Annotated in this window: 103 protein-coding genes, 1 rRNA gene and 2 pseudogenes (1 of these 106 only partly in view); 39 read left to right on the top strand and 67 right to left on the bottom strand. The window is 73.7% G+C overall.

Going from position 1 to position 113757, the window contains the following annotated elements; translation table 11 throughout:
• From ACF061_RS29515 to ACF061_RS29500, 4 genes and pseudogenes are all read right to left on the bottom strand, one after another.
• Window positions 1-70, bottom strand: partial view of a cytochrome b/b6 domain-containing protein gene (locus tag ACF061_RS29515; RefSeq protein WP_392270038.1) — the 5' end (the start) only. The gene continues 557 nt to the left of window position 1, outside the view; only the first 70 of its 627 coding nucleotides appear in the window; the start codon lies at window positions 68-70; its stop codon lies beyond the left edge, outside the window.
• Window positions 54-782: a molybdopterin-dependent oxidoreductase gene (locus tag ACF061_RS29510; RefSeq protein WP_392270037.1), complete on the bottom strand. Its 729-nt coding sequence runs from the start codon at window positions 780-782 to the stop codon at window positions 54-56. Before ACF061_RS29510 ends, ACF061_RS29515 begins: the two co-directional genes overlap by 17 nt.
• A gap of 115 nt (window positions 783-897) precedes the next feature.
• Entirely contained in the window at window positions 898-2445 is a 1548-nt protein-coding gene (locus tag ACF061_RS29505; RefSeq protein WP_392270036.1) for an APC family permease, read from the bottom strand.
• A 261-nt stretch (window positions 2446-2706) separates the two neighbouring features.
• Window positions 2707-3667 (bottom strand): annotated as a pseudogene (locus tag ACF061_RS29500) (hypothetical protein).
• Window positions 3668-4566: 899 nt separating this feature from the next.
• On the opposite strand from ACF061_RS29500, the gene ACF061_RS29495 reads away from it, so the two are divergent.
• From ACF061_RS29495 to ACF061_RS29470, 6 genes are all read left to right on the top strand, one after another.
• On the top strand, window positions 4567-5463 hold the full coding sequence (locus tag ACF061_RS29495; RefSeq protein ID WP_392270035.1) for a DMT family transporter: 897 nt from the start codon (window positions 4567-4569) through the stop codon (window positions 5461-5463).
• A 46-nt stretch (window positions 5464-5509) separates the two neighbouring features.
• Window positions 5510-6025 (top strand): NUDIX domain-containing protein, encoded by a 516-nt coding sequence (locus tag ACF061_RS29490; protein WP_392270034.1) that lies wholly within the window; start codon window positions 5510-5512, stop codon window positions 6023-6025.
• A gap of 46 nt (window positions 6026-6071) precedes the next feature.
• Window positions 6072-6464, top strand: coding sequence for a YidH family protein (locus ACF061_RS29485; RefSeq protein ID WP_392270033.1), 393 nt, complete (start codon window positions 6072-6074; stop codon window positions 6462-6464).
• A gap of 170 nt (window positions 6465-6634) precedes the next feature.
• On the top strand, window positions 6635-6919 hold the full coding sequence (locus tag ACF061_RS29480) for a DUF202 domain-containing protein (RefSeq protein ID WP_392270068.1): 285 nt from the start codon (window positions 6635-6637) through the stop codon (window positions 6917-6919).
• Window positions 6920-7176: 257 nt separating this feature from the next.
• Window positions 7177-8211 carry a phosphotransferase family protein gene (locus tag ACF061_RS29475; protein ID WP_392270067.1) on the top strand — a complete coding sequence of 345 codons (1035 nt, stop codon included), beginning with the start codon at window positions 7177-7179 and terminating at the stop codon, window positions 8209-8211.
• A 6-nt stretch (window positions 8212-8217) separates the two neighbouring features.
• The gene (locus ACF061_RS29470) at window positions 8218-9432 is read left to right on the top strand and encodes an acyl-CoA dehydrogenase family protein (protein WP_392270032.1); all 1215 of its coding nucleotides are present in this window, start codon (window positions 8218-8220) and stop codon (window positions 9430-9432) included.
• A 13-nt stretch (window positions 9433-9445) separates the two neighbouring features.
• Here ACF061_RS29470 and ACF061_RS29465 read toward each other — a convergent pair whose 3' ends face one another.
• Entirely contained in the window at window positions 9446-9592 is a 147-nt protein-coding gene (locus ACF061_RS29465) for a hypothetical protein (RefSeq protein WP_392270031.1), read from the bottom strand.
• Window positions 9593-9668: 76 nt separating this feature from the next.
• Between ACF061_RS29465 and ACF061_RS29460 the strand changes: the two genes are divergently transcribed.
• Window positions 9669-10589, top strand: coding sequence for a LysR family transcriptional regulator (locus tag ACF061_RS29460; RefSeq protein ID WP_392270030.1), 921 nt, complete (start codon window positions 9669-9671; stop codon window positions 10587-10589).
• Here the strand turns inward: ACF061_RS29460 and ACF061_RS29455 are convergent.
• From ACF061_RS29455 to ACF061_RS29445, 3 genes are read right to left on the bottom strand one after another with little or no spacing between them, the layout of a single operon-like run.
• On the bottom strand, window positions 10528-11121 hold the full coding sequence (locus ACF061_RS29455) for a TetR/AcrR family transcriptional regulator (protein WP_392270029.1): 594 nt from the start codon (window positions 11119-11121) through the stop codon (window positions 10528-10530). The genes ACF061_RS29460 and ACF061_RS29455 overlap by 62 nt on opposite strands.
• Window positions 11122-11146: 25 nt before the next feature.
• Window positions 11147-12841, bottom strand: coding sequence for a class I adenylate-forming enzyme family protein (locus ACF061_RS29450; protein ID WP_392270028.1), 1695 nt, complete (start codon window positions 12839-12841; stop codon window positions 11147-11149).
• Window positions 12838-13602, bottom strand: coding sequence for an SDR family oxidoreductase (locus tag ACF061_RS29445; protein WP_392270027.1), 765 nt, complete (start codon window positions 13600-13602; stop codon window positions 12838-12840). Before ACF061_RS29445 ends, ACF061_RS29450 begins: the two co-directional genes overlap by 4 nt.
• Before the next feature lie 192 nt (window positions 13603-13794).
• Here ACF061_RS29445 and ACF061_RS29440 point away from each other — a divergent pair, with 192 nt between their 5' ends.
• Window positions 13795-15042 (top strand): exo-beta-N-acetylmuramidase NamZ domain-containing protein, encoded by a 1248-nt coding sequence (locus ACF061_RS29440; protein ID WP_392270026.1) that lies wholly within the window; start codon window positions 13795-13797, stop codon window positions 15040-15042.
• Between the two features lie 188 nt (window positions 15043-15230).
• The gene (locus ACF061_RS29435) at window positions 15231-16544 is read left to right on the top strand and encodes a serine-threonine protein kinase (protein ID WP_392270025.1); all 1314 of its coding nucleotides are present in this window, start codon (window positions 15231-15233) and stop codon (window positions 16542-16544) included.
• A gap of 62 nt (window positions 16545-16606) precedes the next feature.
• On the opposite strand, the gene ACF061_RS29430 is transcribed toward ACF061_RS29435, so the two are convergent.
• On the bottom strand, window positions 16607-19408 hold the full coding sequence (locus tag ACF061_RS29430) for a penicillin acylase family protein (RefSeq protein ID WP_392270024.1): 2802 nt from the start codon (window positions 19406-19408) through the stop codon (window positions 16607-16609).
• Between the two features lie 270 nt (window positions 19409-19678).
• Between ACF061_RS29430 and ACF061_RS29425 the strand changes: the two genes are divergently transcribed.
• Entirely contained in the window at window positions 19679-20281 is a 603-nt protein-coding gene (locus ACF061_RS29425; RefSeq protein WP_392270023.1) for a hypothetical protein, read from the top strand.
• A 428-nt stretch (window positions 20282-20709) separates the two neighbouring features.
• Here the strand turns inward: ACF061_RS29425 and soxR are convergent, their stop codons facing one another.
• Window positions 20710-21279, bottom strand: coding sequence for a redox-sensitive transcriptional activator SoxR (gene soxR, locus ACF061_RS29420; RefSeq protein ID WP_392270022.1), 570 nt, complete (start codon window positions 21277-21279; stop codon window positions 20710-20712).
• 112 nt (window positions 21280-21391) lie between these two features.
• Here soxR and ACF061_RS29415 point away from each other — a divergent pair, with 112 nt between their 5' ends.
• Complete coding sequence (locus ACF061_RS29415) at window positions 21392-21853, top strand: MaoC family dehydratase (protein ID WP_392270021.1); 462 nt, start codon at window positions 21392-21394, stop codon at window positions 21851-21853.
• Here the strand turns inward: ACF061_RS29415 and ACF061_RS29410 are convergent.
• The 3 genes from ACF061_RS29410 to ACF061_RS29400 all read right to left on the bottom strand — a co-directional run bounded on the left by ACF061_RS29410 (window position 21844) and on the right by ACF061_RS29400 (window position 24263).
• On the bottom strand, window positions 21844-22488 hold the full coding sequence (locus tag ACF061_RS29410; protein WP_392270020.1) for a TetR/AcrR family transcriptional regulator: 645 nt from the start codon (window positions 22486-22488) through the stop codon (window positions 21844-21846). The two genes, ACF061_RS29415 and ACF061_RS29410, sit on opposite strands and share 10 nt — an antisense overlap.
• Before the next feature lie 160 nt (window positions 22489-22648).
• The gene (locus ACF061_RS29405; protein WP_392270019.1) at window positions 22649-22936 is read right to left on the bottom strand and encodes a YiaA/YiaB family inner membrane protein; all 288 of its coding nucleotides are present in this window, start codon (window positions 22934-22936) and stop codon (window positions 22649-22651) included.
• 175 nt (window positions 22937-23111) lie between these two features.
• Window positions 23112-24263, bottom strand: coding sequence for an acyl-CoA dehydrogenase family protein (locus ACF061_RS29400; protein WP_392270018.1), 1152 nt, complete (start codon window positions 24261-24263; stop codon window positions 23112-23114).
• A 98-nt stretch (window positions 24264-24361) separates the two neighbouring features.
• On the opposite strand from ACF061_RS29400, the pseudogene ACF061_RS29395 reads away from it, so the two are divergent.
• Window positions 24362-25009: pseudogene (locus tag ACF061_RS29395) on the top strand (TetR/AcrR family transcriptional regulator); the annotation flags it as partial.
• A 298-nt stretch (window positions 25010-25307) separates the two neighbouring features.
• Here ACF061_RS29395 and ACF061_RS29390 read toward each other — a convergent pair.
• The 7 genes from ACF061_RS29390 to ACF061_RS29360 all read right to left on the bottom strand — a co-directional run bounded on the left by ACF061_RS29390 (window position 25308) and on the right by ACF061_RS29360 (window position 33233).
• Entirely contained in the window at window positions 25308-26390 is a 1083-nt protein-coding gene (locus ACF061_RS29390; RefSeq protein WP_392270017.1) for a Zn-dependent alcohol dehydrogenase, read from the bottom strand.
• A 14-nt stretch (window positions 26391-26404) separates the two neighbouring features.
• Entirely contained in the window at window positions 26405-27793 is a 1389-nt protein-coding gene (locus tag ACF061_RS29385; protein WP_392270016.1) for an aldehyde dehydrogenase family protein, read from the bottom strand.
• A gap of 361 nt (window positions 27794-28154) precedes the next feature.
• Window positions 28155-29507, bottom strand: coding sequence for an ABC transporter ATP-binding protein (locus ACF061_RS29380; protein WP_392270015.1), 1353 nt, complete (start codon window positions 29505-29507; stop codon window positions 28155-28157).
• A gap of 223 nt (window positions 29508-29730) precedes the next feature.
• A complete protein-coding gene (locus ACF061_RS29375) occupies window positions 29731-30495 on the bottom strand; it encodes a class F sortase (RefSeq protein ID WP_392270014.1) in 765 nt (254 codons plus the stop codon).
• On the bottom strand, window positions 30482-31231 hold the full coding sequence (locus ACF061_RS29370; protein ID WP_392270013.1) for a hypothetical protein: 750 nt from the start codon (window positions 31229-31231) through the stop codon (window positions 30482-30484). Before ACF061_RS29370 ends, ACF061_RS29375 begins: the two co-directional genes overlap by 14 nt.
• Before the next feature lie 271 nt (window positions 31232-31502).
• The gene (locus ACF061_RS29365) at window positions 31503-32120 is read right to left on the bottom strand and encodes a TetR family transcriptional regulator (RefSeq protein ID WP_392270012.1); all 618 of its coding nucleotides are present in this window, start codon (window positions 32118-32120) and stop codon (window positions 31503-31505) included.
• A 393-nt stretch (window positions 32121-32513) separates the two neighbouring features.
• On the bottom strand, window positions 32514-33233 hold the full coding sequence (locus tag ACF061_RS29360) for a nuclear transport factor 2 family protein (RefSeq protein WP_392270011.1): 720 nt from the start codon (window positions 33231-33233) through the stop codon (window positions 32514-32516).
• A gap of 150 nt (window positions 33234-33383) precedes the next feature.
• Between ACF061_RS29360 and hmgA the strand changes: the two genes are divergently transcribed.
• The 3 genes from hmgA (at window position 33384) to ACF061_RS29345 (ending at window position 36831) form a co-directional block, all read left to right on the top strand.
• Window positions 33384-34700, top strand: a complete 1317-nt coding sequence (hmgA, locus tag ACF061_RS29355; protein WP_392270010.1) for a homogentisate 1,2-dioxygenase — start codon at window positions 33384-33386, stop codon at window positions 34698-34700.
• A gap of 26 nt (window positions 34701-34726) precedes the next feature.
• On the top strand, window positions 34727-35476 hold the full coding sequence (locus ACF061_RS29350) for a GntR family transcriptional regulator (RefSeq protein ID WP_392270009.1): 750 nt from the start codon (window positions 34727-34729) through the stop codon (window positions 35474-35476).
• A 179-nt stretch (window positions 35477-35655) separates the two neighbouring features.
• Complete coding sequence (locus tag ACF061_RS29345; protein WP_392270008.1) at window positions 35656-36831, top strand: type ISP restriction/modification enzyme; 1176 nt, start codon at window positions 35656-35658, stop codon at window positions 36829-36831.
• Between the two features lie 93 nt (window positions 36832-36924).
• Here ACF061_RS29345 and ACF061_RS29340 read toward each other — a convergent pair whose 3' ends face one another.
• The gene (locus tag ACF061_RS29340) at window positions 36925-37638 is read right to left on the bottom strand and encodes a TetR/AcrR family transcriptional regulator (protein ID WP_392270007.1); all 714 of its coding nucleotides are present in this window, start codon (window positions 37636-37638) and stop codon (window positions 36925-36927) included.
• 64 nt (window positions 37639-37702) lie between these two features.
• Between ACF061_RS29340 and ACF061_RS29335 the strand changes: the two genes are divergently transcribed.
• The 3 genes from ACF061_RS29335 (at window position 37703) to ACF061_RS29325 (ending at window position 40732) form a co-directional block, all read left to right on the top strand.
• Complete coding sequence (locus ACF061_RS29335) at window positions 37703-38671, top strand: ATP-binding cassette domain-containing protein (RefSeq protein WP_392270006.1); 969 nt, start codon at window positions 37703-37705, stop codon at window positions 38669-38671.
• Window positions 38668-39450, top strand: coding sequence for an ABC transporter permease (locus tag ACF061_RS29330; RefSeq protein WP_392270005.1), 783 nt, complete (start codon window positions 38668-38670; stop codon window positions 39448-39450). The genes ACF061_RS29335 and ACF061_RS29330 overlap by 4 nt, the downstream gene beginning before the upstream one ends.
• A gap of 85 nt (window positions 39451-39535) precedes the next feature.
• Window positions 39536-40732: a CaiB/BaiF CoA transferase family protein gene (locus ACF061_RS29325; RefSeq protein ID WP_392270004.1), complete on the top strand. Its 1197-nt coding sequence runs from the start codon at window positions 39536-39538 to the stop codon at window positions 40730-40732.
• Window positions 40733-40798: 66 nt separating this feature from the next.
• Here ACF061_RS29325 and ACF061_RS29320 read toward each other — a convergent pair whose 3' ends face one another.
• From ACF061_RS29320 to ACF061_RS29310, 3 genes are all read right to left on the bottom strand, one after another.
• Complete coding sequence (locus ACF061_RS29320) at window positions 40799-41068, bottom strand: hypothetical protein (protein ID WP_392270003.1); 270 nt, start codon at window positions 41066-41068, stop codon at window positions 40799-40801.
• Window positions 41069-41183: 115 nt separating this feature from the next.
• Complete coding sequence (locus ACF061_RS29315) at window positions 41184-41579, bottom strand: anti-sigma factor (protein ID WP_392270002.1); 396 nt, start codon at window positions 41577-41579, stop codon at window positions 41184-41186.
• Between the two features lie 201 nt (window positions 41580-41780).
• A complete protein-coding gene (locus tag ACF061_RS29310; RefSeq protein ID WP_392270001.1) occupies window positions 41781-42587 on the bottom strand; it encodes an SGNH/GDSL hydrolase family protein in 807 nt (268 codons plus the stop codon).
• A 470-nt stretch (window positions 42588-43057) separates the two neighbouring features.
• Between ACF061_RS29310 and ACF061_RS29305 the strand changes: the two genes are divergently transcribed.
• The 3 genes from ACF061_RS29305 (at window position 43058) to ACF061_RS29295 (ending at window position 46405) form a co-directional block, all read left to right on the top strand.
• Window positions 43058-43861, top strand: coding sequence for a polysaccharide deacetylase family protein (locus ACF061_RS29305; RefSeq protein ID WP_392270000.1), 804 nt, complete (start codon window positions 43058-43060; stop codon window positions 43859-43861).
• A gap of 604 nt (window positions 43862-44465) precedes the next feature.
• Window positions 44466-45560, top strand: coding sequence for a DUF5925 domain-containing protein (locus ACF061_RS29300; protein ID WP_392269999.1), 1095 nt, complete (start codon window positions 44466-44468; stop codon window positions 45558-45560).
• A 71-nt stretch (window positions 45561-45631) separates the two neighbouring features.
• Window positions 45632-46405: a DUF72 domain-containing protein gene (locus tag ACF061_RS29295; protein WP_392269998.1), complete on the top strand. Its 774-nt coding sequence runs from the start codon at window positions 45632-45634 to the stop codon at window positions 46403-46405.
• A gap of 3 nt (window positions 46406-46408) precedes the next feature.
• Here the strand turns inward: ACF061_RS29295 and ACF061_RS29290 are convergent, their stop codons facing one another.
• Complete coding sequence (locus ACF061_RS29290; protein WP_392269997.1) at window positions 46409-46777, bottom strand: GntR family transcriptional regulator; 369 nt, start codon at window positions 46775-46777, stop codon at window positions 46409-46411.
• 120 nt (window positions 46778-46897) lie between these two features.
• Between ACF061_RS29290 and ACF061_RS29285 the strand changes: the two genes are divergently transcribed.
• Both ACF061_RS29285 and ACF061_RS29280 read left to right on the top strand, forming a co-directional pair.
• Complete coding sequence (locus ACF061_RS29285; RefSeq protein WP_392269996.1) at window positions 46898-47833, top strand: GNAT family N-acetyltransferase; 936 nt, start codon at window positions 46898-46900, stop codon at window positions 47831-47833.
• Window positions 47808-48308 carry a DUF402 domain-containing protein gene (locus tag ACF061_RS29280; protein ID WP_392269995.1) on the top strand — a complete coding sequence of 167 codons (501 nt, stop codon included), beginning with the start codon at window positions 47808-47810 and terminating at the stop codon, window positions 48306-48308. Before ACF061_RS29285 ends, ACF061_RS29280 begins: the two co-directional genes overlap by 26 nt.
• A gap of 20 nt (window positions 48309-48328) precedes the next feature.
• Here the strand turns inward: ACF061_RS29280 and ACF061_RS29275 are convergent, their stop codons facing one another.
• Entirely contained in the window at window positions 48329-48955 is a 627-nt protein-coding gene (locus tag ACF061_RS29275; protein WP_392269994.1) for a class I SAM-dependent methyltransferase, read from the bottom strand.
• A gap of 139 nt (window positions 48956-49094) precedes the next feature.
• Here ACF061_RS29275 and ACF061_RS29270 point away from each other — a divergent pair, with 139 nt between their 5' ends.
• On the top strand, window positions 49095-49229 hold the full coding sequence (locus ACF061_RS29270) for a hypothetical protein (RefSeq protein WP_392269993.1): 135 nt from the start codon (window positions 49095-49097) through the stop codon (window positions 49227-49229).
• A 591-nt stretch (window positions 49230-49820) separates the two neighbouring features.
• Window positions 49821-50930: a lytic polysaccharide monooxygenase gene (locus ACF061_RS29265; protein WP_392269992.1), complete on the top strand. Its 1110-nt coding sequence runs from the start codon at window positions 49821-49823 to the stop codon at window positions 50928-50930.
• Window positions 50931-51007: 77 nt separating this feature from the next.
• Here ACF061_RS29265 and ACF061_RS29260 read toward each other — a convergent pair whose 3' ends face one another.
• Together ACF061_RS29260 and ACF061_RS29255 are read right to left on the bottom strand one after the other, a co-directional pair.
• Window positions 51008-51886, bottom strand: coding sequence for an esterase/lipase family protein (locus tag ACF061_RS29260; protein WP_392269991.1), 879 nt, complete (start codon window positions 51884-51886; stop codon window positions 51008-51010).
• A 193-nt stretch (window positions 51887-52079) separates the two neighbouring features.
• The gene (locus ACF061_RS29255; protein ID WP_392269990.1) at window positions 52080-52526 is read right to left on the bottom strand and encodes a MarR family winged helix-turn-helix transcriptional regulator; all 447 of its coding nucleotides are present in this window, start codon (window positions 52524-52526) and stop codon (window positions 52080-52082) included.
• Between the two features lie 127 nt (window positions 52527-52653).
• On the opposite strand from ACF061_RS29255, the gene ACF061_RS29250 reads away from it, so the two are divergent.
• Window positions 52654-53028 (top strand): cupin domain-containing protein, encoded by a 375-nt coding sequence (locus ACF061_RS29250; protein WP_392269989.1) that lies wholly within the window; start codon window positions 52654-52656, stop codon window positions 53026-53028.
• 17 nt (window positions 53029-53045) lie between these two features.
• On the opposite strand, the gene ACF061_RS29245 is transcribed toward ACF061_RS29250, so the two are convergent.
• The 6 genes from ACF061_RS29245 to ACF061_RS29220 form a co-directional block, all read right to left on the bottom strand.
• Entirely contained in the window at window positions 53046-54020 is a 975-nt protein-coding gene (locus ACF061_RS29245; RefSeq protein ID WP_392269988.1) for a hypothetical protein, read from the bottom strand.
• The gene (locus ACF061_RS29240) at window positions 54017-57586 is read right to left on the bottom strand and encodes a DNA polymerase III subunit alpha (RefSeq protein WP_392269987.1); all 3570 of its coding nucleotides are present in this window, start codon (window positions 57584-57586) and stop codon (window positions 54017-54019) included. Before ACF061_RS29240 ends, ACF061_RS29245 begins: the two co-directional genes overlap by 4 nt.
• An 840-nt stretch (window positions 57587-58426) precedes the next feature.
• Window positions 58427-59332 (bottom strand): S1 family peptidase, encoded by a 906-nt coding sequence (locus ACF061_RS29235; protein ID WP_392269986.1) that lies wholly within the window; start codon window positions 59330-59332, stop codon window positions 58427-58429.
• Window positions 59333-59593: 261 nt separating this feature from the next.
• On the bottom strand, window positions 59594-60373 hold the full coding sequence (locus ACF061_RS29230; RefSeq protein WP_392269985.1) for a DUF1684 domain-containing protein: 780 nt from the start codon (window positions 60371-60373) through the stop codon (window positions 59594-59596).
• 643 nt (window positions 60374-61016) lie between these two features.
• On the bottom strand, window positions 61017-62774 hold the full coding sequence (locus ACF061_RS29225) for an FAD/NAD(P)-binding protein (protein ID WP_392269984.1): 1758 nt from the start codon (window positions 62772-62774) through the stop codon (window positions 61017-61019).
• Complete coding sequence (locus ACF061_RS29220) at window positions 62771-63628, bottom strand: amino acid ABC transporter permease (RefSeq protein WP_392269983.1); 858 nt, start codon at window positions 63626-63628, stop codon at window positions 62771-62773. The genes ACF061_RS29225 and ACF061_RS29220 overlap by 4 nt, the downstream gene beginning before the upstream one ends.
• 536 nt (window positions 63629-64164) lie before the next feature.
• Here ACF061_RS29220 and ACF061_RS29215 point away from each other — a divergent pair.
• Window positions 64165-65112: an ABC transporter substrate-binding protein gene (locus tag ACF061_RS29215; RefSeq protein ID WP_392269982.1), complete on the top strand. Its 948-nt coding sequence runs from the start codon at window positions 64165-64167 to the stop codon at window positions 65110-65112.
• A 158-nt stretch (window positions 65113-65270) separates the two neighbouring features.
• Here the strand turns inward: ACF061_RS29215 and ACF061_RS29210 are convergent, their stop codons facing one another.
• Window positions 65271-66485 (bottom strand): DUF5685 family protein, encoded by a 1215-nt coding sequence (locus ACF061_RS29210; protein ID WP_392269981.1) that lies wholly within the window; start codon window positions 66483-66485, stop codon window positions 65271-65273.
• A 300-nt stretch (window positions 66486-66785) separates the two neighbouring features.
• Between ACF061_RS29210 and ACF061_RS29205 the strand changes: the two genes are divergently transcribed.
• Window positions 66786-67223 (top strand): cell division protein SepF, encoded by a 438-nt coding sequence (locus ACF061_RS29205; RefSeq protein ID WP_392269980.1) that lies wholly within the window; start codon window positions 66786-66788, stop codon window positions 67221-67223.
• Window positions 67224-67259: 36 nt separating this feature from the next.
• Here ACF061_RS29205 and ACF061_RS29200 read toward each other — a convergent pair whose 3' ends face one another.
• Together ACF061_RS29200 and ACF061_RS29195 are read right to left on the bottom strand one after the other, a co-directional pair.
• On the bottom strand, window positions 67260-68456 hold the full coding sequence (locus ACF061_RS29200; RefSeq protein ID WP_392269979.1) for an acyl-CoA dehydrogenase family protein: 1197 nt from the start codon (window positions 68454-68456) through the stop codon (window positions 67260-67262).
• Window positions 68457-68602: 146 nt separating this feature from the next.
• Window positions 68603-70210 (bottom strand): MFS transporter, encoded by a 1608-nt coding sequence (locus ACF061_RS29195; protein WP_392269978.1) that lies wholly within the window; start codon window positions 70208-70210, stop codon window positions 68603-68605.
• A gap of 259 nt (window positions 70211-70469) precedes the next feature.
• On the opposite strand from ACF061_RS29195, the gene ACF061_RS29190 reads away from it, so the two are divergent.
• Both ACF061_RS29190 and ACF061_RS29185 read left to right on the top strand, forming a co-directional pair.
• Window positions 70470-71723: a hypothetical protein gene (locus ACF061_RS29190; protein WP_392269977.1), complete on the top strand. Its 1254-nt coding sequence runs from the start codon at window positions 70470-70472 to the stop codon at window positions 71721-71723.
• 275 nt (window positions 71724-71998) lie between these two features.
• A complete protein-coding gene (locus ACF061_RS29185; RefSeq protein ID WP_392269976.1) occupies window positions 71999-73021 on the top strand; it encodes a phosphatase PAP2 family protein in 1023 nt (340 codons plus the stop codon).
• A gap of 15 nt (window positions 73022-73036) precedes the next feature.
• Here the strand turns inward: ACF061_RS29185 and ACF061_RS29180 are convergent, their stop codons facing one another.
• From ACF061_RS29180 to ACF061_RS29170, 3 genes are all read right to left on the bottom strand, one after another.
• Window positions 73037-73252 carry an I78 family peptidase inhibitor gene (locus ACF061_RS29180; protein ID WP_392269975.1) on the bottom strand — a complete coding sequence of 72 codons (216 nt, stop codon included), beginning with the start codon at window positions 73250-73252 and terminating at the stop codon, window positions 73037-73039.
• Between the two features lie 274 nt (window positions 73253-73526).
• Entirely contained in the window at window positions 73527-74600 is a 1074-nt protein-coding gene (locus ACF061_RS29175; protein ID WP_392269974.1) for a helix-turn-helix transcriptional regulator, read from the bottom strand.
• Between the two features lie 135 nt (window positions 74601-74735).
• Window positions 74736-75443 (bottom strand): transglycosylase family protein, encoded by a 708-nt coding sequence (locus tag ACF061_RS29170; protein ID WP_392269973.1) that lies wholly within the window; start codon window positions 75441-75443, stop codon window positions 74736-74738.
• Window positions 75444-75983: 540 nt separating this feature from the next.
• Here ACF061_RS29170 and ACF061_RS29165 point away from each other — a divergent pair.
• Window positions 75984-76802 (top strand): hypothetical protein, encoded by an 819-nt coding sequence (locus ACF061_RS29165; RefSeq protein ID WP_392269972.1) that lies wholly within the window; start codon window positions 75984-75986, stop codon window positions 76800-76802.
• A gap of 37 nt (window positions 76803-76839) precedes the next feature.
• Window positions 76840-77214, top strand: coding sequence for a hypothetical protein (locus tag ACF061_RS29160; RefSeq protein WP_392269971.1), 375 nt, complete (start codon window positions 76840-76842; stop codon window positions 77212-77214).
• Between the two features lie 150 nt (window positions 77215-77364).
• On the opposite strand, the gene der is transcribed toward ACF061_RS29160, so the two are convergent.
• From der to aroH, 5 genes are all read right to left on the bottom strand, one after another.
• Window positions 77365-78849 carry a ribosome biogenesis GTPase Der gene (gene der, locus ACF061_RS29155; RefSeq protein ID WP_392269970.1) on the bottom strand — a complete coding sequence of 495 codons (1485 nt, stop codon included), beginning with the start codon at window positions 78847-78849 and terminating at the stop codon, window positions 77365-77367.
• Between the two features lie 78 nt (window positions 78850-78927).
• Window positions 78928-79635, bottom strand: coding sequence for a lysophospholipid acyltransferase family protein (locus tag ACF061_RS29150; RefSeq protein ID WP_392269969.1), 708 nt, complete (start codon window positions 79633-79635; stop codon window positions 78928-78930).
• On the bottom strand, window positions 79593-80288 hold the full coding sequence (gene cmk, locus ACF061_RS29145; RefSeq protein WP_392269968.1) for a (d)CMP kinase: 696 nt from the start codon (window positions 80286-80288) through the stop codon (window positions 79593-79595). The genes ACF061_RS29150 and cmk overlap by 43 nt, the downstream gene beginning before the upstream one ends.
• Window positions 80289-80433: 145 nt before the next feature.
• A complete protein-coding gene (locus ACF061_RS29140; RefSeq protein ID WP_392269967.1) occupies window positions 80434-81519 on the bottom strand; it encodes a prephenate dehydrogenase in 1086 nt (361 codons plus the stop codon).
• Complete coding sequence (gene aroH, locus ACF061_RS29135) at window positions 81516-81878, bottom strand: chorismate mutase (protein WP_392269966.1); 363 nt, start codon at window positions 81876-81878, stop codon at window positions 81516-81518. Before aroH ends, ACF061_RS29140 begins: the two co-directional genes overlap by 4 nt.
• A gap of 246 nt (window positions 81879-82124) precedes the next feature.
• Between aroH and ACF061_RS29130 the strand changes: the two genes are divergently transcribed.
• Both ACF061_RS29130 and ACF061_RS29125 read left to right on the top strand, forming a co-directional pair.
• On the top strand, window positions 82125-82598 hold the full coding sequence (locus tag ACF061_RS29130) for a Rieske (2Fe-2S) protein (protein ID WP_392269965.1): 474 nt from the start codon (window positions 82125-82127) through the stop codon (window positions 82596-82598).
• A 115-nt stretch (window positions 82599-82713) separates the two neighbouring features.
• Complete coding sequence (locus tag ACF061_RS29125; RefSeq protein WP_392269964.1) at window positions 82714-83451, top strand: DNA polymerase beta superfamily protein; 738 nt, start codon at window positions 82714-82716, stop codon at window positions 83449-83451.
• Here the strand turns inward: ACF061_RS29125 and ACF061_RS29120 are convergent.
• The 9 genes from ACF061_RS29120 to ACF061_RS29080 form a co-directional block, all read right to left on the bottom strand.
• On the bottom strand, window positions 83448-84521 hold the full coding sequence (locus ACF061_RS29120; protein ID WP_392269963.1) for a pseudouridine synthase: 1074 nt from the start codon (window positions 84519-84521) through the stop codon (window positions 83448-83450). The two genes, ACF061_RS29125 and ACF061_RS29120, sit on opposite strands and share 4 nt — an antisense overlap.
• Window positions 84521-85207, bottom strand: a complete 687-nt coding sequence (gene scpB / locus ACF061_RS29115; RefSeq protein ID WP_392269962.1) for an SMC-Scp complex subunit ScpB — start codon at window positions 85205-85207, stop codon at window positions 84521-84523. Before scpB ends, ACF061_RS29120 begins: the two co-directional genes overlap by 1 nt.
• A complete protein-coding gene (locus ACF061_RS29110; protein WP_392269961.1) occupies window positions 85204-86457 on the bottom strand; it encodes a segregation and condensation protein A in 1254 nt (417 codons plus the stop codon). Before ACF061_RS29110 ends, scpB begins: the two co-directional genes overlap by 4 nt.
• 18 nt (window positions 86458-86475) lie before the next feature.
• Entirely contained in the window at window positions 86476-87063 is a 588-nt protein-coding gene (locus ACF061_RS29105; RefSeq protein ID WP_392269960.1) for a hypothetical protein, read from the bottom strand.
• A complete protein-coding gene (locus ACF061_RS29100) occupies window positions 87048-88184 on the bottom strand; it encodes a ParA family protein (protein ID WP_392269959.1) in 1137 nt (378 codons plus the stop codon). Before ACF061_RS29100 ends, ACF061_RS29105 begins: the two co-directional genes overlap by 16 nt.
• A 410-nt stretch (window positions 88185-88594) precedes the next feature.
• Complete coding sequence (gene ald, locus ACF061_RS29095; protein ID WP_392269958.1) at window positions 88595-89719, bottom strand: alanine dehydrogenase; 1125 nt, start codon at window positions 89717-89719, stop codon at window positions 88595-88597.
• A 136-nt stretch (window positions 89720-89855) separates the two neighbouring features.
• Complete coding sequence (locus ACF061_RS29090) at window positions 89856-91964, bottom strand: tetratricopeptide repeat protein (RefSeq protein ID WP_392269957.1); 2109 nt, start codon at window positions 91962-91964, stop codon at window positions 89856-89858.
• A 301-nt stretch (window positions 91965-92265) separates the two neighbouring features.
• Window positions 92266-92892 carry an NUDIX domain-containing protein gene (locus ACF061_RS29085; RefSeq protein WP_392269956.1) on the bottom strand — a complete coding sequence of 209 codons (627 nt, stop codon included), beginning with the start codon at window positions 92890-92892 and terminating at the stop codon, window positions 92266-92268.
• Between the two features lie 108 nt (window positions 92893-93000).
• Window positions 93001-94650, bottom strand: coding sequence for a CTP synthase (locus ACF061_RS29080; RefSeq protein WP_392269955.1), 1650 nt, complete (start codon window positions 94648-94650; stop codon window positions 93001-93003).
• A 530-nt stretch (window positions 94651-95180) separates the two neighbouring features.
• Between ACF061_RS29080 and ACF061_RS29075 the strand changes: the two genes are divergently transcribed.
• Both ACF061_RS29075 and ACF061_RS29070 read left to right on the top strand, forming a co-directional pair.
• Window positions 95181-96983 carry a glycoside hydrolase family 15 protein gene (locus tag ACF061_RS29075; protein WP_392270066.1) on the top strand — a complete coding sequence of 601 codons (1803 nt, stop codon included), beginning with the start codon at window positions 95181-95183 and terminating at the stop codon, window positions 96981-96983.
• 86 nt (window positions 96984-97069) lie between these two features.
• Window positions 97070-98701, top strand: coding sequence for a PucR family transcriptional regulator (locus ACF061_RS29070; RefSeq protein WP_392269954.1), 1632 nt, complete (start codon window positions 97070-97072; stop codon window positions 98699-98701).
• Window positions 98702-98875: 174 nt separating this feature from the next.
• Here the strand turns inward: ACF061_RS29070 and ACF061_RS29065 are convergent, their stop codons facing one another.
• The 6 genes from ACF061_RS29065 to ACF061_RS29040 form a co-directional block, all read right to left on the bottom strand.
• Window positions 98876-100024: a glycosyltransferase family 4 protein gene (locus ACF061_RS29065; protein WP_392269953.1), complete on the bottom strand. Its 1149-nt coding sequence runs from the start codon at window positions 100022-100024 to the stop codon at window positions 98876-98878.
• A 363-nt stretch (window positions 100025-100387) separates the two neighbouring features.
• Window positions 100388-101137 carry a hypothetical protein gene (locus ACF061_RS29060; protein ID WP_392269952.1) on the bottom strand — a complete coding sequence of 250 codons (750 nt, stop codon included), beginning with the start codon at window positions 101135-101137 and terminating at the stop codon, window positions 100388-100390.
• Between the two features lie 33 nt (window positions 101138-101170).
• On the bottom strand, window positions 101171-102913 hold the full coding sequence (gene recN / locus ACF061_RS29055) for a DNA repair protein RecN (RefSeq protein WP_392269951.1): 1743 nt from the start codon (window positions 102911-102913) through the stop codon (window positions 101171-101173).
• Between the two features lie 176 nt (window positions 102914-103089).
• Window positions 103090-104013 carry an NAD kinase gene (locus ACF061_RS29050; RefSeq protein WP_392269950.1) on the bottom strand — a complete coding sequence of 308 codons (924 nt, stop codon included), beginning with the start codon at window positions 104011-104013 and terminating at the stop codon, window positions 103090-103092.
• Window positions 104010-104825, bottom strand: coding sequence for a TlyA family RNA methyltransferase (locus tag ACF061_RS29045; protein WP_392269949.1), 816 nt, complete (start codon window positions 104823-104825; stop codon window positions 104010-104012). The genes ACF061_RS29050 and ACF061_RS29045 overlap by 4 nt, the downstream gene beginning before the upstream one ends.
• A gap of 56 nt (window positions 104826-104881) precedes the next feature.
• Entirely contained in the window at window positions 104882-105184 is a 303-nt protein-coding gene (locus tag ACF061_RS29040; RefSeq protein ID WP_392269948.1) for a hypothetical protein, read from the bottom strand.
• Between the two features lie 42 nt (window positions 105185-105226).
• Here ACF061_RS29040 and ACF061_RS29035 point away from each other — a divergent pair, with 42 nt between their 5' ends.
• On the top strand, window positions 105227-105574 hold the full coding sequence (locus ACF061_RS29035; protein WP_392269947.1) for an SCP2 sterol-binding domain-containing protein: 348 nt from the start codon (window positions 105227-105229) through the stop codon (window positions 105572-105574).
• A 138-nt stretch (window positions 105575-105712) separates the two neighbouring features.
• On the opposite strand, the gene ACF061_RS29030 is transcribed toward ACF061_RS29035, so the two are convergent.
• From ACF061_RS29030 to ACF061_RS29015, 4 genes are all read right to left on the bottom strand, one after another.
• Window positions 105713-106591, bottom strand: a complete 879-nt coding sequence (locus ACF061_RS29030) for an ABC transporter ATP-binding protein (protein WP_392269946.1) — start codon at window positions 106589-106591, stop codon at window positions 105713-105715.
• Window positions 106588-107589 carry a FecCD family ABC transporter permease gene (locus ACF061_RS29025; RefSeq protein WP_392270065.1) on the bottom strand — a complete coding sequence of 334 codons (1002 nt, stop codon included), beginning with the start codon at window positions 107587-107589 and terminating at the stop codon, window positions 106588-106590. The genes ACF061_RS29030 and ACF061_RS29025 overlap by 4 nt, the downstream gene beginning before the upstream one ends.
• A gap of 98 nt (window positions 107590-107687) precedes the next feature.
• On the bottom strand, window positions 107688-108731 hold the full coding sequence (locus ACF061_RS29020; RefSeq protein ID WP_392269945.1) for a FecCD family ABC transporter permease: 1044 nt from the start codon (window positions 108729-108731) through the stop codon (window positions 107688-107690).
• Between the two features lie 74 nt (window positions 108732-108805).
• Window positions 108806-109834, bottom strand: coding sequence for an HAD hydrolase-like protein (locus tag ACF061_RS29015; protein WP_392269944.1), 1029 nt, complete (start codon window positions 109832-109834; stop codon window positions 108806-108808).
• 73 nt (window positions 109835-109907) lie between these two features.
• Here ACF061_RS29015 and ACF061_RS29010 point away from each other — a divergent pair, with 73 nt between their 5' ends.
• Window positions 109908-111200: a DUF1015 domain-containing protein gene (locus tag ACF061_RS29010; protein WP_392269943.1), complete on the top strand. Its 1293-nt coding sequence runs from the start codon at window positions 109908-109910 to the stop codon at window positions 111198-111200.
• A 96-nt stretch (window positions 111201-111296) separates the two neighbouring features.
• On the opposite strand, the gene ACF061_RS29005 is transcribed toward ACF061_RS29010, so the two are convergent.
• Together ACF061_RS29005 and ACF061_RS29000 are read right to left on the bottom strand one after the other, a co-directional pair.
• Window positions 111297-112112 (bottom strand): hypothetical protein, encoded by an 816-nt coding sequence (locus tag ACF061_RS29005; protein ID WP_392269942.1) that lies wholly within the window; start codon window positions 112110-112112, stop codon window positions 111297-111299.
• On the bottom strand, window positions 112049-113032 hold the full coding sequence (locus ACF061_RS29000) for a hypothetical protein (RefSeq protein ID WP_392269941.1): 984 nt from the start codon (window positions 113030-113032) through the stop codon (window positions 112049-112051). The genes ACF061_RS29005 and ACF061_RS29000 overlap by 64 nt, the downstream gene beginning before the upstream one ends.
• Between ACF061_RS29000 and ACF061_RS28995 the strand changes: the two genes are divergently transcribed.
• Entirely contained in the window at window positions 113013-113528 is a 516-nt protein-coding gene (locus tag ACF061_RS28995; protein WP_392269940.1) for a hypothetical protein, read from the top strand. The genes ACF061_RS29000 and ACF061_RS28995 overlap by 20 nt on opposite strands.
• Before the next feature lie 136 nt (window positions 113529-113664).
• On the opposite strand, the gene rrf is transcribed toward ACF061_RS28995, so the two are convergent.
• Window positions 113665-113757 (bottom strand): 5S ribosomal RNA (gene rrf, locus ACF061_RS28990); the annotation flags it as partial.

The raw sequence follows: 113757 nt of genomic DNA, 5'->3' as shown, positions 1-113757 counted from the left end.
ACCGCTGGGCGGCGCCGAAGCGGCGGACGCCGGCGCCGGGCGCGGCGGTGGTCTCAGCCCGTGGGCGCATCGCCGCGTCCGTTCGAGCGGCCGACCCAGGCGTCGACGTCGTAGCCGCGCTCCTCCCAGTAGCCCGGCCGCACCTCGTCGGTGACGGTGATGCCGGAGAGCCACTTGGCGGACTTGTAGAAGTACATCGGGGCGACGTACAGGCGGACCGGGCCGCCGTGGTCGTGCCCGATGTCCCTGTTCTGCATGCGCAGCGCGACCAGTACGTCGAAGCGGCGGGCCTGGTCGAGGGTGAGGCTCTCGGTGTAGGCGCCGTCGAAGCAGGTGAAGCGGACCGCCTTCGCCGAGGGGCGGACACCGGCCGCGTCCAGCAGCAGGGACAGCCTGACCCCCTCGAAGGGGGTGCGGGGCACGCGCCAGCCGGTGACGCACTGGACGTCGCGGACGACGCGGGTCCGGGGCAGCTCCCTGAGCCGGTCCAGCGTGTACGTCGTCGGGCGGTCGACCAGGCCGTCGACGGTGAGGCGGTAGTCCGCGGCGTCCTTGTGCGGGACGGACGCGGCGACCGAGTAGTAGCGGAAGCCGCCGCCGTTCGGGAGCAGACCGGTCAGACCGGTGGGGTCGCTGCCGGAGGCGGCGCCCAGGAAGCCTTCCAGGCCACGTTGCAGGGTGGGCGCGGCGACCATGCCGAGGGCGCCCAGGCCGAGGGTGCCGAGGAAGACACGGCGGCCGATGGGGCGGCCCTGCTCCTCCCCTGGTGGTTCGGGGTTCACCCCTCCATTCGAGCACCCGCGCCCCGGGCCTGGCCAGGGCTCACGGGTGACTCGTCGGGCTTCCGTCGTCTTCGGCGGGGCCGGTCCGGCGGCCGGCTCCGGGGCGTGGGCCGGGCTACGGCTTCGGCTCCGCGGCCTTGTCGAGCTGGAACGCCTCGTTGCCGAGTCCGATGCGGGCGTGCGCCCCGGGCCTGCGGGAGCGCAGTACGGCGCCCTGGACCAGGCCGACGACGATCGCGAGCCCGATGACGCCGGGCAGGATCCAGCTCAGCGCCGAGTCGGGGCCCGCGCCGACCAGGACGTCGAAGTCCTTGACCGTGTAGACGGCGATCACCAGCAGGGCCAGGCCGGCCAGGGCGGAGGTGACCAGCCGCCAGGCCTGCGCGCCCGCGGCGCCGCGGCGCACGAAGAAGACGATCACCGACAGGGAGGCCGCGGCCATCAGGACGATCACCCCGAGTGCGCCGATGTTGCCGCCCCAGGTGAACAGGTGCAGCACGGGCGCGGTGGGGTCGCCGGCCGACTTGTCGTCCGTCACGGCGAAGGCGAGGACGACGACCAGTGCGAAGACGGTCTGCGAGAGCGATCCGGTGGCGGGGGCGCCGCTGGTGCTGGAGGTACGGCCGAACGTCGCGGGCAGCAGGCCCTCGCGGCCCATGGCGAAGGCGTAGCGGGCGACCACGTTGTGGAAGCTGAGCATGGCCGCGAACATGCCGGTGACGAACAGGACGTGCAGCACGTCCGTGAAGGTGCCGCCGAGCCGGGAGCCGGTGAGGGAGAACAGCAGCCCCGCGCTCTCCTCGCGCGCCGTGCCGACGATCGCCGACGGGCCGGCGGCCACGGTGAGCGCCCAGCTGCTGAGGGCGAAGAAGACGGCGACGCCGGCGACCGCGAGGAACATCACGCGCGGCACGAGCACGTGCGGGCGGCTGGTCTCCTCGGCGTACACCGGGGCCTGCTCGAAGCCGAGGAAGGCCGCGATGCAGAAGCACAGCGCGGTGCCGATCCCCGCACCGGAGAGGGTGTCCGGATTGAAGGCGTGCAGGGACAGCCCCTCCTTGGCCGGGTCGCCGACCGCGGCCACGTCGAAGATCACGACGAGGATCACCTCGATGACCAGCAGCACGCCCAGCACGCGCGCGTTGACGTCGATCTTCAGCCAGCCGAGCGAGCCCACGGCGGCGACGGCGACGAGCGCCGGGATCCACCAGGCGACGGTGACGTCGGCGTAGGTGGCGAACAGGTTGGAGACCTCGAAGCCGAAGATGCCGTAGATGCCCGACTGGAGGGCGTTGTAGGCCACCAGGGCGACGAGCGCGGCGCTCGCGCCGGCCGTGCCGCCCAGACCGCGGGAGATGTACGCGTAGAACGCGCCCGCGTTGTGGACGTGCCGGCTCATCTCGGCGTAACCGACGCTGAAGAGGACCAGGACCACGCCGAGGACCACGAAGAGCAGCGGCTGCCCGACGATCCCCATCACCGCGAAGGTGGTGGGCATGACACCGGCGACCACCATGAGCGGGGCGGTCGCGGCCAGCACCGAGAGCAGCAGTCCCCCGGTGCCTAGCCGGTCGGCGCGCAGCGCCCGCTCCTGCCCCTTGAAGGTGCTGATGCCGTCGCCGTCGGCGTCGCGTCCGCGCGTGCTCGAACTGCCCGTCGTCATCGGGACCGTCCTTTCGGGCCTGGGAGTCTCGGTCGTGCCTGGTCGTGCCGCGTCGTGCCTGGTCGTGCCTGGTCGTTCCGGGTGGTCCTGGTCGTGCCTGGTCGTGCCTCGGTCGTACGGGGCCGCGGGCCCGTCGGTTCGCGGGCCGGATCGTCCGCGGCCCGTGGACTCACCGGTTCACGGGCGTGCGGGCTCGCGGGCAGCGGGCGGCATCGTCCTCGGTTCGTGCCCCGCGGGGCGCGGGCCGGTGCCGGCGGCGCGCTAGCCGGTGCCGAGGGCAGCGGCCCGGGCGGTGCGGAAGGCGGTGTACGGCTCCCGGTCGGGGTACGACCACGGTTCCGCCGTGGCGTGGTCCCCGATGCGCAGGAAGAGGGCGGCGGCCTCCGCCCCCCGGCCCTGGCAGTGCTTGGCGTGGGCGAGGTAGTTCAGGTCGACCATGCGTCGCGGATGGCCCTCCTGTCCCCACTCCAGCCACCAGTCGAAGGCGGCCTTCATCACCTGCCGGGCGCGGCGGCCCGCCCAGTGCCCGGAGGCGACGGGGTCGGCCGGGGCATGGCCGCCGACGGCGAGTGCGCGGTAGCGCTCGGCGTGCGCGACCACGGGCAGGATGGCGAGCGGGGAGTCGGCCGGCGCCTGCTCGGCGGCCCAGTTCGCGAAGTCGTAGACCTCGTGCAGCGGGTCCGGGCCGGCCGCGGCATGGCGCTCGGCGAGGGCCGCCACCATCAGGTGGTGGGCGTGGTGGTGTTCGGGGTGACGCAGACGCACCTCGTCGAAGAGGCGGACCACCTCGGCCTCCTCGCCCCTCCTCGCCCAGGGCGCGCTCCAGCAGGAGCAGGCCGAGCCACGGGGTGGGGTCGGCCGGCGCGAGCGCGGCCGCCGACCGGCAGCTCTCGCGGGCGCGGTCGGGCTTCTCCCTGCCGCCCAGGACGCGCTGGACGAGCGCCACACCGAGCAGTACGGAGGCGTCGGCGGACTCCGGTTCGGCCAGCAGCCAGTCGCCTGCCCAGGCCGCGGTGTGGGGCGGTTCGGCGAGGACGGCGACGCGGTGCCCGCGCCGGTCCCAGTCGTCACCGGTGCGGGCGAGCAGCGAGCGCACCGCCTGCCACCGGCCCTGGGCCAAGGCGGTGCGGGCGGTGACGAGTTCGGTGTCGTCGAGAGCGGCGTCGAAGACCTGGGCCGCACGCTTGCGGCCGCGGCCGAGGGGAGGCGGGGGTGGGGGCACCGCGGAACTTCCTCACGCGCTTTTCGTTCGTGCTGCGTTCGTGCCGCGCACGTCGTCTTCGTGCCGGTCCGCGGCCGGGTCCGTCGCGGGGCGGCGCTGCCCCGTCGGCCCACTCGCCGCGGCTTGTCCTTCGGTCATCGGTCGGCCATCAACTGATCACGCACAGCAAACCCTCAGCGAACCGGCGGCGTCAAGGGCAGCCGATGCGTTACACGCGTCAACTGCCCCTGTGCACACCGCACTTGTGCGAACGTCCGCTCCCCCGGGCCGACCGGTCACCAGCCCGGCAGAACCCCCGGCCACCCGCCCGGTCACCCGTTCGGCCGCCTGACCGGCCGCCCGCCGATCGACCGTCCGGCCACCCGCCCGGTCGGCCGATCGACGCACCACCCGTCCGGTCGATCGTCCGCCCCGTCCGCCCCGTCCGTCCGCCCGGCACACTGTCCGGCGACGGCTCGACGCTTGACGACGGGTCGGCCGACGGTCCGACAGCCGGACCCCCGACGCGTGACGGAAGGCCGGCCGACGGCAGGCCGGCGCCCCGCGGAAGGCCGGCCGACGCCCCGCGGAAGGCCGGTCCGACCGCTCGGCACTTCGGAGGCCCGGGGCACACTGATCGGTCGGCACGGCACGCGTTCGGCCCTTCGGTCGGCGCGCGTTCGGTCGGCGGAGCGGTCAAGTGCCCGGCGATGACTCACTCGTACGGCGTACGTCATGGCGTGTTTCCGCCGGTCCTCCCACCGTGGCCGCACAGCCGTGCCATCGCCCTGACGCACAGGGCGTCGTGACCGAGTCGGCGTGCCCGGATCCGGGCAGGCCCAGCGGCGGACAGCGCACCGGGACGCTACAGTCGGCCATTACGCACCCCGTGGCCCGGCCGGATGATCGAGGTACGCAGCGTGTCGGTTCTGGTTCTGATTCTCGCCGTGAGCGCCGCCTGCTGCCTGGGCTTCGGATTCGTGCTCCAGCAGAACGCGGCCCAGCGGGCGCCGCTGAGCGACTTCCTCTCGCCCCGGCTGCTGCTGGACCTGGTGAAGGTGCCGCGCTGGCTCGGTGGTCTCGGCCTGATGATCGCCGGCATGGTCCTCGGCGCCATGGCGCTGGGCCGGGGCGAGATCTCGCTGGTGGAACCGCTGCTGGCGACGAATCTGCTGTTCGCCCTGGCGCTGTCCCGCAGACAGACCCGGCAGCCGCTGGGCCGGCAGGGCTGGCTGGGCCTGGCCCTGCTGGCGGGCGGGGTGACGGCGTTCATCCTCGCGGGCCGGCCGCGGGCCGGCAGCGCGGTCACCGACCCGCTGCGGCACTGGCTGATCATCGGCACGATGGTGGGACTGGCGCTGCTGCTGACCACCTACGCCAAACGCTCCCGGCTGAGCTGGGGGCCGGTGCTGCTGGCCGTGGCCGCCGGGCTGCTGTACGGCGTGCAGGACGCGCTGACCCGGGTGAGCGGGCAGCGGTTCGCCGCGGGCGGCTGGACGGAGCTGTTCACCGGCTGGCAGCCGTACGGACTGCTGGTCATCGGCGTCACCGGGCTGGTCCTGGTGCAGAGCGCCTTCGAGACGGCGCCGCTGCGCATGTCCCTGCCCGCGCTCACCGCGGCCGAGCCCCTGGCCGGCATCGCCTGCGGGGTGGGTTTCCTGGGCGACCGCCTGCACACCGACGTGCCCGCGCTGACCTGGGAGGCGACGGGTCTCGCGGCGATCGTCGCGGGCATCGTCCTGCTCGGTCTGCACCCGGCGATGCCCTGCGGAAACTCGGCCGCCGAGCGGGACGCACGGAATCTGCAGCCGCGTTGAGCGGCCGGGGCGGACCGCCCTCCCGGCGCCTGCTTGGATGGGCGGCATGAGCGCTGCGGACGAGATCCTGGACGTCGTCGACGAGGACGACCGCGTCGTCGGGCGGGCCCCGCGCGGCGAGGTCTACACCGCGGGGATGCGGCACCGCTGCGTCTTCGTCGAGGTCCGGGACGCCGAGGGGCGGCTGTTCGTGCACCGCCGTACCGCGACCAAGCTGGCCTTTCCCTCCCTCTACGACATGTTCGTCGGCGGGGTCGTGGGAGCCGGGGAGAGCTACGACGACGCGGCGCTGCGCGAGGCCGAGGAGGAACTGGGGGTGACCGGGCTGCCCCGCCCGGAGTACCTGTTCAAGTTCCTGTACGAGCACGACGCGGGCTACGGCTGGTGGTCGGCGGTGTACCAGGTGCGCTGCGAGCTGCCGGTACGGCCACAGGCCGAGGAGGTCGCCTGGCACGACTTCCTGCCGGCCGACGAGGTGGAGCGCCGGCTGCCCGAGTGGGAGTGGGTGCCCGACGGCCTCGCGGCGTACGAGCGGCTGAAGGCGTACCGGTCGGCGGGGTGACGCGCCCCCGGGCCGGCGCCCGCCCGGCCTGGGTAAGGTCCCTCGGGTGATCGACTTCGTGAGGAACGTCCGCCTGTGGTTCGCCCCCGAGGAGGTCCGGGAGGAGGGCAGCACGCCGGACTACCGCTTCTCGCTGGCGAACGAGCGGACCTTCCTGGCCTGGGTGCGCACCGCGCTCGCCCTGATCGGCGGCGGTTTCGCGGTGGACCAGTTCCTGCCGCACCTGCGCTGGGCCTGGCGCATCGGTCTCGCGCTCGCGCTGCTCGCCGCGGGCGTGCTGTGCTCACTGCGCGCGGTCAACCACTGGGTGCGCTGCGAGCGGGCGATGCGGCGCGGCGAGGACCTGCCGGCGTCGCGTTTCCCGGCGCTGCTGAGCCTCGTCGTCGCGGTCGTCGCCGTCGCGATGGTCGTGGTCGTCCTCGCCGGCTGGGCCGGATGAGCGCGGCGGGCGGGAGCGGCGCGACGGACGGGGACGGCGCGGCAGGCGGGAACGGCGCGGCAGGCGGGAACGGCGCGGCAGGCGGGGACGGCGCGAGCGACGGAAGCGGCACGGCCGGCGGATCCGGCCGGGACGGCGCCCGGGCGGCGGGCCCGCCGCGGGATCCGGGGCTGCAACCGGAGCGGACGCGGCTGGCCTGGCGGCGTACGACGCTGTCCGGCACGGTGGCCGCCGTGCTCGCCGTGAAGGCGGCCCTGCACGGCGGCGTCACGCCCGCCGCCGTCGTCGTGTGCGCCCTGTGCTGCCTGTTCTGGCTGGGCTTCGTGCTGGTCGCCCAGTTCCGCATCCGCTGCCTGGCCCAGCCGGCCCCACCTGCTCTCACCCCGCGCCTGGCCACCGCCACGGTCCTGGGCACGGTCGCGCTGGCGCTGTGCGCGGTGTTGCTGGTCGTCTAGGGTCTCTCGGGTGTCTCGCCGGATGCGGACGCCCGCGCCCCGGGCGACGGACGGGGCGCGGGCGCCGGGCCCGACCGGGCGTGGCGCGGGCGGCAGGCGGGCGCGGCGCAGGCGGCAGGCGCGGAGCGGGCGGCAGGTCTGGCGCGGGCGGCAGGCGTGGCGCGGGTCACGTTCGGATGGCGCACTGGACGACATACCGACCGGTCGGCATCATGGTGGGGTCCCGTTCGCCTCAGGATCCGCACCTAGGAGCCATGATGAGCCCCGACCACCCGCCCGGACTCGATCTCGACCGGCTGCGCGTCCTGCTCGACCGCGAGGCGCCCGGCCTGGCGCGGGGCCCCCTGACCGGCCGGCTGATCGAGGGCGGACGGTCGAACCTGACGTACGCGGTCTCCGACGGCGCCGCCCGGTGGGTCGTCCGGCGGCCCCCGCTCGGCCATGTGCTGGCCACCGCGCACGACATGAGGCGCGAGCACCGGGTGATCAGCGCGCTGCACCCGACGGAGGTCCCGGTGCCGCGCCCGGTGCTGCTGTGCGAGGACGAGGAGGTGCTGGGCGCGCCGTTCTACGTCATGGAGTTCGTCGAGGGCACCCCGTACCGCACCGCCGACCAGCTCGCTCCGCTGGGCGAGGAGCGCACCCGGAACGCGGTGCTGTCGCTCGTGGACACGCTCGTCGGGCTGCACGCGGTGGACCCCGCCGCCGTGGGCCTGGCGGACTTCGGCCGGCCGGAGGGCTTCCTGGACCGGCAGCTGCGCCGCTGGGGGAAGCAGCTGGACGCCTCCCGCAACCGCGAGCTGGCCGGCATCGACGAACTGCACGCGGCCCTCGGGCGCCGCATGCCCGTCTCCCCCGCGCCCGCCGTCGTGCACGGCGACTACCGGCTCGACAACGTCCTGATCGGCCCGGACGACGGGATCAGGGCGATCCTCGACTGGGAGATGTCCACGCTCGGCGACCCGCTCACCGACCTCGGTCTGCTGGTGATGTACTGCACTCCGCTGGGTTTGCCGAAGTCGCCCGTGTCCACGACCGCCGAGGCGGCCGGGCACCCCTCCCCCGCCGAACTGGTCGAGCGGTACGCCGCGCGCTCGGGGCGCGACGTCTCGGCCGTCTCCTGGTACACGGCGTTCGCCTGGTTCAAGCTCGCCGTGATCCTGGAGGGCATCCACTACCGCTACACGCTCGGCCAGACGGTCGGCCGCGGCTTCGACCGCATCGGCGACCTGGTGCCCGTCTTCATCCAGCACGGCCTGACCACTCTGCACAGCGGCCTCCAGGAGGACTGATCAGTCATGGACTTCGCTTTCGACGCGCGCACCGAGGATCTGCGCGGCGAACTCCTCGCCTTCATGGACGAGTGCGTCCACCCGGCCGAGCGGGTCGCGCACGAGCAGCGGGCCCGGCTCGCCTCGCCCTGGGAGAACCCGCCGGTGGTGGAGGAGCTGAAGGCCGAGGCACGCCGGCGGGGTCTGTGGAACCTCTTCCTGCCCGACCCCGAGTACGGCGCCGGGCTGACCAACCTCCAGTACGCCCCGCTCGCCGAGATCACCGGCCGCTCCCCGCAACTGGCCCCCACGGCGACGAACTGCGCGGCGCCCGACACCGGCAACATGGAGGTGCTGGCCCAGTTCGGCGACGAGCGACAGAAGAAGCAGTGGCTCCAGCCGCTGCTCGACGGTGAGATCCGTTCGGCGTTCGCGATGACCGAGCCCGAGGTGGCCTCCTCGGACGCCACCAACATCACCACGCACATCGAGCGGGACGGCGACGAGTACGTCGTCACCGGCCGCAAGTGGTACATCTCCGGGGCCATGCACCCGGACTGCCGCGTCTTCATCGTGATGGGCAAGACCGACCCGGACGGCGCCGACATCCGCCGTCAGCAGTCCATGGTGCTGGTGCCGCGCGACACCCCGGGTGTCACCGTGGAGCGGGCCATGCAGGTGTTCGGCTACGAGGACCACTACCACGGCGGTCACGCCGAGGTGGTCTTCGACCACGCGCGCGTGCCGGTGTCCAACCTGATCGGCGAGGAGGGCGGCGGCTTCGCCATCGCCCAGGCCCGTCTCGGCCCCGGCCGCATCCACCACTGCATGCGGCTGATCGGCATGGCCGAGCGGGCGATCGAGCTGATGTGCCGCCGGGCCGTCTCCCGCACCGCCTTCGGCAAGGCGCTGGCCCAGCAGGGCGTGGTCCAGAACTGGATCGCGGACGCGCGGGTCCAGGTCGAGCAGTTGCGGCTGCTGGTGCTGAAGACGGCCTGGCTGATGGACACCGTCGGCAACCGGGGCGCCCACACGGAGATCCAGGCCATCAAGATCGCCACGCCGCGCGCGGTGGTCGCCATCCTGGACCGGGCGATCCAGCTGCACGGCGCGGGCGGCGTCAGCCAGGACTTCCCGCTGGCCGAGCTCTACGCCGGCGCCCGCACCCTGATGCTCGCCGACGGCCCGGACGAGGTCCACCAGCGCTCGCTGGCGCGCCGGGAGCTGAAGAAGTACCTGTGACCGCCGCCCAGCGCTAGTAACCGCCCGACGGAGTGTGGTCCGCCAGTGCCAGGGCGCGCAGGAAGCAGCGCGCGCGCAGGAGCCGGCGGGCCGCGAAGCGCAGGGCGGCCGGGCGGCGGGGGGCGTAGGCGGCGGTCCACAGCACGGGTACGTGATCCATGGCCCTCAGCCTGGCCGGGAGCGCACCCAGCGGTCCAACAGATGAATCAGCTGGCAGCCATCTCTAAAGTAGATGCATGGAGATCCGTCAGCTCCGCCACTTCATGGCGGTCGTGACCGAGGGCGGTTTCACGGCCGCCGCGCGCGCCGAACTCATCGTCCAGTCGGCGCTCAGCGCCTCGGTCAGGAATCTGGAACGCGAGCTGGGCGCCGACCTGTTCGACCGGACGGGCCGCCGGGTGGTGCTCACCGAGGCGGGCCGCGCCCTGGTGCCCCAGGCACGCGCGCTGCTCGCCGGGGCCGAGGCGGCCCGGGACGCGGTCGCGGCCGTCGCCGGTCTGGCCGCCGGGAGGGTGTCCATCGGCACGATCCAGACCCTGACCTGTGTCGACCTGCCGGCCGAACTGGCCGCGTTCCACCGGCGGTTCCCGGGCATCCAGGTGTCCGTGCGGGACGCCCCGGTCGGCGAACTCACCGACGCGCTGCGGGCCGGGGAGCTGGACCTCGCGTATCTCGCCCCGGATTCACGGGAGTTGCCCGAGGGGCTGCACGGGCACGCCACCTGGAACGAGGAACTGGTGCTGATCACCGCGCCCGGGCATCCGCTCGCCGGGGCCGGCCGCACGCTCGTCAGGGACCTGGCGGACGAGCCCTTCGTCGACTTCCGGGCCGGCACCGGACTGGAGACGGCCGTGCGGCGCCTGGCCGCGCACTGCGGGCTGGAGCGCCGGATCACCTGCGACGTCACCCAGATAGGACTGCTGGTCGACCTGGTGCGGGCCGGGATCGGGGTGGCGTTCGTGCCCCGGGCCGTCGGGGAGCGGGCCGGGCTGCCCTGCGTGCGGATCCGGCAGCCCGAGCCCGGCCGTACGGTCGTCCTGGCGGGCCGGGGCGCGCGGCCCCGGAACCCGGCGGCCGCGGCCCTCCTCGCTCACCTCACGGACGCAGCGCCCGCAGCAGCAGGTCGGCCAGGTGGTCGGCGACCTCCTGGGGAGTGAGCGGTCCGTCCGGGCGGTACCAGGTGGACAGGTGGTGGACGGAGCCGAAGTGGTAGTCGACCACCAGGTCGGCCGGGGTGGCCCTGGAGAAGACGCCCTGCTCCTGCCCCTCCTCGATCAGGGCGCGGAACCGCTCGTGGTAGCGCCGGCGTTCGGCGCGCACCTGCTTGTTCTTCTCCGGGCTGAGGTGGTGCATGGAGCGGAAGAAGATCGACGCGTCGTCGAGGTTGTCGATCGTGGTGACGACGACGTCCGCGGCGGCGTCCCGCAGCCGCTTCTCGATCGGCTCGTCCGCGCCCGCGAAGGCGTCCAGCCGTTCCTGCTGGACGCGCAGCACACGCGCGTACACCTCGTGCAGGAGGTCGTCCTTGGAGCCGAAGTAGTGGTACAGCGCGCCCTTGGTGACGCCGGCCGCCTCGACGATCTCCTGCACGGAGGTGCGGTCGTAGCCCTGCTCGGCGAAGAGCCGGGTGGCGGCGGCCAGGAGCCGCTGCGGCACAGGAGTACCGGCTGAGTCCGTCGTCCTGGGCACTGCCGCCACCTGCCTTTCCGTGGACCTACCGGTCCTGCTGGTCCTGCTGACTGTCGTGAATACGGGAACGCAGTTCCCGACGGAGGATCTTCCCACTCGCCGTCTTCGGCAAGTCCGGCAGGATCTCCACCTGCCTCGGGTACTTGTAGGCGGCCAGTCTCTCCTTGCAGTAGGCGGCGAGGGCGTCCGGGTCCGTCCCGGCGCCCGGGCGCAGGCTGACGTACGCCTTGACGGTTTCCCCGCGGTAGCCGTCCGGCACCCCGACGACGGCGACCTCGCGCACCGCCGGGTGCGTGTAGAGGACGTCCTCGACCTCGCGCGGCCACACCTTGAAGCCGGAGGCGTTGATCATGTCCTTCTTGCGGTCGACGACGTACAGCCAGCCCCGCTCGTCCATGAACCCGATGTCGCCGGTGCGCAGTTCGCCGCCGGGGAAGGTCTCGGCGGTGGCGTCGGGCCGCCGCCAGTAGCCGGGCACGACCTGCGGCCCGCTGACCACGATCTCCCCCTGCTCGCCGAAGGGCAGTTCGGCGCCCGTGTCGTCGACGATCCGCACCACCGTCTCGGGGCCGGGCACGCCCACCGCCAGCGTCCCGGAGACTGGGTCGACGGGCGCCTCGCGGCCGGGCGGCACGGAGGCGCAGGGTGCGGTGCACTCGGTGAGGCCGTAGCCGTTGCGGATGTACGGTCCGAAGCCCGCCCGGAACTTCTCCACCAGCGCGGGCGGCAGCGGCGCGCCGCCGGAGGAGATGATCCGGAAGGAGGAGAAGTGGTCCGGGGTGGCGGCGGGGTGGGCGGCCAGCGCCATGAAGGCGGTGGAGGGGCCGACCGTGTAGTGCGGCCGGTGCTCGGCGAACGCCTCCAGCACGACCCCGGGCTCGAAGCGGTACGCCAGCACCAGCGTGCCCGCGCTGTTCAGGCAGGCGCCGAACTGGCAGACCATGCCGGTGATGTGGAACAGCGGCGCCAGCGCGAAGTACACCGGCGCCTCGGGCAGGCCGAGGCCGGTGCGCTGCCGCTCGGCGTTGTACATGATGTTGCGGTGCGTGTTGGTGGCGCCCTTGGGGGTGCCGCTGGTGCCGGAGGTGTAGCTGATCAGGGCGATGTCGTCGGGGGCCGGGTCGCGGCCCTCGGGCGCCCGGTGCCCCGCGCGGGCCACCGTCACCAGGTCGTCGGCGTCCGAGGTCCGCGGCAGCCGCTCGAAGGCGAGCACCCGCGCGTCGTCGCGGGTCTGGAAGTCCAGTTCGCAGGCGGTGAGCACGATCCGCACGGGCGAGGCGGCGGCGGTCGGCCGCAGATACGCCTCCCAGGCCCGGTCCGAGCAGATCAGCGCCGCCACCTCGCCGTCCTCCAGGACGTGGGAGACCTCGGCCGACTTGTACATCGGGTTGACCGGGACGACGGTGGCGCCCGCCTTCCAGGCGCCGAGGACGGCGAGCACGAAGTGCGGCGAGTTCTGCAGCACGACGGCCACCCGGTCGCCGCGGCCCAGCCCCCGCGCGGCGAGGTACCCGGCGACCGAGTCGCTGAGCCGGTCCGTCTCGCGGTGGGTGAGGCGGGCGTCGAAGTAGGCGAGGAAGGTGCGGTCGGGGGCCTCGGCGGCCGACCGGCGCAGGGCGTGCACGAGCGAGCCGGCGGGGGCGACGGGGGCGCGCTGGGCGTCGTCGAGGAGGGCCAGCCAGGGCTTGGCCGCGTAGCGGGAGGCGGGAGCTGGGGTCACCGGATCTGCTCCCACTTGCGCTGGAGGTGGTTCATGTTCGTCAGCCAGCGGTCGGGGTCGGCGGCCCGGGCCTGGTAGAAACCGGCGACCTCGGGGTGCGGCAGGATCAGGAAGCGGTCCTCCTCGATGCCCTCGAACAGGGCGTCGGCCACGTCCTCCGGTTCGATCGCGGTCGGCCGGAGCACCAGGTCGCCCGCGCTGCCGGTGGCGGCCAGCATGTCGGTGCGCACCCCCTGCGGGCAGATCGCGTGCACCTTGATCCCGCGGTGCCGGTACGTCAGCGACAGCCACTCGGCGAAGGCGTGGGCGGCGTGCTTGGTGACGCTGTACGGCGCGGCGCCGATCATGGTGAGCAGCCCGGCGGCGGAGACGGTCGACACGAACCGGCCGCCGCCGCGCTCCAGCCAGGCCGGGAGCAGGGCCTCGGCGGCGCGCACGTGCGCCATGACGTTGACGTCCCAGGCGCGCGCCCAGACCTCCTCGCCGGCCGCCTCCGAGCCGCCGGAGCCCAGTCCCGCGTTGGCGCAGTACACGTCGACGGCGCCGCCGAGCGCGTCCCGGGCTTCGGCGACGACCGCGGCGGCGTCGCCCGGCAGGGCGACGCCGCCGATCTCCTCGGCGAGGGCCCCGGCCCGTGCGGCGTCGAGGTCGTTGACGACCACTCGCGCCCCCTCGGCGGCGAACCGGCGGGCCAGCGCCGCCCCGATGCCGCCCCCGGCCCCGGTGACGACCACTCCCGCACCCTGAACGGCTTCCACCATCGGTCTCCTTCGACACGACGTCGACGCCCTGCGCATCGGCTCTGCCGCGCCAGACTAACCGGTCGGTATGGCGTGCGGAAGGGGCGTCTCCGGCTGCCCGGTGATCCGGACCGGTCCGGCTCGTTCCCTGTGGTCCGGCCGCACGCTAGCGTGCGTGGGCATGACACGTGTCGCGATCACGGAGGTCACCGCATGAAGCTGTCCCGACGGAGCCTGCTCGCCACCACGGCCGCGGTCGCGGCCTCGACGGTCCCGGCCGCGCCGGCCCAGGCGGCCCCGGTGCGCGGCGGCCGGCCGCTGCGCACCGGCTTCGAGCGCCTGGCCGACGCCGGCTACGCGCGGCTCGCCGGACAGCGGGTCGGCGTCGTCACCAACCCGACCGGCGTCACCCGCGACGTGCGCCACATCGTGGACGTCATGCACGCCGACCGCCGGGTGGACCTGACCGCCGTCTTCGGCCCCGAGCACGGCTTCCGGGGCACCGCCCAGGCGGGCGGCTCCGAGGGCCGCTACGACGACCCGGCCACCGGGCTGCCCGTGTACGACACGTACCTCAAGAGCGGACAGCCGCTCGCCGACGTGTTCACCGCCTCCGGCGTGGACACCGTCGTCTTCGACATCCAGGACGTGGGCGCCCGCTTCTACACCTACATCTGGACGCTGTACGACTGCATGGAGGCCGCCGCGCTCGCCGGGAAGCGGTTCGTGGTGCTCGACCGCCCCAACCCGGCGACCGGCCGGGAGGCGCTGGGCCCGGTGCTCCACAAGGAGTTCGCGACCTTCGTCGGGCGGCAGCCGATCGCCCAGGCGCACGGCATGACCGTCGCCGAACTGGCGCGGCTGTTCAACGGCGAGTTCCTGACCACGCCGGTGCCGCTGGACACGGTCCCGATGACCGGCTGGCGGCGGTCGGACTTCTACGACGCCTCCGGCCTGCCCTGGGTGCCGCCGAGCCCGAACATGCCCACCCCCGACACCGCCCTCGTCTACTCCGGGACCTGTCTTTTCGAGGGCACCAACCTGTCCGAGGGCCGCGGCACCACCCGCCCCTTCGAACTGCTCGGCGCGGAGGGGATCGACGGCCGCTGGGCGGCCGCGGCCGACGCGCTCGGCCTGCCCGGCGTGCGCTTCCGGGAGGCCTACTTCGCGCCCACCTTCTCCAAGTTCCAGGGCCGCACGGTCGGCGGGGTGCAGCTCCACGTCGACGACCGGACCGTCTTCGACCCGGTACGGACCGGGATCGGGCTGCTCGTGACGGCCCGGCAGGTCTGGGACGGCTTCGCCTGGCGGTCGGACGACTGGATCGACAAGCTGACCGGGTCCGCGCGCGTGCGCACGATGATCGACGCGGGGGCCGGCACCGACGAGGTGGTGTCCGGCTGGCGGGCGGAACTGGCCGCGTTCCGCAAGGTGCGCGAGCAGTACCTCCTCTACCGCTGAGGCCGTCCCCGGCCGCCGAGGCCCCCCTCGCCGCCGCCCGGGCCCGGGCGCCGCTCCACCGCCGGGGCCCGTACCGCCGCGCGGGTGAAATTCTCCCTCCGGCTGAGCCGGGACGTATGGCCAACTCGCCACGTCGGCAGGACGATGCACCACACATCGCACCGCTGCGGGGCACGAGGGGGTCGCTGATGACGGATCCGGCGATGAGCGTTGCTCCCTACTGGGAGCTGACCTTCGACGCGGACGGGGACCCGGACGGTCCCGAGCGGGACCGGCTGCTCGCGGACCTGCCGGGAAGCGGCGTGCGCGACCTGATCGTCTTCGCGCACGGCTGGAACAACGACCGTTCGGAGGCCACCCGGCTCTACAGCCGGTTCTTCGCCCCGGTCCCGGGCCTCGCGCCGGCCGCGCGGATCGGGTACGTGGGCGTGGTGTGGCCGTCGATGCGGTTCTGCGACGAGCCGATCCCCGACTTCCCGCGCTCCGCCGCCGGGCCGGCGCCGGGCCCCGCGCTCGACGAGGACACCCGGCGCGCGCTGCTGGACACCTTCCCGGGGCGGGCCGCGGTGGTCGACCGGCTCGCGCGGATGCTGGACCAGCGGCCCCGGGAGGGCACCGCCCTGGAGGAGTTCGGGCGGCTGGTACGGCTGCTGGCCGAGGCCGCGCCGCCGGGGCCGCAGGCCCTGTTCGCCGCGGACACGGTGGCGCGGGGCGTGCCGCGGGGCGAACCGGGCATGTTCACCCGGCCCACGGCGGACGTCTGCGCCGAGTTCGCCGCGGCGGCCGCGCGGCTCGAGGCGCCGGCCGGGCCGGAGACGTTCTCGCTGCCCGACCCGTGGGACGGGGCGAAGGAACTGCTGCGGCAGGCGACGTACTACGCGATGAAGCGGCGCGCGGGCACGGTCGGGGAGCGCGGGCTGGGCCCGGCGGTGGGGCGGCTCGCGCACACGGCTCCGGGCGTGCGGGTCCATCTGGTCGGGCACAGCTTCGGCGGGCGGCTGGTGTCGTTCGCGCTGCGCGGGCTGCCCGCGCGAGTGCGGTCGGTGAAGTCCGTGACCCTCCTCCAGGGCGCCTTCTCGCACTACGCGTTCGCCCCCCGGCTGCCGGACGACCCGGGCGCGGGCGGGGTGCTGTGCGGCCAGGAAGACCGTGTCGACGGCCCGCTGGTGTGCTGCCACTCCCGCTTCGACTCGGCCCTGGGCACGTTCTACCCGCTGGCCGCGCGCATGGCGGACGACGACCGGTCCGTGCTCGGTGTCGACATCGGCGGGCTGCTCGGGCCCGAGTGGGGTGCGATGGGGCACGACGGCGTGCAGGGGGTGCCGGGCACGCGCGCGTACGCCCTCGCCGCCGCCCTGAGCGCGCCGCTGCCGGTCTCCGGGTGCGTGAACGTCGACGCGGCCGAGGTGATCAGGCGCGGCGGTCCGCCGGCCGGGGCGCACAGCGACATCGTGCACCCGGAGCTGGCGCGGGTGGTGCTGGCGGCGGGCCGCATCCGCTGACGCGCCCCGCCGCCGCTCCCCCGCTCCGGCTCACCGGTTCACCGGTTCACCGGTTCACCGGTTCACCGGTGGGAGGTGTACTCCACGACCTGCTGGAAGGTGGGCCGGTTCTGCCAGCTGATCCTTCCGTGCTTGATGCCGCCCAGGGGGCGCTGGGCGATCGAGTCGGCGCACCACTGGTCGCCAGCCGAGCACTGGTCGTCGCCGGGGTAGACCTGGGCCGCGGTCGCCCCGGCCGCCTGCTTCAGGGTGCTGATCAGGCTGTCCCGGCAGGCGCTCAGGCTGCCGCCGCCGCAGTACTCGCGGGCCAGCGGCCCCCGCACCGGCTCACCGAGAACCGCCCGGATGTCCTTGTCGACATAGCTCCACCAGCCGTACTGGAAGGCGCTGCCGGCGTGCGAGCCGGTCGGGCCGTGCCCGGCGGACGGGGACTCGTCGGTCGGCAGGTTGGCGCCGAAGGCGGTGTAGAGGTCGCTGCCCAGGCCGGGTTCGAACTCGGCCTTCACCAGCAGCGGCCACCAGGCGTCCAGCAGCCTGATCGCGTCGGCGTTGGCGTACGTTTTGGAGCCGGCCTTGGTCTCTGTGCGCCGGGCGCCGGCGGCCACCCAGTCCCGCAGCTTGCCCACCGCCGCGGCGGCCGTGGCGTCGGTCACCGGCGAGCTGTCGATCACCTTCAGCAGCTTGGGCAGGACGTCCTCGGCCCGCAGGTCGGCGAGGGCGGCGTCCGCCATCGCCTTGGTGAGCGACGCCCTCGTCACGCCGCCCGCCGCGACGAGTTCGCTCACCCGGTCCTCCAGCAGGTCTCCGCGGTGCACCGAGCCCTCGCCCCAGGGCGCGGCCGTGTAGTCCGCGGCCTGCTTGTTGTTCCAGGAGATGTAGTAGTCCTGGTCGACGGAGTTCGGGTGGGCGGCGGCCTGGGTGTAGTCGGCGGTGTTGGTCGCCGCGTCCCAGTTCCGCCACTCGTACGCCGGCCGCGCCCACACCGGGAACTCGGCGTCCACGCCGCTCGCCCGCACCGGGTTGTCGCCGCTGTTGTAGTAGGCGGTGTGCCGGGAGTCGGCGTAGAACCAGTTGAAGGTGAAGTTGATGTGCTGCGTGGCCTGCCGGAAGCCTTCCGGGCCCGTCACGAAGTCGGGGTCGTTGAGCATCTGGAAGCCGATGATCGAGTCGGCCTCGTGCAGGTACGAGGAGCGCAGGGTGGTGTAGGCGACCTTCTTGCCGCCGACGGTGGCGCGGTACTGGACCGGGCCGTACTTGGTGCGCCACACGCGCATCGTGTAGGAGCCGGCCGCCGTGCCGTCGGCGGTGGTGGGCTTCCAGGAGTTGGCCCGCTCGACCTTGTCCATGGCCGTGCAGGCGCCGTGGTACAGGTAGTGGTAGTCGTCCTGGCACAGCTCGACGGCGTAGGTGTCGATGATGTCCTGGCCGGAGGTCGTGGCGCTCCACGAGTAGTCCTGGCCGCGGCCGAGTTCGACGTACATGCTCAGGCCCGCGAAGGAGGCGCCGCGGGCGCTGATGCCGGGCCCCTGGATCTCCTGGAGCAGCAGCAGCTGCGGTGCGAAGTAGCCGGTCTGCGGGCCGAAGACGGCCACCGGGTGGCCACTTGCGGTGTGCTCGCCGCTCACGACCAGGGCGTTGGACATGCCGCGCCTGGCGGAGGACAGCGTCGACCGGGCGGCCGTGGTGGAGGCGGCCTCGGCGACCGATCCGGTGGCGCTGCCGGTGCGGTCGTAGACCAGCGGCTCCTGGGTCGCCGAGCCGGCGTCGGGCAGTGCCTGGCCCTGCGGGCTGGTGGGCTTCGTGGCGTACGGGAAGCTCTGTCCGTCGTGGAGGGTGAGGACGGCCTCGGGGTCGTTGCGTTCGCGGAAGGACTCCCAGACCTTGGTGCCCTCCGCGACGCCGTACTTGGCCTGGGCGGCCAGCAGGGAGAGGGCGTTGTTCACCTCACCGCCGCCGCCGGAGCCGAAGAGCGAGCCGACCACGGAGGCCAGCGCGACCATGTCGGTGACCTTGAAGTGGTCGATGGTGCCGGAGTTGGTGATGGCGTCCTTGTGGCCGGTCAGGACGTACTCGCCGGGGAAGTAGCGGCCGGAGTCGGAGGCGTCGATGTAGGCGTTGATGCCGGCGAGGTAGGCGTTGACGTCGGCGAGGGCCTGCTGGCCGCGTGCGCCGGCCTTGGCCACGGCGCTGTCGATCTGCGCCTGGAGGTCGGCCTCGGTGTAGGGCGCGTTGCGGTAGAACTGCTGCTCCAGGCCCTGGTTGGCGGCGGCGCCGCCGGCGAAGGAGGTCAACTGGCCGCGGCCCACGTGCCGGAAGACGTCCATGAGCCAGAGCCGGTCCTCGGCGGCGGCGTATCCGGCGCCGAACTCGGTGCCGTAGCGGGTGGTGCCCGTGATGTGCGGCACACCGGTCTTCTTGTCCCGGACGATCGTGACGTCGCCGCGGCCGGCGGGCTTCTCGGTGGAGGCGACCTGGTCGGCGGGGACCCCGAACGAGGCGTCGTTGAAGAAGCTGTTGATCTTCGCGTCGGTGAGCGCCGAGTAGCCGGTGGCCAGGTTGGCGTACGGTCCGAGCTGGTCTGCGGCGTGGCTGGGCTGGGTGCCGAAGCCCTGGTTGAGGAGGATCTGGGCGAGGGTGGCGTTGCCGTTCTCGCCGGGCGGCAGGATGTCCGAGCACTGGCCGCCGCAGTAGTCGCCGGCGGCAGCGGCCGCGGCAGCGGGCGTCGCGTCGGCCGCGACCGCTTGGGAAAAGGGCGACAAAAGACCGGCAATGAGGACGCATACGGATGCGGTCTTCAGGAACCCGTGGAATCTACGGGGAGTTCTCTCTTCGTCGAGCGCGTTGCGTGGGGTGCGCCGTGACATGGCAGCTCCTCCCGACGGGGATGGTGCGGGACGTTACCGCCGGTATCCCCGAGATGGAAGGTGAACATGCGTCACTTTTGGGAGTCGCCGTGGCGGACATGACGGTCAACCGGGGCGGAGTTATGGCAGACATCGGAAATCGGATGGAGCCGGTTCGCGGGTCGGTGCGTCTATCCGGCGACGTCCGTACGGCGACTCGGCACGACGGACCGTACGACGACGCCGAAGTGACCGAAGTACAAGGTGCAGGTGTGACGGAGGTGCAGGGCGATGGCCGGTTTCCGGAGTCTGGCAAGACAGGTGAGGGATCCGCGGTGCGATCTGGCGCTGCGGCGTTACTCACTGCGCAAGTGCCTTGAGCGGTTTGCTCCTTACGGGCACCGGGCGACCTGGGACCATCTGTGCTCCCGGGCCGGGTTCGGTCCCGAGGACAGGTCTCCCGATCCGGTGCGGCTCGTGGCCGCGCTGGAGGAGCTGGAGGAGGCGCGTGCGGTGTGGCTCGACTACGAGGTCGAGTTCGCCGGCCGCCGCAGGAAGGAGAAGCACGACGGGCTGCGCCGGCCGGGCAGCGTGGACGACTGGCACCGGATGACCTGGGGCGGTTTCGGGGTCGCCTGGTGCGACGACCCGCGGGTGCACCCCGGTGAGCCCTTGGCCGAGGTGCTGCGCCGGCTGATCGCCGCACTGGAGCGCGACCCGGGCTCGACGTGCCCGGTGTGCGCCGGGGAACACCTGGTCTGGCGCTACGGCCTGGACCACGAACCGTCCTCCGGCCCGGTCTGCGCGGACTGCGGGATCCTGGTCCCGCGCCCGGTCCTGACCCCGGAGTCCCTGGCGTACGCCAGGCGGGGGCGGTTGCTGGTGTCGGCCTGAAGGGGGCGGGGGCTGCGCCGGGTGGCCGCGGCCCTCGCCGAACGGTGACCTCACAACGCGGGCGCCCCACGGGCCGCGGCAGGCCGCCGACGGCAAACTCGCGCGGACCGGGGCGCGCGGACCGGGGGCGTGGCCGGCTGGGGGCCTGGCCCGCAGGCTCGTGCCCGCCCCGCCCGGCGGGGAACGGGCGTGCTCAGAAGCCCGGTCGGCGGCGGCGCCACTCCGGTACGGGTGTGCCCGGCACTCCTCCTGGGGCACGCCCAGGAGTCCGGTGCGGATCCCCGCGTCCGCCTCGCCCAGCGCGCGGACGGGCGGGGCGTTCCGGGAGAGCCGGCGCCAAAGCGCGGGGCCGTAGGGGCCGGCGAAGCCTCCGAACACCGTCTCGCGCGCGCCGGCAACAGCGGGCGTGGGCACGGGAGTTCGTGCCGTCAGGGCTCCGGGCACGGCGTCGTCGCCGACCGAGGATCCGCATCCTGCCGGCAACCGGCTCCAGCGGCGCTCACGGACGGGCGCGGTCGCGAACCTCGGGAGCCGCTCCCGGCCCGGCGTTCCACCATCAGCCGCGAGCCCGCCTGCCGCTCCCCGAAGACGTCGTCCGGGTTGGAGAGCACACAGGTGTCCAGGGACAGGCAGCCGCAGCCGATGCAGTCGGTGAGGTGGTCGCGCAGCCGGTTCAACTGGCTGATGCGCTCCTCGAGCTCGGAGCGCCAGGCCTCGGAGAGGCGGGCCCAGTCCTCCTTGGTGGGGGTGCGCTCCTCGGGGAGTTCGGCCAGTGCCGCACGGATCGTGGCCAGCGGGATGCCGACGCGCTGCGCGGCCCGGACGAAGGCCACCCGGCGCAGCGTGTCACGGGTGTACCGGCGCTGGTTGCCGCTCGTGCGGCTGCTGCTGATCAGGCCCTTGGCCTCGTAGAAGTGAAGGGCCGAGACCGCGGCGCCGCTGCGCGCGGACAGCTGGCCGACGGTCAGCTCGTGAATCTTGCCGGGAATCTGGGGCACCTTCCAGAGCCTACCCACCGTGTCGCCGGCGACCTCCGTTGACATGGGCCTCCCACACGACCATGCTAAGCAGTTGCTTAGACAATGACGCGCGATGCGAGAGGCCGGGCACATGGCAGAGCCGAGGATCTTCACCTCCGCCGACGAGCTGAGGGCGGCGGTGGGCGAGCAGCTGGGGCACACCGACTGGCTGGAGATCGACCAGAAGCGGATCGACCTGTTCGCGGAGGCGACCGGCGACCACCAGTGGATCCACGTGGACCCGGAGAAGGCGGCCGCCGGTCCGTTCGGCACCACCATCGCGCACGGCTATCTGACCCTGTCGCTGCTGCCCCTGTTCGGGCCGCAGCTGATCCAGGTCGAGGGCGTGAGGATGGGCGTCAACTACGGCACCAACAAGGTCCGCTTCCCCTCCCCCGTCCCGGTCGGCTCGCGGCTGCGCGCCACCGCCGTGATCAGCGACGTGGCGGACGTCCCGGGAGGGGTGCAGGTGACCGTCGCCTTCACCGTGGAGCGCGAGGGCGGCGACAAGCCGGTGTGTGTGGCGGAGTCGGTGTCCCGCTACTACCTCTGAGCGGGGCCGGGCCGCTTGGCGCCGACCATCCGCAGGACGAGGTCGGCGTAGAGCGCGCCGACCTCCTCCGGGGTGCGGGGGCCGTCGAGGTTGAACCAGCGGGCGACGTCGATGCACAGGGAGAGCACGGCGAGCGTGGTGCCGTGCACGTCCGCGACGTCGAACTCGCCGGCGGCCACGCCGTCCTCGACGATCCGGCGGACCTCGGCGTCGACCTGGCGGCGCAGCGCGAGGATCTCGGCGCGGGCGTCGGGGCCGAGCGAGTCCAGCTCGTACTGCACGACGCGCGCGGTGGTGCGCCCGCCCGCGTGCCAGCGGACGAAGGAGCTGACGGCGTCGGCGAGCCGGTCGGTCGCGTCGCCCTCGCGCCGGGCCGCCGTGCGCAGGATCTCCAGGGCCTTCTCGTGGCCGATCCGGCTGATCCGGTGCAGCAGCTCTTCCTTGGTCTTGTAGTGGATGTAGAGCGCGGCCGGGCTCATCCCGGCGCGGCCCGCGATGTCGCGGGTCGTCGTCGCGTGGTAGCCCCGCTCGGCGAAGGCCTCCACGGCGGCCACGAGCAGCCGCCGGGCCGCGTCAGGGGTGACCTCGCCCCACGGCTGCGCGTCGCCGCCGGCCGTCTCCTCCGCCGTACTCATCGCTCGTAAGCCCCTCTCTGCGTCCGGGGCTCCACCATACCGCCGAAGCTGAGCGAACGCTTAGTGTGCCCGGTGAGCGGGGTGCCGTCGCCGGTACGACGGCTTCACGGCTTCACGGCTTCACGGCTTCACGGCTTCACGGCTTCACGGCTTCACGGCTTCACGGCTTCTCGAAGGGGTCGTACTCGGCGAGCAGCTTCTCCAGCCGGGCCTGGTCGACCCGGCTGACGATCTGTCCGGCCTCCTGGCGGTCCCTGATCACCTTGGCGAGCGTGAAGGCGGAGGTGACCAGGTAGAGCACGGCGATGGCGAGGAAGGCGCGCACCCAGGCGTCGGCGTCCAGCCGGAAGATGCCGACGGAGGTGGCCGCCATGGCGACGGCGAAGGAGGCGACGGCCTGGCCGTAGAAGGCGGCCGTGCCCTGCTGCTTGACCGGTGTGTCACTCATGGGGAAGAGCATCGGCGCCGGCGGGTGCCGCCGCATCCGCCCGGGTACTCATTCGCGCTACTCAGAACACGGGCCCCGGCAGGTCCGGCCCCGTCCGCGGCGCCCGGCCCCGACCGAGGGCCCGGCACGGGAGCCGGGGCACGGGAGCCGGGGCACGGGAGCCCGGGCACGGGGATCAGAAGGCCGAGACTCCCGTCAGGGCCCGGCCGATGACCAGCTTCTGGATCTGGCTGGTGCCCTCGTAGAGGGTCATCACGCGGGCGTCGCGCAGCAGCTTGCCCACCGGGTACTCGTCGATGTAGCCATAGCCGCCGAAGACCTGGAGGGCGTTGTTGGCGGCGCGGACGGCGGCCTCGGAGGCGAAGAGCTTGGCCTTGGAGGACTCCACGGCGAAGGGCAGCCCGCGGTCGACGAGGTCGGCGACCCGCCAGGTCAGCAGGCGGGCGGCGTCCACGTCGACGGCGATGTCGCTGATCAGCTCCTGGACGAGCTGGTGGTGGGCGATGGGCTTGCCGAACTGCTCGCGTTCGCCCGCGTGGCGGACCGCCGCGTCCAGCGCCGCCTGGGCTATGCCCACGCAGCCGGCCGCCACCGACATCCGGCCCTTGGCCAGCGCCGACATGGCGACGGAGAACCCCTTACCCTCCGGGCCCAGCATCGCGGAGGCCGGAACGCGCACGTCCTCGAGGACCAGCTCGGCGGTGGCCTGGCCGCGCAGGCCCAGTTTGCCGTGGATGGCGCGGCGGGTCAGGCCGGGCGTGTCGGTGGGGACGAGGAAGGCGGAGACGCCCTTGTGGCCGGGGGCGTCGGTGGAGCGGGCGAAGAGCAGGACGACGTCGGCCCAGGTTCCGTTGGTGATGAACATCTTGGCGCCGTTGACGACGTAGTCGTCGCCGTCGCGGACGGCCCGGGTCGTGAGGTTGCCCGCGTCGGAGCCGGTGCCGGGCTCGGTCAGGCCGAAGCAGCCGATGTACTCGCCTGAGGTCAGGCCCGGCAGCCACCGCCGCTTCTGCTCCTCCTCGCCCCAGGCGGCGATGGTCTTGGCGACCAGGCCCAGCGAGACCGAGACGATGCCGCGCACGGAGGAGTCGCCGCGGCCGAGCTCCTCGGTCACCAGGCAGTAGGCGAGGTGGTCGCCGCCGGAGCCGCCGTACTCCTCGTCGACGGTGAGCCCCAGGAAGCCGACCTCGCCGAGCTTCTTCACGATCGCCCGGTCGACCTCCTCGGCGCGGTCCCAGGCGACGACGTTGGGGGCGATCTCCCGTTCGACGAAGTCCCGGGCGAGCTGCCGTACCGCTGTCTGCTCCTCGCCGAGTCCGAGGTTCATCACGGATCACCCCAATAGATGACAGGTCCTGACGGACGACAGATCTTGAAAGCCGTACATTTAAATTACCACTGCTAGTTTTACGCCGCAGCCCTACTATGTGCGCCATGGCCCGACCACGCAAGCCCCTGCTCAGCACCGACCGCATCGTCGCCGCGGCGCGGGACCTCGTGGACGCGGAGGGCCTGGCGGCCGTCTCCACCCGTCGGCTCGCCGCCGGACTCGGAGTGAGCGGTCCCTCGCTGTACAACCACTTCCGCACCAAGGACGAGATCCTCGAGGCGGTGGCGGACTCGGTGAGCGCGCAGGTCGACCTGTCGATGTTCGAGGACGGCCGGGACTGGCGGACGGCGTTGCACGACTGGGCCGTCTCCTACCGGGCCGCCCTGCGCGAGCACCCGAACATCGTTCCGGTGCTCGCCCACGGACCCGGCCGCCGCCCCGCCGCGCTGCGGCTGGCCGACGCCGTCTACGGCGCGATGGTCGACGCGGGCTGGCCGGCCGCCCAGGCCACCTCCATCGGCGCGCTGATGCGGTACTTCGTCATGGGGTCCGCGCTCGGCTCCTTCGCCGGCGGCTTCGTGGGGGACGCCGGCGCCTACGATCCCGCCGACTACCCGCACCTGGGCCAGGCCCACCTGCTCGCCGACCAGCAGGAGAAGATCGACGAGCGGGCCTTCGAGACGGGACTGTCCGCCCTGCTGGACGGTCTGGCCCAGCAGTACGAGCAGCTCGGGCGGAGCGCCTGGGCGTCCTCGGCCGAGCGGGCCGTGAAGGCCGCGGCGGCGGACGCACGGCCGCCGTCCGGCCCGCCGGGGGCCGGGACGGGGACACCGGACCGGACGGACCGCACCGACGACAGGACGGAGTGACCCGGGCGGGGTCGGCGCGGGGCGAGACGCCGGGGCCGCCGACACCGGGCCGCGGCGTGCCGCGCGCCCTGCCTGGGTCGCGGGTTCCCGCTCGGGCCCGGGCGGCGCGCGGACCGGCCGAGACGGCGTCGCGGTCCGGGAGGGAGCGGGCGCCCTTGCGGGCGCCCGGGTCTCAGAACACCACCAGCGCCCGGCCGCCCTTGCCGGCCGTCATGTTCTCGAAGGCCGCCGGGATGCCGTCCAGGGCGATCCGCTCGGTCACCAGCGCGCCCAGGTCCAGGCGGCCCGCGCGGACGTGGTCGGCGAGCACCGGGAGGTCCCTGGCCGGGTCCGAGTCGCCGTAGACGCAGCCGGTCAGGGTGCGGCCCCAGTGGAAGATCTCCAGGGCGTTGAAGGTGACCTGCTGGTCCTTGCCGCCGATCCCGACGACCGTGGTGCGGCCGCCGCGGCGGGTGGACTCCCAGGCGGCGCGGATGGTGACCGCGCGGCCCACGCACTCGACGGAGACGTCGACGCCCTGCTTGCCGGTGAGGGCGCGGATCTCGCGGGGCGTGCCCTCGGAGGCGACGACGTAGTCGGTGGCGCCCGCGGCGCGCGCCAGGGCCTCCTTCGCCGGGGACACGTCGACGGCGATGATCCGCGCGGCGCCCGCGATCCGGGCCGCCTGGAGGGTGGCGAGGCCGACTCCGCCGGCGCCGAACACCGCCACCGTCTCCCCCGGCGCGACCTTCGCCGAGTGGTGGACGGCGCCGTAGCCGGTGAGGACGGCGCAGCCGAGGAGGGCCGCGTCGGTGAGCGGGATGCCGTCCGGCAACGGCAGGACGCAGGAGGCGGCGACGACCGTCTCCTCGGCGAAGGCGGCGACGTTGAGGCCGGGGTGCAGGTCGGTGCCGTCGGCGGTGCGGGCGTACACGTCGGCGGCGCCGTTGAGGGCGTTGGCGCACAGCCAGACCTCACCGAGCGAGCAGGCGTGACAACTGCCGCAGGAAGGCGCCCAGTTGAGAACGACCGCGTCGCCCGGCGCGACATGCGCGACGCCCTCGCCGACGGAGAGGACGGTGCCCGCCCCCTCGTGGCCGAGCACGGCGGGGACCGGGACCCGCATGGTGCCGTTGGTCAGCGACAGGTCGGAGTGGCAGACCCCGGCGGCGGCGAGGCGCAGGCGCACCTGGCCGGGTCCGGGTTCCGGCAGCTCGATGTCGGTGATCTCCAGCGGGGAGCCGACGGCGGGCAGGACGGCGGCGCGTACGGCCATGACTCGTGACTCCCTTAGAACTGGAGGGACTTGGTCTGAAGGTACTCGGCCAGTCCGTGCCTGCCGAGTTCCCGGCCGACCCCGGACCGCTTGTAGCCGCCGAACGGGGCGAGGGGGTTGAACCGGCCGCCGTTGATGTCCACCTGGCCGGTGTCCATCCGGCGGGCGAAGGCCACCGCCTCCGCCTCCTCGCCCGCCCAGACGGCGCCGGCGAGGCCGTAGACCGTGCCGTTGGCGATGCGCAGGGCGTCGTCCTCGTCCTCGTAGCGCAGGACCGACAGGACCGGGCCGAAGATCTCCTCCTGGGCGACGGTCATGTCGCAGGTGACGTCGGCGAGGACGGTCGGGCTGACGAAGTAGCCCCGCTCGCGCGGGGACTGGGGGCCGCCGGCCACCAGCCGCGCCCCCTCGGCCACGCCCTTCTCGATGTAACCGCGCACCCGGGCCCGCTGCCCCGCGTTGACGAGCGGGCCGATGCGGTCGCCGTACTTGGCGGCGGCCGCCGCGGCCAGCTCGACCGCCTCGTCGTACTGGTCCCGGTGCACCAGCATGCGGGTCCAGGCGCTGCACGTCTGGCCGGAGTTGGACATGACGTTGGCGACGCCGACGCCCACCGCCCTGGCGAGGTCGGCGCTGGGCAGGATGACGTTGGCGGACTTGCCGCCCAGTTCCAGGGCGACCCGCTTGACGGCGGCGCCGGCGATCGCGCCGATCCGGCTGCCGACGGCGGTGGAACCGGTGAAGGAGACCAGGTCGACGTCCGGGTGCTCGGCCAGCGCCTGCCCGGCGACCGGGCCGAGGCCGGTGACCAGGTTGAGGACACCTGCCGGGAGACCGGCGTCGTCGGCCGCCTCGGCGAAGAGCTGGGCGGTGAGCGGGGTGTCCTCGGCGGGCTTGAGCACGATCGTGCAGCCGGCGGCCAGCGCGGGGGCGGCCTTGGCGACGATCTGGTGCAGGGGGTAGTTCCACGGGGTGATCGCGCCGACCACGCCGACCGGCTCGCTCAGGACGGTGGAGTTGCCGACCCGCTCCTCGAAGGCGTACGTCGCCGCGAGGTCGGCGTAGGAGCCGGCCACCGCGATCGGCAGTGCCGCGTGCACCGCCTGGGAGAACTGCGGGGGCGACCCCAGCTCGGCGGTGACGGTCTCGGCGATCTCGTCCTTGCGGGCCGCGAGCACGTCCCGGAGGGCGGCCAGGCGGGCGGCCCGCTCGGCGGGCGGCGTGGCGGCCCAGCCGGGGAGGGCGGCGCGGGCGGCGCGCACCGCGGCGTCGACGTCCTCGGCGGTGCCGGCCGGGACCACGGCGATGACCTGCTCGTCGGCCGGGTTCACCACCTCGATGACGTCCCGGCCCGCCGCGGGACGCCAGGCGCCGTCGATGTACATGCCGTCGTGTGCCTTCATGGTGCTCCTCCGGGGGCGGGGCGGCGTCGTCCGCGTCCATGGGCCGGCTCACACCGTCACCCAGGGGCCGCGACCGCGTCTTCCGCGTCACAACCTACCGACAGCCCCATAAACTAGCGCCGATAGTTTTCAGGCGCCAGACACCGCCCCGCACGTGTCCGCCGGGTCGCCGCGACGACCTCGCCGTGGGCCGGTTCGCCGGCTCACGGCCGAGCGCCGCCGAAGTCCCCGTCCGCCCCCGCCCGAACCGCTCGCCGGCCCCCGCCCGAACCGCTCGCCGGCCCCCGCCCGAACCGCTCGCCGGCCCCCGGTCGAGCGCCGACGGAACACCGCCCCGCCCCCCGGCCGGAGTGCCGCCGGTTCACTCCTCCAGGTCCGGCAGGTGGTCCGGGGCCGGGCAGATCCGCTCGCCCTGCTGGTCGAAGACGAACAGGTGGGCGAGGTCCACCAGCAGCGGCACCTGCATGCCGTGGCTCAGCCGGATGTCCGGTGTGGTGCGCACGACCAGGTCGCCGGGCAGGCGCGGCTGGGACGCGGCGGCGGGTTCCGGCCTGCCGCCGTCGGTCTCGGCGGGCCGGTCGAGCACCGCCACGGAGCCCGCGCGCAGCGCGCCCGCCCGTTCCCTCAGGCGGTCCAGGAGCGTGCCCTCGCGGCGCCGTCGCCGGGCCAGGCGGCGGGCGGGGCGCGGGGCCTCCAGATCCGGTACGACGGCGGGGCTGGATCCGGTGTCGAAGTGCACGAGGACCTCGTGGCCCTGGAACTCCAGGTGCTCCACGAGTCCGGTGAGCGGCACCTCGCCGGGCCGGGCGGCGGTGGGCTTGGCGATCCGGACGGCTTCCGAGCGCAGGCCCACGATGACCTCCCGGCCCTGCTGCACGCGCAGCAACTGATGGTCCAGGCACAGGGGTTCGGGCAGGCGCAGGAACTGCTTGCCGAGGCTGACGGTCATGGCGCCGTCGAGCGGGGCGCGGACCAGGCCCCGCAGCAGGTTGATGCGCGGGGTGCCGATGAAGGCGGCGACGAAGACGTTGCGGGGCAGTGCGTACACGGCGCGCGGGGTGTCCACCTGCTGCAGGACGCCGCCGCGCAGCACGGCCACCCGGTCGCCCAGAGACATGGCCTCGGACTGGTCGTGGGTGACGTAGACCGTGGTGACGCCGAGTTCCCTGGTCAGCTTGGCCATCTCGGCGCGCAGGTGGTTGCGGAGCTTGGCGTCGAGGTTGGACAGCGGCTCGTCCATCAGGAAGGCGGAGGGGTGGCGGGCGATGGCCCGGCCCATGGCCACCCGCTGGCGCTCGCCGCCGGAGAGCTGGCCGGGGAGGCGGTCGAGCAGGTCCTCGATGCCGAGCATCCGGGCGGTGGCGTCGACTCGGGTGCCGGGGTCCGTCCGGGGGGACTCGATGCGCAGCGGGAAGCCGATGTTGTCGCGGCTGGTCATGTTCGGGTAGAGCGCGAAGTTCTGGAAGACCATCGCCATGTCCCGTCCGGCGGGTGGCAGGTCGTTGGCGTACTCGCCGTCCAGCAGCAGGTCGCCCTCGGTGATCTCCTCCAGCCCCGCGATCATCCTGAGGACGGTGGACTTGCCGCAGCCGGAGGGTCCGAGGAGCACGAGGAACTCGCCGGGCGCTATGTCGAGCGACAGCCGGTCCACCACTCGGGTGCCCTTGTTGGCGTAGGTCTTGCTCACGTCGTGCAGAGAGATGGCGCGTGTCATGGAGCATGCCTTCGGGGACTCGCCAGAGCGCTCGGCTCCGCGCGTGGGACGCCTCGTGCGGGTCGTACGGGGCCTGTGAGTCACGGAAGTTAACGGAATGTACGCACTCGGGGGAAGACAACGGACATGATCGGACGCGGCCGTCCACCAGTTGAGAAAGCGGACGGCCGGATTCAGTCACGGGGCCGCCCGCCGGCTCCGGCCGCCCCGCCTCGCGCGGGCCTCACCTGACCGCCGTCAGATGCGCGAAGACCACCACGTTGCTGGAGTAGCCGGTGCGACGGGTGTAGAGGCCGCCGCAGGTGATGACGTGCAGCTCGGGACGGTCGGTGTGGCCGTACACCTCCTCGTCGGGAAAGTGGTCCTTGTCGAAGACCCGCACCTTGTCCACGGTGTAGACGACGGTACGGCCGTCCGCGCGCCGGACCTCGATGCCGCGGCCCGGTTCGACCTGACCGAGCGCGGCGAAGACGGCGGCGCCCGTCTTGGTGTCACGGTGCCCGACCGCGACGGCCGTGCCGGACTCGCCGGGTGCGGGGCCGCCCTCGTACCAGCCGACCAGCCTGGGCTCGTCGACCGGCGGGGTCTTCAGCTGCCGGCCGGCGTCGAGGCCGACTCCGACGACCGGTGCGTCGATCCCCAGGGACGGGATGCGCAGGGAGGTCGCCCTGGACCGGGACAGCGGTGCGGGCGACGGCGGGGCGGGCGCCGTACGGCCGGCGGACGGGGAACGGTCGCCGCCCCGGCCGCGGGCGCCCGCGCCGGCGTCCTGGCCGCCCGGGCCGTCGTCGCCCGAACCGTTGCCGCCCGCGCCGCCGGGGACCGCGGTGGCCGGCGCGGCGGCGGCCCGGTGCGGTGCGTCGGGCGTGTGGTGCCCCTCGCACCGGACCCCGGCCGTCACCAGGGCGGCCGCGAGCACGCCCGTCCTGAGCAGGCGGAAGGCACGGGTGCGGTGCCAGGGCCTGCGTCCGCGCCTACGCGGCGCCATGGAGACGCCGGCGGCTCAGCCGGACGTACGCGACCCCGCCGACCACGACGAGCCCGACGGCCGCGGCCCCGGCGACCGGGGCGAAGGCGGCGGCCATGTCGACCAGACCGCCGCCGCCCGCGTGCACGCCGCCCTTCGGTCCGTGCCAGTCGCCCCGACCCGGCGCCGCACCGCCGCGCCGGTCGTCGTCGCCGCGGCCCGGACCTGCCTCGCCTTGGCCCGGACCGTCGTCCCCGCGCCCCGGGCCGTCGTCGCCGCGCCCGGGGTCCTCGATCTGCCGGCCGAAGCCGGGCCCGCCGCCCTCGTGCCGCTCGTCGTCCTCGCGGCAGTTGACGCGGAACAGCTTCTCCCTGGAGATGCCCGCCACGGTCCAGATGAGCTTGTACTGCCCGTCGGACAGTGTCAGCGGATCGGTGTGACCGGCTCCGTTCGCCAGCGGGACGGTGCCGGTGACGGTGGCCCTGGTGGGCAGCGGGGGCTGCGCCTGGATGGTGTAGCCGATGGTCGGGAGGACGTCGAAGTTGACGGCGTCGAGATAGAACCGGCAGACCGCGGGGTCGTCCTTCGACACGCCGAAGGGCACGCCCGCTCGGTGGATCTTGATGTCACCGGCCTCGCCCTGGGCCATGGCGTCCGGCGCGGCCAGCCAGGCCGCACCCGCCGCGGTCAGGGCCGTCACGGCCGCGGCGGCGCCGACACGGGGGCCGAGGGAGCGTGGGATCGTCAGGGTGGGCATGCACGTTCCTCCGAGTCAGACGATTTTCATACAAATCGCTCTTTCACCTGACTCTCTTTCACGCCCACTCCCGGGACGGCGGCAGCACCGCCGACGCGCCGTCGGATTTCGCCCGCCCGGCGCAATCCCGCCCCGTCGCGCCGCCCACGGACCGCGGGCGGACGCGCCGACCGGCGCCCACGGGACAGGGGGCGCCGGAATCCGCCCGGTCCGGTCCCAACCGGCCCGGACCGCGGACGGACCCGGCACGGAACGCGAGGAGCGCGGGCGCTCAGTCCAGTACGCGCCCCAGGTACGCCCGCAGCAGTTCCCGTGTCTCCTCGACGATCCTCGCGTCGCCCGCGGGATCGACCCGGAAGGCGAGCTGGACGAGGGTGTCCGCGGTCTCGACGGCTATCAGGAAGACGCGGCGCAGGTCGTCGTCGGCCTCCCGGCTCAGGTGCCGGGAGAGCAGTCGGGTGAGGCGGTCGGCCACACGGTGGTTGGGCTCGGTGTGGCGGGTGCCGAGGGGGATCTGGTTGCCGAAGTCCACCAGGGAGAAGCCGGGGGCCGTGCGCTTCATCGCCAGGTACTCGTCGAGCAGCGCGTCCACGGCGGCGCGCCAGCCGTCCTCCGGCGTCTGCTTCAGCCGTTCCGTCACGCGTTCGGCGTACCGCTCGAAGTTCCGCTGGGCGAGCGCGTCGGCCATCGCCCGCTTGTTGCCGAAGAACCGGTAGACGGATCCGATGGGCACGCCCGCGCGCACGGCGACGGCGCGCGTGCTCAGCTCGTCGTAGCCGACCTCGTCGAGGAGGTCGGCGCAGGCGTCGAGGATCCTGGTCAGCCGTTCGGCGCTGCGCCGCTGCACGGGCGCGCGGCGGAGCGAGGTCGCGTGGTGCACGGGCATCATGATGCCTCTCCGCGACGGTCCGGTGAAGCACGCCCGTTGGCCCGGGCCCGCGGTCGCGCCACTGCGCGGGGGGCACGGCGTGGGGCGGGCGGTGCCTGCGGGTACGCGGCAGAGGCTGGGCGGACCCGCGCCGGCGGCGCCCTTGCCGAAGACCGCGCACGGCACCACGGACGCGTATCCGGCCGCCCCGCCGGTCGACGGCACGGTCAGGTCGGCCGGTCGCGTCGGCGGCCCGACCACGCGACGCACCGTGCGGACGACAGGGGCCGCCGCGCGGACGCCGAACGCCCACGCCGGGCACGGGGCGGCCGGCGAAGGCGCGCGGCCGGACGCCGGTAGCCGCGCCCGCACCTCCCGGACGGTGTGCCCGGCGGTCGCCGGGGGCGGGGCGGGCTACGCCGTCGAGCCCGCGGCGGACGGCCACCCGCCCGGGGCCGCCGGGGCGGGGTCCGACGCCGCGCCCGGCTCCGGCGCGGCCGTGGGGGCCGTCGACGAGCCGGGGCCCGAGGTCCGGCCGGGGGACGGCGTGGGCGCCGGGGTCGGGCCGGAGCCCACGGCCGCTCCCGAGGTGGGGGCCGGTGTCGGAGTCGCCGGCCGGCCCGGGTCCGGCGCCGGGTCGGACGCCGTGATGTCCGCCGTGCTCTGCACCGGCTTCCCGGCCACCGCCCACACCGTGTCGTCGTCGGCGTACAGCCGGGCGGTGATGTGGTGGGTGCCGCGGGGGACCAGCCGGGCGGACAGGCGGTAGTCGGGGGCCCGCAGCCGGCCGACGAGCCGGCCGTCCACCAGCAGGTGGGCGAGGCCGCGGCCGGGCGCCGGCCGCGCGGCCGTGCCGGCCGGCGAGAAACGGAAACGGCGCACGGTCAGCCGCACGTCCCAGCTGCCGCCGGCGTCCGGCCGCACCTCGACGCCGACCTCGGGCGCCCCCTTCTCGGTCACCTCACGGTAGGGCCGTCCCTCCTCGTCGGTGTGATCGATGACTTTGCCCACGGGTGTGGGCGTCTTCCCCTCCGCACTCCCCCGCGCACCGCTCGAACCGCAGCCCGCCGCCCCGGCGCACAGCAGGACGCAGACCGCGAGCGCGGCGAGAGGTCCGCGCGTCCACGACGTCATGCCCGGAGAGTAGAACAACGGTCCGACCGCCCGAATCCCCCTGAAGTCTGGTTCTCGCCCTCCGCCGGAAGGATGGCACGGGGCCCTCTTGCGTCCGGGAAAACGCAATCCTACGGTGTTGCATAGGAATCGGGTTGCAAGGGAGCGATCATGAGCGGGGACGCACGCAAGACCGCCGAGGGACTGTCCTACCTCTCGGGGTTCGGCAACGAGCACAGCTCGGAGGCGGTTCCGGGCGCACTGCCCGAGGGGCGCAACTCCCCGCAGCGGGCCCCCCTCGGGCTGTACGCGGAGCAGCTCAGCGGTACGGCGTTCACCGAGCCGAGGGCGCACAACCGCCGCTCGTGGCTGTACCGCGTCCGCCCTTCGGCCGCGCACCCGAGGTTCACCCGCACCGGCAACGGCACGCTGCGCACCGCGCCGTTCAACCAGGCGGTGCCCGACCCCAACCGGCTGCGCTGGAACCCGCTGCCGGAGCCGGGGCCCGGCACGGACTTCGTCATGGGCCTGTGGACCCTCGGCGGCAACGGCGACGTCACCCAGCGCACCGGCGTCGCGGTGCACCTGTATCACGCCAACTCGTCTATGGAGCGGGTCTTCAGCGACTCGGACGGCGAGCTGCTGATCGTGCCGGAGCGGGGCGGGCTGCTGCTGCGCACGGAGTTCGGGCTGCTGCACGCCGAACCGGGAGAGGTGGCGCTCGTCCCGCGCGGGGTGCGCTTCCGGGTCGAACTCCTCGACGGGACCGCGCGGGGCTATGTGTGCGAGAACTACGGCGCGCCGTTCCGCCTCCCCGACCTCGGCCCCATCGGCGCCAACGGCCTCGCCAACGCCCGGGACTTCCGCGCGCCGGTCGCCGCCTTCGAGGACGTCGAGGGCCCGGTGGAGGTGGTGAACAAGTTCTGCGGCAACCTGTGGACCGCCACCTACGACCACTCCCCGCTCGACGTCGTCGCCTGGCACGGCAACCATCTGCCGTACGTCTACGACCTGCGCCGCTTCAACGTGATCGGGTCGATCTCGTACGACCACCCGGACCCGTCGATCTTCACCGTGCTGACCTCGCCGTCGGACACCCCGGGCCTGGCGGGCGTGGACTTCGTGGTGTTCGCGCCCCGCTGGCTGGTGGGCGAGGACACCTTCCGGCCGCCGTACTTCCACCGGAACGTGATGAGCGAGTACATGGGCCTGATCGAGGGCGCGTACGACGCCAAGGCGGAGGGCTTCGTGCCGGGCGGCGGCTCGCTGCACAACACGATGTCGGCGCACGGACCGGACCGCGAGACCTTCGACCGGGCGAGCGCCGCCGAGTTGCGGCCGCAGAAGATCGACGACGGACTGGCGTTCATGTTCGAGACGCGCTGGCCGGTGACGCTGACGCCGCACGCGGCCCGCGCGGAGCACCTCCAGCAGGGCTACGACGACGTCTGGCAGGGCCTCGAGCGGCACTTCCGCCCCTTGCACTGATCATTTCTTCCCGGTACGGATGGCCCGTGACCTCCTTCGCCCCGGATTCGATCGTCCTGAACCGCAAGCTGCCGCTGTGGTACCAGGTGTCGCAGTCGCTGCGCGCCTCGATCCTCGGCCGCTCACCCCGGGACCCGCTGCGCCTGCCCACCGAGGAGCAGTTGGCGGGGCACTACGGGGTGAGCGTGCTGACCATGCGGCAGGCGCTGAAGGAGCTGGAGGACGAGGGGCTGATCACCCGGCACCGGCGGCGCGGCACGTTCATCGAGCCCGCGGCCCGGCGCGCCGCGCCGGTACGGCTGCTGGGCTCGGTGGACGCGATCGTGGCCCAGCAGTCGGGCATGACGACCGAGCTGCTGGACCACGGCACGGCTCCCGTGCCCGCCGAACTCGCCGAGTTCTTCCCGGACCTGGGGGAGGTGGCGACGTACCACCGGCTGCGCGGCGACGAGAAGACCGGCGAGCCGACCAATCACGCCCGCAACTACGTCCGTCCGGAACTGGCCGGGCGGATATCACCGGACGACCTGGTGCGCTGGCCGATGACCAAGGTGCTGCGGGACGTGGTCGGCGCGGACATCAGCCGGATCACGGACACCGTGGAGGCGCGGCTGGCCGATCCGGAGACGGCGCGGCTGCTCGACGTCCCGCTGCTCAGCCCGATCCTGCACTACACGGGGATCACCTACGACACGGCGGGCCGGCCGCTGGACGTGGTGGTCATCAACTACCGGGGCGACCGCTTCTCCTTCACCGTCACCCTCGACGCCACCTGACCACGCTCCGCCCCGGCCCACCCCACCACCAGCCACCAGCCACCAGCCACCAGCCACCAGCCACCAGCCATGATCCGGCCGCCCGCCCGGCGCCCCACGTCCCGGGCGGGCGGCCGGCTCCGCGTCCGGCCCGGTCCCGCCCCGAGTCCGTACCCCGGCCGTTGCCCGCAGGCCGTACGATGCCCGGCGTGACGTACGACGACGCTCCGCCCCTGGCGGACCTCATGCCGTGGTCCGTCGCACCGCCGCGGCTCGGGCGGGAGTGGCCGACGGCGCCCGACCCCGGCTGTCTGCGGGCCCGTTGGGAGGCCCTGCTGGCGGCCGAGGGCCCGGAGCGGGAGGCCCTTTTCGAGCCGACGCGCTCGCGCACGGCGCACACGGCGGTGGGGCAGTTGCCGGGCCGGACCGGCGGCACCGGGAAACTGGCCCGGGCCTCGGGGCCCTGCCCGGAACCGGTACGGGTCCTGGCCGCCCCCTTCGACGAGCAGTGGCTGATCCCCGACCACCGGCTGATCGACGCCGCCCGGCCGGAGTTGTGGCGGGTGGCGGACGCGCGGCAGATCTTCACGGTCGAGACGGCCGCCGCCCCCGGCGCCACCCGGCCGCTCCTGCTGGCGACGTCCCTCCTGCCCGTGCTGCGCACCGGTCGCGTCCGCCCCCTGTACCGCCGCCCGGGAGCCGGCGAGCCGAACCTGGCGCCCGGCCTGCTGGAGCACCTCGCCGCCCGTCTCGGTCACCGGCCCGACCCGGTGGACGTGCTCGCCTGGACGCTGACCGCCCTGCGGCGGTCGGCGGACGGCCCCGTCGTCCCGCTCACCGGGGACGCCCAGCTCTGGACGGCGGGTGTGCGGGCGGGGCGCCGGACGCTGTGGCTGATGCGCCGCGACGGCGAGCGGCCCAAGCTGCCCGGCGGCCGGCGCCCGTACGTGCGCGCGCCCCTGCCGGCCCGCCCGCTCACCCTCCACTACGACCGCGCCGAGGAGACCCTCCACCTCGACGGCGGGCGCATCGCGCCGGTGCCGCCGGCGGCCTGGGACTTCGAGACCGGCTCGGGCCGGGTCCTGGAGCAGTGGTTCGCGGCCCGTACCGGGCAGGGCGAACCGGGCACCCTGGCGGCGATCCACCCGGCGGCATGGCCGCAGGCGTGGACCTCCGAGCTGCTGGAACTGATCACGGTCCTGGCCCTGCTGGCCGAACCGCGTCCCCGGGGGGACGAACCGGCGGTGGCCGACGCGATCGGCGTCGCCGAGCTGCGGGCGGCCGGTGTGCTCCCGGTGCCGGGGACCGCCCGTCGGCCGGCCACCGTCCTCGACCACCACGAGGAGGGGCCGGAGGGCCAGTTCGCCCTGATCTGAGAGGCTCCCCGCCCGGCCCCCGCACCAGCGCCGCACGCCCCGGTCCGCCCACCGCGGCGGCTGGGCCGCGCCCTCTCTCCCCCCGGGCGCGGATCAGACGCGCGGCGCGAAGGCGTCCAGGACCCGCTCCAGCGTTCGCTCGAACACCGCTTCGGTGTCGATCGGACCCGCCCCCTCCGTGAAGGCGGCCGCCAGTCGCGGATAGGCGCCGGTGGCGACCTGGCCGCCGAGGTAGGCGGCCCGTACGGCGTGCTCCTGCTCCTCGGACCACGGCAGCGAGCGGGTGCGCTCGGCGACGGCCAGCTCGTCGGAGACGTACATGGTCACCACGGCGTTCAGCATGGCCACCAGTTCCACCTTCGTGCCGTAGGACGCCTCCAGCGGGTCCAGGCAGGCCAGGCAGTGCTCCAGGTAGCGCAGGGTGTTCGGGGTGAAGCCCTGCACCCCGGACATCAGACGGGGCAGCCACGGGTGACGGTGCATCAGCGCACGGGTGCGGTGTCCGACCCGGCGCATGTCGGCGCGCCAGTCGCCGCCCGGCTCCCACAGTTCGTGCTCGCCGCCGACCGCGTCGACCATCAGCTCGTACAGGTCCTCCTTGCGGGGGACGTAGTTGTAGAGCGACATGGTGCCGCAGCCCAGTTCGGCGGCGACGTGCCGCATGGACACCGCCTCCAGGCCGCCGGCGTCGGCCAGCCGCACGGCCGCCGCCGCGATGTCGCCCCGGCGGTACGCCGGCCTCGGCCCCCGCCCGGTCCGCTCCGGACGGGCCCAGATCACTTCGGGTACGGCCGCTCGGCCAGCCATCGGTCATCACCTCGCCCCACCATCGTAGTTACGTACACCGTACGTAACGCGCTATGGTCGACCCATGACTACTACGTACGCTGTACTTAGTGAAGGTCTGGAGAAGCGCTTCGGCGACGTCCGTGCCGTGCGCGGACTCGACCTGGCCGTCGCCGAGGGCACGGTCTGCGGACTGCTCGGACCGAACGGGGCGGGCAAGACCACGGCGGTCCGGCTGCTGACGACACTGCTGCGGCCGGACGCGGGCTCGGCCCGCGTCGCCGGTCACGACCTGGTGCGCGAGGCCGCGGCCGTACGGCGCCGCATCGGCGTCACCGGGCAGGACACCTCGGTCGACGGGGACCTCACCGGGCGGCAGAACCTGCGGCTGTTCGCCCGACTGCTGCGGCTCCGCGACGCCGCGGCGACCGTCGAGGGGCTCCTGGACCGGTTCGGCCTCACCGCGGCCGCCGACCGCAACGTCTCCACCTACTCGGGCGGCATGCGACGCCGACTGGACCTGGCGGCCGGTCTGCTGCACCGCCCCGCCGTGCTGTTCCTGGACGAGCCGACCACCGGTCTGGACCCGGCCGGCCGCAACCTGGTCCAGGACGCCGTGCGCGAGCTCAAGCAGCGGGGCACGACGGTGCTGCTGACCACCCAGTACCTGGAGGAGGCCGACCGGCTCGCCGACGACATCGCCGTGCTGGACCACGGGCACGTCGCGCACACGGGCTCGCCCGCCCAGCTCAAGTCGCTGATCGGGACGCACGCCGAGGTCGTCGTCCCGCACCGGGACAGCCTGCCGCGGGCGGCGGCCGTCCTCGACCGGCTCACCGGGTCCGCGCCGGTGCTCGACCACGAGCGCGGTGCGGTCGGCGCGGTCAGCACCGACCCGACGCTCACCCTTCCCCGGCTGGTGCGCGAACTCGACGCCGCGGGCGTGCCGCTGCTGGACGCGAGCCTGCGGCCGCCCACGCTGGACGACGTCTTCCTCCGGCTGACCGGCCGGTCCCCCGGCGCGTCGAAGACCACGGGGGAGGTCGCCGCGTGAACGCGTTCGCCCACGACGGCACGGCGATGGCCGGCCGGCATCTGCGCCGGGTCCGCAACAGTCCCGGCCTCACGGTGCTGACCCAGATCATGCCGATCAACCTGCTGCTGTTCTTCGGCTACGTCTTCGGCAGCGCGCTGGCGATGCCCGGCCGGGAGTACCGGTCCTTCCTCGTGCCGGGGCTGCTGGCGGCGACCGCGGCCGGCGGGATCATGACCGGGATGTTCCAGGCCGCCGCCGACTCGCACCGGGGCGTGATGGACCGCTTCCGCGCCATGCCGGTGAGCCGGGCGGCCGTGCCGGTCGGGCAGGCGGTGGCGGACCTGGTCGTGACGGCCCTCGGGACGGTGCCGCTGCTGCTGGTCGGACTGGCCGTGGGTTGGCGGATCGAGGGGACGGCGGCCGAGGCGCTCGGCGCGGTGGCGCTGCTGCTGCTGTTCCGGTTCGCCTGCACCTGGGTCGGCCTCCTGCTGGGGCTGGCCAGCCGCAGCGAGGAGGCCGCCGGGCAACTCGGCGCGTCGACCTTCGTGCTGCCGCTGCTGTCCAACGCCTACATCCCCACCGGCGACCTGGCCGGCTGGCTGCGCGCCGTCGCCGAGTGGAACCCGATCAGCGCGGTCACCAGCGCCCTGCGGGACCTGTTCGGGAACGCGCCCGCCGCCGACGGCGCCGCCTGGCCGGTGGCCCACCCGGTCGCCGGAACCCTGGCCTGGTGCGCGGTCCTGATCGCGCTGTGCGCCCCCCTCGCCGTCCGCAGGTACACCCGCGGCGAGCGCTGATCGAGCCGGGGGGATGTGGGAGAACCGGCCCTCCTGCGGGCCCGGCTGCTGACAAAGGCGCCGGCGGCGGGTCATGATCCAGCGCATGGACCGGCTTCCCCCGCCCCTGGAGGGCATCATCGTCGTCGCCGTCGAACAAGCCGTCTCGGCGCCCTTCGCGACCCGGCAGCTCGCCGACCTCGGCGCGCGGGTCGTCAAGGTCGAGCGGATCGACGGCGGCGACTTCGCGCGCGGCTACGACACCGCGGCGGGCGGCCTCGCCTCGCACTTCGTGTGGTGCAACCGCGGCAAGGAGTCGATAGCGCTGGACCTGAAGGACCCGCGGGGCCTGGCCGTGGTGCGGCGGCTGGTGGCGGAGGCCGACGTGTTCGTGCAGAACCTCGCCCGCGGCGCCGCCGCCCGGCTCGGCCTGGACGCGGCCACGCTGTGCGCCGCGCACCCGAGGCTGATCGCCGTCGACATCTCCGGGTACGGCTCCGCCGGCCCGTACGCGGACAAGCGGGCGTACGACATGCTCGTGCAGTGCGAGGCGGGGCTGGTGTCGGTGACCGGGACGCCGGAGCAGCCGGTGAAGGCGGGGATCCCGGCGGCGGACATCGCGGCGGCCATGTACGCCTTCTCGGGCGTGCTGGCCGCCCTCGTGCGGCGCGGCACGACCGGGCGGGGCGGGCCGGTCGAGGTGTCGATGCTGGAGGCGCTGGCCGAGTGGATGGGACATCCACTGCACCACTCGATGCACGACGGAACCGCCCCGGCGCGCACCGGGCTCGCGCACGCCGTCATCGCGCCCTACGACGCCTACGGCACGGCGGACGGCGGGCGGGTGCTGCTGTCGGTGCAGAACGACCGGGAGTGGCGCAGGCTCGCGGAACAGGTGCTGGAGCGGCCGGAGTTGGCGTCGGACCCGGCGTTCGCGACGAACGCGGCACGGGTGGCCAACCGGGAGCGCACCGACGAGTTGGTCGGGAAGGCGCTGGGCGTGCTGGGCACCGACGAGGCGCAGGCGCGGCTGGAGGGCGCGGGGATCGCGTGCGCGCGCCTGAGAGACGTGCACGAGGTCGCGGGCCATCCGCAGTTGGCCGCCCGGGAGCGGTGGCGCGAGGTGGGGACGCCGGTGGGACCGCTGAGGGCGCTGCTGCCGCCGATCACCCTGCCGGGCGGGGCCGAGTCGCGCATGGGGGACGTGCCCGCGCTCGGACAGCACACCGAGGCGCTGCTGCGAGCCGTGGGGATGGCGGACGACGAGATCGCAGCGTTGCGCCGGGACGGTGTGGTGGCCTGAGCGCGGGTCCTGATGAGCGGTCCCGGGGACGCCGGTGGGGCGTCCTCCGGTGAGCGCCGACGGCGCTCAGTGACCGCCGAACAGCGAGCGGCGAAGCCGGCGCAGCGGCGCGAACAGCGACACCCGGCTCACCCGTGCGCCCCTGCCCGTGCGGTCGTGCGCGGTGTCACGCGCGGTCAGCTCACGCATCAGCAGGGTCGCCTCGGCCGCCTCGCGGTGCGGCACGGCGGGACCGCCCAGCACCGACAGATGGCGGTCCAGGCGCGAGCTGGTCGCGCTGCTGCCGCAGGTGATCGCAGGGATCCTGGCCCTGCTGCGCACTGTTATCTGCTCCATGTCACTCCCCACCCGTACGAGTCCACCCGGCCCGGGCAGAGTAACCCTATCTCCCCGTTGGGGCATGCGTGTATCACGGTCACCAGATTCACCTTCCCCACAAGGGTGTTGACGACTACTCTCCGAGTCCGGCCGATTCCGAGGCGAGTTGGACAGTCGGCGGGCCGGCCGGCCGTGCCGATCCCCCATCGGGTTCCACGGTTACGGCGAGTGATGCGCCCGGCGTCGCGAGCCGCGGGGCCACCGGGGGCGTGCCGCCCGCGAAGAGGCCGGAGGACGGGGGTCGTGGGCCGGGGCGCGCACCCCACGGGCGGCGGAACCGGCCACCGGGCGCGGCCGGATGTCCGCTGAGGGTGATCACGGCCCGGCCCCCGGTGACGGAGGCGATCACCGCGACACCGCGGCACCGGACGCACCGTCCGGCGCCGGTCCGGGCGCCGGGGGCCGCGAGAACGTGGGCGATCTCACGCTCCCGGTCCGCCGGGAGCCGGCCCGTCGCGGCACTGCGCACGGCCCGCACGGACGGTGGAGAGCGCGGGCCGCGGCACGGGCCGCGTCGACGGTCGCCGCGGTGTCCGCTCCACCGGCGCGCGCAGGGCGCGTCCCGTCGCGACGGGACGCGCCCTGCGGCCGGACTCCCGGGACGGCGGGCACGCGCGCCCAGCGGGCGGGGCCTGCGCCCCACTCACGGTCGCGGCCCGTTCCCCGCGGGTCAGGCGGCGTTGGTGAAGGCCGGCAGATAGCCGCCCGACTGGCCGGCGGCCGTCGGGTGGTAGGACTCGCCGATGTCGAGCCAGTTGACGCTGTGCAGCCAGGAGCTGCCGGAGCAGATCTCGTGGCCGCTGAAGGTGGTGCGGACGTCGCCGAAGGTGAAGCCGTGGTTGGCGGCGACCTTGGCGATGGTGGTGTTCATGTAGTCGGAGGCGTCGTTGATGGCGGAGCGCTTGGTCTCGGACAGGCCGAGGCAGGTCTGGCCGAGCTTGTAGAAGCGGGGGTAGCCGAGCACCACCACGTGCGCGTTGGGCGCCTTGCCGCGGATCACCGAGTAGAGGTTGTCGAGCTTGCCGGGCAGGGTCGAGCCGACGTACGCCCTGGCGGTGTTGATGCGGGACAGGCAGCCGCTGTCGGTCTGGGTCACACAGGTCGTCATGACGTCCGCGAACCCGGCGTCGTTGCCGCCGATGGTGATCGAGACCAGTGACGTGGCCGAGTTGAGCGGGCTGAGCTGGTTGGCGAGCACGTCGTCCGTCTTGGCGCCCGAGCAGGCCGTGAAGGCGAACGACGAAGGCGAGTGGGCGGCGTTCCAGAGGTAGGGGTAGGACTTCGTACTGCGGTCGCAACTGCCGCTCGAACTGTCGTAGCTGCCGGCGCCCACACCCGAGGAGTAGGAGTCGCCGAGGGCCACGTAGCCGCCGGCGGCGGCCTGTTGGGAGGCGTGCGCGGAGGCCGCTCCGGTGAGGGCGAGGCCGATGGTCAGCAGGAGTGAGCCGATGTACGTAGCGGTTCGGGAACGTCTCATGGAACCTCCCTCTAGCAGGATCTCTGCAACGACTTTGGTAGCAGCTACGCGCGTTGACAGGAAGTGTCCATGCCAAAAATTTTTGGCCGCCCGGCGAAGAGCCGGTGCGTCCCACGGCGACCCGACGCACCGTCAGCGGCGAGGCCGAGTCGAGGTTTGAGTGACGACGAGTACCCGTACGGGCGGTCTCGGCTCTTGACGCTCCCGCGCGACCGCGCGACCGCGGGTGCCCCAAGCGGTCCCGGGAGCGATCCGACCGGCGCGGGCCGCGCGTTCCGGGAGCCGCGCCCCCGATGCCGGACTCCGGCCAGGGCCGACCGTGTTGAGCGGTCCGGTCGTCGCGATCGCCGCCGGGGTGCTGACCGCCGCCGGCGGGTATGCCGTCAGCGGCGGGTATGCCGTCAGCGGCGTCCGGGCGGCACCCGGTTCCCGGTCGTCGGGATCGTCGCCCACGAGGGAGGAGGGCCCGCATGAGCGCACCCGTGCCGGTGCTGATGTACCACGCGGTCGCCGCCGGGCCGGACCGCGCCACCCGCGGCCTGCCCGTCGCGCCGGAGGCGTTCGCGGAGCAGATGGCGGTGCTGAGGGAGCGGGGCCGCCACCCGGTCACCACCGCCGAACTGGCCGCCCACTGGCGCTCGGAGGGCTCCGGGCCGCTGCCGGCCAACCCGGTCCTGATCACCTTCGACGACGGCTACGAGGGCGTGCACCGCCATGCGCTGCCCGCGCTCGCCGAGCACGGTTTCACGGCCACGCTGTTCGTCTCGACCGGCTGGATCCGGGGCGAGTACGACACCGGCGGCGGCCCGGACACCATGCTCGACTGGGACCAGGTGCGCGAGCTGGCGGCGGGCGGGGTCGAGATCGGCGGGCACAGCCACACCCACCCGGAGCTCGACCAGCTCGACGACGACCGCCTGTGGACGGAGCTGATCCGTTGCAAGGAGATCATCGCGGGTGAACTGGGCGCCCTGCCCGCCTCGTTCGCCTACCCCTACGGCTACTCCAGCCGCCGGGTGCGGGCCCGGGTCCGGGCGGCCGGCTTCACCCAGGCGCTCGCCGCGGGCAACGCCCTGGCCGACCGCGCGCAGGGGCCGTACGCCTTGCGGCGGCTCACCGTGCGCCGCTCCACCACCATCGAGGAGTTCGATCGGCTGGTCCAAGGCCGCACGACCGCCCGGGACTTCGCCGGGGACCGGGCCCTCGTCAAGGGCCACGCCCTGGTCCGCGGAGCCCGACGGCTCGGCCGCAGGGCTTCCCGTACCCGTGCCTGACACGGCGACCGCCCCGAGGAATCGGCGCCCGGACCCGAGGCGTCAGAGCCCGAGGCGTCAGGACCCGAGGTGTCAGAGCCCGAGGCGTCAGGGCGGCCGGGAAGGCGGCCGCGCCCGCCCGGGCGGGACCGCTCCCCCGGCGGCGGCCAGTCGTTCCGCGACGCCTGCGCGCCGAGGCCCGCCACCGGGACCCCCCGCGGTGCCGGGCCCCGGCTCCCGGCCGGTCACCGGCCTCGACCGCACCGCCCCGGCGGCCGGCCAGGGCCCCGCGGCGACCGTCGCCACGGAGGGCCCGGCCGGGCCGGCCGCGGTGACGCTCACCGGCGCGCCCACCCGATCCGTCCCGGTCTCCGGCCGCGCCACCGCGCGGCCGATCGCCCGTGCCACCAGTGCCGGGACGGCCGCTGCCCCACCGGGCGACACGGTGAGCCGCCACCGCCGCGCCCCCGGACTCCGCCCATGACGTCCCGTCAAGGACGGTGTCGGGGACGGCGACCGCCCCCGGGACAGGGGTCGCGCGGGCCCGGCCCGCGAACTGGCCGACACGTGCGGCGCGACCGGCAAACCGGGTGCGCACGGCGGCCGGGTGGCGGATCATGGCGGCATGCCTGCGAACCCTTACGACGCTCTGCCGGTCCGGCTCAACGTCGACGACTCCGACTCGCCGTCCGACGTCGTCGACGCGCTGTTCCTCGGCCGCTTCGCGACGGGCGAGCAGCCGTACTCGCACGCGGCGAACATCGACCGTGTCCGCTCCGGCGCCACGCTGCTGCCGGACGGCGCGCGGGTGCTGCGCGTGGCCCGCGACGACGACCGCAGCGCGACCCTCGCGGAGGGCGACGGCTGGACCCTGCTGGTCTCCCGCTGGAACCGGGGCGCCGACGTCACGGTCACGGCGACCAGCGCCGAGCTGGCCAGGAAGGTCCTCGACCAGGCCACGGACGGCGCGGCGGACGAGCCCGAGCCGCAGCCGGAGAACGTGACGATGGGCTTCTGGTACGTCTCCCCCAGGCGCGGCCCGCACCGCACCACCCGGCAGATCGCCGCGGGCACCTGGGACGAGGTCCGGGCGAACTACACGGCGCCGGTCGCCGAGGCCATGGACCGGCTGATGAGGACGACCCCCGAGGACATCGCGGGCCGCCTGCTCCTGCTGCACGGCCCGCCGGGCACCGGCAAGACCTCGGCGCTGCGGACGCTGGCCCGCTCCTGGCGGGACTGGTGCCAGGTGGACTGCGTCCTCGACCCCGAGCGCCTGTTCTCCGACGTCGGCTATCTGATGGACATCGCCATCGGCGAGGAGGACTCGGCGGGCAAGGGCCGCTGGCGGCTGCTGCTGCTGGAGGACTGCGACGAGCTGATCCGCGGCGAGGCCAAGCACACGGCCGGCCAGGCGCTGTCCCGGCTGCTGAACCTCACCGACGGCCTGCTCGGCCAGGGCCGCAACGTCCTGGTCGGCGTGACCACCAACGAGGACCTGGAGCGCCTGCACCCCGCCGTGGTCCGCCCGGGCCGCTGCCTGGCCCGGATCGAGGTGGGCAGGCTGACCCGCCGGGAGGCGGTGAACTGGCTGGGTTCCCAGGAGGGCGTGGGGCGCGAGGGCGCGACCCTCGCCGAGCTGTACGCGCTGCGCCGGGGCACGTCCCCCACGGCCCTCCCGGAGCCGCGCGAGGGGGCGGACGCGGGGCTGTACCTGTAGCGCTCGGTGCGTGCCTGGCGCGCGGTCCCGCCGGCGGTGTCCCGCCGGCGGTGCGGTGTTTTGATGGGCGTATGACCCTGTTCGTCGGGACGTCGGGCTGGCAGTACAAGGACTGGCGCGGCGTGCTGTACCCGGAGGGGTGCCCGACCCGGCTGTGGCTGGAGGAGTACGCGGCCGCGTTCGCCACGGTGGAGGTCAACAACGCCTTCTACCGGCTGCCGGAGCGGGAGACCTTCGAGGCGTGGCGCGAGCGGGTCCCGGCGGACTTCGTGGTCGCGGTCAAGGCGAGCCGCTACCTGACCCACGTCAAACGGCTGCGGGACCCCCAGGAGCCGGTGCACCGCCTGATGACGCGCGCGGCGGGGCTCGGCGGCCGGCTCGGCCCGGTGCTGCTCCAGCTCCCGCCCACGCTGCGCGCCGATCCGGGCCTGCTGGACACCTGCCTGGCCTGCTTCCCGCCCGGCACGCGGGTGGCGGTGGAGCCGCGCCACGACTCGTGGTGGACCCCTGAGGTCCGCACGGTCCTTAAGTCCCGGGGGGCGGCGCTGTGCTGGGCCGACGCCCACGCCCGCCCGGTGACGCCCCTGTGGGCGACCTCGGACTGGGGCTACGTCCGCTTCCACGTGGGCCGCGCCCGGGCCTGGCCGCACTACGGCCGCCGCTGCCTGGAGACCTGGGTCGACCGGATCGCCACCACCTGGCCGGACGAACGGGACGTGTACGCGTACTTCAACAACGACCCGACGGGGGCGGCGGTGCGGGACGCGGCGGTCTTCGCGGGCGCGGCGCGCAGAGCGGGCCGGAAGGCCACCCGCACACCGGGGCGGACCGCCGAACGCCGGTGAGCGCTACTCCCCGTAGGCCGCCCGCAGGGCGTCGTGGACGGTGGCGAGCGCCGCGTCCCGCGTGAGCCCCAGGCGCCGTGCCCGCTCCGCGTAGGCCTGGGCCGCGCCGGCCGCCTCCCGGGCCGCGGCCGAGTCCGCGGCGGCCACGAACGTGCCGTTGCGGCCCCTGGTCTCGATCACCCCGTCCGCCTCCAGCGCCCGGTAGGCCTTGGCCACCGTGTTCGCCGCGAGTCCCAGCGACTCGGCCAGGCCCCGCACGGTCGGCAGCCGGTACCCGACCGGCAGCGCGCCCGACCGGGCCTGCTCGGAGATCTGCGCCCGCACCTGCTCGTAGGGGGGCGCGCCGTCGTCGATGCGGATCTTCAGGGTCACGTGGTGATTGTCGCGTATCCACGGGCGCGCGGCCCCCGCGAGCGGGAGCCCCCACCGTGCGGGCGGGGCCGGCGGAAAATGGGAGGCGTCCCCGGGGCGCGCCCCGTAGCGTGCTCCCGCATGACCGTGATCGTCCGTGATCTGCGCCCCGACGCGCGGGCCGACCTCGAGGGCTTCGCCCGCGTACGGCACCACGCGTTGCCGTACGTCCTCCTCACCGCCCAGTCGCTCGCCCACGACCTCACCCGGATGCGTCCCGACGCCCACTACCGTCCGCTCGTCGCCGTGGCGGACGGCGAGGTGATCGGGACGGCGCAGGTGCACCTGTCCCACGAGAGCGCCGAGCCGGGCCAGGGCAATGTGAACGTGTACGTGCATCCCGGGCACACCCGCCGCGGCGCCGGCACGCTCCTGCTGCGGGCCGCCGAGCAGCACCTGGCCGCCCACGGCGCGGTCAGGCTGTACTCCTGGGTGCTGGACGAGCCGGGCAACCGCGCCTTCGCCGAGCTGCGCGGATACCGGGCGAGCCGCTCCGCGCACTTCCTCCGGCTGGATCTGGCGGACGGCACGCTGCCGCCGCTCCAGGACCCGCCGCCGGGCGTGGAACTGCGCCGGGGCTCGGACTTCGCCGCCGACCCGCGCCCGCTGTTCGAGCTGGACGCGGAGACCACGGTGGACGAACCCAGCGACGTGGACTTGGAGTTCACCGACTACCAGGCCTGGCTCGAGGAGACCTGGCGGCATCCGCTGTTCGACGCCGAGCTGACGACGGTGGCCGTGGTCGACGGGCGACCCGCGGCCTTCACGGCGGCCCGCACGGACGGCGGCACCCGGTACGGCACGGTGATGACGGGCACCGCGGGGGCGTACCGCGGGCGGGGCCTGGCCAAGCTCGTCAAGAACGACTCGCTGCACCGGGCCCGGGCCGCCGGGTACACGCAGGCGCTCACGGGCAACGACACCGGCAACGGGCCGATGCTCGCGGTCAACGAGTGGTTCGGTTACGAGGTGTGCGCGACGGAGGTGCGGCATGTCCGCGAACTCGGGCGGAGCTGAGGAGCTGTTGGAGGTCGTCCTCGTCAAGGGCGGCCGGACGAAGATCCGTTACCAGGGCGTTCTCCTGGCCGACGACGGAACCCGGGTCGCCGTCCGCGCCGCCTGGGCGGGCGCCGGCGTGCGCGACTTCGGCTTCGTGCGCTTCGAGCCGGGCGACGTCTTCACCGAGTACTACTGGCGCGACCGGTGGTACGCGGTGAAGGAGGTCCGCGACGCCGGCGGCCGGCTGAAGGGCTGGTACTGCGACATCACCCGGCCCGCCGTCCGCACCGGCGCCGAACTCGTCGTGGAGGACCTGGACCTGGACCTGTGGGTCTCCGCGGACGGCGCCGACGTACGCCGCCTCGACGAGGACGAGTTCGCCGCGAGCGGCCTCGCGGAGACCGACCCGCGGGCCGCGGCCGCCGCCCTGGCCGCCCTCGACGCCCTGGAGCGGCTCGCCCTCGAAGGCGGCTTCTCCGCGCCGCCGGCCTGATCCGGCGGTCCGGCCTGGGCTCACACCACCGCCACCACCGCGTACCGCTCGTCGGCGACCTCCTTCCCCCACAGCCGCGCGTCCTCGGTCAGGTGTTCCACCCGGGCGCGCCTGGTGAGGGGGGCGAGAAGAGTGAGGAGCCGATCCGCGGGTATGCCGACCGGGGTGAGCGCTCCCCACACGCCCTCGACCAGGACCAGCCGTCCGGAGGCGCGCAGCAGCTCCCGCCAGCGCCGCAGGGCGCCGGCCGGGTCGGGAAGGGCCCAGAGCACATGGCGGACCAGGAGGACGTCGAAGCGCCGCTCGCCGACCGGCGGGTCGGCCGCGTCGCCGGCCAGGAACACCGCGGCCCGGCCGGCCAGCTTGGCGCGGGCCCGCTCGATCATGGCGGCGGAGAGGTCGACGCCGGTCACCCGGTGTCCCTGTTCGACGGCGAGCAGCGACAGGCTGCCCGTGCCGCAGCCGAGGTCGAGGATCTCGGAGGGGGTCTCGGGCAGCCAGTGGCGCAGCCGCTCCGCCCAGGCGGCGCGCACCAGCGGATCGCGCAGCCCGTGATCGGGCTCCTCGTCGAAGACGGCCGCCTGCGCGTCCCAGTCCGGGCGGGACGGGACCGCCGCGGCGCCGGCGGGCGTGATCGGTTCGCTCATGGGCCCAAGGGTGACACCCACCACTGACATCCGAATCGTGACAGCCGCCACAGACAGACCCGCACCGATGAGGAACTCTCGCCCGCAAGGTCTACCTCCGTGGGAACACGGAACCCGGTAGACGTCGAAGGAGGCAGCGATGCGCCGTGTGACCGTGCAGAAGCCCCTGAGGAAGACGGACACCCGACGGGTCCGTGAGGAAGTCGAGGAGCGTCCCGCCGGGCGGCCGGAGGTCCGCAAGGACATCGCGCGCACATGGTGGCCGGACGGATGACGGGCGGACGGACGGCGAGACGCGCCGCACGGGCCGTCGGCGGCGGTGGATCCGGTCGTGGCGGCAGTGCACCCGGCGCTCGGCGGACTCGTGGCGGAGTCCCGGAGCAGGGTCCCGGACGGATCTCCCGGTCCGCGTACGTCGTCGCGTTCGCTCGGAGCCCGCTGCGCGCTCCTGAGGCCCGCGGCCGCGCATCGCGGCAGCCGACCTCCTTCACCACCCCCGCCGTGTCCACGGGGAGCCGGTCGCCGTCCCGCTCCCCCGTCCCGCTCCCCCGCCGTGTCCACCGGACGGCTCGTCTCCATGCGCACCCGCCTTGTGCCGGCGCGCCCGAAACGCGGACGGCGGGCGGCGTCCGTCCCGCGCCGCCGGTACGCCGACGGTCGTGGGAACCGGGGTCCGCCGGTCCCGGACGCCGGGCACGCCGTCTACCTGAGCGCAGCCTGAGCGCTCCCTTAACGCGACCATAAGGATCGCTCCGCACCGCTCTCAGCAGGCGATTTTCCGGTTTCTCCGGGCTAGCTTCTGATCACCCACGGGATCCGCCACCCCCCCGTTCCCGCATCAGAAACCGTTCCCAGGAGCTCCCGCATGTCCTCTCCCAGGCTCTCCCCCGCGTTCGGGCGGGGGACACCCCGACGCCGCACGGCCGCCACACTCGCCGCCCTCGCCCTGGCCCCGTTCGCCCTGACCGCGGTCGCCGCCGCGCCGGCCGCCGCCCACGGCTCGATGGGCGACCCGGTCAGCCGGATCGCCCAGTGCTACGCGGAGGGTCCCGAGAGCCCGAAGTCGGCGGCCTGCCAGGCGGCGGTCGCGGCCGGCGGCACGCAGGCCCTGTACGACTGGAACGGCATCCGGATCGGCGACGCGGGCGGCCGGCACCAGGCCCTGATCCCCGACGGCAGGCTGTGCAGCGCGAACAGCGAGGAGTTCAAGGGCCTCGACCTGGCCCGCGCGGACTGGCCGGCGACCGCCGTGAAGAGCGGCTCGTACACGTTCGAGTACCGCGTGACCGCCCCGCACAAGGGCACCTTCAACGTGTACATCACCAAGTCCGGCTACGACCCGGCGAAGCCGCTGGCCTGGACCGACCTGGACCTTCAGCACCCGGTCGCCACGGTCACCGACCCGGTCGCCTCGGGTGGCTTCTACACGTTCTCGGGCACGCTGCCCGAGCGCTCCGGCAGGCAGCTGCTGTACGCGGTCTGGCAGCGCTCGGACAGCCCGGAGGCGTTCTACTCCTGCTCGGACGTCGCCTACGGCCGCGGAAGCGGTGGCGAGGGCGACGGCAAGGGCGGTGACGAGGGCGACGGCGGCGCCCCGGGCGGCTCCGTACCGGCGCCGACGGCCTCCGCGCCGACCGAACAGCAGATCGAGGACGGGGCCGGCAGGTCGACGATCGAGCACCACGGCCACGGGGACGCCGACGCCACCACCACCACGGACCCCACCGCGGCCCCGGCGCCGGACGACGCCTCGCGGGCCGCCGCGGCCCCCCAGGCCCAGGGGAACCGCCCCGAGCCCGCCGGCGGCGTGCGGCCGCGGAGCGCGGAGGGGGACCGGAGCCTGGCCGAGACCGGCGGTGACGGCAGCACCCCGTACGTCGCGGTCGGCGGCGCCGCCGTCCTGGCGCTCGGCTCGGCGGTCCTGTTCCTCTCGGTCCGGCGGCGCGCCGCGACCGGAGGCCGGCACGGCCGCTGAGACGGCCGCGCGAACCCGGGGCCCGTCCGGCGGCTCAGGCCGGGCGGGCCCCGGGACACCCACTCGGTCCCGGGATGTCAGCTGAACGCGGACGCGCAGGTGGTGGCGGTGGCGTGCGCCGGGTCGAGGGCGTTGGCGACCTCGTGGAAGGCGATGCGGTCGAACAGCCCGATCGTCACGTGCTCGGACGGATCGACCGCGCACAGGTCCTGGAGCAGGACGTTGCGGACGTCGGAGCCGGTCAGGTACTGCGTCCGCCAGGGGGTGACCACCTCGTCGTACTTGGTGGCGATGACCGTGTAGCGCACGCCGGGCACGGTGTCGCCGCCGGCGTTGAGCTTGGTGAGGAAGGCGGAACCGGCCACCTGGTCGGCGAGGCCGGGGGTGGCGGCGGAGAGCAGGCCGCTCGCGCCGGGGAAGTACGGCAGCAGGTTGGCGAGGCCGTCGAGGGTGGTGCCGTGGTTGTCGGGCGCGATGCCGACGAGGGCGTTCACCCTGGCCGCACCGCCGAGGAACCTCAGGTAGTAGCGGGGCATCATGCCGCCCTGCGAGTGGCCGACGAGGTCGGCCCTGGCCGCGCCGGTGGCGGCGAGCACCTTGTCGACGAAGGCGGACAGCTGCTCCGCCGACCTGCCGATGGGGCCGAGGCCGTTGAAGAGCGGGACGCCGGGCAGTTGCCCGTAGTCGAGGGAGAAGACGCAGTACCCGCGGCTCGTCAGATACGGAGCGAGGGCCGTCCAGTTGTCGACGGAGTTGCCGAAGGTGCCGTGGACGAGCACGACGGGGCGGGGGTGGGCGGCGGACGGCTTGCAGCCGTAGTCGTTCCAACCGCTGCTCGGTGCGGCGGTGGCGGCGGGCGCCTCGGAGGCGTGGGCGGTGGCGACGGGCACGGTGGCGACGGCGGCGACCAGGAGCAGGGCGGCCAGGTGTCCGAGGGCGCGTCTGACGGGCAGCATCGCGTGATCTCCTTGCGGCTCGAGGGAAGTGCGACGGCACTACGCCCTGTGATCCGGATCACGAGGATGCTGTTCACCCGTAAGTTACGAACGGGTAGTGCACATGTGAAGTTACGCGTCGGTAAAAACTTCCGGTGCCGATCGGCGGCGCCGCGGGACGGCGAGGCCGCGGGAACGCCCATCCGACGATCCGTCACCAAGTGGGCCGGATCGGACCGTACGGCGCGATGCGGGCCAACCGCTCCCACAGCGCGCGCACTTCACCCTCACCGATCGACCCGGTCCAGGCCCGCACCGCTTCCGCGGCCGCCTCCTCCGCCGCGCGGGTGCAGGCCCGGCCCCGATCGGTCAGCACGATCAGCCGGGCCCGCGCGTCCCCGGGGTGCGGCCGGCGCTCCGCGTACCCCTTGCGCACGATCTCGTCGACGAGCTGACTGGCCGCCTGCTTGGTGACCCCCAGGTGCGCGGCCAGCTCGGTGACCGTCGCGCCGTCCGGGGCCAGCCGCGCGAACGCGAAGCCGTGCGCCGGCCTGAGCCCCTCGAAACCGCGGGCGACGACCCCGTCGTGGATGCGCCGGGTGAGCTCACCGGCGACGGCGAGCAGGGCGGCGGACAGGGCCATGGCTTCGGAGTTCTGCACGGAGGCATTGAAACATCCTTGACGTGATGGTCAAGAAGCTTGACCATGATGTCGGAGCATTCGGTCAGGCAACTTGACCATTCGATTCCGCGTCACCACCCGTCCGCGAACAGACCAGGAGGCACCCGTGCCCGTCGTCCGCCCGTCCGAAGCAGTGACCCACGAGATCCACGGCGCCCGTTTCATCTCGTACGCCAGTCCGCTCACCGGCTCCAGGGAACTGTGCGCCTGGCGCGGCGAGATCCCCGCGGGCACCAGGGCCCCCGCCCACACCGTCACCCACGAGGAGATCTTCCACCTGCTCGACGGTGAACTGCTGATGACGCTCGACGGCCGCACCGAGCGGGTCACCGCGGGCGACACGGTGATCATCAATCCGGGCACCACCCTCGCCGTGGAGAACCCCGGGGACCGCACCGCGGTCTCCTGGGTGACCACCTCCGTCGGCCTGCGGGCCCGGCTGGCCGACGGCACCGTCCTGACCCCGCCGTGGGCCAACTGACCCACCGGCGGCGCGGGTCACGCGGCCAGTGTGCCCGGCATCACCGCGCGCGGTCCGAACCTGGCCCGCGCGCGGTCGGCGACCTCCTCGATGCGGCGCGCCTTCTCGTCGGCGGGGTCGAAGGTGAGCTGGTGGGAGGCGTGTTCGGCGGGGTCGAGACCCTCAGCGCGCAGGACGAGCGCGCGGACCCGGGCACGCTGGAGGCCCAGCGCCTCGTACATCCCGTACGCGGCCCCGGTCAACGCGGCCGAATGGCCGGTGGGTTCCGCCAGCGCGCGGCTGCGGGTGGTGGTGGAGCGGTCGGCGTAGCGCACGGTGAGGGTCAGGGTGCGGCAGACCTTGTCGAGGGCGCGCAGCCGGCCGCCCAGTTCCTCGGCGGCCGACAGCAGGGCCCTGCGGTGCAGGTCGGGGTCCAGCTCGTCACGGTCGAAGGGACGTTCGGCGGCCAGGGACCTGGAGACGGCGTTCGGGACGACCCGGCCGCGGTCGACGCCGTTGGCCCGCTCGCGCAGTTCACGGCCGGCCCGCGCGCCGACCAGGCGCTGGAGCGTCGACAGGGGCGCGGCGGCGACCCTGTCCAGGGTATCGAGGCCGTACTCGCCCAGGGTGCGGGCCGTCGCCGGGCCGACACCGGGCAGCGCGGTGACCGGCCGCCCGGCGAGGAACTCCGTGACGGCGGCCGGATCGCCGGGCACCGCACGGGTGCGGCCGGGCCGGGCGTCGCGCAGGGCCATGCGGGCCAGCATCGGGCCCGGCCCGGCGCCGATCAGGCAGTCGACGCCGTACCGGGCGAGCGCGCGGACCCTGATCACGGACGCCAGCTCGACCGCGTCGCGCCCGAAATACCGTTCGGCGCCCCGCAGATCGGCCAGCGCGCCGTCCGGCGGCAGCGCCTCCACGACCGGGGTGAACTCCTCCAGCAGCCCGAGCAGCCCCGGCAGGGCCGCCTCGTACATCGGGGGCAGCTGGAAACGTACGCAGAGAATGGTCATCCCGCGCTCCCTGGACTCTGGTGCCACAACTTCCTTCCACTGGCGGGCCCCGCGCCCGCCGGCCGCAGGTCCGCCCACGGGTGCATCTCGTAGCCGGTGGCCATCCGGATGCGCCGGTCGCGGGCTGCGTCCATCGGGTCGGGCGCCGCGGAGCCGGTGGGTGCGGGACGCCCGTCCGACCCGGCGAGCCGGGCCCGGCGCGCGCCCTCGCCGTCGCCCTCTCCCTCCTGGCCGTCCCCCGGCGGTCCGCCGGGACGGGCCAGCCGGGCCGCCACCTCCTCCAGGCCGCCCTCGGCACGCAGTTCGGCCAGTTCGGCGAGGTTCCAGGCGGCGGCGCCCACCACGCTGAAGCTGCGCGGGCCGCGCCGCTGCACCACTCCGCGCACCAGCAGCAGCCAGGAGTGGAAGACGGTGTGCGCGCAGGCGTCGTGGGAGTCGTCGAAGAAGGCGAGGTCGACCAGGCCGGTGCCGTCGTCCAGCGTGGAGAAGATGACCCGTTTGCCGGACCGGACCGGCGGGGTCTGGGTGGCCGCCTTGGCGCCCGCGACCAGCACCGTCTCGCCGTGCCGGGCCTCGCGCAGCCGGCGCGCGGAGACCACGCCCAGTTCGTCGAGGAACTCGCGGTGGTCGTCCATCAGGTTGCGTGAGGCGTCCATGGACAGCACGCCCAGCTCGGCGCTGAGCCGCTCGGCGTCGGACAGGTCGGGCAGGCCGGCCGCGGCCGTCTTCCGGCCGCCGGCCAGGGGCAGTTGGCCGCCGCCCGCGCCCCGGGCGCCGCGGTGCAGCTCGGTCAGGTGCAGTTGCAGGTCGCGGCGGTTGGCGCCGAACGCGTCCAGCGCGCCCACCTGGGCCAGCCGTCCGGCGATCGGCCGGCTCGGCCGGGCCCGCTCCCAGAAGTCGAGCAGCGAGGCGTACGGCTGCCCGTCCGCGATCCGCGCCGCCTCGGCCCCGCTGATGCCGTGCACATCACAGAGGGCCAGCCGAAGTCCCCACTTACCGGATGAATTCGCCCGTTCCGCCGACTGCGACTCAGACACCAGTTCGATACGATGTGCGACGCCCGACCGGTTCACGTCCAGCGGCAGGATCGGCACCCCGCGCCGCCGCGCGTCCGCCAGCAGCAGCCGCTTGGGGTACATGCCGGGATCGTGGGTGAGCAGCCCCGCGTAGAAGGCGGCCGGGTGGTGGGCCTTGAGCCACGCCGACTGGTACGTCGGCACGGCGAAGGCCACCGCGTGCGCCTTGCAGAAGCCGTAGGAGCCGAACGCCTCGACGATCTCCCAGGTCCGCCGAATCGTTTCCGCGTCGTATCCCTTCGCCGCCGCGTGCTGTGCGAACCACGCCTTGATCCGCCCCTGCGACTCCGGGTCGGACAGCCCGCGCCGCACCCGGTCCGCCTCGTCGAGTCCGCAGCCGGTCATGATGTGCACGATGTGGATGATCTGCTCGTGGAAGACGACGACCCCGTACGTCTCCCGCAGCGGCTCCGCCAGGTCGGGGTGCGGGTAGCGGGCCGGCGCCCGCCCGTGCCGCGCCTCGATGAACGGCCGCACCATGTCGGCGGCGACCGGCCCGGGCCGGAAGAGCGAGATGTCGACCACGAGGTCGTGGAAGGTGGCCGGCTGCAGCCGCCCCACCAGGTCCCGCTGGCCCGGCGACTCGATCTGGAAGCAGCCGAGCGTCTCGGCGGAGCGGATGAGCCGGTACGTCGCCGGGTCGCCGTCCCGCACGGCGTCCAGGTCGATCCGCTCCCCCGTCGCCCGCTCCACCTCCGCGACGGCGTGCGCCATCGCCGACTGCATCCGCACGCCCAGCACGTCCAGCTTGAGCAGTCCGAGGTCCTCCACGTCGTCCTTGTCGAACTGGGACATGGGCAGGCCCTCGCCGCTGGTCGGCATCACCGGCGTACGGGCGAGCAGGGAGGCGTCGGACAGGAGCACCCCGCAGGGATGCATGGCGACCCCGCGTGGCAGGGCGTCGAGGGCCTCGACCAGTTCCCAGAGCCTGCCGTACCGCTCCTTCTCCCCCGCCAGCGCCCTGAGTTCGGGCAGTTCCTCCAGCGCCGCGCGGGCGTCGCGGGCCCGGATGTGCGGGAAGGACTTGGCGACGCGGTCGATCTCGGCGGGGTCCATGGACAGGGCCGCGCCCACGTCGCGGATGGCGTGGCGGACACGGTACGTCTCCGGCATGGCGACCGTCGCGACCCGCTCGGCGCCGAACCGGCCGATGATCGCGCGGTAGACCTCGAGGCGGCGCGCGGACTCCACGTCGATGTCGATGTCGGGCAGGACCATGCGCCGCTTGGACAGGAAGCGCTCCATCAGCAGCCCGTGCTCGACCGGATCGGCGTGGGCGATGCCGAGGAGGTGGTTGACGAGGGAGCCGGCGCCCGAGCCCCGGGCGGCGACCCGGATGCCCATCCTCCGCACGTCGTCCACGACCTGGGCGACGGTGAGGAAGTAGGAGGCGAAGCCGTGGTAGGCGATGATGTCCAGCTCCTGGTGCATCCGCTCCCAGTAGTCACGCCGGCCGGCGTGGCCGCGCAGCACCATGCCCGCCGCCGCCCGGGAGGCGAGCGTGCGCTGGGCGGTGCGGCGCCCGGCGCCCACGAGGTGCGGCTCGGGGAAGTGGACGGTGCCCATGCCGAGGTCGTCCTCGGGGTCGACCAGGCACTCGGCGGCCGTGGCCTGCGTCTGCTCCAGCAGGCGGTGGGCGGTATCGCGCCGGAAACCCGCGGCCTCGACGACGCGCTCGGCCGCGCGCAGCATGGCGTCCGGGTCCTTCAGCCAGGCCTCGCCGGAGTCCAGTTCCTTGGCCGCGTCGACGGGGACCAGGCGGCGGGCGGCGTCCAGGACGTCGGCGACCGGGCCCTGGCCGGGGTCGGCGTACCGGACGGCGTTGCCGAGCACGGGCCGGACGCCCTGTTCGGCGGCGAAGCCGACGGTGCGGGCGGCCAGCCGCAGGGAGCCGGGCCCGGTGCCCTCGCGGCCGTGCCAGACGGCCTCCAGCCGCAGTGCGCCGCCGTAGACCTCGCGCCAGGGGACAAGGAGCCTCGCGGCCCGGTCCGGGCGGCCCGCGGCCAGTGCCCGGCCGACGTCCGAGTCGGGGCCGAGCAGCACGGTCAGGCCGTTGGCGTGGTTGTCGGGCCAGGACAGCAGCGGAGCGCCGGCGGCCGAGGGGCCGGCCGTGTGCACGGCGCTGACCAGCCGGCACAGATCGGCCCAGCCGCGGGCGCCGTCCCGGGCGAGGAAGGTGACGCGCGGGGCCGACTCGTCGACGAAGGCGCCGCCGCGCACCGGTGTCCGGCGCCGCTCCTGCCGTACGGACGCGTCGCGTCGTACCGGCTCGAATCCGGCCACCGCCAGTTCCGCGCCGAACAGCGGGCGGACGCCCGCCGCCGCGCAGGCCTTGGCGAAGCGGACCGTGCCGGCGAGGGTGTCGCGGTCGGTGAGGGCGAGGGCGTCCATGCCCCGCTCGGCGGCGCGCTCGGCCAGCCGCTCCGGGTGCGAGGCGCCGTAGCGCAGGGAGAACCCGGAGACGGTGTGCAGATGCGTGAAACCCGGCACACGCACCTCCCGAACCCGTGAGCCCGACCGGCTCTCGAACATCTGTTCCCAACCACTTCACCCCCACCATACCCCCATCCCCGAACGTGTGTACGACATCCGTTCGAGCGTGTCCCACCTGCGCAAACGTCCCCCGCCACGCAGCGTGAGGGCCATGTCGCACCCCCTTACCCACCGGCGCCCCGCCCTTCCACCGGGAGGTGAAAGGACGCACACCGTCCACCCCACGGTCCACGCCGCTCGTCACCGGCGCGGACCCGCAGCCCACCGGAACCTCTCCGCGCACGGGCACGCCGCCGGACGCGGAGCGCCCACCGGAACCTCCCGGGGCACGGGCGCGCCCCCGGACGCGGACCCAGGGGGACCCTTCGCCCGCGCTTCCACCGGCGCCTCCACCGGTCCGGGCACCGGCCGGAGCGCGTGAGACCCACCGCCCCTGCGCTCCGCCGCGCGAGGGCGTGGCCCCCACCGAGGGTCGTGGGGAGCTCGCGGGCCGGAAGGCGGACGAACCGCGCCCACCGTTTCCGGGCCCCGCAGGGAAGCACCCGAGGCCGAGTCCCGGACGCGTGTACGTCGACGGGCCCACGTCTCCGCCGCGTTGCCCGTCCGAGGCCGCACCGCCCGCGCCCGCGCCGCACACATCACGGGCGGGTCACCGACACGCGTCGGCGTGAGGTCCCGCCGGTCTTGGTCTCCCCCCGGCGGACAGGGGCGCCGCTCGTGCGCGACCGGCGCGCGGGCAGGGGCGAGCCCCCGTACGCCGGTCGCGTACGGGGGCTCGCCTGCCGCCGGCTGCGAGGTACCAGGGCCGTGCGCACGGCCGCGATCAGGGGGGACGCGTCAGTAGACGTGGACCCCGTAGGCGCTCAGCGCCTCCGTGACCGGCTGGAAGAAGGTCGTGCCGCCGGAGGTGCAGTCGCCGCTGCCGCCCGAGGTCAGTCCGTAGGCGACACCGCCGTTGGAGTACAGCGGACCGCCGGAGTCGCCGGGCTCGGCGCAGACCGTGGTCTGGATGAGGCCGGAGACGACCTCGCCGTTGCCGTAGTTGACCGTCGCGTTGAGCGCGGTGACCCGGCCGCTGTGGATGCCGGTGGTGGAACCGCGGCGGTAGACGGTGGTGCCGACCGAGGGGGTGGCCGCGCTCGTGATGTCCACGCTGCCCACCGCGCCGGACTTGGTCACCGAGCTGTTGGTGTAGCGCACGAGGCCGTAGTCGTTGCCGGGGAAGGAGGAACCGGCGGTGGTGCCGAGGGTGGTCGAGTGCGAGGAGTTCGACCACCAGGTGCCGGCCCCGTCGGTGCAGTGACCGGCGGTCAGGAAGTAGTAGTTGCCGCTGGAGTCCTGGACGTTGAAGCCCAGCGAGCAGCGCCAGCTACTCGCATAGATGGCGTCGCCGCCGGAGATCAGCTTGTTGAACTTCCCCGGGGCGTGCTTGATGGTCAGGGCACCGGAGCTGGTACCCGCCTGCTGCTTGATCCGGGCGATCTGGGCCTGGGAGACCCTGCTGTCGACGGTGACGACGACCCGGTTGTTCCTGCTGTCGACGGCCCAGGCGGTGCCCGGGATGTCGGCCTTCATCACCGAGTCGCTCGCCTTGGTGAGTTGGGCGGCGCTGAAGGTGCCGGTGTCGGACGCGTTCGCGCTGGGGACCGCGAACGCGGCGGCGGCCACGAGCCCGGAGGCGATGGCGATCAGCCGGGCCTGTCTCGTGATGCCGCTGCGGGGGGCAGTGCGCTTGATCCTCACTTTTCGTTCCTCCACAAAGGAAGTCGGGGGCCCGCGTGGGGTCGGGGCCCGTGAGGCGCAGCCAGGGTACGGAGATCCGTTTCCGGACACCGCGTGCCCCTGACAAGCGCTGTGGGGGAGTATTCGGCCGACCGACCGGTCGGCGCAAGGGTGCCTTTCGGCCGTGCGACTGTGTGCGTTTGAAGTGGACTGTGTGCGATCAGGGTGAGTTGACGGGCCGTCAGCACCGGCCCGGCGGGCCGCCCGCACCCGGATCCCGTCTCAGAGCAGAGCGCGTTCCCCCGCCGGTATCGCGAGGTCGAGGGTGTTGCCCGGCGGCGGGAAGGGGCAGATGAAGTGGTCGGCGAAGGCGCACGGCGGCAGCACCGCGCGGTTGAAGTCGACGGTGGCGCGCCCCTCGGCGTCCGGGGCGCCGGAGTACAGGAACCGGAAGCGGAAGCTGCCGTGCCCACTGGTGGCGTCGGCGAACACCGCCCACAGCGCGCCGTCCGGCTGCCGGGCGACCTGTAGCGTCGACTCCTGCCCGGCCAGTGTGAACGTCAGTTCGCCGGCCAGCCCGAGGCCGCGTTCCCGGCCGTCCGCGTTCGGCACCCGTACGGTCCGCTCCTCCGCGTACGGCGTGAAGCGGCCCGGCACGGTCCAGCGCGGGTCGTGGCCGGTGGCGGCGATGCCGCGGAACGCCCGGCGCGCCGCCGCGTCGGGGTCGTACTCCCGTACGCCCCACGCTCCTTCGCGGACCAGCACGGCCAGTCGGCGTTCGCCCAGCGCGACCCGGGCGTCGGCCACCGGTCCGGTGTCGGCCTCGAGCCGCACCCGGCCGGCGAAGGACCGGCCGTCGACGGTGAGTCCGTCCGAGGCGGCGGCGGTGAGCACGACCGCGTCGCCGTCGGCCGTCCAGGTCCCGGGGATGTCCGGAATTCGACCCTCCGGATAGTCCTCGAGCCAGTACGTACCGGTCAGCGCGAGCGGGCCGTAGGGCGCCGACACCGTCTCGGTGCGGCGCTCGTGCCACTGCTTCCACTGGTCGGATGCGTCCGTCATGTGATCAACCCTTCCATGTGTGGCCGGGCGGCCAAACCGAGGTGCGGGCGCGGAACCGCGCCCTGGTGCCGGGCACGGAACGCGCCGGGCTCCGGGGCGGCGGCGCCACGCGGTCCATGAAGTCGTCCGGTCCGCCCGGACGAGGTGCGGGGCGCGACCGAGGCGCCGGCGGAGTTCCGCCGTACGCACCCGGCGGGTTCGACGTCGGCCTTCCCGAAGCCGCATGGCGGCCGCGAGGGCCCACGGCCTCCGGTCCGGGTGAGGCCGACGGCGCGGCGGACTCCCGGCCCCGGTCCCGATCCCCCGCCCGGACGTCGGCCGGACGGCCCTGCGGCGGGCGCGGCGCGGCGGCCCCGTCCGCCCGACGGACGGTCATGCCGGCCCCCGGGCGTCGCGACGGGGCGTACGCCGCCTGTCGCGGCAGCAGTGCTGCGACCGGAAAGGTTCACCGGCTCGCGACGCCCGGCGCTCCCCCAGCCTTCGGCCGGGGGTACCCCCACTCCGCGTTGTCGCCTCACCCGAGCACATCCGGTACGCGGACGATGCTCCGCCTCGCGATGCTCCCCCACTGCCTGAACGGCGTGGGAGGTGCCCCGGCACCGGAAGGCCGCGAGCTTCCCGGCGAACCTTCCCGGTCACAGCGCTAGGCGGCCCTCGCCCGTGGGGCGAGCGTCCGCAGGAAGGCCAGCGCGGCCCGGGCGGTGGCGTCGTTCTGCCGGAACGCCGGGCCGCCGGTGCGCGGCCGGGTGAACGCGCCGGGCGTACGGCCGTCGGTGAACGGTCCGAGCGCGAACCGCCGGGGATGCGGCCGGCCGGCGCCGTCCAGGACCCGGCAGTCGGCGGGGTCCACGCGCAGCAGCCCGTCGGGGGTCTCGGCGGCCCCGTCGGCGTGCAGTGCGCGCAGCAGCGGATCCCGGGCGCGGCGGACGGTGGGCTCGGGCAGCCGTGCCTCGACCAGCGCCCGCGCCTCGGTCCGGAAGCCGGGCACGGTGGCGCTCGACGCCCGGAACACCCCGTCCTCGGCGGTGACGGTCATGTCGGCGCCGACGAACTTCAGCACGCCCGCGCGGGACAGTGCGAGCATCTGCCGCAGCCGGGGGCCGGGCGGACCGGAGGCGAGGAAGCTGAAGAAGCCGTGCCACCAGGGGCCGATGTCGCCGAGCCGGACCAACTGCCCGTAGACCGACAGCAGTCCGAGGAAGACGGCCAGGTCGGGGCTGTGCGCCGGGTCGTGCCGGCGGCGCAGATCGGCCTCGATACGGCCGCGCAGCGCCTCCTGGAAGTCCTCGTGCGTGCTGTGGCGCAGGCCGGCCAGCGGGCGGTCGAGGGCGGCGAGGTCGAGCCGGTCGGCGGGGTCGGGCACGGCCGCGGCGGCCAGGGCCGCCCGGCCCGGGGCGTCGGCGCTCGCGTAGATCTCCTCGAAACCGGCCCAGGACATGGCGGTCCGCTCGGGATGGGCGGTGAACAGCCGGTGGTAGTGGGCGAATCCCAGCTCCTTCTCGACCAGCGGCCACACATCGCGCCGGAAGTCGGGGCCGCCCGGCCGCGCCAGCAGCGCGTCGGTCTCGGCGGGGCCGAGGAAGCGGGGCAGCGGCGGGCGCTCGCCGGTGAGGTCGTAGCCGATCTTGGAGTGGTACGGCACTCCGCGCCGTGAGCCGACGTGCAGCACCGGCTCCTGCCCGGAGGGGAGGTAGGTGTCCCCGTCGTAGCGGCCGCCGCGGCCCTCGGTCAGCAGCACCATCAGGTCCACGAAGGCCAGCCCGAAGCCGCGGACGAGGACGGGTTCGCCGGGCCGCAGGACGGACAGGTCGGTGTCGGCGGTGTAGTCGGGCGGCAGGTGGACCAGGCCGTGGGTGCGGGCGTGGGCGGTCAGCTCCGCCTGTTCCCGGTCGGGCCGGGCGTCGAGGTGACCGAGGGCGAGCACCACCAGGTCGGCGGAGAGCGGGTGCGCCCGGCCCTCCAGCCACACCTGCTGGCGGCCCCGGCGCGGGCCTTCGACGCGCAGGGCGCGCCGCGGGTGGTGGTGCACGGTGATGTCGCCCGGCAGCGAGGCCACGGCCTGGTCGTACACCCAGCGCAGGTAGGAGCCCTGGACGCGGCGGTCGACGAAGGTACTGCCCGCCAGGTCCGCCCACTGGTGCAGGGTGGGGCCCTCGCGCACCGGCCCGGCCATGTCCACGGTGTCGTCGGTGAACATGGTGACGTCCTCGGCGTGGGAGTTCATCCACAGCAGCGGCGACTGCGCCGCGCGCCAGATCCGGCCGCCGCCCGGCGGGTGCGGGTCGACGAGGTGGATGTCGAGACCCGAACCGGCGTACAGCTCGGGCGCGTTGGCGGCGATGCGTTCGATCAGGCCGGTCCCCCGCGGCCCGGCCCCGACGATGACGAGCGCGGGCCTCACCGGGAGCGCTCCGAGCCGCGCGCGTAGTGCCGTTCCAGGTAGTACTGGCCGACGCTCAGCACCGAGGTGACGACGGTGTACCAGAGGGTGGCGACCATCAGCAGCGGGATGACCTGGTAGGTCCGGTGGTAGACGAGCTGCGTCGAGTACAGCAGGTCCTGGACGGCGATGACGCTGACGATGGAGGTGCCCTTGAGGGTGCCGATCAGCATGTTCCCGGCGGGCGGCACGATGGAGCGCATCGCCTGCGGCAGCACGATCCGCCGCCAGCGCCGCCACCGGCTCAGGCCGAGCGCCTGCGCGGCCTCGATCTGGCCGCGGTCGACGGAGAGGACGCCGCCGCGCACCACCTCGGCGGCGTACGCGGCCTCGTGCAGGGTGAGGCCGACGACGGCGACGGTGACCGGGCCGAACAGGTCGACCGTCCGCACGCCGAGGATGCTCGGGTACAGCGCCCCGATGTTGAACCACAGCAGCAGCTGCACCAGGATCGGGATCGACCGGAACAGCCAGACGTACCCCCAGCCGACGGCGCGGAGAACGGGGTTGGCGGACAGCCGGAACACCGCGAGCACGGTGCCCAGGACGAAGCCGAGCGTCATCACCACGGCGGTCAGCCAGAGGGTGAGCCACAGTCCGCGCAGGACCGAGGCCGAGGTGAAGTAGTCGGCGACGACGTCCCATTGGAACGCCCGGTTGCGGACGACGGAGGTCAGCGCGAGGCCGAGCAGTGCGAGGACGGCGACGGCGGCCGCCCACTGGCCGAGCCGGCGCTGCGGCACGATCCGCGGGGGGTCCGCCCGTCCGGGGATCCGCGGGGCGGCGGTCTTGACGAGCGTGGTGTCAAAGGACATGCGAGGGCTCCGTGATGCGTCGGGTGGACACGGACGGTGCCTTCACACACGAAGCGCGCGTCTCGCCTGCGCTGTCGCACGGCGCGCGGACGGCCGAGCCCCTCAGCAGGGCCGTTCGCACGAGAGTACGGGCCCGTTTCCCCTCGCTGTCAAGGCCGTCCACCATGTGAGCCGTAAGTCTCGGGTCGGTTGACGTGCCATCGGATGCCTGTTCCACTTGGCCCATGCATCCGCAGCAGTCGCTGGTCACGCGCTCCCACATCGACTTCGGTCGCGTGTGGTCCTCCTCCTGTTGAGCCGACCCACTGCGCGCCCCCGTGAACACGGGCGTCCCTAGGACCCCAGTCGTCGGATTCCCGTCTGCCCCGCGACGCCTGGCACGCGTTCTCGCCGCGGGGCCGCCCTTCGGGCGACGACGGAAATCCGACGACAGACCCTGACGTTCCCGCCGTTTCGCGTTGCTCTCCCCGCCTTCACACGCGTCCCCTCCCCTCGCGCTGCCCTGACACCCCTTTCCCACGCAGGAGTCCGCCCCCATGCGTATGCCCACGCCTGCCCGCCGCCGGCATTTCCTCTCGTTCGCCCTGATCAGTTCGGTGGCGCTGCTGCTCACCTCGTGCGGCTCCGGGCCGGACGAGCCGTCGGCCGGGGGCGCCGGCGCCGCGGCCGCCCGGATCCCGACCACGGACGTCGTCTCCGGCGTCCACGAGGACCCGGCGGCGGCGAGGCTGCTGCCGGCCGGGGTGCGGAGCCTGACCATCGCCTACAGCGTCGGCGGCACTCCGCCGGGCACCACCTACCTCGGCGACGGCAAGACCCTCGTCGGCCAGGACGTGGACTTCGCCGAGGCCGTCGCCAAGGTGCTCGGCATCCGCCTGGACACGCAGGAGGCCGGCTTCGAGGCGATCCTGCCCGCCCTCGGCAGCGGCAAGTACGACCTCGGCGCGGGCAACTTCGGGGTGACCGACGAACGGCGCAGGACGATCGACTTCGTCACGTACATCAACGACGGCCAGGGCTTCGCCGCCCGCAAGGACAGCGAACTCGGCAAGGTCACCGAGCTGAGGCAGTTGTGCGGCCTGAACATCGCGACCGGCGCGGGTACGACGTTCGAGGCCACGCTGGAGAAGAGCCGGCACGTCTGCGCCGACGCGGGCGAGAAGGCGTACAAGGTGCAGACCTACGCCGAGTCCGGGGCGCTGTGGTCGTCGCTGCAGCAGGGCCGCAGCGACGTGGTGATGTCCACCATCAACGGGCTGCGGTACGCCGTCGCCCAGCAGCCGGGGCTGAAGTTCCTCAACGAGTTCCACCGCCTCGACGTCGGTTTCGCCTTCAAGAAGGGCACGAAGCTGGCGCCGGCCTTCCGGGCCGCGGTGAACCGGCTGATCGCCGACGGGACGTACCGGAAGATCCTCGACAAGTGGGGCACGACCGGCTCGGCGATCAAGGAGTCGCGGATCTCGCCGCCGGAGCTGAAGGGCTGACAGCCGGCGGGCTCCGGACGACAGCCACCGCCGGAGCCCGCCGTCACCATCACGACCGTCAGACCCCGCGGTCACCGTCAGACCCGGCAGCACCATCACGACCGACAGCCACCGTCAGACCCCGCGGTCACCGTGACGACAAACGGCCGCCGCCGGCGTCAGCAGTCGCAGCACGAGCAGCATTCACAGCACTCGCAGCACTGGCACGCCTCGCAGCACGAGCAGTCCCAGTCGCGGCACCAGCCACCGCGCTTCTTCCGCGACCACGGACCCTCGAACTCCTCGGCGCAGCACGCCTTGCAGGTGCAGCAGAGCCCGACGGCCGCCGCGCACCCGGCCCAGAATCCGCGCTTCCCCGGCCGCGGCGGCTCACCGCCGAAGGGGTTGCCGCCCTGGTAAGGGCCGCCGGGAGTGTGCGGGTGCGGCGGGCTCTGCGGCGCGTACGGCCCCTGCGGCGGCCCGAAGGCGTCCTGCGGGGCGTGCGGGTGCTGCGCGGCGTGCCCGCAGGACCCGGTGCCGAAGGCGCGGTCCACGGAGCGCGGGAGTTCGTGGGCGAGCAGCAGATGGGCGAGCCGGCCGTCGGTGAACTCGGCCTCGCGCAGGGCGAGCCGGATGCCGTGCACGGCGTCGTCGGCGAGCCGGCGGGCCTCGGCGAGCGGGGTCCCGGTCGCGGTGAGCGGATTCCAGGCGCCCGAGGCGGCGTCGGCCGCGCGGTCCTCCACCGCGTCCAGGAGGTGCGCGAGCCGTCCGAACAGGCGCCCGGCCTCGGCGAGCGGTTCGGCGTTGGCGGGCCGGCCGGCGAGGACCGCGGTGTGCGCGAAGGCGGCGGCGGTCGCGGTCTCGGTCGGCTCGGTGACGGTCAGGATCGGTGTGCCGGGTCCGGCCAGCGTCTCGATGCCGACCTGCCGGTCCACGGCGTCGACGAGGACGGCGGTGTCGAATCCGACGTCGGCTCCGGTACGGGCGCCCGCACGCCCCCAGCGGTCGGCGACCCGGCGCGCGGCGAGCGCCACCGGCCGGCGGGCCAGCAGCCCGTCGCCGTCGGTGACGTGGTCGCGCACCTTGGCCGAGGCCAGCACCAGCGAGACGGCCGCCGCCAGCCGGGCGCCCTCACCCTGTGCGACGGACGCGGTGCGCATTCCGCGCAGCGGGCAGGGTCCGGCCGTGCGCCGCCCACCGCCCTTGCCACCGCCCTTTTCGGCCTGAGCCTCCGTCAGGACCGATATGAGGAGACCGTCGTAGTTCGTCACGACCCGGGCGAACTGTCCGTGGTCACCGCGCAGCGCCAGGCACAGCCCGCACAGATGCGCCATCCACTGGGCCTTGAGGCCGTCCCCCAGCCGGTGAGCACATGGTCTGACGATTCCGAACACGACGTTCCCCCGTGGTGTGTACGACGTTGAGCTGCCGCATCGTATCGGCCACTTCGTTCACCCGTACGCACCACTGGTCACCCATGTGCCATCGCGCCGCATGGACAATCATATTTCACTCACAGTCAGCAGCCGCGTAGAACATGACCCTTGGGGCACAAGGCTCTCGACGGATCGGGCTGTGCACCAGTACCGTCACAAACCCCCCGCGCGGCGTCTATCCACTTGGCGCACCGTCCGCATCATGGATGACCATAGGGATGCGGAAAGCACGAAAGACCGCTGTGAGAGGAGGCGTCCATGGGATCGGTACGCAAGGCGAGTGCGTGGCTCGGCCTCGTCGACGACAACGAAGACGAGCGCTACTACGACGACGACTACTCCGAGGGGGCCGAGTCCCAGGACGCCTGGGTCACGGACCCGCGGGTGAAGGTGGCCACGGACACGGCCGAGGAAAAGGGCCGCCGGATCGGCACGGTGACGCCGGACAGCTTCCGCGACGCGCGCGCCATCGGCGAGCTGTTCCGGGACGGCGTGCCCGTCATCATGAACCTCACGGCCATGGAGGCGGCCGACGCCAAGCGCGTGGTCGACTTCGCGGCCGGGCTCGTCTTCGGCCTGCGCGGCTCCATCGACCGCGTCTCCACCCGCGTCTTCCTGCTCTCCCCCGCCGACACCGAGATCATCAGCGGCGACCCGGGGGCGCACCGTTCGGACGGTTTCTTCAACCAGAGCTGAGGCAGGGCCGCGCGCCGGCCCTGCCCCGTCCGGGGCTCACCGGAAGGCGTCGAGACCGGTGAGCGCCTTGCCCAGCACGAGCTGGTGCATCTCGACCGTGCCCTCGTAGGTGAGCACCGACTCGAGGTTGGTCGCGTGCCGCATCACGGGGTATTCGAGGGAGATCCCGTTGGCGCCGAGGATCGTCCGCGCCGTGCGGCAGATGCCGATCGCCTCCCGTACGTTGTTGAGCTTGCCGAAACTGACCTGCTCCGGACGGAGCCGGCCGGCGTCCATGCGCCGCCCGAGGTGGTGGGCGAGCAGGATCCCCTTGTGCAGTTCGACCGCCATGTCGGCGAGTTTTGCCTGGGTGAGCTGGAAGCCGCCGATGGGTCTGCCGAACTGCTCACGCGACTTCGCGTAGTCGACGGCCGCCTCGAAGCAGGAGCGGGCCGCGCCCATCGCGCCCCAGACGATGCCGTAGCGGGCGTGGGACAGACAGCTCAGCGGTCCGCGCAGCCCACTCGCCCCGGGCAGTACTGCGTCGGCGGGCAGCCGTACGTCGTCGAGGACGAGCTCGCTGGTGACGGAGGCGCGCAGGGACCACTTGTGCTTGATCTCGGGGGCGGAGAAGCCAGGGGTGCCGGCGGGGACCACGAAGCCGCGGATGCCGTCCTCGGTCCGGGCCCACACGACGGCGACCCCGGCCACCGACCCGTTGGTGATCCACATCTTGCGCCCGTTGAGCACCCAGTCGCCGCCGTCGCGCTTGGCGTGGGTGCGCATGGAGGCGGGGTCGGAGCCGTGGTCCGGCTCGGTGAGCCCGAAGCAGCCGATCACCTCGCCGGCCGCCATGCGCGGCAGCCACTGCCGCTTCTGCTCCTCGGAGCCGAAGCGGTGGAGGGCGTACATGGCGAGGGAGCCCTGCACCGAGACCAGGGACCGGATCCCGGAGTCGGCGGCCTCCAGCTCCAGGCAGGCGAGCCCGTACTGGACGGCGCTGGCGCCGGCGCAGCCGTATCCGCTGAGCGACATCCCGAGCGCGCCGATCGACCCCAGCTCGCGGGCGAGCTCCCGGACGACCGGCAGCTCGCCGCTCTCGTACCACTCGGCGACCCGCGGCAGCACCCGGTCGGCGGCCCAGCTCCGCACGGTGTCGCGGACGGCGAGGTCCTCCGGCTCCAGCAGGTCGTCGATCCCGAGGGGGTCGGCGGGGTCGAACGGGGGCAGCGACGATTTCGACGACGCCGGCATGGGCACCTCCGACTAGGGAAACTAGCACCGCTAGTTAAGCGACTCGGGCCCGACGTTACGACGCCACGTGGCCCTCGTCCAGGGTCTTCCCCAGGACGCGCCCCAGCACCGGCGCGGGCGGTTCACGGACGGGAGAAGGGCGGAGGTCACGCGGACACGCGGGACCTGTCCGCCTCCCGCTGCGCGGGCAGCTCCACCCCGCCGTCGCCGGCGTCGCACTGCATCACCCGCGGCAGGCGGCAGGCCGCCACCGCGCCCAGCAGCAACAGCCCCGCGCTCACCAGCAACGTCACGTGCAGCCCGTGCACGAAGGAGTCCCGGGCCGCGTGCCGCAGCGCGTCCCCCCTCGCCCCGCCGAGCCGCCCGGCGACCTCGTAGGCCTCCCCCAGCGAGTGCGCCGCCGCCCCCGAGGCCGCCGCCGGCACCCCCGGCACCCGCGTCAGCCCCGGCGCGTACGCCGCGTTCATCACCGTTCCCAGCAGCGCGATGCCCATCCCCGCGCCCAGTTGGTACGACGTCTCGCCGATGGCGGCGGCGCCGCCCGCCCGGGCAGCCGGCGCCTCGCTCAGCATCGACTCGTACGCCCCGAACAGCGTCGTCTCCAGCCCGAAGCCGAGCAGCACGAACCCGGACAGCAGCAGCCCGGCGTCGTCCTCGCCGCCCATCGCGGTCAGCACCAGCACCGCGACGGCGGTCACGCAGAAGCCGGCGCTCACCATCCGCCGCGGTCCGAACCGCCGCAGCATCCGGGCCCCGAGCAGCCCGGCCGCCATCGCGGCGAAGGTCAGCGGCAGCAGCCGCAGTCCGGTCCGCAGCGGTGACAGCCCGAGCACCAGTTGCAGGTACTGCGCCGCGATCAGCTCCAGACCGACCAGCGCCAGCATCGCCAGCACGATGCAGCCCACCGCCGTGCTGAACGCGGGCCGGGCGAACATCCCGAGGTCCACCAGCGGATGCGTCCTGCGCCGCTGCCGGCGCACGAACGCCACCAGCAGCACCGCGCCCGCCACCAGCGGCCCCAGGGTCAGCACGCTCAGCACGGGCTCCCCGGCGCCGAGCCGCTTCACGCCCAGCACCGCGCCGAAGAGGCCGACCGCCGCCATGACGGCGCCGACCACGTCCCAGGGCCCGTCCCGCTCGCCGGTCGACTCCGGCAGCAGCAGCCGGCCCACCGGCAGGCTGACCAGCATCAGCGGGATGTTGACGAGGAAGACCGACCCCCACCAGAAGTGTTCGAGGAGGAAGCCGCCGAGCAGCGGCCCGATGGCCGCGCCCACCGCGGCGACCGCGCTCCAGACGCCGATCGCCAGCGCGCGCTCGCGCCGGTCCGGGAAGACCTCCCGCAGGATCGACAGCGTGGCCGGCATGATCATGGCGCCGCCGACGCCGAGCAGCGCCCGGGCGAGGATCAGCGTCTGGGGATTCGGTGCGAAGGCCGCCACGGCTGAGGCGATGCCGAAGATGCCGTAGCCCAGCAGCAGGATCCGTCTGCGGCCCACCCGGTCGCCCAGCGTGCCGAACAGGATCAGCAACGAGGCGCAGACCAGCGGGTAGATGTCGACGATCCAGAGCAGCTCGACGGCGCCGGGCCTGAGGTCCTCGGTGACGGCGGGCACCGCCACGTGCAGCACGGTCGCGTCCACCGCGACCAGCAGCAGGCTGACGCAGAGCACGACCAGGACGACCCAGCGGCCCGCACCGTCCCCGGTCGCCCGACGGCGCGGCCGGGCCGGGGCCGTGGTCGTCCCGGACATGTGCGTACCTCCCAGATGAACCCTCGCGTTCGGCGGGCCCGCGGGGCGGGGACTCCCCCACGGCTCGGCCGGGAAGAAGCGGTGCCCCGGCCCGCGCAACGGTGTGCGAGTGACACGTCAGCGTACGCGAGTCCGCCCGGGTGACACGTGGCCCACCTCTCACACCCTGCGGGCAACCGTGTGGCGTACGCCACTCGCCCGCCCGGTGAACGGGCCCCGGCGGACCGCCCGGTTCCGGGCCCGGACGATAATCGAGCCCGTGACCGATCTTGTGACACGTGCGGCCCCGGCCCGGCAGTCGGCCCTGCGCCGGGCCGCCCCGGCGCTCCTCGGGTACGCGGCCGTGCGCGCCCTGGGACTGGTCGCCCTGGCCGTCTGGAGCGCCGCGCGCGGCAAGAGCGCCCACACCCTGCTGACCGCCCGCTGGGACTCCCTCTGGTACGCCAGGGTCGCCGACGGCGGTTACGGCTACGAGGTGCGGCTCGCGAACGGCGACGTCCACTCCGACCTCGCCTTCTTCCCACTGCTGCCCGGGCTGGAGCGGCTGCTCGCCGCCGTCGCCCCGCTGTCCTTGGCCGACGCCGGCCTCGTGGTGAGCCTGCTCGCCTCGCTCGCGGCGGCCTGGGGGATCTTCGCGGTCGCCGATCACGTGTACGGCCGCGGGGCGCGGGACGTGGAGCGCGGCCTCGGAAGGGCGGCGGAGGGAGAACGGCGGGCGGGGATCTGCGCCGTGCTGCTGTGGGCGGTGCTGCCGGTCGGGATCGTGCAGTCGATGGCGTACAGCGAGTCGCTGTTCACCGCGCTCGCCGCCTGGTCGCTCTACTGCGTGCTCACCGGCCGCTGGGTGGCCGCCGGCTCCCTGGCCCTGCTGGCGGGACTGACCCGGCCGGTCGGGCTCGCGGTGGTCGCCGCGGTGTGGACGGCGGCCGTCATCTCGTTCGTGCGCAACCGGAGCGCGACCGGACCGCACGGCGCACGGGCCACTTCGCACGCCCCTGCCGACGGCCCCCGCTCCCCCGGCCGCCCGGCCCTCGGAATGCTGCTCGCCCCGCTCGGCGCCGCCGGTTACGTCCTGTGGGTCGGCCACCGCACCGGAACGGGCCCCTTCGGCTATCTCGACGTGCAGGCCGGCTGGCGCAACGGCTTCGACGGCGGATACGCCTTCGCCCGCTTCGTCGCCGACAAGCTCACCTCGTTCCCCTCCGCCCTGGCCGGGCTCGGCCTGATCGCCGGGGTGGCTCTGGTGATCTGGCTGTACGTCGCCGGGGCGCGGCAGGGGCAGCCGCTGCCGCTGCTGGTGTACTCGGGCGTGGTCACCGCGCTGGCGCTGTGCGCGTCGAGCTACTTCGGCTCCAAGCCGCGCCTGCTGCTGCCGGCCTTCCCCCTGCTGTTCCCGCTCGCCGTGGCCCTCGCCCGGGCCCGCGTCCCCCGGTCGGCCGCGGTGGTGGGCGCCGTCGCGCTCGCCTCGGCGCTGTACGGGGCTTTCTGGCTGAACGGCTCCGGTCCGCCGTGATCGGCTTCTTCATCGGAGGCGACGGGCGGAACAAGATCGTTTCCGGGCGGGGGCCGTGTACACACGGTTAATTCCATCCGAGCGCATGGTCAACGCATTCATAAGCATCAGATAAGAACCCGCCGAAATGATCAAAGGAATTGCAGGCCGGTGAGCGCGACTATTACGGAATCCGTGGAAATAAAGACCCGTTGAGAGCAATCCCACATCACATCGTCATCACAAACCACGTGATTCGTCCGGGAACTGAGCTCACTGACTGTAACGTCGATTAGGTGCGTACCGAAGGAACCCTCACCCGCCTGGACCGGGTGTTCGCCAGGCTGGACCGTGAGCCGCAACGGCCGGCGCACATCGACGTGCCACGGATGAGCCGGCACCGGGTCGTTCTGTTCTCCGCGATCCTGGCCTTCTACCTGGCGATCGTCTGGGCCGTGGTGACCACTTCCTGGCTGGTCCGCCTCGACTGGCAGGTCATGTTCTTCCGGCCGTACCAGCAGTGGCCGCAGATCCACGCGTTCCTCGACTACTACGTGGTGCTGGGCCAGCGCGGCCCCACCGCCGTGATGATCGCCGCCTGGCTGGGCTGGCGCTGCTGGCGGCAGCACACGCTGCGCCCGCTGCTGGTCCTCGCCGCCTCACTGCTGCTGCTGAACGTCACGGTCGGCGGCGCCAAGTACGGCATGGGCCGGCTCGGACCGCACTACGCCACCGTCATCGGCTCCAACGAGATGTGGCGGGGCGGCGATATATTTCCCAGCGGCCACACCGCCAACGCGGTGATGACCTGGGGCATCCTGGCCTATCTGGCCTCCACTCCCAGGGCCCGCCGCTGGCTGTCGGCGCTGTCCGCGGTGACCGCCCTCGGGGTCGGCCTCACCACCGTCTACCTGGGCACCCACTGGCTGAGCGACGTGCTCCTCGGCTGGGCCGCCGGGCTGCTGAACCTGCTGGCGCTGCCCTGGTTCGAGCCGCTGATCGCCCGGACCGAGACCAAGCTCTTCGACCTGCGCGACCGCTGGCGGGCCCGTCGCGGCCGCGGGGCGCCCAAGTCCGCCCCGCCCGTCGCCGTCGGCGCGCCCGCGCTGCTCAAGCCGCGCACCCCCGCGTCGGAGGAGGCGCCGGCGACCCGCGAGACGGTGGGCACCGGCCGCTCGGCCCGACCGCCGTCCTACCACTTCGCCCAGGGTCCGCACCCGGCGCGCGGCGAGCGCGCCCCGGTCGCTCCGGCCGGCAGCCGCCGGCCCGCGCACTCCGAGCGCGTCCCGCGCGGCACCACCTCCGCCGCCCGCCCCTGACCGGCGGACGGCGGCTCAGCCCTTCCAGGCACGGGCCACCCGGCCGCCCTCGACCTCGAAGTTCAACCGGCCGTACCGGTACTCCATGGTGACGACCGTGCCCGGCGCCAGTGACCGCACGGTGGACCAGCCCCGTGCACGCGCCAGCCGCTCGGCCTCCCCGGCCTCCAGGCCGACGTACCCCTCGGGGCTGTCCTGGGGCTCCGGGGGCGGGGTGGGAATGGGTGCCATACGGCCACGCTAGGGCCTGACCGGTGGCCGGGGAAGCCCACCAGGGCACCGGCGGTCACGGAAGCGCGGCCCCAGGCGTCCCTCCTGTCACATTTCAGTCACAGGATCACGACAACCGGATCAGGGCGAACTCCGCCCGCGCAGGCCGTGCTCCCGCCCCCCTCGCGCGGCCTTTCGAACGCAATTCCCACCGCTCTGCACGACCCCCGGAAAAGCCGGGCGGAAAGAGTCCGGAGAACCCTTCCGGGCTTCGTCGGCAGGCGGCTCGGGCAGGTCATTCACCGCCGTTCGCCGCCGATTCCGCACCGCCCGCAAAATCCGGAACGACACAGGAATCCCACCGTTTGGACACAGAATCCCCGCCGTGCTCCGCCCGGTCCGGTCCCCCGCGGGCCAGCGCGGCGTCGAGCCGGTCCCGGGCGGCCCTGATCGCCTCGGTCAGCTCGGCGGGCTCCAGCACTTCGAACGGCAGACCCGTCATCAGGACGTGGACGACCATCGTGTCGAGGTCCGCGGCGCCGGTGCGCAGGACGCACGACTTTGGCCCGTCGGCCTCCAGCGTCCCGGCCGAGGGGGAGATCCGCGCGACCGCCTCCGCCCGCGGCACCAGCAGCCGGACGACGGCGTGCGCGGCGTACGCACGTGTGGAGACCCCCTCGGACACATAGGCGGCGAGGTCGTCGGCGGGCGGGGTGCGCGGCGGGAACCGCGGACCGTGCGGCGGCCTGGGCGTGACCCGGTCCACCCGGAACGTCCGCCAGTCGTCGCGGTCGAGGTCCCAGGCGACCAGGTACCAGCGGTACTCGGTGCACACCAGCCGGTGCGGTTCGACGGTCCGGCGGCTCACCGCGCCGTCGTGACCGCGGTACTCGAAGCGCAACCGCTCGGCGTCCCGGCACAGGTGGGCCAGCTCGGTCAGGACGGCGGGGTCGACCGGGGACTGCCGCGGGCCGCGCAGCATCGGCACGGTGAACGCGGTGAGGGCGCCCACCCGGCGGCGCAGCCGGCCGGGCAGCACCTGTTCCAGCTTGGCCAGCGCCCGCACCGAGGTCTCGCCGATGCCCTCGATGCCCTGCCCGGCGGCCGTGCGCAGCCCCACGGCGACGGCGACCGCCTCCTCGTCGTCCAGGAGCAGCGGGGGCAGCTCGGCCCCCGCGCCCAGTTGGTAGCCGCCCCCGGTGCCGGGGCTGGCGTCGACCGGGTAGCCGAGTCCGCGCAGCCGGTCCACGTCCCGCCGCACCGTGCGCGGGGTGACGCCCAGTCGTTCGGCCAGTTCGGCCCCGGACCACTCGCGGTGGGCCTGGAGCAGTGAGAGCAGACGCAGCAGCCGCGCCGAGGTCTCCAGCATGGGGTGAGTCTGCCAGGCGTCGCGGACAGCCACTGTCCGCGAGGGGACCGCGCGATCGGGACGACGATCCCCGTCCGGCGACGCCGGACGGGGCCTCGTGCTCCGGGGACGGGAGCGGCTGGACGGAGCGGCGGATCAGAGCGCCAGGCGCTGGCCGGGCACGATCAGATCGGGGTCGGCGCCGATGACGGACCGGTTGGCGGCGTAGAGCCGGTGCCAGCCGGTCCCGTGCCGGGCGGCGATGGTGCTCAGCGTGTCGCCCGCGCGGACGGTGTACTCGCCGTGGGACGCGCCGCCCGTCCCGTGCGCCGGGGCCGCGTTCTGCGCGGCGCGCCGGGCCGACTCGTGCGCCGACTCGTAGGAGCCGCGGGTCTTGTGGGCCTTGTACGTCGACTCGGTCCCGGCCGCACCCGACCCACCGCCCGAGCCCGAGCCGGAACTCGCCGCCGGCGCACCGCCGGACGCGCCGGCCCGGGCGGAGCAGACGGGCCAGGCGCCCCACCCCTGGGCCTGCTGGACCCGGGTGGCGACGGCGATCTGCTGCGCCCTGGACGCCTGGTCGGCGGTGGGCGCGTAGTTCGTGCCGCCGTAGGCCCGCCAGGTACCGGCGGCGAACTGGAGTCCGCCGTAGTAGCCGTTGCCGGTGTTGATGTGCCAGTTGCCGCCGCTCTCGCACTGGGCGATGCGGTCCCACACCCCGCCGTCGGCCGCCTGGGCGCCGCCGGTCGCGGCCAGCAGGCCGAGCGGGGCGAGCAGGACCGCCCCGGCGAGGGACGCCGTGGTCCGCGCCCTACGGGCGCCTTCGTGCTTGGAGTCGGCGTAGGTATCGGCACATTCGGACATGTAGATCCCTCTCGAAGGACCCGGGGTGCCCCGAGGCGGGGCGCGCTTTCCGCGCGGGGACGCGGTCGGCGCGCTCGCCCCGTCCGCCGGGCGGGACCGTGCTGGGTGCTGCTGGGTGGTGCGGTCGGCGGACGTACCCGAGCGGTGCTCGCTGCACTCGGCGGAGGAATGTAGGGAGCATCTCGGGCCCGGATCAACCAATCGCCCGTCCGGGCAGGCCAGTTGCTGGTTACCGCAGGTATCAGCTTTTTTCGGCCACCCACTTCATTCGCTGATTTCGTGATTTGTCGACCACCGGGACGACCGCCATGTGACTCACTTCACTCCACCAAACCCCTCTACGCGAGGTCGAGTTGACGTTGAGTGACGGATTCCGCACCTGCCGTGACCACGGGCGCGGGATGGTTCGATCCCGTTCGCCGGAGTGCGTGACTCCCGCCACAGATCGCCCGTTGTCTTCTTCATGAGCCGGGGGCCCTCCCGGTTCATGGGCCGGGAGCCACCCGGTCCCGCCATGTACGCATCCCGAGGGAGCCACCCGTGCCGCGCATGCTCGACGTCAGCGACGCCGTACGCGCCGAGATCGGCGACGAAGAGGCCGACCGGCTGCTCGCCGGAGAGAACGCCCCGGGCAGTTACGACTGCACGTCCTGCCGCACCCCCGGCGACTCCGCGCAGGAGCGCACCAGCACCGTCCTGTTCGTCGGGGACGAGACCGCCGTCCTCGCCTTCGCCCACGCCACCTGCCTGCCCTCCCAGGTGGTCCAGGTCACCGAGGAGCAGCTGCGCGGCGCGGTCCGCTCCATCAACGCCGACGCGGGCGCCTCCGGCGGGGCACCCGCGCAGGCCGTGCCCGAGGGGGCCGCACCCGGGGAGGCGGCGCCGGAGCAGGCGGTGCTCGGGGTGACCAGCGGACTGGTCCTGGTCGCCGGGGAGTTGCACCCGGCGCTGGTGGTGGAGCCGACCGCGCCCATCGCGCGGCCGGGTTCGACCGGCTCCGGCGACGAGTTCCTGCAACTCCTCGTCGAGCAGGGCTATCTGCCGGTCGCCGACCTCGACTCCGTACCGCCCGTGCTGCACGGCTGGTCGGTGCTGCTCGCCATGGGGCAGCTGCACGCCGTCCTGCAGCCCGGCGCCGACGGAGGCCGCCCGGTGGCCTGGTGGCAGGCGCACCAGCCGCTCCAGGTCACCGACGGCTGGCGGGCGGCCGCCAACAAGCACCAGCAGGTGCTGCTGTTCGCCGCCCCGGTCGGGTCGATCGGCCGCCAGCCGCGCGAGGACCTGCTGCGCGACGCCCTGGACAGGGCGGCGGCCGGGGGGGTGCTGGTCGCGGCGACGCTGCCGCTGGCCGGGACCTGAGCCGCATCCCTTCCGGTCCGGGGTCGTTTGCAGATACGTGCACGCATATGACGTTCCCCGCCGCCAGCCCTACCCGCCGATCCGGTCAGCGCGGCCGGTCCAGGACACCCACGGCGGCCCATCGGCCACGCCGATCTACGACGCGCTCTACGCCGAGTACGTCAAGTCCTACCGCTCCCTGCCGGGTGACCGCAGCGGCGAGGAGGACCTGGGTTTCGTCGCGTTCGGGAACCTCTCGCACGGCGCGGGCTCGAACGCGTACGTGGCCTACGGCGGAGTGACCTACGGCGCCCGGCACGGCACCGGTCAGCAGCAGGCGCAGTGGCAGCGGGTCGGGACGCTGCGACGGCAGGAGACCGGGATGCACCACGTTCCGGCGGCGCTGCCGCCCGGCCCGCGCCGCGGCGACTGACCCGGTCGGCCCGTACCGCGTGCGGGCCCACCGGGTCACGGCCCCACTCACCGGCACCCGTCGGCCCACCCACCGGGTCACCGGGCCACCGGACTCGAACGCCGGAAAGGGCGGCCCCTGAGCCAGGGGCCGCCCTTTCCGGCGCTTGCGCTACTTCTTCCTCGTGCCGCGCTTCTCGCGCACCCGCACCGAGATGTGGATCGGCGTCCCCTCGAAGCCGAACTCCTCGCGCAGCCGGCGCTCGATGAAGCGGCGGTAACCCGCCTCGATGAAGCCGGAGGCGAACAGGACGAACCGCGGCGGCTTGGTGCCCGCCTGGGTGCCGAACAGGATGCGCGGCTGCTTACCGCCCCGGATCGGGTGCGGGTGGGCGGCGACCAGCTCGCCGAGGAAGGCGTTGAGACGGCCGGTCGGCACCCGGGTCTCCCAGCCGGCCAGCGCCGTCTCGATCGCCGGGACCAGCTTCTCCATGTGCCGTCCGGTGTACGCCGAGACGTTGACCCGCGGCGCCCACGCGATCTGCGCGAGGTCGGTCTCGATCTCCCGCTCCAGGTAGAAGCGGCGCTCCTCGTCGAGGGTGTCCCACTTGTTGTAGGCGACGACCAGGGCGCGGCCCGCCTCGACGGCCATGGTGATGATGCGCTGGTCCTGCACCGAGACCGACTCGGAGGCGTCGATCAGCACGACGGCCACCTCGGCCTTCTCCACGGCGGCGGCGGTGCGCAGCGAGGCATAGTAGTCGGCGCCCTGCTGGAGGTGGACCCGCTTGCGGATGCCGGCGGTGTCGACGAACTTCCAGGTCTTGCCGCCCAGGTCGATCAGTTCGTCGACCGGGTCGCGGGTGGTGCCGGCCAGTTCGTTGACGACGACGCGCTCCTCGCCGGCGACCTTGTTCAGCAGAGAGGACTTGCCGACGTTCGGACGGCCGATGAGGGCCACCCGGCGCGGGCCGCCGACACCGCCGCCGGCGAAGGACTCGCGCGGCGCCTCGGGCAGCGCCTCCAGGACGCGGTCCAGCATGTCGCCGGTGCCGCGGCCGTGCAGGGCCGAGACGGGGTGCGGCTCGCCGAGGCCGAGCGACCACAGATAGGCGGCGTCCGCCTCGCCGCTCGGGCCGTCGACCTTGTTGGCGCAGAGCACCACGGGCTTGCCGGCCTTGCGCAGCAGCCGTACGACCGCCTCGTCGGTGTCGGTGGCGCCGACCTTGGCGTCGACGACGAAGACGACCGCGTCGGCGGCCTCGATGGCGTACTCGGCCTGCGCGGCGACGGAGGCGTCGATGCCGAGGACGTCCTGCTCCCAGCCGCCGGTGTCGACGACCTTGAAGCGGCGGCCCGCCCACTCGGCCTCGTAGGTGACGCGGTCGCGGGTGACGCCCGGCTTGTCCTCGACGACCGCCTCGCGGCGGCCGATGATGCGGTTCACCAGAGTCGACTTGCCGACATTGGGGCGGCCGACGACGGCGAGAACGGGCAGCGGGCCGTGTCCGGCCTCCTCGATGGCGCCCTCGACGTCCTCGACGTCGAAGCCCTCTTCCGCGGCGAGCTCCATGAACTCCGCGTACTCGGCGTCGCCGAGAGCCCCGTGGTCGTACTCGTGCTCAGCCGAGCCGCCGGGCTGGATCTGGTCGTTCATGAAGTCCGTACCTCGTAGTTCATCGTGGTGGTCGGTGGAGGACCGCTCGGACGCGGTGATCCACTACTCAAGTGTTGCTCAGCGCCCCGTCAGGCGCCTGGCGTTTTCCAGGTGGTCGGTGAGGTGTTCCCGGATGCGCCCGGTGGCCTCGTCCAGCACCTTCCGGGTGCGCCGTCCGCCACCGTCGCCCGCCTCGAACGGGTCGCCGAAGACGACGTCCACCCGGGAGCGCAGCGGGGGCAGCCCCTTTATCAACCGGCCGCTCCGCCCGGAACTTCCCAGCACCGCCACCGGGACGATGGGCGCCCCGCTGCGGACCGCGAAGTAGGCGAGTCCGGCGCGCAGCGCGGCGAAGTCGCCCTCGCCCCGGGTGCCCTCGGGGAAGATCCCGAGGACCCCGCCGCCGTCCAGGACGCCGAGGGCGCGGGTGATCGCCGTACGGTCGGTGGTGCGCCGGTCGACCTCCACCTGCCCGATGCCGGTCAGGAAGGAACCCAGCGGGCCGACGAACGCCTCCTTCTTGATCAGGAAGTGCACCGGCCGGGGCGCCACGCCCATGACCATCGGGCCGTCGATGTTGTGCGAGTGGTTGACGGCGAGGATCAGCGGGCCGTTCACGGGCACCCGCCAGGCGCCCAGCACGCGCGGGCGCCACAGCCCGTACATCAGGCCGACGCCGATCCGGCGGCCGACGTCGGCGCCGCGCTCCGACGGAAGATCCGCCGCACGCTCCGACCCGACGCTCACTTCCCGGCCCGCTTCTCCTCGACGAGGGTGACGACACACTCGATGACCTGGGCCAGAGTGAGATCGGTGGTGTCCACCTCGACCGCGTCGCCGGCCTTGGCCAGCGGGGAGGTCTTGCGGCTGGAGTCGGCGGCGTCCCGCTTGATCAGGGCCTCGCGGGTGGCGTTGACGTCGGCGCCCTTGAGCTCGCCGCTGCGGCGGGCGGCGCGTGCCTCGGCGGAGGCGGTGAGGAAGATCTTCAGGTCGGCGTCGGGCAGCACGGTGGTGCCGATGTCGCGGCCCTCGACGACGATGCCGGCCGCGGCGGAGACGGCCAGCGAGCGCTGCAGCTCGGTGATCCGGGTCCGCACCTCCGGTACCGCGCTGACCGCGCTGACCTTGGAGGTGACCTCCTGGGTGCGGATCGGGCCGGCCACGTCCACGCCGTCGACGGTGATCGTCGGGTGGGCCGGGTCGGTGCCGGAGACGATCTCGGGCTTGCCCGCCACCGCGGCGACGGCGGACGGGTCGTCCAGGTCGATGCCGTTGGTCACCATCCACCAGGTGATCGCCCGGTACTGGGCGCCGGTGTCCAGGTAGCTCAGGCCGAGCTGCGCGGCGACGGCCTTCGACGTGCTCGACTTGCCCGTGCCGGAGGGGCCGTCGATGGCGACAATCACGGGCTGGGCGGTCCGGGCGGCGCCGTTTTCCACAGCGGGGCACCTTCCTGGTGAAGGGTGGTGGGTGGGTGTGCGGGACGTCGGGTCCTGTCGTCGCTTCGCCCTGGTTCACCCGAAGGGCGGGTACGACGGGACCTGCGGCGCCCCGCACAAGGTTACTGGCTTCCCGGCGGCCCTCTTACTGGCGGATGGCCCAGCCCCGCTCCCGCAGGGCGGCCGTGAGCACCGGTGCCGCCTTCGGCTCGACCATCAGCTGGACCAGACCGGCCTGCTGCCCGGTCGCGTGCTCGATGCGGACGTCCTCCACGTTGATCCCGGCCATCCCCGCGTCGGCGAAGATCCGGGCCAGCTGGCCGGGCTGGTCGTCGATGAGAACGGCCACGACCTCGTACGCCCGCGGCGCGGAGCCGTGCTTGCCGGGCACCCGGACCTGGCCGGCGTTGCCCCGCCGCAGCATGTCCTCGATGCCGGCGCCGCCCTCGCGGCGCTCGGACTCGTCGGCGGACTGCAGCGCGCGCAGGGCGCGGACCGCCTCGTCGAGGTCGGCGGCGACGTCGGAGAGCAGGTCGGCGACCGGCCCGGGGTTCGCGGAGAGGATGTCGATCCACATCCTCGGGTCGGAGGCGGCGATCCGGGTCACGTCCCGGATGCCCTGCCCGCACAGCCGTACGGCCGACTCCTCGGCGTGCTCCAGGCGCGCGGCGACCATGCTGGAGACCAGGTGGGGCATGTGGGAGACCAGGGCGACGGCGCGGTCGTGGGCCTCTGCGTCCATGACGACCGGCACCGCCCTGCAGTGCGAGACCAGCTCCAGCGCGAGGTTCAGGACCTCGGTGTCGGTGTCGCGGGTCGGGGTGAGCACCCAGGGGCGGCCCTCGAAGAGGTCGGCGGTCGCGGCCAGCGGGCCCGACCTCTCCCGCCCCGACATGGGGTGGGTGCCGATGTAGCCGGACAGGTCCAGGCCCAGCGACTGCAGCTCGCGGCGCGGGCCGCCCTTGACGCTGGCCACGTCCAGATAGCCGCGGGCCACGCCCCGGCGCATGGCGTCGGCGAGCACACCGGCCACGTGGGCCGGCGGGGCGGCCACGATCGCGAGGTCGACGGGGGTGTCGGGGGCGCCCTCCGTGCCGGCTCCGAGCGCCGCGGCCGTGCGGGCCTGCTGCGGGTCGTGGTCGGTCAGGTGCACGGTCACACCGCGCCGGACGAGGGCCAGCGCGGCGGAGGTGCCGATGAGTCCGGTGCCGATGACGAGGGCGCTTCTCACTGGGCGATGTCCTTGCGCAGGGCGGCGGCGGCGCCGAGGTAGACATGGGCGATCTCGGCGCGCGGCCGGTCGGACTCGATGTGCGCGAGCACGCGGACCACACGCGGCATGGCGCCCTCGATGTCCAGTTCCTGGGCGCAGATCAGCGGCACGTCGACGATGCCGAGCCTGCGGGCCGCGGCCGCCGGGAAGTCGCAGTGCAGGTCGGGGGTGGCCGTGAACCAGATGCTGATCAGGTCCTCGGCGGTCAGGCCGTTCCGCTCCAGGACGGCGGTGAGCAGGCTCTCGACCTGCTCGCTCATGTGACCGGCCTCGTCCCGCTCCAGCTGGACGGCCCCCCGGACCGCTCGTACCGCCACGGCACCGCTCCTCGAATGACATGTGTATCGGCTCGGGCGTCCAGCCTAGTCAGACCGGGAGCCACCGGTGCGCGGCGCCCGCCCGCTGAGACAGGAGAGCACAGGGAGGAGAGGGGCACGAAGGGAAGCGAATGACCCATTGGCGGCATTCACTGCCGATTTGCTTCGTCCTGGGTGTTTTCGATGGGAAGATGCTTCCGCTCCACTCGGAGCGACTTCCCTCCCGGCACCCCTCGGAGCGACGGCATGACTCAGGGCTCGACCCGGCGCACGGTTCTCGCGACGGGCGCCGCGGCGCTCGCCGCCGGTTGCGGCGACTCCAACTCCGGCGGCAGCGCCTCCTCCTCACCGTCTCCCGCCGTCTCGGCTCCCGACTCCGCCCCTCCCGCGGCCCCAGCCACCCAGCAGCCCGCGCCGCAGGGCGCCGCCAAGGGCAAGGTGCTGACGAGCACCAGCGACATCCCGGTCGGCGGCGGCAAGGTCTTCGCGGAGCACAAGGTCGTCGTCACCCAGCCGAAGAAGGGCGAGTTCAAGGCCTTCTCGGCGATCTGCACGCACCAGGGCTGCGCCGTGGACAGGGTCGCCGGCGGCACCATCGACTGCCCCTGCCACGGCAGCACGTTCCATGTGACCGACGGCTCGGTGGCCAGTGGCCCGGCGACCCGTCCGCTGTCGCCGCAGCAGATCGAGGTGGAGGGAAATTCGGTCCGCCTGGTGTGAGGATCCGCGTACGCTCCCGGACATGCAGTCCGAGGGCCCAGAACCACGACAGGCGACGTCCGCCCGGTCGCGACGGCACGGCTCCCCCGAGCTCTTCGAGCAGGGGACACCCCCAGTGAGCACGCACCGGACGCCGCTCCTCGACGGGCGAACATCGCCTGCCGCGGCACTGGTGCGCGACCACACGATCTACGCCTGCGTCATGGGCTCGCGCGCCTTCGGGCTGGCGACGGACGACAGCGACACGGACCGCAGGGGCGTCTTCGTCGCCCCGACCCCTCTCTTCTGGCGCTTCGAGAAACCGCCGACGCACGTGGACGGGCCGGGGCCCGAGCAGTTCAGCTGGGAGCTGGAGCGCTTCTGCGAGCTGGCGCTGCGCGCCAACCCCAACATCCTGGAGTGCCTGCACTCGCCACTGGTGGAGTACGCCGACGGCACGGGCCGCGAGCTGCTGGCACTGCGCGAGGCGTTCCTGTCCCGCCGGGTGTACGAAACCTTCACCGGCTACGCCCTCGGCCAGCGCCGGAAGCTCGACGCCGACCTGCGCACGCACGGCGCCCCGCGCTGGAAGCACGCCATGCACCTGCTGCGCCTGCTGGCCGGCGCCCGTGACCTGCTGCGCACCGGCCGGCTCGCCCTCGACGTGGGCGAGGACCGCGAGCGCCTGCTGGCGGTGAAGCACGGCGAGGTCCCCTGGCCCCTGGTCGAGTCCTGGATGAACCGTCTGGCGGCCCAGACCGAGGAGGCCGCCCGGCACACCCCGCTGCCCGCCGAACCCGACCGGCGGCGCGTGGCGGACTTCCTGTACCGCGTCCGCCACGCCTCGGCCTGCCGGGCGGCCCCGCCCTGCTAGAGGTCGACCTCCTGCATCAGCATGCCGACCTCGGTGTTGGACAGGCGGCGCAGCCAGCCGGACTTCTGGTCGCCCAGGGTGATCGGGCCGAAGGCGGTGCGGACCAGCTTGTCGACGGGGAACCCGGCCTCGGCGAGCATGCGCCGGACGATGTGCTTGCGGCCCTCGTGCAGGGTGACCTCGACGAGGTAGTTCTTGCCGGTCTGCTCTACCACCCGGAAGTGGTCCGCGCGCGCGTAGCCGTCCTCCAGCTGGATGCCGTCCTTCAGACGCTTGCCCAGGTCCCGGGGGATCGGTCCGACGATGTGCGCGAGGTAGGTCTTCCGCACGCCGTACTTGGGGTGGGTGAGGCGGTGCGCGAGCTCGCCGTGGTTGGTGAGCAGGATGACGCCCTCGGTCTCGGTGTCCAGCCGGCCCACGTGGAACAGACGGGTCTCACGGTTGGTGACGTAGTCGCCGAGGCACTGGCGGCCCTCCGGGTCCTCCATCGTGGAGACGACACCGGCGGGCTTGTTCAGCGAGAAGAACTGGTACGACTGCGTGGCCACGGTCAGGCCGTCGACCTTGACCTCGTCCTTCTCCGGGTCGACCCGGCGCCCCTGCTCCAGGACGATCTCGCCGTTGACCTCGACCCTGGCCTGCTCGATCAGCTCCTCGCAGGCGCGCCGCGAACCGTATCCGGCGCGGGCGAGCACCTTCTGCAGCCGCTCGCCCTCCTGCTCGGCGCCCGGGAAGGTCTTGGGGAGCTTGACGTCCTTCTTGCCGGCGTACCGCTCGCGGTTGCGCTCCTCGGCCCGTGCCTCGTACTCGCGGGAGCGCGCGGGAGCCGTACGGCCCCTCCCGCCGCCCTGCTGGGGCTGCTTGGGGCCGCCCTTGGCACCGCCGCGGGCCGCACCGCCGCGGCCCGACTTCGGGCCGTCCTTCGTGGCGCCGGGGCCCACGTCGTAGCGGCGCTCCTCGGGGCGGGGCCTGCGGGGGCGGCCCTGCCCCTGCTTGTCGTCCCTGTCGTTGCCGGCGCCGCGGTAGTCGCCGCGCCCGCCGTGTCCGCCGTTCCTGCCGCTGCTTCGCATCAAAGTTCCGTCTGGTCGTCTGCGTCGTCGATGCCCCGAGTGGTCGTCGGGGCGCCCGGTCCGTCATCGGGTGCGTCCGGGTCGAACGACAGAACCCCTTCCTGGGTCTCGGCCTCGATCGCCTCCGCCTCCGGGAGGAAGGGCGCGAGCTCCGGGAGCTCGTCCAGACCGCGCAGGCCCATCCGCTCCAGGAAGTAGTTCGTCGTCGTGTACAGGATCGCACCTGTTTCGGGTTCCGTGCCCGCCTCCTGGACCAGTCCGCGCTGGAGCAGGGTGCGCATCACGCCGTCGCAGTTGACTCCGCGTACGGCGGAGACCCGGCTGCGGCTGACCGGCTGGCGGTAGGCGACCACGGCCAGGGTCTCCAGCGCGGCCTGGGTGAGCCGGGCCTGCTGGCCGTCCAGCACGAAGTCCTCGACGGCCGCGGCGTACTCGGGCCGGGTGTAGAAGCGCCAGCCTCCGGCGATCAGCCGCAGCTCGAAGCCGCGTCTCTGCACCGTGTACTCGTCGGCCAGCTCGCGCAGCGCGTCCGCGACCTGCCGCCGGGGCCGCTGGAGCGTCTTCGCCAGCCGCTCCTCGGTCACGGGTTCGTCCACGACCATGAGGACGGCCTCCAGGGCGGGCTTGAGGTCGAGGTCGGCGACGGCGCGCAGCCCGGCCGGAACCTCCGTGGTCTCCTCGCTCACGGTTTCCTCTCCTCCTCGGGCTCCTCGGGCTCCTCGGGCGGCCGGTCGAACTCGTCGGTCACCTGCGGCGTCGTGTCGCCGTCGCCCCCGGTCCACCGAACGACCAGCTCGCCGAGGGCCGTCTCCTGCTCCAGGGCGACCGCCTTCTCCCGGTACAGCTCCAGCAGCGCCAGGAAGCGGGCCACGACGGTCAGGGTGTCGTCCGTGTCCTCGACCAGTGTGCGGAACGCGGCCTCGCCCAGCTCGCGCAGCCGGGCGACCACGATCGCGGCCTGTTCCTGCACGCTGACCAGCGGCGCGTGGATGTGGTCGACGTACACCTGCGGCTTGGGCCTGGGCTGCATCGCCCGGACCGCGAGTCTCGCGAAGCGCTCCGGGCCGATGCCGAGGACGACCTCGGGCAGCAGTTCGGCGTGGTGGGGTTCGAGACCGACGGTACGCGGATGGCGCCGGGCCTCCGCGTCCAGCCGCCGGTCGAAGATGTCGGCGATCCGCTTGTAGGCGCGGTACTGCAACAGCCTCGCGAACAACAGGTCCCGGGCCTCCAGCAGGGCCAGATCGGCCTCGTCCTCCACCTCGGCGGCGGGCAGCAGCCTCGCCGCCTTGAGGTCGAGCAGGGTCGCCGCCACGACCAGGAACTCGGTCGTCTCGTCGAGGTCCCAGTCCGGCCCCATCGCCCGGATGTGCGCCATGAACTCGTCGGTCACCTTGGACAGCGCGACCTCGGTGACGTCCAGCTTGTGCTTGGCGATCAACTGGAGGAGGAGATCGAAGGGCCCCTCGAAGTTCGAGAGGCGGACCTTGAACACGCCTTCGCCCTCGCCGGGACCGGACTCGTCCCCGGGATCCGGTGCGGGTGCCGGTCGCGGCTCCGGTGCGGGTACTGGCTGCCGCATGTGCGCAGGCCCCGGCTCCGGGTCGTGTTCGGCCGCCGGTGACGGCTCTGACACCCGCTCGGGGTCGGCCGCCGGCGACGGCTCGGACGCCCGGCCCGGCCCGGGGGCCGGCTCCGGCGGCTCGTCGGGGGCCGCTTGGGTGCCTGACTCCGGCCCGCGCGGGGCGGCCGGCGGCTCGGGGACGGCCGGCCGTTCCGGGCGCTGCCCGGCCGGCTCCGCGGGATTCACGGGCGTCGCGGGCTCCACGAGCCCCGCGGGCGTCTGGGCGGCGGCTGCCGGAGCGCACGCACCCGGTCCCCTGCCCAGCGCGCGTCTGCGGCCGGGGCCGGCAGGGGGAACGTCGTTCGAGGTCATGACCTCCGCAGGCTACCGCTACCGACCGCGCAGCCGGCGTACGAGGATGCTGGCGTCCCCGCGGGTCTCCAGATCCGCGAGGACGACCGCCACCGCCTCACGGACGATGCGCCCGCGGTCGACGGCCAGTCCGTGCTCGCCGCGCAGCACGAGGCGCGCGTGCTCCAGGTCCATCAGCTCCTCGGCGGAGACATAGACCGTGATCTTCTCGTCGTGCCGTTCCCGCCCGCTCGGCCGCCTGGCCGCTGCCCGCCCGCGCTTGCGCGGCTGCGGCTGGGCCGGGCCGGGGACGGCGCCTTCCTGGGTTCCCGGACGCCGCCCGGGGCGTTCCGCGGCGGGGTCCGCCGCGGACCGGCTGCGGGACTCGCCCGCTCCGGCCGGCTCCGCGTCCGCCGCGACGTGTTCCGCGCCCTCGCCGTCGCCGCCCTGCGCGGGCACCGACTGCGGGGTGTCCTCCGCAGCGGACGCCGGGTCGCTCTCCCCCGCGGGGGCGGGCACCCGGGCCTCGCCGCCGGCCTGGCGCCGGGGAGTGGACGCCTGGAGCGCCGTCCCCCCTGTCGTACGGAACAGTTCGTCGGCCCCCGGCAGACTCACTCGGCGTGACACCGGGCGAGCACCTCCCTGGCGAGCTGGCGGTAGGCGGCGGCGCCGACGGAGTTGGAGGCGTAGGTGGTGATGGGCTCTCCGGCGACCGTGGTCTCCGGGAAGCGGACGGTGCGCCCGATGACCGTGTGGTACACGTGGTCGTCGAACGCCTCGACGACGCGCGCGAGCACCTCACGGCTGTGCACGGTGCGCGAGTCGTACATCGTGGCGAGGATCCCGTCGAGCTCCAGGTCCGGGTTGAGGCGTTCCTGGACCTTCTCGATGGTCTCGGTCAGGAGCGCCACACCGCGCAGGGCGAAGAACTCGCACTCGAGCGGCACGATCACCTTGTGCGCGGCCGTGAGGGCGTTGACGGTGAGCAGGCCGAGCGAGGGCTGGCAGTCGATGACGATGTAGTCGTAGTCGTCCAGCAGCGGCTTGAGCGCACGCTGCAGCGTGGACTCGCGCGCCACCTCGGAGACCAGCTGCACCTCGGCGGCCGACAGGTCGATGTTGCTGGGCAGCAGGTCCATGTTGGGGACCGCGGTCTTCAGCAGGACCTCGTCCGCGGACATGCCCCGCTCCATGAGCAGGTTGTAGACGGTGAGGTCGAGCTCCATCGGGTTGACGCCGAGACCCACCGACAGCGCGCCCTGCGGGTCGAAGTCCACGAGCAGCACACGGCGGCCGTACTCCGCGAGCGCGGCGCCCAGGTTGATGGTCGACGTCGTCTTGCCGACGCCGCCCTTCTGGTTGCACATCGCGATGATCTTCGCGGGGCCGTGGTCGGTCAGCGGACCCGGGATCGGGAAGTACGGCAGCGGGCGTCCGGTCGGGCCGACGCGCTCACGGCGCTGGCGGGCCGCGTCGGGCGCGAGCGTGGCCGCGTACTCCGGGTCGGGCTCGTACTCGGCGTCGGGATCGTAGAAGTGCCCCTCGGGCAGTTCGTCGTAGTCGGCGAAGTGGTTGTGGGGCGCGCCACTTCCGTCGCCGGCCATGGCGTTCACGTGATGGCCATCCATGCTCTGGTGTCCTGGCTGGGTCACCCCTGGGAACCGGTGACCCTGGTGGGCTGCGAAGGTGCGCACAGCGACGGAGCCGACAGCCTCGAGCCCCGTGGAGCCCTGGCCCGTCGCAGGCATACCTGGTTGACCACCCCCGGGAGTAAATGTCGACTCATTCACAAGTCGTCTTACCTCCTTGGTGACCAGGAAACTTCTAGACAGGTCAGCGTGGCACCATGCCGACGATTGGCGACTCTATGGCGTGTCGGGCGTCCGCAGCAACACAATCCGCCGGACCCGGCCCGATGTGTCGGCAATGGAACATCCCCCTGTCAAGGGCGTACAACCGTCGCACAGCAGGTTTCACCGGTGCGTGAATCGGTCGAATCGTTGCGTTCGAGGCGAGTTGGCCGAGTGCGGCGAAGTGACCATACACACACCCGGCCGGACCTTGTCGGGCAAGGTCCGGCCGGGCGTGTGGGGTTGACGACATCTGTTGACGTATCGCCTTTCCCCGGATGGCGACTTGGCGACGACGCGGCCGTCCGTCAGCCGAGCAGGGTCTCCAGCTCGACGTGCTCCAGACCGTGTGCCTCGGCGACCTCCTTGTAAACCACCTTGCCGTCGTGGGTGTTGAGGCCCTTGGCGAGCGCGGCGTCACGGCGCAGCGCCTCGACCCAGCCGTTGTTGGCGAGCGAGACGATGTACGGCAGCGTGGCGTTGGTGAGCGCGTAGGTGGAGGTGTTGGGCACCGCGCCGGGCATGTTGGCGACGCAGTAGAACACCGACTCGTGGACCTTGAAGGTCGGCTCGGCGTGCGTGGTCGGGTGGGAGTCCTCGAAGCAGCCACCCTGGTCGATCGCGATGTCGACAAGGACACTTCCGGACTTCATCCGGGAGACCAGCTCGTTGGTGACCAGCTTGGGGGCCTTGGCGCCCGGGATGAGGACGGCACCCACGACGAGGTCGGCGTCGACGCAGGCCTTCTCCAGCTCGAAGGCGTTGGAGACGACGGTCTGGATCTTCGTGCCGAAGATCTTGTCCGCCTCCTTGAGCTTGTTGATGTCCTTGTCGAGCAGGGTCACGTGGAAGCCGAGGCCGATGGCGATCTGCGCGGCGTTCCAGCCGGAGACGCCGCCGCCGATGATGACGGCCTTGCCGGCCGGCACGCCCGGGACGCCGCCCGGCAGCACGCCGCGACCGCCGGCCGCGCGCATCATGTGGTAGGCGCCGACCTGCGGGGCCAGCCGGCCGGCGACCTCGGACATCGGGGCGAGCAGCGGCAGCGCGCGGTTCGGCAGCTCGACGGTCTCGTAGGCGATGGCCGTGGTGCCGGACTCCAGCAGGGCGTCGGTGCACTCCTTGGACGCGGCCAGGTGCAGGTAGGTGAAGAGGATCTGGTCCTTGCGGAGGCGGTGGTACTCCTCGGCGACGGGCTCCTTGACCTTCAGCAGCAGGTCGGCGGCGGCCCAGACCTCGTCGGCCGTCTCCAGGATCTGGGCGCCGGCCGAGATGTACTCGGCGTCCGGGATCGAGGAGCCCACGCCGGCGTTCCGCTCGACGACGACCTGGTGGCCGTTGCGCACCAGCTCGTGCACGCCGGCGGGGGTGATGGCCACCCGGAACTCGTTGTTCTTGACCTCGCGGGGGATGCCGACCTTCACGTCGATCACGGTCCTTGGCTCAGGGAATGTGGGGGCAATACAAGACGTACCCCGGCACGCACGGGCATACCAGGAGACACCGCAGGAGAACGAGCGGCAGAGCCAGTTTAATGAAGGTGTTCGCGCTGTCTAGCCTTTCATTGCATCAATCTTCACTGGATGCGCTGCGGATTTCGCAGGCGTTAGCTCCATGTTCCCGTGGTGTGCCGCCCCGGCCGCCCTCCCCGGCCCCGGCGGCGGCGGGGCCGGGCGGCCGGATCTCGTCCCCGAGCATGCGTTCGGCCGCCCCGCGGTGCAGGCCCGCCGCGGCCGGGTCGCCGAGGCGCTCCAGGGTGTCGGCGAGCCGGAGTTGCAGCGCCGCCTGCAACCGTGCGTCCGCCGCGCGCCGGGCCAGTTCGACGGCCTCCTGGCAGGTGCGCAGGCACTCCGCGGGCCGTCCGGCGTACTCCTGGACGCGCGCCAGTTCGCTCAACGCCCTTGCCTGGGCGGCGACATCGCCCGCCTTGCGGTGCGCGGCGACGGCGGCCCGCCAGTTGCGCAGCGCCTCGCCGTAGCGGCCCGCGTAGGCGTGCGCGGTGGCGATCCGGCCGTACAGCCGGGCGGCGTCCTCGCGTTCGCCGCGCGCCAGGCGCTGGGCCAGGGCCCGGCCGAACCAGTCGGCCGCCCTGTCGTAGTCGCCCAGCTCCTGGTGGGCGCCGCCTACGGATTCCATCGCGCGGCCGGTGGCGTACGGGTCGTTCGCCGCGCGTCCGGCGTCCAGCGCGGCCCGGTAACGGGCCAGCGCGTCGGCCGTCCGGCCGGTGCGGGCGTCGAGGTCGGCGAGGTTCAGCAGGGCGGCGGCCTGTTCCCGGGGCAGGTGCCGGCGCCGGGCCACGTCGAGGACCAGGCGGTGGATGCCGTACAGGTCGCCGGCGGCGGCCTGGGTGCCGAAGTGGGCGACCATGGCCCGCACCAGCTGGGACATCAGACGGCGGGCCAGGGTGTCCAGCTCCCCGTCGGCCACCGCGAGCCGGGCGGCGGCGAGCAGGGCCTCGCGGCGCTCCAGCAGCCACTCCTCGGCGGCCCGCGGGGTGGGGAAGCGCAGGCCGGGCGGCAGTCCCTTGAGCCGCTCGCGGGTCTCGGGGCTGTCGGTCTCGGTGATCACGCGGCAGGACTGCAGCAGCCGTACGGTCCGCTCCAGCATCCGGGCCCGGGCCAGTTGCAGCTCGGCGGGGCGGTCCTGGCGTTCGGCGAGCGCCAGCAGCCGCGGCTGCAGACAGCCGGGGACCTCGTAGCGCGGCAGCGCCGAGGGCACGGTCCGCAGCAGGCCGAGGGCGGTGAAGTCGTCGAGCAGGTCCCGGGCGCTCTCCAGCGAGCAGCCGGCGAGCGCGGAGGCGGTCTGCGGGTCCACGTCGCCGGCCGGGGCGAGGGCGAGCAGGCGCAGCATGCGGGCGGCGGAGCCGGGCAGGGAGTCGTGGACGAGCCGGAGGACGCGCTCGAGCGCGGCGCCCTCGGCGGGATCGGCGTGCAGCTGCTTGGCGAGGTCGGAGACGGTCGCCTTGGGGCGGGCGGCGAGCCACCCGCCGGCCAGGACGAGGGCGGCGGGGTGTCCCTGGCAGACCTCCGCCAGGTGCTCGGCGGCGCGCGGGTCGACGGTGATGCGCACCGGGTCGATGCGCTGGGCCAGCAGCTCCACCCCGGACTTGGTGTCGAGACCGCCGAGGGTGCAGGGGCGTACGTCGGCGATGCCGGTGAGCGGCCCCCGGGAGACGGCGACGAGCAGGCAGTCGGCGTTGTCCGGCAGCAGCGGGTCGACCTGCTCGGCGTCGGCCGCGTCGTCGAGCAGGAGCAGCACGCGACGGTCGGCGAGCGCGTCGCGCAGGGCCTCGGTCAGGTCCTCCTCGGCCGCGCCGGGCGGGGTGGGCAGGCCGAGGGCGGTGAGCAGGCCGGCGGCCGCGCGTCCGACCGGCACGGGGGTGCCGTCGGGCTCGGCGAGCCGGGCGCGCAGCACACCGTCCGGGTAACGCTCCGCGACCTGCCGTACCAGCTCCTCGGCGAGCGCGGTGCGGCCGCAGCCGGGGCGGCCGGCGATGAGGAGCACGCGCGCGCGGGGGGCCTTGCGGCCGGAGATGGTGTCGAGGCCGGCCCGCTCGATGTCGGCGCGCAGCTCCTTCAACTCCCGTGTGCGGCCCAGGAAGCGGCTGTTCGTGGCCGCCGGTGACCGGTGGTCTCCCGACAGGTCCGCGCCACCTGCGTCCACCGCCTGATCCGTCACGGGCCACACTCCCGTCCCACCGCACGCGCAAGCCCGCCGGGTCTCCGGTGCGGGCGTTGACAGAGCCTAGTTGACGCTCTGCGACGTTCCCGGCGGAGCGGGGCGGACACATCGCTCGATCGGATCAAGCGATGGTCACACCGGACATGGACGGCCAGGCCCGGAACGCGCGGGGCGTCCGGCCGGAGGTCACCGGGACGGCCGGGCCCGGAACGCGCGGGGCGTCCGGCCGGAGGTCACCGGGACGGCCGGGCCCGGAACGCGCGGGGCGTCCGCGTGGAGGGTGCCGGGACGGCCGGGCTCAGGACTCGAAGGGGCGCGCCGGCCACGGCGCCTGGGCCGGCCGCAGGGCGTCCAGCCCGTCGCCCTGGCGGGCGGCCACCAGCGAGAGCACGCCCACCACCAGGCAGTTGTTGTGCAGCTCGCCCGCGAGCACGCCGCGCACCAGATCGCCGACCGGCACCCGCGCCAGCTCCATGTCGGTCTCCTCGTGCTCGGCCGCGAAGCGCTCGCCCTTCGCCTCGGACAGGCCACGGGCGAGGAAGATCCGGACCGCCTCGTCGCAGCCGCCCGGGGTGGTGTACACGTCGGTGAGCACCCGCCAGTCCTCGGCCTCGACGTGCGCCTCCTCGTACAGCTCGCGCCGGGCGGCGTGCAGCGGGTTCTCGCCGGGCACGTCGAGCAGGCCGGCCGGAATCTCCCACAGCCGCTCGCGCACGGGGTGGCGGTACTGGCGGATGACCAGGACCCGGTCCTCGTCGTCCAGGGCGAGGACCGCCACGGAACCGGGGTGGACCTGGTAGTCGCGACGGACCACGGACCCGTCGGGCATGACCACGTCGTCGGTGCGGACCGAGGTCTTCTTCCCGGTGAAGGGGGTCTCGGTGCCCCGGATCTCCCACTCCTCCGGGGTGTCCTTGATCGTCATGCCCTGTCCTTCCCACACGTACTGCCGCGTACTGCCGCGTGCCCGCGACACGGAACCGGGGTGCCCGCCCTTCGGACGCGCACCCCGGCAACCGTACAACCGTGTGTGTTACTGGGAGATCTTCCGCTCGACCGAGGCCTTCACCAGACCCGCGAACAGCGGGTGCGGGCGGGTCGGCCGCGAGCGCAGCTCGGGGTGCGCCTGGGTGGCGACCAGGTACGGGTGGACGTCGCGCGGGTACTCGACGTACTCGACGAGCTTGCCGTCCGGGGAGGTGCCGGAGAAGAGGATGCCCGCCTTCTTCTCGAGCTCGGCGCGGTAGGCGTTGTTCACCTCGTAGCGGTGGCGGTGCCGCTCCTCGACGTACTCCTTGCCGTCGTACACCTCGCGCACGATCGAGCCCTCGGCCAGCTTGGCCGGGTACATGCCGAGCCGCATGGTGCCGCCCATGTCGCCCTCACCGGCGACGATGTCGAGCTGCTCGGCCATGGTGGAGATCACCGGGTGGGCGGTGGCCGGGTCGAACTCGGTGGAGTTGGCGTCGGAGATGTCGGCGAGGTTGCGCGCGGCCTCGATCACGATGCACTGCAGGCCCAGGCAGAGACCGAGCAGCGGGATCCTGTTCTCGCGGGCGTAGCGGATCGCGCCGACCTTGCCGAGCACACCGCGGTCGCCGAAACCGCCCGGGATGCAGATGCCGTCGACGTCGCCGAGCTGTGCCTTGGCGCCGGCCGGGGTCTTGCAGTCGTCGGAGGTGACCCACTTGATCTTCACCCTGGCCTTGTTGGCGAAGCCGCCGGCGCGCAGCGCCTCGGTCACCGACAGGTAGGCGTCCGGCAGGTCGATGTACTTGCCGACCAGGGCGAGGGTGATCTCGTGCTCGGGGTTGTGGACGCGGTCGAGCAGGTCGTCCCAGGTCGTCCAGTCCACGTCCCGGAAGGGCAGGTCGAGCTTGCGCACGACGTAGGCGTCCAGGCCCTCGGAGTGCACGACCTTCGGGATGTCGTAGATGGAGCGGGCGTCGGGGCAGGCCACGACGGCGGCCTCGTCGACGTCGCACATCAGGGAGATCTTCCGCTTGATCGCGGTGGGCACCTCGCGGTCGCAGCGCAGCACGATCGCGTCCGGCTGGATGCCGATGTTGCGCAGCGCGGCCACCGAGTGCTGGGTCGGCTTGGTCTTCAGCTCGCCGGAGGGGCCGATGTAGGGCAGCAGCGAGATGTGGACGACGAAGACGTTGTCCCGGCCGACCTCGTGGCGGACCTGGCGGACGGTCTCCAGGAACGGCAGCGACTCGATGTCGCCGACGGTGCCGCCGACCTCGGTGATGACGACGTCCACCTCGTCGGTGGCCATCCGGCGGATGCGGTGCTTGATCTCGTTGGTGATGTGCGGGATGACCTGGACGGTGTCGCCCAGGTACTCGCCGCGCCGCTCCTTGGCGATCACCGTGGAGTAGACCTGGCCCGTGGTGACGTTGGCGGACCCGTCCAGGTCACGGTCGAGGAAGCGCTCGTAGTGACCGATGTCCAGGTCGGTCTCGGCGCCGTCGTTGGTGACGAACACCTCACCGTGCTGGAAGGGGTTCATCGTGCCCGGGTCGACGTTCAGGTACGGGTCGAGCTTCTGCATCACGACCCTGAGGCCCCGGGCCTTGAGCAGCATGCCCAGGCTGGAGGCGGTGAGGCCCTTGCCGAGCGAGGAGGCGACACCCCCGGTGACGAAGATGTGCTTGGTCGTCGTAGATTTCGGCGGCATGGCCAAGAGGGGGCTCCCGTGGTCGCGGATTGTTCGTGCGGTACGGCTGTCCGGCCCGGGGAACCCGGGTTTTCCGGCTGGGGTGCCGTCGCTGCGGTTCGGGGGTTACGAGCCCACCGGTCCACGGGCTACCAGGGTATCAGCGCCGGACGGGGATGGCTTCCGGCCACGCTCCGCGCTCACGCCGACACGGACGCGTACCGGTCAAGGTTTCCTCACCCGGCACTCACCCGTTCGGCACAGGCGGGTTGTCCGGAGCGGCACGCGGATCATCCTGGTGCGTCGTATCCTGCTCGGACACTCGCTGCCGAGCGCGACCGGCAACACGGCACCACCCCCGCCCGTACACACCGGAACAACAAGAGCTCGTCAGTTCGTTGAGCAATGGTTTGAGCAAGGATCGTCGTCTAGCCACAGGGCCGGCCGGCGGTCTGCCGCACCGCTCGACGACGCACTACAAGACCCCCTGACCTCACTAAGCGAAAACCCCCTTCTTGCGGGGTGACGTGGCCGTTCGACTGGAGTTGCACGTGGCCGGGCGCATCGAAGACTACGCACTCATCGGAGACATGCAGACCGCTGCCCTGGTCTGCCGGGACGGGACAGTCGACTGGCTGTGCCTGCCCCGCTTCGACTCGCACGCCATCTTCGCCGGTCTGCTGGGCACCGAGGAGCACGGCTTCTGGCGGCTCGGCCCCGCGTACCCGGCCGGCTCGGAGCCGCCCGCGGCCACCCGGCGCAGCTACCGCGGCGACTCGCTGATCCTGGAATCGGAGTGGGACACCCCGCGCGGCACGGTCCGCGTGACCGATTTCATGCCCCCGCGCGACGGCGCCCCGCAGCTCATCCGCATCGTCGAGGGCGTCACCGGCCGGGTCCCGATGCGCTCGGCGCTGCGCATGCGCTTCTCCTACGGCCGGGTCGTGCCGTGGGTGCACCGGCACGAGTCGCGGACCGTGGCGGTCGCGGGCCCGGACTCGGTGTGGTTCGACACGACGGCGGAGACCTACGGAAAGTCGCTGACCACTTACGCGGACTTCACCGTCGCCCCCGGTGAGCGGATCGCCTTCACCATCTCCTGGCAGCCCTCGCACAAGGAGCCGCCGCCGCTGCCGGAGCCGGAGCAGTCGCTGGAGGCGACGGAGGAGTTCTGGCGCGAGTGGGTGGGGCACTGTACGTACCACGGTCCGTACCGCGAGGCCGTGGTCCGCTCCCTGATCACGCTGAAGGCCCTGACCTACGCCCCCACCGGCGGCATCGTCGCGGCCCCGACCACCTCCCTGCCGGAGGACATCGGCGGGGTGCGCAACTGGGACTACCGCTACACCTGGCTGCGCGACGCGGCGATCACCCTGTCCTCGCTGCTGCGCACCGGCTACCGCGAGGAGGCGCGCGCCTGGCGCGAGTGGCTGCTGCGGGCCGTCGCCGGCGACCCGGACAACCTTCAGATCATGTACGGCATCGCCGGCGAGCGCGAGCTCGGGGAGGCGGAGCTGGACTGGCTGCCGGGCTACGAGAACTCCGCGCCGGTCCGGGTGGGCAACGGCGCCGCGCACCAGCTCCAGCTGGACGTCTACGGCGAGGTCACCGAGGCGCTGCACCTGGCCCACATGACGGGCCTGGCCCGCAACGACTACGCCTCCCTGCTCCAGCTGAAGCTGATCCGCTACCTGGAGAAGCACTGGCAGGAGCCGGACGAGGGCATCTGGGAGGTGCGCGGGCCGCGCCGCCACTTCGTGCACTCCAAGGTCATGGCGTGGGTCGCGGTGGACCGCACGATCAAGCTGATGGAGTCCGGCGACGTCGACGGCCCGCTGGAGCGCTGGAAGGACCTGCGCGAGGAGATCCACCGGGACGTGTGCGAGAAGGGTTACGACGAGGAGCGCAACACCTTCACGCAGTCCTACGGCTCGAAAGAGCTGGACGCGTCCCTGCTCCTCATCCCGCAGATGGGCTTCCTGCCGCCGGACGACAAGCGCGTCATCGGCACCATCGAGGCGATCCAGCGCGAGCTGTCCACGCCGGACGGCTTCATCCTGCGCTATCCCACCGACGGCGAACACGCGGGCGTCGACGGCCTCCCCGGCGACGAGGGCGCCTTCCTGGCCTGCTCGTTCTGGATGGCCGACGACCTGGCCATGATCGGCCGCGTCGACGAGGCGCGGAAGCTCTTCGAGAAGCTGCTGTCCCTGCGCAACGACCTGGGGCTGCTGGCCGAGGAATGGGACCCGAGGCTGCAACGCCAGGTGGGCAACTTCCCCCAGGCCTTCAGCCACGTGCCGCTGATCGACACGGCCCTGCGCCTGACGGCGAGCGGGGCGTACGGAGGCTGAGCCCGGCCGCCGGGCGGCGAGCGGGGGCCGCACTCCGGTCACCCGAGGCTGCCCCGGCGACGTGGCCACGGGTAGCGTCCGCTTTCATGGACCGCAGACTCGACACCGAGGGCGCGGGGATCACCGTCCAGCGCGCCCTCGAACTCCCCGGCCTCCGCAGCGGGCTGCCCGAGATCATGGCCGGCGCCGACCGGCTGGGCCGCACCGTCCGCTGGGTGCACGCCGGCGAGGTCCCCAACATCGCCTCCCTCCTCAAGGGCGGCGAACTGCTGCTGACCACCGGCTACGGTCTGGGCACCCGTCCCGCCGACCAGCGCGCGTTCGTCCGCACCCTCGCCGAGCGCGGCATCGCGGCCCTCGTGGTGGAGCTGGGCCCCCGTTTCGCGCGGCTGCCCGCCGCCCTCGTCGAGACGGCCCGCAGCGCCGGTCTCCCGCTCGTCCAGCTGCACCGCGAGGTGCCGTTCGTGACGGTGACCGAGGAGATCCACACGGAGATCGTCAACGGCCACTACGCACTGCTCCAGCGCGCCGAGGAGGTGCACCGCCGGTGCACCGAGGCGCTGCTCGGCGGCGGTGGGGTGCCGCAGGTCCTGGCCATCCTGGCCGACTCCGCCGCCAACCCGGTCTTCCTGGAGACGCCGGACGGCCGATTGCTGTACGCGGCCGGCTCCGGACCCGAGGGCGCCGATCCGCTCCAGGTCTGGGAGGGGCTGCGCGGCCAGCACAAGGACGCCCCGCCCCCGACCGGTTCGGTCCTGGTGGACGTGCCCGGCGGCGGTCCCGGCACGGGTGCGGTCCGTGCCCGGCTGGTACTGCTGCCGGTCCGCTCGCCGCTCGCCCCGGTGCACCGGATGACCGCCGAACGGGCCGCGGGCATCCTGGCCGTGGTGCTGATGCAGGCCCGCCAGGAGGAGGAACTGGCGGCGCGCGGACGCGGCGACTTCCTCACCGACCTCGCCGAGGGCCGGATCGCCGCCGAGGACGCCCCGGCGCAGGCCCGCGTCCTCGGATTCAAGCCGGGCGGCAGCCCGCTGCTGCCCGTGGTCATGCGGCTCGGGGACATCCTGGCGCCCGGCGGCGGCTGGGCGGTGCTGGCGCGGGCGGTCGCCGAGGAGCTGGCCGCGGTGGGAGTGCCGGTGCTGCTGGGCGTTCGGCCGGTGGAGGGCAGGGTGCCGCTGCTGGTCGGGCTGCGCTCGGAGGCGGAGCGGGCGGCGGTCGCGGACCGGGTCGCGGCGGCGCTGCGGGCCGGTGTGGAACGGGCCGGTCTGCACCGGCCGGGCGCGCAGCCACCGGTGGTGGTGGTCGGTGTCGCGGGCGGCTGGGCGGCCGCCTCGGCGGGGCTGCGGCACGCGGCCGAGACGGCGACGGCGGCACAGGGGCTGCCGGAACGGGCCTGGTACGACGCCCGCCGTCTGGACATCGACCTGCTGCTGTGGCGGTTGCGCGACCATCCGGACCTGGCGGCCTTCGTGGACCGTGCGATCGGTCCGCTCCAGGACCACGACAGTCGGTCGAGGCCACCGCTGCTGCCCACCCTGCAGACGTATCTGGCGCACGCGGGCCGCAAGGCGGAGACGGCCCGCGAGCTCCATCTGAACCGGCAGACGCTCTACAACCGTCTGGCCCGCATCGGAGAGTTGCTGGGCACCGACCTCGACGACCCGCAGACGGTGCTGGCGCTGAGCCTCGCCCTGCGCGCCCGCCGGCACGTGCCCTAGCTCCGCGAACAGGCGACGTTCGCCCCGTCGCGAGGCCCGGCACGACTCCCCCGAGCTCTTCGAGCAGGGGGCCGCCACTGGCCGCGCCGGCCGGAAGCCCGAGTACGTCCCGTACGAGAACCCGGGGCCCGCACTCCCCCGAGCTTCTTCGAGCAGGAGGCACCCCCGGGGGTGCTAGCCCGTGACCAGTCGCTGGCCGAGGGGCCTGGGCTGGGTCAACTCGTCGTACACGCTCAGCACCTGGGCGACGGTCTCGTCCTCGGTGGGCCAGGTGGCCGCCTGCCGGGTGCCCAGTTCCCGCAGCGCCTGCCGGCGTTCGGGGTCGCCCAGCAGCCGTACGACCGCGGCGGCGAACGCCTCCGGATCGCGGTGCGGGACGAGTTCGGCGGCGGCGCCGACGAGTTCGGCGATGCCGCCGGTCCGCGCGGCGACCAGCGGCACGCGCGCGTGCAGGGCTTCCTGCGCGAGCACGGAGCGGGCCTCCCCGCTGCCGGGCAGCAGGGCGAGGTCGGCGGCGGCGAGGAGTTCGCCGACGTCGTCGCGCCGTCCGAGCAGCCGCACGGGCAGCCGCTCGTCCTCGATCCGTCGTTGCAGCACCGTGCGCAGCGGCCCCTCCCCCGCGATCACGACCAGCGGCACGGGGTCCGCGGACCGCCAGGCGCGGGCGGCGTCCAGCAGCAGTTCGTGGCCACGGTGCGGGTCCAGGGAGGCGACGGAGATGAGCAACGGCCGCCCGGTGCAGCCGAGTTCGGCACGCACCTTGGGGCACGGGCGGTCCGGGTGCTCGTATCCGGAACGCGGCCGCGGCACGGCGACCGCGGCGAGCCGGGCGTCCCGGGCGCCGCGGCCGCGGGCCCGGTCCACCAGCTCGGAGGTGGTGCCGAGCACGACGGTGGCGGCCTTGACCACGCGCCGTTCCAGTACGCGCAGCAGGTGCGCTCGGGGCCCTTCGGCGTGGCCGTGGTTGTGCCAGGTGACCACGAGCGGGGTGTGACGGCCGCTGAGCGCCAGGGCCGCCCGGAAGGAGGCGTGCAGGCCGTGCGCGTGCACCAGGTCGGCGCCCGCGCACACCGTCCGCAGCGCGGCCACGGACACCGGGTCGCTGCTGCGCGGCACATGGACGTGCGAGGCCCCGGCCTCGACGAAGCCGTAGGCGCGGTCGACCTCTGTAGGGGCGCACACCGTGACCCGCACGCCCCTCGCGACCAGGCCCGCGGCCAGCGAACGTACGTGCGCGCTGCTGCCGGCGTTGCCGCCGCCCAGCACCTGCACGGTGCGCAGCGGCGACTGACCGTGCGATACGTGGCTGCTCACGGGGCTCACGCGGCCGGGGCTCCTGTTTCGGCGTCGATGGTTCGCGTCGGATGCTGGGCGTCGGATGCTGGGCGTCGGATGCTGGGCGTCGGACGCTGGGCGTCGGGCGGTGCGGCGTCGGATGGTTCGGCGTCCGCTGGGCCGGCGCCGGGTGGTCACGGGGAAACGTACCGAAGATCGTGCACGGGGTGTCGGGGCGAGGGCCGAACCGCGCGCGCCTCTCCGCGTGCCGCCCCCGCCCCAAGGATGCCAGTACGTACGGGTGTTCCGGGCACGCCACGGGACGGCGGGCGCGTGGTGACGGGCCGACACGACGGGCAGGGTCACTCACATGAGTGAAAGTGGCGCACTGGCCCGCGCGCGCCGGTGCCGTCAGAGGGAGCGGGCGAGCGCACTCACCCGGTCGCCCTGGACGGCCGCCGCCACGAAGGCGACCGCATGCGCGAGCAGCCCGGCGCGCCCGTTGCACACGACGGTCGCCGCGCCCAGGGCCGCGCCCAGGGCGTGCGCCCCCGTGTCACCGATCATGGCGCGCTCCCCCAAGTCGTCGGGCAGGACGGCCGCGGCGGCCCCGATGGCCACGGCGGCCAGTTCCGCCCCCTGCCCGCGCCGCAGCAGCCCGGGCGCGGCGAGCGCGAGCACCGCGCCGGCGGCGCGCCCGGGGCGCACGTCGACGAGGTTGACGGTGTGCGCGGCCCCGGCGATCACCACACCGGCGAGCAGCCTGTCGACGGGCCGTTCCTTCAGCAGCGCCCCGGCGAGCAGCCCGGCGGCGCCGATGCCGAACAGTTTGACCGCCCCGCTGGTGACCTCGCCGTCCCGCAGCGCGGAGAGGTGCGCCCGGAACCCGCGCCGCGGGTCGCCGGCCCCGGCGATGTCGTCGTAGGCGCCGCAGGCGCCGGCGGCCAGCACGGCGAACCCGGCGGCCGGCCGCACCCGTCCGGCGGCGACCGCCGCCGCCAGGGCCGCCGCCGGTCCGGCGTACAGCCCCACGGCGCGGCCCGCGTGGTTGGTCCGCTCCCAGCGCCGTCGGCCACCGGGCGCGGCGGCGCGCAGAACGGCGGTTCCGGCGCGGGCGAGTCCGGCGGCCAGGGCGAGGGAGACGGCGGGACGCGTGATCATCCCGCCAGCCTACGCAGCCCTCGCCGCGCGGCCCTACAGATCCGCCCTGGCGGTGGCGAGCAGTTCCTCGGCGTGGGCGCGGGCCGTCTCGGAGTCCTCCTGGCCGGCCAGCATGCGGGAGAGCTCCCGGATCCGCTCCTCGCCCTCCAGCACCTTCACGCCCGACCGGGTCACCGAGCCGTCGTCGGTCTTCTCCACCAGCAGCTGCCGGTCGGCGAAGGCGGCCACCTGCGGCAGATGCGTGACGACGACGACCTGCGCCGTCCGCGCCAGCTTGGCGAGCCGCCGCCCGATCTCCACGGCGGCCTTGCCGCCGACGCCCGCGTCGACCTCGTCGAAGAGGTACGTCGGGACCGGGTCCGTGCCCGCGAACACCACCTCGACGGCCAGCATCACGCGCGAGAGCTCACCGCCGGAGGCGCCCTTGGCGATCGGCCGGGGCGGCGCGCCCGGGTGCGGGGCGAGCAGCAGTTCGACCTCGTCGACACCGGACGGCCCGTAGGCGACCGTCCGGCCGTCCACCTCGACTCCGTCCGGGTCCTCGGTCCGCCGGATGTCGAACGACACGCGCGCGTGCGGCATGGCCAGGGAGGCCAACTCGGCGGTCACGGCGGCGGCGAACCGCTCGGCGGCCTCGGTGCGGGCGTCGGTGAGCGCCTGCGCCAGGCCGCCCAGCTCGGCGCGCAGCCCGTCCCGCTCGGCGGTCAGCTCCCCGATCCGCTCGTCGTCCGAGTCCAGCTCGGTCAGCCGCGCGGCGCTCGACTCGGCCCAGGCCAGCACGGCTCCCACGTCCTCGCCGTACTTGCGGGTCAGCGCGGTCAGCGCGGCCCGCCGCTCCTCCACCGCGGCCAGCCGCAGCGGATCGGCGTCCAGGTCGTCGGCGTAGCCCGCCAGCTCCCCGGCCACGTCGCCGAGCAGGATGCCGATCTCGCCGATCCGGTCGGCGAGGGCGGACAGCGCCGGGTCGTGCGCGCGCACCGCCTCCAGGGCCCGCTGGGCGCCCGCGACGAGGGTCGCCGCGTCGATGCCCTCGGGGTCTTCCGGGTTGCCCGCGAGAGCGGCGTGCGCGACCGTCGCGGCGGACGCCAGGGCCTCGGCGTGGCCGAGCCGCTCCGCCTCCTCGGCCAGCTCCACGTCCTCGCCGGCGCGCGGCTCGACCCCTGCGATCTCGTCGAGGCCGAAGCGGAGCAGGTCGGCCTCCTGGGCCCGCTCCCGCGCCCGCGTGGTGATCTCCTCCAGCTCGGCGCAGACGGCCCGCAGCCGCCGGTAGGCCCCGGTGTACTTGGCCAGCGGCACGGCGACGGCGTCGCCCGCGTACCGGTCCAGCGCCTGCCGCTGCCGGGTCAGCTTCAGCAGCCCCTGCTGGTCGGTCTGCCCGTGCACGGCCACCAGGTCGTCGGCGAGCTCGGCGAGCAGCCCCACGGGCACGCTCCGCCCGCCCAGGTGCGCCCGTGAGCGTCCTTCGGCGGACACGGTACGGCTGATCAGCAGCGCACCGTCGTCCAGCTCGGCCCCGGCCTCCTCCGCGCGGACGACCGCCGCGGCGCCCGGGGGCACGGCGACCCGTCCCTCCACGACCGCCTTGCCGGCCCCGATCCGCACGAGCGCCGGGTCCGCGCGCCCGCCCAGCAGCAACCCCAGGCTGGTGACCACCATGGTCTTGCCCGCGCCCGTCTCACCCGTGACGGCGGTGAAGCCGGGCGACAGCTCGACGACCGCGTCGTCGATCACCCCGAGCGACCGTATCCGCATCTCCTCCAACACGACCCCGACCATACGAGGTTTTCCTCGCGTTGTCCGACGCCGCCCCACCCGACCGGGTGGGCCGCGGGCCGTTACCGCCGCCCCGCCCACTCGTTTCCGACGCGCCGGTACGCCGGTACGCCGGTACGCCGGTACGCCGGTACGCCGGTACGCCGGTACGCCGGTACGCCGGTACGCCGGTACGCCCGCTAGTGCGGCGCGCCGCGCCACCCGGAGACCGGCAGGGCGAACTTGGCCACCAGACGGTCGGTGAACGACGCGTGGTGCAGCCGGGCCAGCCGTACCGGCACCGCTCCGCGCCGCACCTCCACCCGGGCGCCCGGCGGCAGCTCGACCGTGCGCCGCCCGTCGCACCACAGGACCCCCGGCGGAACGTGCGGCAGCACCTCGACGGCCAGCACCGAGTCGGGCGAGGTGACCAGCGGCTTGGCGAACAGGGCGTGCGCGCTGATCGGCACCATCAGCAGCGCCTCCACCTCCGGCCACACCACGGGCCCGCCGGCGGAGAAGGCGTACGCCGTGGACCCGGTCGGGGTGGCGCACACGATTCCGTCGCAGCCGAAACCCGTCACCGGCCGCCCGTCGATCTCCAGCACGACCTCCAGCATCCGTTCGGCGGACACCTTCTGCACGGCCGCCTCGTTCAGCGCCCAGTCGGTGTGCACCACGTCCCCGTTGCGGTGCACGACCACGTCCACGGTCATGCGCTCCTCGACCTCGTAGGCCCGGCTCACCACCCGGTCGACGACCTTGTCGAGATCGTCCCGCTCCGCCTCGGCGAGGAACCCGACGCGGCCCAGGTTGACGCCCAGCATCGGCACCCCCGAGGCGCGGGCGAACTCCGCGCCGCGCAGCAGCGTGCCGTCACCGCCGAGGACGATCAGCAGCTCGCACCCGTCCAGGCACTGCGGCGTGGCCTCCCCCACCAGTTCCACCTCGCCGGGCAGCGGCAGGTCGCACGCCTCCGCCTCCAGGACGCGCACACCGATCCCGGAGCGCAGCAGCCCCTTGACCACCAGTTCGGCACTGCGGACGGCGGCCGGCCGGCCGGTGTGCGCCAGCAGGAAAACGGTACGAGCCCGGGTCTGTGTCCGAGCCTGGGTCTGTGTCAACGCGGCCCCTCCGCCACTGCACGGTCAACGTCGGCCGGGTCCAGGGCGGGCGCCCCGGCACGCAGCCACAGAAAGTACTCGACATTGCCGGACGGACCGGGCAGCGGACTCGCGGTCACGCCCCGCACCCCGAGCCCCAGTTCCCACGCCCGGCCCGCAACGCCCCGCACGGCCTCCGCCCGCAGCTCCGGACTCCGTACGACACCCCCGCTGCCCAGCCGCTCCTTGCCCACTTCGAACTGCGGCTTGACCATCATCACCAGATCGGCGTCCGGCCGCACGCACCGCACCAGGGCGGGCAGCACCAGGCCGAGCGGGATGAAGGACAGATCTCCCACGACCAGCCCCACGGGTTCTCCGTCGATCGCCTCCAGCGTCAGCTCGCGTACGTTCGTACGGTCCTTGACGGTGACGCGTTCATCCTGCTGGAGAGACCACGCGAGTTGTCCGTATCCGACGTCGACGGCGACGACGTGCGCGGCGCCCGCGCGCAGCAGCACATCGGTGAAGCCTCCGGTGGAGGCGCCGGCGTCCAGCGCCCGCCGTCCCTGGACGACGAGTCCTTGGGGCACGAAGGCCGCCAGTGCGCCGGCCAGCTTGTGGCCGCCGCGCGAGACGTACTCTGGGTCGCTGTCGTCGGCCGAGACGACGATGGCGGCGGCGGTCTCCACCTGCGTGGCGGGTTTGGTCGCGACGGTCTTGCCGACGGTGACCCGCCCGGCGGCGATCAGCTGGCTGGCGTGCTCGCGCGAGCGGGCGAGTTTGCGGCGGACCAGCTCCGCGTCGAGACGGCGGCGTGCGACTCCTGCCACGTTCGGTTCAGCTCCTGTGTCGGTACGGCGGTCGAGACGGTGTGACCCGAAGGGTCTCATCGGGGGCCGGCCCCCGGGTCACGGACGGGAACCGGAGGTCCCGGGCGGGCGTCGAGCGCGGTGAGCGCGTCGCGCAGCCCCCGGTGTACATCCTCGTACACCTCCACGTGCCCGTCGGTGGCGAGGTGATCGGCGTCACCGAGCCGTTCCAGGGCCGCGTCGACGCCGGCGTCGCCGGTGGGCGTGCGGGGGACGTCGAGAGGGGCGGGCGCGGCGGGGTCGTCGGCGGGTTCCGGCGCCTCGCCCTCGGCCGGCGCGGTTTCCGCCGGGGCCTCCGTCCCGGTCACAGAGTCGCTCATGCCCAGACGCTATCGCGAAGCCCTGGGGTACCGTCGGTCCCGATGGCCACGATCGAGGAGTGCCGTACCGCACTCGAGAAGCTCTCGGACAACATGACGAGCGCCGAGGGGGACGTCCGCGAGGCGGCCGCCCTGGACCGCTCGGTGAGCTGCCACATCAAGGACCTCGACGTCACCTTCGTCGGCCGGTTGACCGGCGGTCGCATCGACGTGCGGGACACCGTGCGGGGCGGGCCGCCCGAGAAGGCCCAGATACGGCTCGCCATGACCGGCGACGACCTGCTCGCGCTGGTCGGCGGCGAGCTGAACTTCGCCACCGCCTGGGGTTCGGGCCGGGTGAAGCTGGAGGCGAGCCTGCTGGACCTGTTCCGCCTCCGGAAGCTGCTGTAGCGCGCCGCACCCGCGCACCCGGTCCCCGCGCGGCGGTCGGCCGGCGCAGCCGCCGTGCGGCGGCCCGGCCCGGGAGGTCCGGGGCGATGAGCCCGGGGCCCGGGAAGTCCGGGCCCGCGGGCCGGCGCGGGAGGCCGCTCAGGAGGCTTCCGCGGCGACGGCGCCGCGCGCGCCCGCCGGCAGACCGGCCCGTGCCTTGCGCGCGGCCGGCACCACCAGCGGCGTCCCGGTCTCGGGGTCCTCGATGACCTGGCAGCGCAGCCCGAAGACCTCCTCCACCAGGCCGGCCGTGACGATGTCGTTCGGCGCGCCCTGGGCGATCACCCTGCCGCCGCGCAGCGCGACGAGGTGGGTGGCGTAGCGGGCGGCGTGGTTGAGGTCGTGCAGCACGGCGACGAGCGTGCGCCCCTGCTCCTCGTGCAGATCGGCGCACAGGTCCAGGACGTCGATCTGGTGCTGGATGTCCAGGTACGTGGTCGGCTCGTCGAGCAGCAGCAGCGGCGTCTGCTGGGCCAGCGCCATCGCGATCCACACGCGCTGGCGCTGACCGCCCGACAGCTCGTCGACGTACCGCTCGGCGAGCTCGGCGATCCCGGTCCGCTCCATGGACTCCCGTACCACCCGCTCGTCCTCGGCGGACCACTGCCGCAGGATGCCCTGGTGCGGGTAGCGGCCCCGGCCCACCAGGTCGCCGACGGTGATCCCGTCCGGCGCGACCGACGACTGCGGCAGCAGGCCGAGCGTCCGGGCGACCTGCTTCGCGGGCATCGACTGGATGGCCTGGCCGTCGAGCAGCACCCGGCCGTCGGTGGGCTTGAGCATCCTCGACAGCGCCCGCAGCAGCGTCGACTTGCCGCACGCGTTCGGTCCGACGATCACCGTGAAGGAGTTGTCGGGGATCTCCACCGACAGCTGTTCGGCGATGACCCGCTGGTCGTAGGCGAGGGTGACGTTGTCGGCGGACAGACGGTTCACGGTGCTCCTCGGGTCGTTCACTGCGGTGCCGCGGGTGCTCATATGCGGCCCTTCTTGCGCTCGGTGACCAGCAGCCACAGCAGGTAGCCCCCGCCGAGCACGCCGGTGACCACGCCGACGGGCAGCTGGTCGGCGCCGAAGGCGCGCTGTGAGGCCCAGTCGGCGGTGACCAGCAGGGCGGCGCCCATGCACAGGGAGGGCACCAGGTTGGGGCCGGGTGAGCGGGTCAGGCGCCGGGCGAGCTGCGGCGCGGTCAGGGCCACGAAGGCGACGGGTCCGGCGGCGGCGGTGGCGGCGGCGGTGAGCAGGACGGCGGAGCCCATCATCACCAGCCGTACCCGCTCGACGCGCACCCCGAGGGCGTAGGCCGTGTCGTCGCCCATCTCCAGCATCCGCAGCCCGCGCGCGTTGGCGAGGACCAGCGGGAGGAGCACCACGCACAGGACGAGCAGCGGCCGGACCTGGGTCCAGTCGCGCCCGTTGAGCGAGCCGGTCATCCAGACGACCGCGCGGGCCGCGTCCACGAAGTCGGCCTTGGTGATGAGGTAGCCGTTGACGGCGGTGACGACCGCGTTGACGCCGATGCCGACCAGGACCAGCCGGTATCCGTGCACGCCCTGCTTCCAGGCCAGGAGGTAGATGGCCAGCCCGGTCACCAGGCCGCCCACGAGCGCGCCGAGGGTGACCGCGGTGGCGCCGCCCGAGAACAGGACGATCACCACGAGCGCGCCGGCCGTCGCGCCCTGCGAGAGGCCGAGCACGTCCGGGCTGCCCAGCGGATTGCGGGAGACGGACTGGAACAGCGCGCCGCCCAGGCCCAGACAGGCGCCGACCAGCAGCCCGACGAGGACCCGAGGCAGCCGCAGCTCGCGGACGATGAACTCCTGGCCCCGGTCGCCCTGGCCGACGAGGGTCCTCAGTACGTCGGAGGCCGGGATCGGGAAGTCGCCGGTGCCGATCAGCACGACGCTCGCGGCGAGCGCGGCCAGCACCAGCAGGACGACGACGGTGAAGGCCCGCGCGTCGAGGCGGAAGGACAGCCCGCCGGGGACGCGGACGGCCCGCGTGGTACGGGCGGTGGCACGCGGAGTGCCTGCGGCGCCGGAGGCGGGGGCGGCGCCGGGAGCCCGGGTGGTCTTCACAGCTGGGCCGTCCTCCGTCGCCGTACGAGCAGGATGAACACCGGGCCGCCGATGATCGCGGTGACGACCCCGACCTGGACCTCGGCGGGCCGGGCGACGACCCGGCCGACCACGTCGGCGCCGAGCAGCAGCACCGGCGACAGGACCGTGGCGTAGGGCAGGATCCAGCGCAGATCGGGTCCGGTGAAGGAACGGACGACGTGCGGCACCATCAGCCCGACGAAGACGATGGGCCCGCAGGCGGCGGTCGCGGCCCCGCACAGCACGGTCGCGGCGAGCATGGCCAGCGCCCGGGTGCGGTTCAGATGGGCGCCGAGGGCGCGGGCGGTGTCGTCGCCCATCGCCATGGCGTTGAGCGGCCGGGCCAGCAGCAGGGCGAGGACCGTGCCGACGAGCATGAACGGCAGCACCTGGACGATGGTCGCGTTCGTGGCGGAGGCCAGGGAGCCGACCGTCCAGAAGCGCATCCTGCCCAGCGCCGCGTCGTCCATGATCATCACGGCCTGGACATAGCCGTAGAGCGCGGCTCCGATCGCGGTGCCGGCGAGCGCCAGCCGTACCGGTGTGGCGCCCCGGCTGCCGCCGAGGAACCACACCAGCGCGCCCACGGCGGCGGCGCCCAGGAACGCGAACCAGACGTAGCCGCTCAGGCTGGTCACGCCGAAGTACGTGATGGCGGTGACGACGGCGGCCGACGCGCCCGCGTTGATGCCGAGGACTCCCGGGTCGGCCAGCGGATTGCGGGTCAGCGCCTGCAACACGGCCCCGGACAGCCCGAGCGCGGCTCCGGCGAGCAGACCGAGGACCGTCCGGGACAGCCGCTCGCCGACCACCACGTCGCCGTACGTCCCCGAGTCCTGGAACAGACCGTGCCAGACCTGGGCGAGGGACAGCTCTTTCGCCCCCACCGCGATGCTCACCAGGGCGACGAGCACCATGATCATGGCGGAGAGCAGGAGTCCGGCGACTCGTGTCCCACGACGGGTCGGGGGCGCGGCGGCGGCTGCCGCGCGCTCTTCGGGAGGACTGTCGACCAACACCAGGTTAGGTTAGCCTACCCTCGCCAAATCATCGACGCCGCGTACCTGGTGAACCTCGAAGGGGTACCCCGCGCTCACAGTCCGAGTCGTGTCAGCGCCTTCTCCCCGTCCAGTTCGCACGCGCTCTCCCCGCCCGCCGTCCACGCCGCCGCGCACAGCGCCCGCAGTCCGTCCAGCGCCTGCCCGTCGCCGCTGACCTCCAGCCGGTCCGCCCCCGCCGTCGCCGTCCACCCGCCGCACCGGAAACCGTCACCCTCCTGGGTGATTTCCGGCTGCCCGGTGAGCAGCCCCCGCAGATCGGCGTCGACATACGTCGGCCGGTGGTGCGGCGGCGCGGCGAGCAACCGCGCCCCGTCGGTCACACCGGTCAGCACGAGCAGCGAGTCGACCCCGCCGTTGAACGCGCCCTCGATGTCCGTGTCCAGCCGGTCCCCGACCACCAGGGGCCGCCGCGCGCCGGTGCGCAGGATCGTCTCGCGGTGCATGGGCGGCAACGGCTTGCCCGCCACCTGCGGCTCGGCGCCCGTGGCGATCCGGACGACCTCCACCGCGGCGCCGTTGCCCGGCGCGATCCCGCGCGCGCTCGGGATCGTCAGATCGGTGTTGGAGGCGAACCACGGCACGCCGCGATGAATGGCGTAACACGCCTCGGCGAAGCGCCCCCACGGCAGCTCCGGTCCGCCGTAGCCCTGCGCCACCGCCGCCGGGTCGTCTTCGGCCGACTCGACCGGTTCCAGGCCGCGCTCGCGCAACGCCACCCGCAGCCCCTCCCCGCCGATCACCAGGACCCGGGACCCGTCGGGCACCTGACCGGCGATCAGCCGCGCCAGCGCCTGCGCCGAGGTGACCACGTCGGAACCCTCCGCCGCTATCCCCAGCTCGGTCAGGTGCGCGGCCACCGCCTCCGGGGTGCGCAGGGCGTTGTTGGTGACGTACGCCAGGTGCATGCCGCCCGCGCGGGCGGCGGCCAGCGAGTCGACCGCGTGCGTGATCGCCTCACCTCCCGCGTACACCACCCCGTCCAGGTCGAGCAGGGCCGTGTCGTACCTCTCGCTCAGGGCCTGTCCACTGCCCTCGGGCCTCGTCCTGACGCCCTGACTCATTCCGCATCGCTCCTCGTGGTACCGGCTTTCACCCGATCATCCCCCATGCCGCTGACACACGTACGATGCCGGGATGAACACAGCAGGTCACTCACCGGCAACACCGCGCCGAGGCCTGGACCTCACCCCGTTCCGGGGCCTTCGTTACGACCCCGACCGGGTCGGAAGCCTGGCCGCCGTGACGTCACCGCCGTACGACGTCGTCGTACGCCCCGACGGCCTGCACCACCTCCAGTCCGCGGACCCCCACAACATCGTCCGTCTTATCCTGCCCCAGGCCGGCACGCCCACCGCCCGCAACGAGCAGGCCGCCCAGACCCTGCGTCGCTGGCTGTCCGAGGGCGTCCTGACCGCCGACCCCGAGCCCGGCCTGTACGTCTACGAGCAGCGTGACGGCAACGGCATGCTCCAGCGCGGACTGATCGGCGCACTGCGCGTGTCGGACCCGGCCGAGGGCGTGGTGCTGCCGCACGAGGACGTGATGCCGCACGTCGTCGCCGACCGCGCCGCCCTGATGCGGGCGACCAGCGCGAACCTCGAACCGCTGCTGCTCACCTACCGCGGCAACGGCTCGACCGCCGCCACGACCGTGGTTCTCGAACGCACCGCCGAACAGCCTCCGCTGCTGTCGACGACCACCGAGGACGGTTTCAGCCACCGTCTGTGGGTCGTCACCGACCCCGCGGACCTGACGGCGATCCAGGAGGACCTGGTCCAGCACCAGGCCCTGATCGCCGACGGTCACCACCGCTGGGCGACCTACCGGCGGCTGCGCACGGAGCACGCCTCCCCCAGCGCCTGGGACTACGGCCTGGTCCTCCTCGTGGACACCGCCCGGTACCCGCTCCGGGTCCGGGCCATCCACCGCCTGCTGCACGGCGTGCCCGTCGCCGACGCGCTGTCCGCGCTGGACGGCCTGTTCCGCGTACGGCGACTGGACGCTTCCCTCGCCGACGCCCTGGAGGCCCTGGCGGACGCCGCGTGCGCGGGCAATGCCTTCCTGCTCGCCGGCGACGGCTCCTTCCACCTCGTGGACCGCCCGGATCCGGCTCTCCTGGCCCGCACGATCCCCGCGGACCGCCCGGCCGCCTGGCGCACTCTCGACGCGACGGTCCTGCACGCCACGCTCCTGGAACACGTCTGGCACATCGCCGAGGACGATCCGGCCCGCATCGCCTACATCCACGACACGGTCGCCACGGTACGGAAGGCCGAGCGCGACGGCGGCACGGCCGTGCTGATGCACCCGGTCCGCGAGGAGGTCGTGCGCGACCTGGCCCGCCAGGGCGTCACGATGCCCCGGAAGTCGACGTCGTTCGGCCCCAAGCCGGCCTCGGGACTGGTGCTGCGCGCGCTCGACCTCTGAGGCTCGGGCACTGACGGACCGGCCTTGCCAGGTTCATCCGGACACGACAGAGGGCAGGCCCCGCGGCCGGGTGCCTGCCCTCGGTGACCGACTGCGTCAGTCCTCGTCGTCGGCCTCGTCCTCTTCCTTCTCGGCCTTCCCGGCCTTCTCCGCCGTGTCGGACGTGCCGTCCCCGGCGGACTCGGCGCGCGCCTCACGGGACGGGACGCCGCCGTCGGCGCTCTCGGCGCTCTCGGCGGACTTCTCCGTCTCGGCGGCCTCGCCGCTGTCGGCACTCTCGTCGAGCGCGTCGGTGAACTCCACGCCGTCCAGCTCGGCGAGACGGTCCGAGGCGTCGGTGCTGCCGTCCCGGTCGGCCTCGACGGTCTTGGCGAACCACTCCCTCGCTTCCGCCTCACGGCCGACGGCGAGCAGCGCGTCGGCGTAGGCGTAACGCAGCCGCGCCGTCCACGGCTGGACGGAGTTGGAGGCCAGCTCGGGGCTCTGCAGCGTCACGATGGCCGCCTCGAGCTGCCCCATGTCCCGCCGGGCGCCGGCCGCCACGAGCCGCATCTCCACCTGGCCGGCCTTGTCGAGCTTGTGCACCTCCGGCGCACCGGCCATGTCCAGCGCCTTCTCGGGCCGGCCGAGCCCACGCTCGCAGTCCGCCATGACGGGCCACAGGTCCACGTTGCCGGTCATCCGGCGGGCCGCCCGGAACTCGGCGAGCGCCTCGCTGTACTTCTGGCTCGCGTACGCGGCGAACCCGGCCGCCTCCCGTACGGCGGCGACGCGCGAGGCCAGCCGCAGGGCGACCCTGGAGTAGCCGTAGGCGGCCTCGGGGTCCTCGTCGATGAGCCGGGCGACCATCACCAGGTTCCTGGCGACGTCGTCGGCGAGCGTCTTGGGCAGGCTCTGGAGCTCCTGCCGCACGTCGCTGTCGATCTCCTCCCCGGTGACCTCCTCCGGGATGGGCAGCCGCTTGATCGGCTCCCGGTCGCGGTCCCGCTCGTCACGGAACCGGCCACCGCCACGGCGGTCATCACGCCGGTCGTCGCGCCGGTCGTCCCGTCGGTCGTCCCGACCGCGGAAACCAGCGGGGCGGCCGCCTCGGTCGTCACGACGGGGGCCACGCCCACCACGGTCGTCACGGCCACGGAACCCGCCACGCTCACCGCGGTCACCCTCGCGCCGGTCATCACGACGATCGTCGCGCCGGTCGTCACGCCGGAAGGCCGGACGCTCGTCGTCGCGACGGAAACCGCCACGGTCCCCGCGCTCACCCTCGCGCCGGTCATCACGACGATCGTCGCGCCGGTCGTCACGCCGGAAGGCCGGACGCTCGTTGTCCCGGCGGAAGCCACCACGGTCCCCGCGCTCACCCTCGCGCCGGTCATCACGACGGAAGGCCGGACGCTCGTCGTCGCGGCGGAAACCGCCACGGTCCCCGCGCTCACCCTCGCGCCGGTCATCACGACGGAAGGCCGGACGCTCGTTGTCCCGGCGGAAACCGCCACGGTCCCCGCGCTCACCCTCGCGCCGGTCGTCACGACGGTACGACGGACGGTCGTCGTCACGACGGTGGGACGGGCGGTCATTGTCCCGGCGGAAGGCCGGACGGTCCCCGCGCTCACCCTCGCGCCGGTCGTCCCGGCGGAAGGCCGGACGGTCGCTGTCCCGGCGGAAGCCACGGTCGCGGTCGTCGCGACGACCGTAACCACCGCGGTCCCCCTCACGCCGGTCATCGCGGCGGTCATCGCGGCGGAAACCGCCGCGGTCGTCACGCCGGCCGAAACCGCCACGGTCACCGTCACGGCGGTCGTCACGCCGACCGTGACCGCGATCGTCGTCACGGCGGCCGTACCCACCGCGCTCGTCGTCACGACGGACACCCCGACGGTCGTCCCCTCGGTCATCGCGCCGGTCGTCACGGCGGAAAGAGGGACGGTCGTCGTCACGACGGTGAGACGGACGGTCATTGTCCCGGCGGAAGGCCGGACGGTCGCTGTCCCGGCGGAAGCCACGGTCGCGGTCGTCGCGACGACCGTAACCACCGTGACCACCACGGTCCCCCTCACGCCGATCATCACGCCGGTCATCGCGGCGGTCGTCACGCCGGTCGTCACGGCGGAAACCGCCGCGGTCCCCGCGGTCGTTGCGCTCGCCGCCCCGACGGTCGTCGCGGCGTCCATAGCCACCGCGGTCGTCGTCCCGGCGCCCGTAGGCACCACGGTCGTTGCTGCGGCGCGGGCCTCCGCGGTGTCCGCCACGGTCACCGCGGTCACCACTGTCCCGGCCGCGCTGATCGCGCTCGGGACGCTCGTCGGGAGAGTTGGTGGACATCGGTGACTCCTGTCTTCGGTACCGCAAAGTCATTCTCACGCAGCCGGGTACCCGGCGCGCTTCGGGTTGTGTTTGACGCAGAAAAAAAGAAAGGACCCCTGGTCCCAGCGTGAACGCTGGGACCAGGGGTCCTCCAAAGATTGTTCGGCGGTGTCCTACTCTCCCACAGGGTCCCCCCTGCAGTACCATCGGCGCTGTGAGGCTTAGCTTCCGGGTTCGGAATGTAACCGGGCGT

Origin of the sequence: Streptomyces sp. NPDC015220, from assembly GCF_043079345.1 — a bacterium.
Lineage (GTDB): Bacteria > Actinomycetota > Actinomycetes > Streptomycetales > Streptomycetaceae > Streptomyces.
Note: the sequence above shows the minus strand (reverse complement) of the source record. Positions and strands in the feature narration are given on the sequence as shown.

Coding starts and splice junctions, on each gene's coding strand:
- ACF061_RS29305 (WP_392270000.1), top strand. CDS start 43,058: ATGAGCGCACCCGTGCCGGTGCTGATGTACCACGCGGTCGCCGCCGGG.
- ACF061_RS29415 (WP_392270021.1), top strand. CDS start 21,392: ATGGCAGAGCCGAGGATCTTCACCTCCGCCGACGAGCTGAGGGCGGCG.
- ACF061_RS29310 (WP_392270001.1), bottom strand. CDS start 42,587: ATGAGACGTTCCCGAACCGCTACGTACATCGGCTCACTCCTGCTGACC.
- ACF061_RS29265 (WP_392269992.1), top strand. CDS start 49,821: ATGTCCTCTCCCAGGCTCTCCCCCGCGTTCGGGCGGGGGACACCCCGA.
- ACF061_RS29270 (WP_392269993.1), top strand. CDS start 49,095: ATGCGCCGTGTGACCGTGCAGAAGCCCCTGAGGAAGACGGACACCCGA.
- ACF061_RS29245 (WP_392269988.1), bottom strand. CDS start 54,020: ATGACCATTCTCTGCGTACGTTTCCAGCTGCCCCCGATGTACGAGGCG.
- ACF061_RS29360 (WP_392270011.1), bottom strand. CDS start 33,233: ATGACGTCGTGGACGCGCGGACCTCTCGCCGCGCTCGCGGTCTGCGTC.
- ACF061_RS29445 (WP_392270027.1), bottom strand. CDS start 13,602: ATGGTGGAAGCCGTTCAGGGTGCGGGAGTGGTCGTCACCGGGGCCGGG.
- ACF061_RS29175 (WP_392269974.1), bottom strand. CDS start 74,600: ATGCTGGAGACCTCGGCGCGGCTGCTGCGTCTGCTCTCACTGCTCCAG.
- ACF061_RS29070 (WP_392269954.1), top strand. CDS start 97,070: ATGGACCGCAGACTCGACACCGAGGGCGCGGGGATCACCGTCCAGCGC.
- ACF061_RS29340 (WP_392270007.1), bottom strand. CDS start 37,638: ATGGCTGGCCGAGCGGCCGTACCCGAAGTGATCTGGGCCCGTCCGGAG.
- der (WP_392269970.1), bottom strand. CDS start 78,849: ATGAACGACCAGATCCAGCCCGGCGGCTCGGCTGAGCACGAGTACGAC.
- ACF061_RS29405 (WP_392270019.1), bottom strand. CDS start 22,936: ATGAGTGACACACCGGTCAAGCAGCAGGGCACGGCCGCCTTCTACGGC.
- ACF061_RS29375 (WP_392270014.1), bottom strand. CDS start 30,495: ATGGCGCCGCGTAGGCGCGGACGCAGGCCCTGGCACCGCACCCGTGCC.
- ACF061_RS29385 (WP_392270016.1), bottom strand. CDS start 27,793: ATGAAGGCACACGACGGCATGTACATCGACGGCGCCTGGCGTCCCGCG.
- ACF061_RS29085 (WP_392269956.1), bottom strand. CDS start 92,892: ATGACGATCAAGGACACCCCGGAGGAGTGGGAGATCCGGGGCACCGAG.
- recN (WP_392269951.1), bottom strand. CDS start 102,913: ATGGTCGGGGTCGTGTTGGAGGAGATGCGGATACGGTCGCTCGGGGTG.
- ACF061_RS29325 (WP_392270004.1), top strand. CDS start 39,536: ATGGACCGGCTTCCCCCGCCCCTGGAGGGCATCATCGTCGTCGCCGTC.
- ACF061_RS29320 (WP_392270003.1), bottom strand. CDS start 41,068: ATGGAGCAGATAACAGTGCGCAGCAGGGCCAGGATCCCTGCGATCACC.
- ACF061_RS29220 (WP_392269983.1), bottom strand. CDS start 63,628: ATGTCCTTTGACACCACGCTCGTCAAGACCGCCGCCCCGCGGATCCCC.
- ACF061_RS29120 (WP_392269963.1), bottom strand. CDS start 84,521: ATGCGAAGCAGCGGCAGGAACGGCGGACACGGCGGGCGCGGCGACTAC.
- ACF061_RS29295 (WP_392269998.1), top strand. CDS start 45,632: ATGACCCTGTTCGTCGGGACGTCGGGCTGGCAGTACAAGGACTGGCGC.
- ACF061_RS29060 (WP_392269952.1), bottom strand. CDS start 101,137: ATGATCACGCGTCCCGCCGTCTCCCTCGCCCTGGCCGCCGGACTCGCC.
- ACF061_RS29465 (WP_392270031.1), bottom strand. CDS start 9,592: ATGGATCACGTACCCGTGCTGTGGACCGCCGCCTACGCCCCCCGCCGC.
- ACF061_RS29015 (WP_392269944.1), bottom strand. CDS start 109,834: ATGAGTCAGGGCGTCAGGACGAGGCCCGAGGGCAGTGGACAGGCCCTG.
- hmgA (WP_392270010.1), top strand. CDS start 33,384: ATGAGCGGGGACGCACGCAAGACCGCCGAGGGACTGTCCTACCTCTCG.
- ACF061_RS29170 (WP_392269973.1), bottom strand. CDS start 75,443: ATGTCCGAATGTGCCGATACCTACGCCGACTCCAAGCACGAAGGCGCC.
- ACF061_RS29460 (WP_392270030.1), top strand. CDS start 9,669: ATGGAGATCCGTCAGCTCCGCCACTTCATGGCGGTCGTGACCGAGGGC.
- ACF061_RS29390 (WP_392270017.1), bottom strand. CDS start 26,390: ATGGCCGTACGCGCCGCCGTCCTGCCCGCCGTCGGCTCCCCGCTGGAG.
- ACF061_RS29365 (WP_392270012.1), bottom strand. CDS start 32,120: ATGATGCCCGTGCACCACGCGACCTCGCTCCGCCGCGCGCCCGTGCAG.
- ACF061_RS29400 (WP_392270018.1), bottom strand. CDS start 24,263: ATGAACCTCGGACTCGGCGAGGAGCAGACAGCGGTACGGCAGCTCGCC.
- ACF061_RS29410 (WP_392270020.1), bottom strand. CDS start 22,488: ATGAGTACGGCGGAGGAGACGGCCGGCGGCGACGCGCAGCCGTGGGGC.
- ACF061_RS29040 (WP_392269948.1), bottom strand. CDS start 105,184: ATGAGCGACTCTGTGACCGGGACGGAGGCCCCGGCGGAAACCGCGCCG.
- ACF061_RS29345 (WP_392270008.1), top strand. CDS start 35,656: ATGCCCGGCGTGACGTACGACGACGCTCCGCCCCTGGCGGACCTCATG.
- ACF061_RS29430 (WP_392270024.1), bottom strand. CDS start 19,408: ATGTCACGGCGCACCCCACGCAACGCGCTCGACGAAGAGAGAACTCCC.
- ACF061_RS29280 (WP_392269995.1), top strand. CDS start 47,808: ATGTCCGCGAACTCGGGCGGAGCTGAGGAGCTGTTGGAGGTCGTCCTC.
- ACF061_RS29380 (WP_392270015.1), bottom strand. CDS start 29,507: ATGACACGCGCCATCTCTCTGCACGACGTGAGCAAGACCTACGCCAAC.
- ACF061_RS29215 (WP_392269982.1), top strand. CDS start 64,165: ATGCGTATGCCCACGCCTGCCCGCCGCCGGCATTTCCTCTCGTTCGCC.
- ACF061_RS29030 (WP_392269946.1), bottom strand. CDS start 106,591: ATGAGCACCCGCGGCACCGCAGTGAACGACCCGAGGAGCACCGTGAAC.
- ACF061_RS29110 (WP_392269961.1), bottom strand. CDS start 86,457: ATGACCTCGAACGACGTTCCCCCTGCCGGCCCCGGCCGCAGACGCGCG.
- ACF061_RS29275 (WP_392269994.1), bottom strand. CDS start 48,955: ATGAGCGAACCGATCACGCCCGCCGGCGCCGCGGCGGTCCCGTCCCGC.
- ACF061_RS29490 (WP_392270034.1), top strand. CDS start 5,510: ATGAGCGCTGCGGACGAGATCCTGGACGTCGTCGACGAGGACGACCGC.
- ACF061_RS29195 (WP_392269978.1), bottom strand. CDS start 70,210: ATGTCCGGGACGACCACGGCCCCGGCCCGGCCGCGCCGTCGGGCGACC.
- ACF061_RS29335 (WP_392270006.1), top strand. CDS start 37,703: ATGACTACTACGTACGCTGTACTTAGTGAAGGTCTGGAGAAGCGCTTC.
- ACF061_RS29440 (WP_392270026.1), top strand. CDS start 13,795: ATGAAGCTGTCCCGACGGAGCCTGCTCGCCACCACGGCCGCGGTCGCG.
- ACF061_RS29180 (WP_392269975.1), bottom strand. CDS start 73,252: ATGGCACCCATTCCCACCCCGCCCCCGGAGCCCCAGGACAGCCCCGAG.
- ACF061_RS29100 (WP_392269959.1), bottom strand. CDS start 88,184: ATGCCTGCGACGGGCCAGGGCTCCACGGGGCTCGAGGCTGTCGGCTCC.
- ACF061_RS29435 (WP_392270025.1), top strand. CDS start 15,231: ATGACGGATCCGGCGATGAGCGTTGCTCCCTACTGGGAGCTGACCTTC.
- ACF061_RS29200 (WP_392269979.1), bottom strand. CDS start 68,456: ATGCCGGCGTCGTCGAAATCGTCGCTGCCCCCGTTCGACCCCGCCGAC.
- ACF061_RS29035 (WP_392269947.1), top strand. CDS start 105,227: ATGGCCACGATCGAGGAGTGCCGTACCGCACTCGAGAAGCTCTCGGAC.
- ACF061_RS29505 (WP_392270036.1), bottom strand. CDS start 2,445: ATGACGACGGGCAGTTCGAGCACGCGCGGACGCGACGCCGACGGCGAC.
- ACF061_RS29285 (WP_392269996.1), top strand. CDS start 46,898: ATGACCGTGATCGTCCGTGATCTGCGCCCCGACGCGCGGGCCGACCTC.
- ACF061_RS29010 (WP_392269943.1), top strand. CDS start 109,908: ATGAACACAGCAGGTCACTCACCGGCAACACCGCGCCGAGGCCTGGAC.
- ACF061_RS29300 (WP_392269999.1), top strand. CDS start 44,466: ATGCCTGCGAACCCTTACGACGCTCTGCCGGTCCGGCTCAACGTCGAC.
- ACF061_RS29130 (WP_392269965.1), top strand. CDS start 82,125: ATGACTCAGGGCTCGACCCGGCGCACGGTTCTCGCGACGGGCGCCGCG.
- ACF061_RS29470 (WP_392270032.1), top strand. CDS start 8,218: ATGGACTTCGCTTTCGACGCGCGCACCGAGGATCTGCGCGGCGAACTC.
- ACF061_RS29260 (WP_392269991.1), bottom strand. CDS start 51,886: ATGCTGCCCGTCAGACGCGCCCTCGGACACCTGGCCGCCCTGCTCCTG.
- ACF061_RS29080 (WP_392269955.1), bottom strand. CDS start 94,650: ATGCCGCCGAAATCTACGACGACCAAGCACATCTTCGTCACCGGGGGT.
- ACF061_RS29425 (WP_392270023.1), top strand. CDS start 19,679: ATGGCCGGTTTCCGGAGTCTGGCAAGACAGGTGAGGGATCCGCGGTGC.
- ACF061_RS29370 (WP_392270013.1), bottom strand. CDS start 31,231: ATGCCCACCCTGACGATCCCACGCTCCCTCGGCCCCCGTGTCGGCGCC.
- ACF061_RS29230 (WP_392269985.1), bottom strand. CDS start 60,373: ATGACGGACGCATCCGACCAGTGGAAGCAGTGGCACGAGCGCCGCACC.
- ACF061_RS29475 (WP_392270067.1), top strand. CDS start 7,177: ATGAGCCCCGACCACCCGCCCGGACTCGATCTCGACCGGCTGCGCGTC.
- ACF061_RS29205 (WP_392269980.1), top strand. CDS start 66,786: ATGGGATCGGTACGCAAGGCGAGTGCGTGGCTCGGCCTCGTCGACGAC.